Origin of the sequence: Thioalkalivibrio sp. AKL6, from assembly GCF_000376905.1 — a bacterium.
Lineage (GTDB): Bacteria > Pseudomonadota > Gammaproteobacteria > Ectothiorhodospirales > Ectothiorhodospiraceae > Thioalkalivibrio > Thioalkalivibrio versutus.
This window is the reverse complement of sequence record NZ_AQXS01000007.1, coordinates 226,149-327,941: the sequence shown is the minus strand read 5'-3', so window position 1 is coordinate 327,941 and position 101,793 is coordinate 226,149. Positions and strand designations below refer to the sequence as shown.

90 protein-coding genes, 1 tRNA gene and 2 pseudogenes (1 of these 93 cut by a window edge) are annotated in these 101,793 nt (G+C 67.6%); 48 read left to right on the top strand and 45 right to left on the bottom strand.

All coding sequences use genetic code 11. The annotated features are described in order from the left end of the window. Positions 1 to 4: 4 nt before the first annotated feature. The 12 genes and pseudogenes from D575_RS0103080 to D575_RS0103025 all read right to left on the bottom strand — a co-directional run bounded on the left by D575_RS0103080 (position 5) and on the right by D575_RS0103025 (position 10,404). Positions 5 to 1,225 carry an ISL3 family transposase gene (locus D575_RS0103080; RefSeq protein WP_018143877.1) on the bottom strand — a complete coding sequence of 407 codons (1,221 nt, stop codon included), beginning with the start codon at positions 1,223 to 1,225 and terminating at the stop codon, positions 5 to 7. A 192-nt stretch (positions 1,226 to 1,417) separates the two neighbouring features. Beyond that, a pseudogene (locus D575_RS14445) lies at positions 1,418 to 1,615 on the bottom strand (hypothetical protein); the annotation flags it as partial. A gap of 78 nt (positions 1,616 to 1,693) precedes the next feature. Next, on the bottom strand, positions 1,694 to 2,080 hold the full coding sequence (locus D575_RS0103070; RefSeq protein WP_255349312.1) for a type II toxin-antitoxin system PemK/MazF family toxin: 387 nt from the start codon (positions 2,078 to 2,080) through the stop codon (positions 1,694 to 1,696). Beyond that, the gene (locus tag D575_RS0103065) at positions 2,074 to 2,325 is read right to left on the bottom strand and encodes an AbrB/MazE/SpoVT family DNA-binding domain-containing protein (protein ID WP_018144445.1); all 252 of its coding nucleotides are present in this window, start codon (positions 2,323 to 2,325) and stop codon (positions 2,074 to 2,076) included. Before D575_RS0103065 ends, D575_RS0103070 begins: the two co-directional genes overlap by 7 nt. A gap of 201 nt (positions 2,326 to 2,526) precedes the next feature. Next, positions 2,527 to 3,378 carry a hypothetical protein gene (locus D575_RS0103060; protein WP_018144444.1) on the bottom strand — a complete coding sequence of 284 codons (852 nt, stop codon included), beginning with the start codon at positions 3,376 to 3,378 and terminating at the stop codon, positions 2,527 to 2,529. Continuing rightward, the gene (locus tag D575_RS0103055) at positions 3,344 to 3,826 is read right to left on the bottom strand and encodes a hypothetical protein (protein WP_018144443.1); all 483 of its coding nucleotides are present in this window, start codon (positions 3,824 to 3,826) and stop codon (positions 3,344 to 3,346) included. Before D575_RS0103055 ends, D575_RS0103060 begins: the two co-directional genes overlap by 35 nt. Before the next feature lie 381 nt (positions 3,827 to 4,207). Then, positions 4,208 to 4,705, bottom strand: coding sequence for a GNAT family N-acetyltransferase (locus D575_RS0103050; RefSeq protein WP_018144442.1), 498 nt, complete (start codon positions 4,703 to 4,705; stop codon positions 4,208 to 4,210). Between the two features lie 369 nt (positions 4,706 to 5,074). Beyond that, positions 5,075 to 5,665 carry a chalcone isomerase family protein gene (locus D575_RS0103045; RefSeq protein WP_018144441.1) on the bottom strand — a complete coding sequence of 197 codons (591 nt, stop codon included), beginning with the start codon at positions 5,663 to 5,665 and terminating at the stop codon, positions 5,075 to 5,077. Beyond that, entirely contained in the window at positions 5,662 to 7,002 is a 1,341-nt protein-coding gene (locus D575_RS0103040; RefSeq protein WP_018144440.1) for an MFS transporter, read from the bottom strand. The genes D575_RS0103045 and D575_RS0103040 overlap by 4 nt, the downstream gene beginning before the upstream one ends. 1 nt (position 7,003) lies before the next feature. Continuing rightward, on the bottom strand, positions 7,004 to 8,260 hold the full coding sequence (locus D575_RS0103035) for a cyclopropane-fatty-acyl-phospholipid synthase family protein (protein ID WP_018144439.1): 1,257 nt from the start codon (positions 8,258 to 8,260) through the stop codon (positions 7,004 to 7,006). Further along, positions 8,260 to 9,030, bottom strand: coding sequence for a DUF1365 domain-containing protein (locus tag D575_RS0103030; RefSeq protein ID WP_018144438.1), 771 nt, complete (start codon positions 9,028 to 9,030; stop codon positions 8,260 to 8,262). The genes D575_RS0103035 and D575_RS0103030 overlap by 1 nt, the downstream gene beginning before the upstream one ends. Then, on the bottom strand, positions 9,031 to 10,404 hold the full coding sequence (locus D575_RS0103025; RefSeq protein ID WP_018144437.1) for an NAD(P)/FAD-dependent oxidoreductase: 1,374 nt from the start codon (positions 10,402 to 10,404) through the stop codon (positions 9,031 to 9,033). Between the two features lie 122 nt (positions 10,405 to 10,526). On the opposite strand from D575_RS0103025, the gene D575_RS0103020 reads away from it, so the two are divergent. The 4 genes from D575_RS0103020 to D575_RS0103005 all read left to right on the top strand — a co-directional run bounded on the left by D575_RS0103020 (position 10,527) and on the right by D575_RS0103005 (position 13,367). Further along, positions 10,527 to 11,333 carry a DUF3429 family protein gene (locus tag D575_RS0103020; protein WP_018144436.1) on the top strand — a complete coding sequence of 269 codons (807 nt, stop codon included), beginning with the start codon at positions 10,527 to 10,529 and terminating at the stop codon, positions 11,331 to 11,333. Between the two features lie 24 nt (positions 11,334 to 11,357). Further along, a complete protein-coding gene (folE, locus tag D575_RS0103015) occupies positions 11,358 to 12,011 on the top strand; it encodes a GTP cyclohydrolase I FolE (protein ID WP_018144435.1) in 654 nt (217 codons plus the stop codon). A gap of 279 nt (positions 12,012 to 12,290) precedes the next feature. Continuing rightward, positions 12,291 to 12,920, top strand: a complete 630-nt coding sequence (locus tag D575_RS0103010; RefSeq protein ID WP_018144434.1) for a class I SAM-dependent methyltransferase — start codon at positions 12,291 to 12,293, stop codon at positions 12,918 to 12,920. A 234-nt stretch (positions 12,921 to 13,154) separates the two neighbouring features. After that, positions 13,155 to 13,367, top strand: a complete 213-nt coding sequence (locus tag D575_RS0103005) for a putative motility protein (RefSeq protein WP_018144433.1) — start codon at positions 13,155 to 13,157, stop codon at positions 13,365 to 13,367. A gap of 466 nt (positions 13,368 to 13,833) precedes the next feature. Here D575_RS0103005 and D575_RS0103000 read toward each other — a convergent pair whose 3' ends face one another. Continuing rightward, a complete protein-coding gene (locus D575_RS0103000; RefSeq protein ID WP_018144432.1) occupies positions 13,834 to 14,472 on the bottom strand; it encodes a YceI family protein in 639 nt (212 codons plus the stop codon). Continuing rightward, positions 14,465 to 15,244 carry a CDP-alcohol phosphatidyltransferase family protein gene (locus D575_RS0102995; protein ID WP_018144431.1) on the bottom strand — a complete coding sequence of 260 codons (780 nt, stop codon included), beginning with the start codon at positions 15,242 to 15,244 and terminating at the stop codon, positions 14,465 to 14,467. Before D575_RS0102995 ends, D575_RS0103000 begins: the two co-directional genes overlap by 8 nt. 136 nt (positions 15,245 to 15,380) lie before the next feature. Between D575_RS0102995 and D575_RS0102990 the strand changes: the two genes are divergently transcribed. The 5 genes from D575_RS0102990 (at position 15,381) to D575_RS0102970 (ending at position 19,566) form a co-directional block, all read left to right on the top strand. Then, entirely contained in the window at positions 15,381 to 16,391 is a 1,011-nt protein-coding gene (locus tag D575_RS0102990) for a zinc-binding alcohol dehydrogenase (protein ID WP_018144430.1), read from the top strand. 38 nt (positions 16,392 to 16,429) lie between these two features. Next, positions 16,430 to 16,828, top strand: coding sequence for a 6-carboxytetrahydropterin synthase (locus tag D575_RS0102985; RefSeq protein ID WP_018144429.1), 399 nt, complete (start codon positions 16,430 to 16,432; stop codon positions 16,826 to 16,828). A gap of 5 nt (positions 16,829 to 16,833) precedes the next feature. Next, a complete protein-coding gene (locus tag D575_RS0102980) occupies positions 16,834 to 17,886 on the top strand; it encodes a glycosyltransferase family 4 protein (RefSeq protein WP_018144428.1) in 1,053 nt (350 codons plus the stop codon). Next, positions 17,883 to 18,686 carry a class I SAM-dependent methyltransferase gene (locus D575_RS0102975; protein ID WP_018144427.1) on the top strand — a complete coding sequence of 268 codons (804 nt, stop codon included), beginning with the start codon at positions 17,883 to 17,885 and terminating at the stop codon, positions 18,684 to 18,686. Before D575_RS0102980 ends, D575_RS0102975 begins: the two co-directional genes overlap by 4 nt. A 220-nt stretch (positions 18,687 to 18,906) precedes the next feature. Further along, on the top strand, positions 18,907 to 19,566 hold the full coding sequence (locus D575_RS0102970; RefSeq protein WP_018144426.1) for a hypothetical protein: 660 nt from the start codon (positions 18,907 to 18,909) through the stop codon (positions 19,564 to 19,566). A 106-nt stretch (positions 19,567 to 19,672) separates the two neighbouring features. Here the strand turns inward: D575_RS0102970 and D575_RS0102965 are convergent, their stop codons facing one another. Continuing rightward, positions 19,673 to 21,073, bottom strand: a complete 1,401-nt coding sequence (locus tag D575_RS0102965) for a sigma-54-dependent Fis family transcriptional regulator (protein WP_018144425.1) — start codon at positions 21,071 to 21,073, stop codon at positions 19,673 to 19,675. Positions 21,074 to 21,503: 430 nt separating this feature from the next. Here D575_RS0102965 and D575_RS0102960 point away from each other — a divergent pair, with 430 nt between their 5' ends. The 10 genes from D575_RS0102960 (at position 21,504) to D575_RS0102915 (ending at position 33,360) form a co-directional block, all read left to right on the top strand. Beyond that, a complete protein-coding gene (locus tag D575_RS0102960; RefSeq protein ID WP_018144424.1) occupies positions 21,504 to 22,712 on the top strand; it encodes an efflux RND transporter periplasmic adaptor subunit in 1,209 nt (402 codons plus the stop codon). A gap of 130 nt (positions 22,713 to 22,842) precedes the next feature. After that, positions 22,843 to 27,162 (top strand): efflux RND transporter permease subunit, encoded by a 4,320-nt coding sequence (locus D575_RS0102955; protein WP_018144423.1) that lies wholly within the window; start codon positions 22,843 to 22,845, stop codon positions 27,160 to 27,162. A 31-nt stretch (positions 27,163 to 27,193) separates the two neighbouring features. Further along, on the top strand, positions 27,194 to 27,904 hold the full coding sequence (locus tag D575_RS0102950) for a sulfur globule family protein (RefSeq protein ID WP_018144422.1): 711 nt from the start codon (positions 27,194 to 27,196) through the stop codon (positions 27,902 to 27,904). Positions 27,905 to 28,500: 596 nt separating this feature from the next. Beyond that, the gene (locus D575_RS0102945) at positions 28,501 to 28,980 is read left to right on the top strand and encodes a hypothetical protein (protein ID WP_018144421.1); all 480 of its coding nucleotides are present in this window, start codon (positions 28,501 to 28,503) and stop codon (positions 28,978 to 28,980) included. 112 nt (positions 28,981 to 29,092) lie between these two features. Continuing rightward, complete coding sequence (locus D575_RS0102940) at positions 29,093 to 29,737, top strand: AAA family ATPase (RefSeq protein WP_018144420.1); 645 nt, start codon at positions 29,093 to 29,095, stop codon at positions 29,735 to 29,737. A 51-nt stretch (positions 29,738 to 29,788) separates the two neighbouring features. Then, a complete protein-coding gene (locus D575_RS0102935) occupies positions 29,789 to 30,376 on the top strand; it encodes a DUF302 domain-containing protein (protein ID WP_018144419.1) in 588 nt (195 codons plus the stop codon). A 44-nt stretch (positions 30,377 to 30,420) separates the two neighbouring features. After that, positions 30,421 to 30,942, top strand: a complete 522-nt coding sequence (locus D575_RS0102930; RefSeq protein ID WP_018144418.1) for a hypothetical protein — start codon at positions 30,421 to 30,423, stop codon at positions 30,940 to 30,942. 27 nt (positions 30,943 to 30,969) lie between these two features. After that, on the top strand, positions 30,970 to 32,535 hold the full coding sequence (locus D575_RS0102925; RefSeq protein WP_018144417.1) for a dynamin family protein: 1,566 nt from the start codon (positions 30,970 to 30,972) through the stop codon (positions 32,533 to 32,535). Between the two features lie 102 nt (positions 32,536 to 32,637). Next, positions 32,638 to 32,784, top strand: a complete 147-nt coding sequence (locus tag D575_RS14440; protein WP_018144416.1) for a hypothetical protein — start codon at positions 32,638 to 32,640, stop codon at positions 32,782 to 32,784. Between the two features lie 105 nt (positions 32,785 to 32,889). Next, the gene (locus tag D575_RS0102915) at positions 32,890 to 33,360 is read left to right on the top strand and encodes a DsrE/DsrF/DrsH-like family protein (RefSeq protein WP_018144415.1); all 471 of its coding nucleotides are present in this window, start codon (positions 32,890 to 32,892) and stop codon (positions 33,358 to 33,360) included. 122 nt (positions 33,361 to 33,482) lie between these two features. Here the strand turns inward: D575_RS0102915 and D575_RS0102910 are convergent, their stop codons facing one another. From D575_RS0102910 to hisI, 5 genes are all read right to left on the bottom strand, one after another. Further along, the gene (locus tag D575_RS0102910; RefSeq protein ID WP_018144414.1) at positions 33,483 to 35,285 is read right to left on the bottom strand and encodes a long-chain fatty acid--CoA ligase; all 1,803 of its coding nucleotides are present in this window, start codon (positions 35,283 to 35,285) and stop codon (positions 33,483 to 33,485) included. 98 nt (positions 35,286 to 35,383) lie between these two features. Beyond that, positions 35,384 to 36,445, bottom strand: a complete 1,062-nt coding sequence (locus D575_RS0102905) for a nickel/cobalt transporter (RefSeq protein WP_018144413.1) — start codon at positions 36,443 to 36,445, stop codon at positions 35,384 to 35,386. A gap of 69 nt (positions 36,446 to 36,514) precedes the next feature. Continuing rightward, entirely contained in the window at positions 36,515 to 37,162 is a 648-nt protein-coding gene (locus D575_RS0102900) for a DUF1007 family protein (RefSeq protein ID WP_018144412.1), read from the bottom strand. Between the two features lie 5 nt (positions 37,163 to 37,167). Beyond that, the gene (cysS, locus tag D575_RS0102895) at positions 37,168 to 38,577 is read right to left on the bottom strand and encodes a cysteine--tRNA ligase (protein ID WP_018144411.1); all 1,410 of its coding nucleotides are present in this window, start codon (positions 38,575 to 38,577) and stop codon (positions 37,168 to 37,170) included. Then, positions 38,574 to 39,014 (bottom strand): phosphoribosyl-AMP cyclohydrolase, encoded by a 441-nt coding sequence (gene hisI / locus D575_RS0102890; RefSeq protein WP_018144410.1) that lies wholly within the window; start codon positions 39,012 to 39,014, stop codon positions 38,574 to 38,576. The genes cysS and hisI overlap by 4 nt, the downstream gene beginning before the upstream one ends. A gap of 241 nt (positions 39,015 to 39,255) precedes the next feature. Here hisI and D575_RS0102885 point away from each other — a divergent pair, with 241 nt between their 5' ends. The 5 genes from D575_RS0102885 to D575_RS0102865 all read left to right on the top strand — a co-directional run bounded on the left by D575_RS0102885 (position 39,256) and on the right by D575_RS0102865 (position 47,598). Then, complete coding sequence (locus D575_RS0102885; protein ID WP_026182027.1) at positions 39,256 to 41,343, top strand: PAS domain S-box protein; 2,088 nt, start codon at positions 39,256 to 39,258, stop codon at positions 41,341 to 41,343. Next, a complete protein-coding gene (locus D575_RS0102880) occupies positions 41,340 to 41,774 on the top strand; it encodes a response regulator (protein WP_018144408.1) in 435 nt (144 codons plus the stop codon). The genes D575_RS0102885 and D575_RS0102880 overlap by 4 nt, the downstream gene beginning before the upstream one ends. Positions 41,775 to 41,806: 32 nt before the next feature. Continuing rightward, positions 41,807 to 45,712 carry an EAL domain-containing protein gene (locus tag D575_RS0102875; protein WP_018144407.1) on the top strand — a complete coding sequence of 1,302 codons (3,906 nt, stop codon included), beginning with the start codon at positions 41,807 to 41,809 and terminating at the stop codon, positions 45,710 to 45,712. A gap of 98 nt (positions 45,713 to 45,810) precedes the next feature. After that, the gene (locus D575_RS0102870; protein WP_018144406.1) at positions 45,811 to 46,791 is read left to right on the top strand and encodes a M14 family metallopeptidase; all 981 of its coding nucleotides are present in this window, start codon (positions 45,811 to 45,813) and stop codon (positions 46,789 to 46,791) included. 18 nt (positions 46,792 to 46,809) lie between these two features. Beyond that, positions 46,810 to 47,598 carry a sulfite exporter TauE/SafE family protein gene (locus tag D575_RS0102865; protein WP_018144405.1) on the top strand — a complete coding sequence of 263 codons (789 nt, stop codon included), beginning with the start codon at positions 46,810 to 46,812 and terminating at the stop codon, positions 47,596 to 47,598. A gap of 126 nt (positions 47,599 to 47,724) precedes the next feature. Here the strand turns inward: D575_RS0102865 and D575_RS0102860 are convergent, their stop codons facing one another. Genes D575_RS0102860 through motA form a run of 3 tightly spaced genes read right to left on the bottom strand, consistent with a single transcriptional unit; the run spans position 47,725 to position 50,585 of the window. After that, positions 47,725 to 48,759 (bottom strand): GTP-binding protein, encoded by a 1,035-nt coding sequence (locus tag D575_RS0102860; RefSeq protein WP_018144404.1) that lies wholly within the window; start codon positions 48,757 to 48,759, stop codon positions 47,725 to 47,727. Position 48,760: 1 nt separating this feature from the next. Beyond that, the gene (gene motB, locus D575_RS0102855; protein WP_018144403.1) at positions 48,761 to 49,711 is read right to left on the bottom strand and encodes a flagellar motor protein MotB; all 951 of its coding nucleotides are present in this window, start codon (positions 49,709 to 49,711) and stop codon (positions 48,761 to 48,763) included. A 19-nt stretch (positions 49,712 to 49,730) separates the two neighbouring features. Continuing rightward, positions 49,731 to 50,585, bottom strand: a complete 855-nt coding sequence (gene motA, locus D575_RS0102850; RefSeq protein ID WP_018144402.1) for a flagellar motor stator protein MotA — start codon at positions 50,583 to 50,585, stop codon at positions 49,731 to 49,733. Positions 50,586 to 50,698: 113 nt separating this feature from the next. Between motA and D575_RS0102845 the strand changes: the two genes are divergently transcribed. Further along, complete coding sequence (locus D575_RS0102845) at positions 50,699 to 52,081, top strand: HDOD domain-containing protein (RefSeq protein WP_018144401.1); 1,383 nt, start codon at positions 50,699 to 50,701, stop codon at positions 52,079 to 52,081. A gap of 169 nt (positions 52,082 to 52,250) precedes the next feature. Continuing rightward, positions 52,251 to 53,816 carry a PAS domain-containing methyl-accepting chemotaxis protein gene (locus tag D575_RS0102840; protein WP_018144400.1) on the top strand — a complete coding sequence of 522 codons (1,566 nt, stop codon included), beginning with the start codon at positions 52,251 to 52,253 and terminating at the stop codon, positions 53,814 to 53,816. A 193-nt stretch (positions 53,817 to 54,009) separates the two neighbouring features. On the opposite strand, the gene ispG is transcribed toward D575_RS0102840, so the two are convergent. From ispG to D575_RS0102825, 3 genes are all read right to left on the bottom strand, one after another. Next, the gene (ispG, locus tag D575_RS0102835) at positions 54,010 to 55,236 is read right to left on the bottom strand and encodes a flavodoxin-dependent (E)-4-hydroxy-3-methylbut-2-enyl-diphosphate synthase (RefSeq protein ID WP_018144399.1); all 1,227 of its coding nucleotides are present in this window, start codon (positions 55,234 to 55,236) and stop codon (positions 54,010 to 54,012) included. A gap of 367 nt (positions 55,237 to 55,603) precedes the next feature. Beyond that, positions 55,604 to 56,692, bottom strand: a complete 1,089-nt coding sequence (locus D575_RS0102830; RefSeq protein WP_018144398.1) for a hypothetical protein — start codon at positions 56,690 to 56,692, stop codon at positions 55,604 to 55,606. 54 nt (positions 56,693 to 56,746) lie between these two features. Continuing rightward, positions 56,747 to 57,601, bottom strand: coding sequence for a hypothetical protein (locus D575_RS0102825; protein ID WP_026182025.1), 855 nt, complete (start codon positions 57,599 to 57,601; stop codon positions 56,747 to 56,749). 163 nt (positions 57,602 to 57,764) lie between these two features. Here D575_RS0102825 and D575_RS0102820 point away from each other — a divergent pair, with 163 nt between their 5' ends. Together D575_RS0102820 and D575_RS0102815 are read left to right on the top strand one after the other, a co-directional pair. Continuing rightward, entirely contained in the window at positions 57,765 to 58,382 is a 618-nt protein-coding gene (locus D575_RS0102820; RefSeq protein WP_018144396.1) for a TIGR02281 family clan AA aspartic protease, read from the top strand. 46 nt (positions 58,383 to 58,428) lie between these two features. Beyond that, entirely contained in the window at positions 58,429 to 59,760 is a 1,332-nt protein-coding gene (locus tag D575_RS0102815) for an MFS transporter (RefSeq protein WP_018144395.1), read from the top strand. Positions 59,761 to 59,845: 85 nt separating this feature from the next. Here D575_RS0102815 and D575_RS0102810 read toward each other — a convergent pair whose 3' ends face one another. Together D575_RS0102810 and D575_RS0102805 are read right to left on the bottom strand one after the other, a co-directional pair. Further along, positions 59,846 to 63,034, bottom strand: coding sequence for an efflux RND transporter permease subunit (locus tag D575_RS0102810; RefSeq protein ID WP_018144394.1), 3,189 nt, complete (start codon positions 63,032 to 63,034; stop codon positions 59,846 to 59,848). Beyond that, positions 63,031 to 64,287 carry an efflux RND transporter periplasmic adaptor subunit gene (locus D575_RS0102805; protein ID WP_018144393.1) on the bottom strand — a complete coding sequence of 419 codons (1,257 nt, stop codon included), beginning with the start codon at positions 64,285 to 64,287 and terminating at the stop codon, positions 63,031 to 63,033. The genes D575_RS0102810 and D575_RS0102805 overlap by 4 nt, the downstream gene beginning before the upstream one ends. A gap of 184 nt (positions 64,288 to 64,471) precedes the next feature. On the opposite strand from D575_RS0102805, the gene D575_RS0102800 reads away from it, so the two are divergent. Beyond that, the gene (locus tag D575_RS0102800; protein WP_018144392.1) at positions 64,472 to 65,026 is read left to right on the top strand and encodes a copper chaperone PCu(A)C; all 555 of its coding nucleotides are present in this window, start codon (positions 64,472 to 64,474) and stop codon (positions 65,024 to 65,026) included. 41 nt (positions 65,027 to 65,067) lie between these two features. On the opposite strand, the gene D575_RS0102795 is transcribed toward D575_RS0102800, so the two are convergent. Both D575_RS0102795 and D575_RS0102790 read right to left on the bottom strand, forming a co-directional pair. Beyond that, on the bottom strand, positions 65,068 to 65,925 hold the full coding sequence (locus D575_RS0102795) for a peptidylprolyl isomerase (RefSeq protein WP_018144391.1): 858 nt from the start codon (positions 65,923 to 65,925) through the stop codon (positions 65,068 to 65,070). Then, on the bottom strand, positions 65,925 to 66,221 hold the full coding sequence (locus tag D575_RS0102790; protein WP_018144390.1) for a YciI family protein: 297 nt from the start codon (positions 66,219 to 66,221) through the stop codon (positions 65,925 to 65,927). The genes D575_RS0102795 and D575_RS0102790 overlap by 1 nt, the downstream gene beginning before the upstream one ends. Positions 66,222 to 66,633: 412 nt before the next feature. Here D575_RS0102790 and D575_RS0102785 point away from each other — a divergent pair, with 412 nt between their 5' ends. Genes D575_RS0102785 through scpB form a run of 5 tightly spaced genes read left to right on the top strand, consistent with a single transcriptional unit; the run spans position 66,634 to position 71,551 of the window. Then, positions 66,634 to 67,248: an L-threonylcarbamoyladenylate synthase gene (locus D575_RS0102785; protein WP_018144389.1), complete on the top strand. Its 615-nt coding sequence runs from the start codon at positions 66,634 to 66,636 to the stop codon at positions 67,246 to 67,248. Positions 67,249 to 67,298: 50 nt separating this feature from the next. Further along, the gene (locus D575_RS0102780; protein WP_018144388.1) at positions 67,299 to 68,666 is read left to right on the top strand and encodes a DUF945 family protein; all 1,368 of its coding nucleotides are present in this window, start codon (positions 67,299 to 67,301) and stop codon (positions 68,664 to 68,666) included. A 57-nt stretch (positions 68,667 to 68,723) separates the two neighbouring features. Further along, complete coding sequence (locus D575_RS0102775; protein ID WP_018144387.1) at positions 68,724 to 69,944, top strand: tryptophan--tRNA ligase; 1,221 nt, start codon at positions 68,724 to 68,726, stop codon at positions 69,942 to 69,944. A gap of 15 nt (positions 69,945 to 69,959) precedes the next feature. Further along, entirely contained in the window at positions 69,960 to 70,829 is an 870-nt protein-coding gene (locus D575_RS0102770; protein ID WP_018144386.1) for a ScpA family protein, read from the top strand. After that, positions 70,826 to 71,551, top strand: a complete 726-nt coding sequence (scpB, locus tag D575_RS0102765; RefSeq protein WP_018144385.1) for an SMC-Scp complex subunit ScpB — start codon at positions 70,826 to 70,828, stop codon at positions 71,549 to 71,551. The genes D575_RS0102770 and scpB overlap by 4 nt, the downstream gene beginning before the upstream one ends. 2 nt (positions 71,552 to 71,553) lie before the next feature. On the opposite strand, the gene D575_RS0102760 is transcribed toward scpB, so the two are convergent. After that, positions 71,554 to 72,363, bottom strand: a complete 810-nt coding sequence (locus tag D575_RS0102760) for an FKBP-type peptidyl-prolyl cis-trans isomerase (protein WP_018144384.1) — start codon at positions 72,361 to 72,363, stop codon at positions 71,554 to 71,556. A gap of 257 nt (positions 72,364 to 72,620) precedes the next feature. Between D575_RS0102760 and D575_RS0102755 the strand changes: the two genes are divergently transcribed. Then, positions 72,621 to 73,952 (top strand): sulfite oxidase, encoded by a 1,332-nt coding sequence (locus D575_RS0102755; protein WP_018144383.1) that lies wholly within the window; start codon positions 72,621 to 72,623, stop codon positions 73,950 to 73,952. 9 nt (positions 73,953 to 73,961) lie between these two features. Next, positions 73,962 to 74,288, top strand: a complete 327-nt coding sequence (locus tag D575_RS0102750) for a hypothetical protein (RefSeq protein ID WP_018144382.1) — start codon at positions 73,962 to 73,964, stop codon at positions 74,286 to 74,288. A 102-nt stretch (positions 74,289 to 74,390) separates the two neighbouring features. On the opposite strand, the gene rlmKL is transcribed toward D575_RS0102750, so the two are convergent. The 6 genes from rlmKL to D575_RS0102720 all read right to left on the bottom strand — a co-directional run bounded on the left by rlmKL (position 74,391) and on the right by D575_RS0102720 (position 80,774). After that, the gene (gene rlmKL / locus D575_RS0102745; protein WP_018144381.1) at positions 74,391 to 76,613 is read right to left on the bottom strand and encodes a bifunctional 23S rRNA (guanine(2069)-N(7))-methyltransferase RlmK/23S rRNA (guanine(2445)-N(2))-methyltransferase RlmL; all 2,223 of its coding nucleotides are present in this window, start codon (positions 76,611 to 76,613) and stop codon (positions 74,391 to 74,393) included. Positions 76,614 to 76,695: 82 nt separating this feature from the next. Beyond that, positions 76,696 to 77,481 (bottom strand): ABC transporter permease, encoded by a 786-nt coding sequence (locus tag D575_RS0102740; protein ID WP_018144380.1) that lies wholly within the window; start codon positions 77,479 to 77,481, stop codon positions 76,696 to 76,698. Positions 77,482 to 77,485: 4 nt separating this feature from the next. Further along, positions 77,486 to 78,391: an ABC transporter ATP-binding protein gene (locus D575_RS0102735; protein WP_018144379.1), complete on the bottom strand. Its 906-nt coding sequence runs from the start codon at positions 78,389 to 78,391 to the stop codon at positions 77,486 to 77,488. Positions 78,392 to 78,526: 135 nt separating this feature from the next. Then, complete coding sequence (locus tag D575_RS0102730; RefSeq protein WP_018144378.1) at positions 78,527 to 78,973, bottom strand: DsrE family protein; 447 nt, start codon at positions 78,971 to 78,973, stop codon at positions 78,527 to 78,529. A 298-nt stretch (positions 78,974 to 79,271) separates the two neighbouring features. Then, complete coding sequence (locus D575_RS0102725; protein ID WP_018144377.1) at positions 79,272 to 79,718, bottom strand: DsrE family protein; 447 nt, start codon at positions 79,716 to 79,718, stop codon at positions 79,272 to 79,274. Positions 79,719 to 79,910: 192 nt separating this feature from the next. After that, a complete protein-coding gene (locus D575_RS0102720; protein ID WP_018144376.1) occupies positions 79,911 to 80,774 on the bottom strand; it encodes a DMT family transporter in 864 nt (287 codons plus the stop codon). A gap of 76 nt (positions 80,775 to 80,850) precedes the next feature. Between D575_RS0102720 and D575_RS0102715 the strand changes: the two genes are divergently transcribed. Continuing rightward, positions 80,851 to 81,759 (top strand): NAD(P)-dependent oxidoreductase, encoded by a 909-nt coding sequence (locus D575_RS0102715; RefSeq protein ID WP_018144375.1) that lies wholly within the window; start codon positions 80,851 to 80,853, stop codon positions 81,757 to 81,759. Positions 81,760 to 81,773: 14 nt separating this feature from the next. Here the strand turns inward: D575_RS0102715 and D575_RS0102710 are convergent, their stop codons facing one another. From D575_RS0102710 to D575_RS0102700, 3 genes are all read right to left on the bottom strand, one after another. Then, positions 81,774 to 83,075, bottom strand: a complete 1,302-nt coding sequence (locus D575_RS0102710; RefSeq protein WP_018144374.1) for an NRAMP family divalent metal transporter — start codon at positions 83,073 to 83,075, stop codon at positions 81,774 to 81,776. Between the two features lie 242 nt (positions 83,076 to 83,317). Further along, positions 83,318 to 84,871: a membrane-bound lytic murein transglycosylase MltF gene (gene mltF, locus D575_RS0102705; RefSeq protein ID WP_018144373.1), complete on the bottom strand. Its 1,554-nt coding sequence runs from the start codon at positions 84,869 to 84,871 to the stop codon at positions 83,318 to 83,320. Between the two features lie 70 nt (positions 84,872 to 84,941). Beyond that, positions 84,942 to 85,802: a diiron oxygenase gene (locus D575_RS0102700; RefSeq protein WP_026182023.1), complete on the bottom strand. Its 861-nt coding sequence runs from the start codon at positions 85,800 to 85,802 to the stop codon at positions 84,942 to 84,944. 111 nt (positions 85,803 to 85,913) lie between these two features. On the opposite strand from D575_RS0102700, the gene D575_RS0102695 reads away from it, so the two are divergent. Together D575_RS0102695 and D575_RS0102690 are read left to right on the top strand one after the other, a co-directional pair. Further along, positions 85,914 to 86,243: a DUF1820 family protein gene (locus D575_RS0102695; RefSeq protein ID WP_018144371.1), complete on the top strand. Its 330-nt coding sequence runs from the start codon at positions 85,914 to 85,916 to the stop codon at positions 86,241 to 86,243. Between the two features lie 96 nt (positions 86,244 to 86,339). After that, positions 86,340 to 86,430 (top strand) — tRNA-Ser (locus tag D575_RS0102690). Between the two features lie 334 nt (positions 86,431 to 86,764). On the opposite strand, the pseudogene D575_RS14645 reads toward D575_RS0102690, so the two are convergent. The 3 genes and pseudogenes from D575_RS14645 to D575_RS0102680 form a co-directional block, all read right to left on the bottom strand. Then, positions 86,765 to 87,022: pseudogene (locus D575_RS14645) on the bottom strand (hypothetical protein). A gap of 483 nt (positions 87,023 to 87,505) precedes the next feature. Beyond that, on the bottom strand, positions 87,506 to 87,730 hold the full coding sequence (locus D575_RS13590) for a hypothetical protein (protein ID WP_018177015.1): 225 nt from the start codon (positions 87,728 to 87,730) through the stop codon (positions 87,506 to 87,508). A 59-nt stretch (positions 87,731 to 87,789) separates the two neighbouring features. Further along, entirely contained in the window at positions 87,790 to 88,869 is a 1,080-nt protein-coding gene (locus D575_RS0102680; RefSeq protein ID WP_018144369.1) for a metal-dependent hydrolase, read from the bottom strand. 82 nt (positions 88,870 to 88,951) lie between these two features. On the opposite strand from D575_RS0102680, the gene D575_RS0102675 reads away from it, so the two are divergent. Next, entirely contained in the window at positions 88,952 to 92,623 is a 3,672-nt protein-coding gene (locus D575_RS0102675; RefSeq protein WP_018144368.1) for a hydantoinase B/oxoprolinase family protein, read from the top strand. Between the two features lie 21 nt (positions 92,624 to 92,644). Here the strand turns inward: D575_RS0102675 and D575_RS0102670 are convergent, their stop codons facing one another. Beyond that, positions 92,645 to 93,178, bottom strand: coding sequence for a lipocalin family protein (locus D575_RS0102670; protein WP_018144367.1), 534 nt, complete (start codon positions 93,176 to 93,178; stop codon positions 92,645 to 92,647). 98 nt (positions 93,179 to 93,276) lie between these two features. Further along, on the bottom strand, positions 93,277 to 95,385 hold the full coding sequence (locus tag D575_RS0102665) for a DUF1631 family protein (RefSeq protein ID WP_018144366.1): 2,109 nt from the start codon (positions 95,383 to 95,385) through the stop codon (positions 93,277 to 93,279). A gap of 275 nt (positions 95,386 to 95,660) precedes the next feature. On the opposite strand from D575_RS0102665, the gene D575_RS0102660 reads away from it, so the two are divergent. From D575_RS0102660 to D575_RS0102625, 8 genes are all read left to right on the top strand, one after another. After that, positions 95,661 to 96,698, top strand: coding sequence for a cyclopropane-fatty-acyl-phospholipid synthase family protein (locus D575_RS0102660; RefSeq protein ID WP_018144365.1), 1,038 nt, complete (start codon positions 95,661 to 95,663; stop codon positions 96,696 to 96,698). 3 nt (positions 96,699 to 96,701) lie between these two features. Next, a complete protein-coding gene (locus D575_RS0102655; protein WP_018144364.1) occupies positions 96,702 to 97,475 on the top strand; it encodes a DUF1295 domain-containing protein in 774 nt (257 codons plus the stop codon). A gap of 184 nt (positions 97,476 to 97,659) precedes the next feature. Next, on the top strand, positions 97,660 to 98,382 hold the full coding sequence (gene minC / locus D575_RS0102650; protein WP_018144363.1) for a septum site-determining protein MinC: 723 nt from the start codon (positions 97,660 to 97,662) through the stop codon (positions 98,380 to 98,382). A gap of 91 nt (positions 98,383 to 98,473) precedes the next feature. Continuing rightward, positions 98,474 to 99,283 carry a septum site-determining protein MinD gene (gene minD, locus D575_RS0102645; RefSeq protein WP_018144362.1) on the top strand — a complete coding sequence of 270 codons (810 nt, stop codon included), beginning with the start codon at positions 98,474 to 98,476 and terminating at the stop codon, positions 99,281 to 99,283. Positions 99,284 to 99,285: 2 nt separating this feature from the next. After that, positions 99,286 to 99,543, top strand: coding sequence for a cell division topological specificity factor MinE (gene minE / locus D575_RS0102640; protein ID WP_018937842.1), 258 nt, complete (start codon positions 99,286 to 99,288; stop codon positions 99,541 to 99,543). Positions 99,544 to 99,547: 4 nt separating this feature from the next. Then, a complete protein-coding gene (locus D575_RS0102635) occupies positions 99,548 to 100,555 on the top strand; it encodes an NAD-dependent epimerase (RefSeq protein WP_018144360.1) in 1,008 nt (335 codons plus the stop codon). A 173-nt stretch (positions 100,556 to 100,728) separates the two neighbouring features. Further along, positions 100,729 to 101,403: a type 1 glutamine amidotransferase domain-containing protein gene (locus D575_RS0102630; RefSeq protein WP_018144359.1), complete on the top strand. Its 675-nt coding sequence runs from the start codon at positions 100,729 to 100,731 to the stop codon at positions 101,401 to 101,403. 89 nt (positions 101,404 to 101,492) lie between these two features. After that, positions 101,493 to 101,793: the beginning of a TetR/AcrR family transcriptional regulator gene (locus tag D575_RS0102625; RefSeq protein WP_018144358.1), read on the top strand. The gene runs 452 nt beyond the window's last position; 301 of the gene's 753 nt are visible here — the first part of the coding sequence; it begins with the start codon at positions 101,493 to 101,495; its stop codon lies off the right edge, out of view.

Here is a 101,793-nt window from a genome sequence, read left to right as displayed (position 1 = left end):
TGGTTCATCGAGCATTACCGGGGAAGGCGGCGCGGATTTTGAGGAAGAAGTAGTCCTGGTCGCGGTAGCCATAGGCCCGACGCTTGATGACCTTGATCGTGTTGTTAATGCCCTCGACGACGCTGGTGTTCAGCCGGTGGCGGCAGCGCGAGACGATGCCGGGCAGGTAGGGCTCCAGCAGGCGTGCGAAGCGCTGCAGGGCTTGGATTCCGCTGTCGCGGGCTTGCTGCACCCATTGCCGCCACGCCTGGTACGTCCGCTCGGGGCTGCGCTGGAACCACAGTCGCTTGAGTTCGTCGCGTAAGAGGTAGACCGTCAGTAACGCTTGGTTGGCCTGCAGCAGCTCGTCCAGGCGCACCGCCTGGCCAGCATTCAACGACGTCCTGTTGCGCAACAGCAGCCAGCGGCTGGACTTGATCACGCGTCGGGCCTGTCGGTCGTCGCCCAGGCGCTTCGCCTCATCGACCCGCACCCGGTCGATCACCTCGCGCCCGTACTTGGCCACCACATGGAACAGGTCGTAGACGATCTCGGCCCGGGGGCACTGCGCCCGGATCTCGAGCTCAAAGGCCGTGGTCATGTCGATCGCCACCGCCTCGATGCGCTCGCACACGCCTTCGGGGAGCTGCTCGAAGAAGGCCCGCGCCGTCTCGCGCGAGCGGCCTTCGCCGACCCACAACACCTGGCGCCGGATCGGCTCGATTACCACGGTCGCGTAGCGGTGGCCCTTGTGCAGGGCGAACTCGTCCATCGCCAGATAGCGGATCGATGCCCAGTCCGGCTCCGGCAGCGCCGCCGCCAGGCGATGCCGGTCCACCGTCTTCACGGTGTGCCAGCCCAGGCCATAGAATGCGGCCACGGCCTGGATACTGGCTGAACGCAACAACTGACTGCAGGCATCCGCCAACCGGTTGGTCAGCCGCTGATAGCGCCCCAGCCAGCTCAGACGTTCCAACTGGGGACCGCCGCAGTGCTCGCACCACACCCGGCGACGCGGCACTACCAACACCACCCGATATTCGAACAGGGGAAGATCCCGCACCCGCCGTACCGTCGTCTCGTGCACCTGCCGGGTCCGATGACCGCAGCGCTCGCAGTGCATCCATTGCCGCGTCGGCTTCAGGTGCAACTCCAGCGTGCCGCCGGCCTCCTCCGGCCAAACCGCACGCTCCAGCCGATAGCCTTCCCAGCCCCCCAGCTTCTGCAACGTCTTCTTGTCCAGCATCGCTCTCTCCCGCGTCCTTCCTGGCTCCACGCGAGACTACGATGCCCTTCAGCGCACGAACACCTCCCCGGTATCCTTCGATGAACCTTTTTTATGCGTGACCGGGCCCCGTTGGGGCCTTTTTGCGTTTGGGGGTGTGGCGTTCGGCGCCGGGTACAGTCGAAGCGCAGGGGGGGGGCTATTTTGGGCGGTTTACCGGACGGGATCGACGCGGATTTCGAGGGTGAGGGTGTCGCGGTCGCGGGTGGTGCGGCGGGAGGCGAGGCCGCGTTGCTCGGTGGCGCTCTCGCTGTGGACGCCGCCGAGGGTGTGCCAGGCGCCCGGCTCCAGGGTGAGCTGGGTGTCGACGGCGTCGCGGTCCACGGCGCTACGCGGCAGGGGGCATTCGTGGCGGGGGTAATGGCGACGCGCCCACGGTCGGCCAAGTGAATCCGAAGATAGATCCCGCCCGTCTATGACGAACCTCCGCTAGGCGGGATCGGGGCAGAGTTCGAGGATCTGGTTGAGGACTGCGCAGGCTTCCCGGTAGGTGCCCTGCGGCACTTGTCCGGCTGGATGGGGTGTCGCGTTGCGTTGGCGCCAGTCGAAGGACTTTACCTGGTGGCAGAGGATGTAGCTGGTTCTTGCATCCGGCGTGGTACCCGCCACCACGGCGAAGGGGTTGGTCGCATTGTAGTTGGCGGTGGTCATGGGGAGCCCCAGGACCAGCGAGGTTCGGGCGTTGAATTGGGTCGGCGACAGGACCAGGAAGGGGTGAATATCTCGCATCTCCCGTCCTGCCTGAGGGTTGCAGTCTATCCAGATGACATCACGGCGCCGGGGTACCCAGTCCTTGGGTGCTGCGCGCTTTAGCATCGTTCATTTCCAATCGCGTCCGTGCGCATGACCTCGCCGCCGTGGATATCCGGGTCAAACGCTTCCAGCCGCTCATCGAGCGTCATGGATTGACTGGTTTCCGGACGGATTACGATTTGGTTGCCCTCCACGGACACGATGACGGATTGGTCCGCCTCCAGATGCGCTGCGCGCGCGATGGCCGCTGGAAGGCGAACCCCCAGATTGTTGCCCCAGCGCTTGATGTTCAGTCGTGTCTCGGCCATGGCTCCACCCGCAAGATGTATAGACATTGTTTAAACAACTGTATCACCCCGGTGTGGAAGTGCGCCAGACCGTTGGCCTGCCAGTTGGGTGGTCGATGCCTCGCGGTTGGAGGTGCGTTTCGCGGGGCTCAACGCACCCTACGGGCCGGTGCTACCCCGTAGGATGCCGATGAGCGAAGCGAATCGCATCATGGGGGCTGGCTAGCGGACGGGATCGACGCGGATTTCGAGGGTGAGGGTGTCGCGGTCGCGGGTGGTGCGGCGGGAGGCGAGCCCGCGCTGCTCGGTGGCGCTTTCGCTGTGGACGCCGCCGAGGGTGTGCCAGGTGCCCGGCTCCAGGGTGAGCTGGGTGTCGACGGCGTCGCGGTCCACGGCGCCGCGCGCGAGGGGGCGTTCGTGGAGCTGGGAGATAGCCACGCGCACACGGCCGTCGGGCTGGACCTGGGGGCGTACGCGGAAGCCGCGGGCGGTGTCCTGCAGGAGGGGTTCGACGCCGACGCCGGCGCGGCCGTGGATGATGCGGAAGCCGGCGGTGCGGGTCTCGCCGACGAGGATGATCGCATCGGTGCCTTCGCGCAGGCGCAGGTGCTGGGTCTGGTCGTCGCGGCGCGTGGTGCGCAGGCGCTGGGTGGTGATGCGCCCTTCGGTGCCGTCCGGGCCGCTCTCGAACTCGAAACCGCTGCCGCGTTCGGTTCGCGGGGCGTCGCTGTGGCGGCGCACGGAGATGATGAGGTCCTGGGTCGGGGCGTCAAGTTCGGTGACGACCTCGCGGATCTGCTGGAGGGTGCGGGCATCGGCGCGCACCAGCAGGCGGAAGCCGTCGCCGCGCAGGGTGGCGGTGTCGCCGAACAGGGCCTGGAGCTCGGGCAGCAGGCTGTGGGCCGGACGGTTTTGCAGCGGCAGAACGGCGACCTCGGCATGGGGTTCACGCGCGAGTGCGGCTCCGGGCAGGAGCGTGCCGGCGGTTAATGCGAGGGCGCCCCGTAGCCAGCGGCGCCGATCCACCCTGCGGGGCATGTCAGACGAGGAGGCGGCGGAGCTCGACGGCTTCATCGCTGAGACTCCAGTTGGCCTCGAAATCCTGGGCTGCGCGCTGGGTGCCGGGCCGGTCCTCGACGTCGCCGCGCAGGATGCGGCGTCCGCCGGCCTGGGTGAGCTGCATCCAGCCGCTGTGGTCGGCGATGGCGGTGACGGTGAGCGGGCTTTCCTCCGCGGCCTCCAGCCGGCGCACCGACACGGCGCTGGGTAGACGCTTGATGCTCTCGACCAGGCTTGGGAGTTGTTCCTTCAGGGCGAGATCGTCGTCCACCAGCAGGCGGATATCGGTATGGCGATGGCGGCGCGCGATGCCGGCCAGCTCGGCGCCGAGGTCGGCACCCGCGATCTCGGCCAGGAGCGCGACGCGGGCATGCAGCCAGAGGCGCCGGCGGGTGGCGGCCAGGAGTTCGGCCAGCAGGGCCTCGGCGTCGATCAGGGTCGGGTCGCGTTCGGGGGTGGTCATCGGCGTGTCGCTCGCGTGCTGGGTGCTTCCCTCAGCATAGGCGAGTGCGGGTGTGTTCGCATCTCCGGGTACGGTGGTGGTTTCGTGCGGTTCCGGGAATCACGGAATTCGTTGGTTTCGGGGCGGGCGATTCGCGTGCAGGCACGCTCCCACAGAATGCCTCGTAGGATGCGGATGAGCGTAGCGAATCGCATCGTGGGTGGGGTATGCCCCGTGGTGAGTGGTGCGTTTCGCAGGGCTCAACGCACCCTACGTTTGTGGGCGTTGCGGGGTGAGGGGTGTTGCCGATTCGCGGGCGAGTCGGTCCGCATAATGACCCTTGTAGGATGCCGATGAGCGTAGCGAATCGCATCACGAGGAGCCCGGCCCCGGGGGGGTAGGCTATAGCGGATGCGCGGCCAGGCCGTGGTTGGGACGGCTCCAGGGTTGGCTGGGTCGTGCGATCGGGGAGTGGATGCGGTGGAGCATGCGGCGGTGGGGGATGCCGGCGTCTTCGAAGGTGTCGCTGATGACGAAGAAGTCGTGGCGGGCGTAGAAGCCGATGCGGGTGCTCTGGGCGTTCAGCCAGACCTCGCGCCAGCCGTGGCGGGCAGCGGCCAGGAGGGCACAGTCCAGCAGGCGCGAGCCGATGCCGTGTCCGCGCCAGGGTTCGCACACGGCCATGCGGCCGATCTGGCCGGAGGGCAGCATGCGCAGGGTGCCGACCGGTTCGTCCTCTGGCCCGGTGGCCAGCCAGTGCAGGGCGGCGGCGTCCAGGCCGTCGAACTCCAGTGGTTCGGGCACGCCCTGTTCCTCGACGAAGACCTCGCAGCGAACTTGGGACAGGGCCTCGGCGTCGGCAGGCCAGGTGGCCTCCCGGAAGGCGATGCGGTGTTGCATGGCAATCCTCCGTCGGGACGCCGTGAGGGAGAGCCCCGATCCGTACGCGAGCGGACGGGTGGATGAATGGCTCCCCGGCCTTCCTGGCCCTGGGTCCCGAACGGAAAAGTTTAGTCTACGTTGGGGCATTCTTCCTGTGAGTTAGTTAGCGGATCGTGAGCCTCGCGAACCAATCACTGTGCATGAACCGGAGGTGCCTTTTGTCGTTGTGCGCGCCGCGCGGCCATCCATGGGCGCGTGCGGGTGGCAGGGCGGGGCGATCGCCACGGCGCTTCGCGCCTCGCGATGACCGGTGAACGTTTGGCGCCTGGTTTGAGCCTGCGATGCACTTGCGCGAATGCAACTGCGGGCAACCGGGATGCGACGGATTCAGCGTTGGCCGATCAGGGTGTCGCGGAAGCGGCGGGAAAGGGGTTCTTCCGGGTGCAGCCAGATACCGAAGTAGGCCGTGGCGAAGTCGTGGCCGGGGACCTCGACCAGCGGTGTGCCGTTTTGCAGCAGGCGGGTGCCATGGCCCGGGCGGTATTCCAGGGCGTAGCGGTCGCCCGCCTCCATGTCGCGGTAGGCGGCGTTGAAGGTCTCCAGCCGGTCGGACAGGGCCGCAAGGGTGTCCGGGGTCTGCTGGTCTTCGAGCAGGCGGTTGCCGCTCTTGCGGAAGTCGTCGGCGCTAATGGCGCGCAGGTATTCCAGTTCCAGGCGCTTGGGCACGTCGGCCGTCAGCACATCGTCCGGAGCGACGTCTTCCGGGACGTAGAGCGCGCCGACGTAGACGCGAAAGATGGTGTAGCGATAGAGCCGCCCGGCGCGCAGCGGGACGGTCGTGTCGTCGATCGTGACCGTGTCGGCAAAGCGGACGCCGTCGATCTCGGTCGCGGCGCTGGCGGGTGCGACGGTCAGGAACAGTGCAAGCAGCAGCATGGATGCGAGCAGGGTCCCGCGGCGGGTGGCGTGGCTATTCATGGGGTGGTTCCTCCGGGCTGGGCTGAAGGCGCGGCGCGTTCGCGCGCGTGGATGCGTTCGCGCAGGGCATGCTGGGCGTCGGCGTCGATGGGGAAGCGCCAGATCAGGGCCATCGCCGCGAGCTTGAACAACACCGGCAGGCCGGCGTAGGCCAGCGCCAGCACGAGCAGGGCGGTGGGGCCGTTGTCGCCGTCGGCCGAGAAGCCGGCCAGGCCCAGCAGCGGGAAGCTGATGCCGACGGCCAGGGCCAGGGCCAGCTTGGTGGCCATGCCCCACAGCCCGAAGAACAGTCCGGCGCGTTCGCCGCCGCCGTCGGCGGTGTCCTGGTCGATCACGTCGGCCTGCATCGCGGCCGGCAGCGCCAGGTCCACACCGAGGCTGAGCCCGGTCAATACGGTGATGGCGTAGAACGCGAGCACGTCGCCGGAACCGAGGAACGGAACCCAGATAAAGAAGGTCGAGGCGAGCAGCATCGAAAGCGTCCACACCCGGTGCTTGGGCAGCCGGCGGGCGAGGCGCAGCCACAGGGGCAGCGCGAGGATGCCGGTGGCGAAGTAGACCAGCAGCAGTGGCCCGGCGTGTCCGGGGGCCTCCAGCACGTGGGTGATGAACAGCAGGAACAGGGTGGCCGGGATGGCGTTGGCGGTGCCGTTCAGGACCCAGGCGAGGACCAGGCGGCGGAACGGCTGGTTGGACCGCAGCAGGGTCCAGCCGGCGCGCCAGGGCACCGGCGCCAGGCGCCCCGGGCGCTCCGGTACTCGCCAGAGCAGGACCACGAAGGCGATCGGCAGCAGCACCCACAGCAGGACTGCAAGGGTGGCCAGGGCCGCGCCGGCATCGTCCTGCAGGCCCAGGACCGCGGGGAGCGCGGCGGCCGTTGTGCCCAGGACGACGAAGCCCTCGCGCGTGGCGGTGATGCGCGAGCGCTCGTGGTAGTCACCGGAGAGCTCGGCGCCCCAGGCGGCGTAGGGCAGGGCGACCAGCGTCCAGCCGAGGTAGACCAGGGTGCTGAAGATCAGCAGATACCAGGCGCCGGCATCGGCCGGCGGGCGGAACAGGAAGGGCGCGGCAATCAGCAGCAGCGGGACGCCCGCCAGCATGACCGCGCGCCGCCGCCAGGCGCCGGGGATGCGGTCGGACAGATGGCCGATCAGCGGATCGGTGACGACATCGAGCAGCCGTGCCAGCAGCAGGAAGACGCCCACCAGGGTGACGCCCAGGCCGGTGTGCTCGGCGTAGTGCGCGGGCAGGAAGACATACAGCGGCAGGCCGAGGACGGCCAGGGGCATGCCCAGGCCGCCGTAGGCGAACAGCCGCGGCCAGCGAAGGGTGCTCACCTCATTGGTTCGCGGGGTCGCGGCCCGGCGCGGCGGACTGGACCGGGCTTTGCAGAACCGCCTGCATCAGGTTCACGCGGGCGGTGTCGAAGCCGACCTCGCAATAGGCGAGGTAGTAGCGCCACATGCGCAGGAACGACTGCGAGTAGCCCAGCGCCTCGATCACCGGCTCCGCCTGGCGGACCTCCCGGTGCCAGTGGCGCAACGTGCGCGCGTAGTCTTCGCCGAACAGGGCCTGGTCCTTGACTGCGAGCCCGGCGCGCTCGGCCTCCGCGTTGAAGCGCGGGACCGAGGGCAGCATGCCACCGGGGAAGATGTAGAGCTGGATGAAGTCCGCGTTGCGGCGGTAGTACTCGAAGGCCTCCTCCGCGATGGTGATGACCTGCAGCGCCGCGCGGCCGCCCGGGCGCAGGCAGCTGCGAACCTTGGCGAAGAAGGTCGGCCACCAGTGTTCGCCCACGGCCTCGAACATCTCGATCGAGACCACGTGATCAAAGGTGCCCTGCAGGTCGCGATAGTCCTGCAGACGCAGCTCCACGCGGTCGCTCAGGCCGGCGCGTTCGATGCGGGCGCGGGCATAGTCGAGTTGCTCCTGCGAGAGTGTCACGCCGGTGACGCGGTAGCCACGCTGCGCGGCCATCTCGGCAAAGCCGCCCCAGCCGCAGCCGATCTCGAGGATGTGTGCGCCGGGTTCGGCGTTCAGCTGATCCAGCAGGCGCGTGTACTTCTGCGCCTGGGCCAGTTCCAGGGCCTCGTCGCCGCGGGTGAACAGTGCCGATGAATAGCTCATCGTGCGGTCCAGCCACAGGTTGTAGAAGTCGTTGCCGAGATCGTAGTGGAAGCGAATATTGGCGCGGCTTCCGCGGCGACTGTTGCGGTGCATCCAGTGGCGCATGCGGTCGATGGCACGCTGCCATGTCGGGCGCTCGGCCATCGGCGCCAGGGCCTGCTCGTTGTCGGTGGCGAAGCGCAGCAGCGTCTGCAGGTCGGGGGTGATCCAGTCGCCACTGATGAAGCCTTCGGCGAAGCCGATATCGCCGTGGCGCAGCAGGCGCAGGATGGCCCGCCACGGGCGGCGGAAGTGCCATACCGCCTCGACGCCGGCCTTGCGCCCGCGCACGGTGATGCGGTCGCCGGACGGACCGATCAGGGTGATCTGCCCGGTGTCGATGTCTTTCAGGGCGCGGGCGACCAGGCGCAGGGCCCAGTCGCGCCGGGCCGTGCCTTCCTGCGGGGTGTCGATGTGGTCGAGGGCCATTAGTCGATCTCCTGTGCGGGGGGTGCGGGCCGTGGGTGATAGCGCCCGCCGCGCCACCAGATTCTGAGAGCCTGCCAGTGGATCAGCGGCAGGATCTTGAGCGTCATCCAGGGTTTTTTCAGGAAGGCGGCCAGCAGCGCGCGGTCGCTGAACGGGCGCAGGCGGCCGTGTTGCGAGGCCACCAGCATCAATTCCTGGTCCTGGTATTCGTTAATCGCGATGCGCAGCGATGCGCCGGACTGCAGGCGCGGCGGCGTCAGGGTGAAGGCGTAGCGCGCGTGCATGTCGATGAACGGTGACACGTGGAAGGCCTTGTTCTTTTCCTGGCGCACGGGGAGGGCCATGGGGGCGCCGTTCTCGTGCAGCAGGTAGTGGTGGTGCTCGCCGAAGGTATTGCGTACCTCCAGCAGAATGGCGCGCAGGTCGCCGTCGGCATGCCGGGCGTACCAGACACTGAGAGGGCTGAAGGCGTGTCCGAGGACGCGCGGCATGGTCAGCAGGTGAATCGGGCCACCGGCCAGGTCGATGGCGTGTTCGGCCAGGTGCGCCTCGATCCACGGGCGCCAGGCGCGGCCGTCGCGCGGGCCGTGGTCCCGGGTGCGCAGGCTGAAGAGGTTGAAGCGATTCAGCGAGAACAGACGGCAGCGCCGGGTGGTCTCCGCCAGGCGATCGATATCGAACAGCGCGCTGGTTACCGGGTAGCGAAAGCGATACTGCTGCGGAAAGAACCGCTGGTGCAGCACCGTGCCGTGGACCAGGGCGGCGTCCATTCAGGCGCTCCGGGATTGCGCAGGCGGCGCGTGCGCCGGTGCCGCTACGCCGCCGTGAATGGCGGAGCCCGGTTGGCGGGCGGTCTGCATGGGGGGGTCCGCAGGGCAGGACCAGGGCGGTTCGATGCCCAGCGATCGCCCGATGGAAACGGCCGAGCGCAGCCCGTCCTCGTGGAAGCCGTAGCCCATCCAGGCACCGGCGAAGTACAGGTTGTTCTCGCCCTGGGTGGCCGCGAGGCGCTGACGCGCCTTCTCCGCTGCGGTGTCCATGACCGGGTGTTCCCAGTGCTGTTCGCCGAGCACGGTGTTCGGGTGCGGCTCGCGCCAGGGGTTCAGGCTGATGATGTAGTCCTGGCGCCGTTCCAGGCGATGCAGGCGGTTCATCCAGTAGGAGACCGACACGCTGTCGCGCGCCTGGGTGGAGCGCCCGGAGAGATAGTTCCAGGAGGACCACACGCGGCGCGAGCGGGGCATCAGCGCCGGGTCGGTGTGCAGTACCGCGCGGTTGGGCTGGAAGCGGCAGGCGGCGAGCAGACGCTCGCGCGCCGGGTCGGCCTTGTTCAGCAGCCAGCGCGCGGTGTTGGCGTGGCAGGCGAACACGACCGCGTCGAACCCCGCTGCCTGATCGTGGGTCAGGACCCGCCACCGGTCGGCATCGGGGATCACTGCGCGCACCGGTTGGTGAATCACGCTGCCGGGTTCCAGGCGCTCCGCGAGCCGCTGGACGTACTCGCGGCTGCCGCCGACCACCGTGCGCCACTGCGGGCGATCACGCAGATCCAGCAGGCCGTGGTTGTGGAAGAACTGCAGGAAACTGGCGGCCGGGAACTCGCGGATCTCCTCGGGCGGGCAGGACCAGATCGCGGCCGCCATCGGCAGCAGGTAGTCCTCGGTGAAGCCGCGGCCCAGTCGGTGTCGGGCGAGGAACGCGCCGAGCGTGCCCTCCGGGCTTTCCCCACGCTCGAACAGGCCCTTGCCCAGGCGGTTGAAGCGCAGGATATCGCTCGCCATGCGCAGGAAAGCCGGGCGCACCAGGTTGCGGCGCTGCGCGAACAGGGTGTTCAGATCGGAGCCGGCATACTCGACGCCCGCGGGCTGGCGCGAATAGCCGAAGGACATGTCCGTATCCTGGGTGGGGACGTCGAGTTCCGTGAACAGGCGGGTGAGCAGGGGGTAGTTGCGCTCGTTGTAGACCACGAAGCCGGTATCGATGGCCGTGTGGCCCTGCGGATCGGGTACCTCCACCGTATGGGCATGGCCGCCGAGCTCCGGTTCCGATTCGAACAGTTGGACCTGGTGCCGGGTCTGCAGAATCCAGGCGGCGGACAGGCCGGCGATGCCTCCGCCGATGACGGCGATGCGCGAGCGTTGCATGGTGGTGGATCTCCGGGCCGCAGGGCGATGTACATCTTATACAATAACTGTACAATATTTGTAAATGGTGGCGGTAAAAAGTTCCCCGGCTTCCAATAGGAGGGCGGTTTACCGCGAAACAGGTGCAGCGGGAGACGCGGATCGTGAACACAGACAAGCAGGCGCAAGCGGGCGCACCGGAGTGGCCGGCAGAGGTGCGCGATGCACTGACGACCCACGAGATCGTGGGCATCACCTCCGGGCTGTCGGATTTCCGGGATGCCGAGGCGCTTCTGAAGGCGACGGCCCCGGGGCGCTGGCAGCGGCTGGAGTGGGGCATGGGCTCGGCCCATAACCGCGAGCAGTTCCATGCGTTGCAACAGGCCACCGGCGCCGCGGTGCTGCCGCTGTTTGTGACGCGCGAAGGGGTGATCGGCGGCCTCCCTGAACTGCGCGAGTACCTGGGCCACCGGGCCCTGCAGGCGCGCGGCGAGGGCGCGCGACCGGATACCCCGGCACCTGCGTTGCAGGTGCTCGGGTACGCCGGGCTGCTACCCTTCGCGTTCTTCGGCATCGGGGCCTGGATGGCCCAGCCCGAATGGCAGGTTTTCGCACTGGAGGCCCTGGCGCTCTATGGTGCGGTGATCCTGTCGTTCCTGGGGGCGGTCCACTGGGGAATCTATCTGGCGGATCGGCAGCACCGGGTGGGTCCGCTCTCGGCGCCGGTGTGGGCGGTGGTGCCGTCCGTCCTGGCCTGGCTGGCGGTGCTGCAGCCGCTGCCGCAGGCCTTGATGACGCTGGCCGTGCTGTTTCTTGGGGTGTGGTGGGTGGATCGGCTGAGCCTGCAACGGCGGGCGTTGCCCCGTGGCTATCTCGGTCTGCGCCTGGTGCTGACCGTGGGCGCGATGCTGGCCCTGGCCTCCGGCCTCGCGGTCACCATCGCGGCCTGAGCAGGAAAGAGGAAGAACGCGAGAATGAACGAGAACAAGGAACCATCGATGAACGCAGATGACCGCATGGCCGACGAGCCGACGGCCACCCCTGCCTCGGGCCAGCCGCTGGCCGCCCCGGAACAACTCGCCGAGCACTACCGCGAGATTCTCGCCGGGCTCGGCGAGAATCCGCAACGCGAGGGCCTGCGGGACACGCCGATGCGCGCAGCCAAGGCCATGCAATATCTGACGCGTGGCTACCAGCAGGACCTGGACACCATCGTGAATGATGCGCTGTTCTCGTCCGATAACGACGAGATGGTCCTGCTGCGCGATATCGAGTTGTACTCCCTGTGCGAGCATCACCTGCTGCCGATCATCGGCAAGGTGCATGTCGCCTACCTGCCCGATGGCAAGGTGATCGGCCTGTCGAAGATTGCCCGCATCGTGGACATGTTCGCTGCACGGCTGCAGATCCAGGAGAGCCTGACCCGCGAGATTGCCGAGGCGCTGATGCAGGTGACGGGGGCCAAGGGGGTTGGCGTGGTGGTGGATGCCAAGCACATGTGCATGACCATGCGCGGGGTGGAGAAGCAGCACTCCTCCATGGCGACCTCGGTGATGCTGGGCGCCTTCCGCGAGGACGGCCGCACCCGGCGCGAGTTCCTCAACCTGATCGGGCGTACCGGCAACTGAGGGGGACGCTGTGCTGGCGCGAACGCGTCAGCCTGTACCGGTCGGAGCGGCCACACAAAAAAATGGCCCGGCGAAGACGCCGGGCCAAAGATCATTCGGACACCCGTGTGATGGAGGGTTTGCGTCCGAACGGCGGATCACCGGCTGCCGTTGCCACGAGCCGATGATTTCCGCAACTTGTATAAGTGGACAGGGACTGTGGAAACAGGTTCCTGCCACCCGCCGAAAGAATGTGGCATGCGTCACATTTCTCCCCCCCCTGGCACCCACGGAGTCGCGATGCGCGGTCTTGAACAGATCCCCTGGCTGTATGACGGCCTGATGGCCGGTGCCGATCTTCTGGGGCTGCGTCGCTGGCGACGGCGCCTGGTTGAGGGCGCCGAAGGCCGGGTGCTGGAGGTCGGCTGCGGGACCGGGCGCGATCTGCCGCTGTACGCGGATCCGACGCAAGTGATCGGCATGGATCCGGACCTGGCCGCGCTGCGGTGGGCGCGACGCCGTGCGCCGACGGTCCCGCTGGTGGTGGCGAAGGCCGAGGCGCTGCCATTTGCGGATGGGGTGTTCGATAGCGTGGTCTCCGGCCTGGTTTTCTGCAGCGTCCAGGACCCGCCGCGGGCTCTGGGCGAGGTGCGCCGGGTGCTGGCGGACGGCGGCGCGCTGCGCATGCTGGAGCATGTGCGCCACACCCGCCCGCTGCTGGGACGGGCGCAGGACCGGGTGCAGCCGGCCTGGACCTGCGTCACCGGCGGTTGCCATCCGAATCGCGATACCGAGGCCGCGGTGGAGCAGGCCGGGTTCTGTATCGAACCCGAGGATCGCGTGGCCCGTGGCGTGATGCGGCGCTTTGCCGCGCGGGTCTGCCGAGCGCCCGAAGGTCCTGCCGGACACAACGCCGGGAAGACTGATTGAAGGTCGAGGACCTTGTTCACCACGAAGGGCACGCAGGCGGGAAGAAGGGGAAGGATCGGCGACGAGAGTTCCGGTGCTGATGGTCGTTCGTGCGGTTGTGCGTTGAAAATTCTCCCGCGTGCGAAAAAATCGTGCATGGAGGCTCAAGTCTTGCGGGATACGGCCGTCACCGGGGGCAGGTCCGTCGTCCTGAGCGCTGGCGGGCCTGTACATTCAGATTTCGGGAGTACCAGGATGGACGCAAGCGCGATTGCCGCAACGGCCACCCAGCAAAGCCAGCAGCAGCTGGCCATGCAGAAAGATGTGGCCCTGCAGAAGAAGGCGATGGAGTCGCAGGAGATGGCCGCTCAGTCGATGCTGGAGGCACTGCCCGACATTGGCGAGATGCAGGCCGCCACGCAGGGTCTGCCGGCAAACGTGGGCACCAACATCAACACGACCGCCTGACGCCCCCCCCCAGTCCTTTCGCCCTGCAAGGCCCCGGCGCGTTACTACCCGGGGCCTTTTCGTTTCCTGATTAGCAACGAGCGTCAGCCAGGCTCAAGGCCCGTGCGGGCCCGTGTCTCCAGGCGCCTCCTACATCGTCATCCCGGAAACCACGAAGCGGTGATCCGGGATCTCGCGGGGGTGCGCGGCGGCGTGGGGGTCATGGGCTGGAGATCCCGGCTCTGCGCTGCGCTACGGCCGGGATGACGCGGGAGTGTTTTGGTCCCGGGTGTCGGAGCCGCTGCGTCCGGATGCCCCCGGACCCCGCGATCACGCGGTCTTCCGTCCAGAGCCGTCGCGCCCGCCCTGCGCGGCAGGCCGGGAGCCTTCCATGCTCCGTGCCTTGGGTGCCCTCTGTGGTTACACGCCCCGGTGTTTCCTTCGTCTCTTTGAGTGTTCGTGGTGAACCCATTCAGGCGGCCGTCCGTTACTGCCGCTGCGCCTCGAACTCGATCATCAGTTCGACCTCGTCGCCAACGATGTCGCGGGTCAGGCCGTAGGTCATGCCGAAATCGGAACGATCGAAGCTGCCACGCATCGACGCCCCCAGCACGTACGGGCGGCCGAACAGGCCACCCAGCGGGAACGGGTAGCGCCCGACCTTGTTGATGGTCACGTCGAGATGGATGGTGCGGGTCTCGCCCAGCAGCTCCAGGCCGCCACTCAGGCGCCCGGTGTTCTCGCCGGTGGGCTGGTAGCGCGTGGCGGTGAAGCGCATCTCCGGGTACGCCTCGACGTGCAGGAAGTCCTCGTTGCGCAGGTGGTCGTCGCGCTCGGCGTGGTTGGTGAACACGCTGTCGGTCTTGATGACGAAGAAGCCGCCCTCCAGTTCGCCCGAGTCCGGGTCGAAGGTGAACTCGCCCTCGGCCTCCAGGAACATGCCCATGACCTTGGCGTAGCCGGCGTGATCGACCAGGAAACCGACTGCGAAGTGGTCGGGGTCGATGACCCAGCGGTCGGCATCGGCCAGGGCGGCAGCGGGCAGGGCGAAGGTCGCGGTCATCAGGCAGGTCAGGAGCGCGGAGCGCAGGCGGCTGGAAAAGCGGTGGTTGCGGGCGTCAGTCATGACACACCTCCGGTCGGTGGCGGTAGAGCCAGTGGATATCCACGGCAAAGGACAGGCCGAGGGCCAGCAGGCCGGCCAGGGCGATGGTGATGGCGGCGCTGGCGGGCAGGCCGGGGATCAGCACCAGAAGCAGCACTACGGTCTGCAGCACGCAGACGGTCTGGCGGCGGCGGCTGGGTGGCAGCGCCCCGGCCAGCCAGGGCCAGGGGCGGGCGGCCAGCACGAAGGCATAGCGCATCAGCCCGATCAGGATCACCCAGGGGCCGACTGCGGTCATCTGCCAGGCGAGCACGGACAAAGCCAGGATCATCGCTGCGTCCAATTCCATGTCGAAGCGGGCGCCGAATGCGGTGGCGCTGTCGGTGCGCCGCGCGACGGCCCCGTCGAGCCCGTCCAGCAGCAGGGCCAGACCCGCCAGCGCAATCACCCAGAGGGCCAGCAATGGGTCACCCGTGGCAGGGGGGGCGAATACCAGGGCCCCCAGGGGTGCGGTCAGGGCGGCGCGCAGCAGCGTGACCCGGTTGGCCGGGCCGGGGCCACGCCCGTCCCGGGCCAGTCCGTCCGGGGGGGTGGTGGTGGCGAGCAGGGCGCCGAGCATGAACCAGAGCACGACAAAGCCGATGATTGCGTGCGGTCCCAGTTCGGCGTGCAGCATCAGCGTTGCCGTGACGACCAGGCCCAGCAGGCCGGCGACGAGCCCGTCGGCCGCCCAGACGCGGAGACCGGTCCGTATCCGCGCCGCGGAGCGACGTTTGGCGGTGGATGATTCCATGGGGGGATTGTAGCCCTCCGTGGGAGGTCTCCGGGGCCTTGCCTTGCGACCACGCCGCGCGCCGGGAGTTGCCGCTTGGAATACGCTTCGCCCACACTGCGCGGATGATGACGCCGCCTTGCACCCTGACCTTGCAGTGCTTCCGGTGAACACGCCGGCTCCCGAACAGGCCTTCTGGGTGGTCGGTCCCGGCACGGGCGAACTGCGCCCGGAGGCACTGGCGGAGCCGGTGTCGGGGGAGGTGCGGGTGCGCACGCAGTTTTCCGCGATCAGTCGCGGGACCGAGTCGCTGGTCTTTCATGGCCGGGTCCCCGCGAGCCAGCATCAGGCAATGCGCGCGCCGTTCCAGGCGGGCGAGTTCCCCGGGCCGGTCAAGTACGGATACATCAGCGTCGGAACGGTCGAGGCGGGGGACGAAGGGGATGCGCCGCTCGGGCAGCGGGTGTTCTGTCTGTATCCGCACCAGAGCGCCTACGTCGTTCCCGCGGCCGCGGTGGTCCCGATCCCGGATGCGGTGCCCGCGGAGCGCGCGGTGCTGGCGGCCAACATGGAGACGGCGATCAACGCAGTCTGGGATGCGCACTCCGGTCCGGGGGATCGCATCGCCGTGATCGGGGCGGGGGTGGTCGGGCTGCTGGTGGCCTGGCTGCTGCGGGCGATCCCCGGCACCGAGGTGACGTTGATCGACCCCAACCCCCAGCGCGAGGCCGTGGCGGCCCGGCTGGGGTTGAGCCTTTGCACCCCGGACGCGGCGCAAGCGAATCCGGACCTGCAGGGCCTGGACGGGGTCGTGCATGCCAGCGGCAACCCGGCCGGGCTGGAGCAGGCGCTGGCGCTCGCCGGGGTCGAGGCCCGGGTGGTGGAGATGAGCTGGTACGGCGATCAGCCGGTGCCGGCGCCGCTGGGCGAGGCCTTTCACTCGCGGCGGCTGACGTTGCGCAGCTCGCAGGTCGGACGCATCCCGCCGGAGCGCGCGGCGCGCTGGGACTATCGCCGCCGCCTGGCGCTGGCGCTGTCGCTGCTGACCGATCCGGCGCTGGATGCCCTGATCAGTGGCGAGGATGCGTTCGCCGACCTGCCGACGGCGATGCAGCGTGTCTCCGGGCCTGAGGCCGAACGCACGCTGTGCCACCGTATCCGTTATTGACCCTTTTCCGATTAACGCGACCTGCGGGGAACTGCCCGATGTACAGCCTGAACGTCCGTGATCATTTTATGATCGCCCACAGCTTTGCCGGCGAGACCTTCGGCCCGGCCCAGAAGCTCCACGGCGCGACCTACGTGGTCGACGTGACCTTCCGCCGCCAGGCCCTGGATGCCGACGGGCTGGTGGTGGATATCGGCTGCGCCAGCGAGGTGGTCAAGGCCCTCCTGGGCGACCTGAACTACCAGAATCTGGACGAGCGCGAGGATTTTCGCGGCCAGAACACCACCACCGAATTCCTCGCCCATGAACTGCACCAGCGCGTGGCGCGCGCCATCCATGCCGGCGAGCTGGGCGAATCGGCCCGCGAGCTGGACGCGGTGTGCGTAACCCTGAACGAGTCGCACGTGGCCTGGGCCAGCTACGAGGCGGCACCCTGAGCCGAATGCGTGAGCTCGGCCTGGTGGTGCCGGGGTCGCTGGAGCAGCGCACCGGCGGGTATCGCTACGATGCGCGCATGGTCGCGGGCTTGAGGGCGCGCGGCTGGACGGTCACGGTGCGCGAGCTGGAGGGGGCATTCCCCGGGCCGAACCCGGCGGCCGAGTCGGCCCTGGACGCCGCGCTTGCGGGCTTTCCCGATAGGCGGGCCGTGCTGCTGGATGGCCTGGCGGCGGGTGCCTTTCCCGGGGTGCTGGCCCGCCACGCCGAGCGCCTGCATCTGATCTATCTGCTGCATCACCCGCTAGGCCTGGAGACCGGGCTGGAACCGGCGCGGGCCGATGACCTGCTGGCGCGTGAACGCGCCGCCGTGGGTCAGGTCGAGGGCGTGCTGGCCACGAGTGCCTTCACCGCCGGGCAGGTGGCCACCTGGGGGGTGTCTTCCGGGCGGCTCCAGGCGATACCGCCGGGGATCGAACCGCGCCCGCAGGCGTTGGGGCCCGGTCCCGGCGAGCGCCCGCTGCTGCTCTGTGTGGGCTCGGTCGTGCCGCGCAAGGGCCAGCTGGAACTGGTGCAGGCCCTGGCGTGCATACGGACCACGGACTGGCGGGCGGTCTTGGTGGGTTCGCGGGTGCGGGACGCGGCCTATGTGCAGCGGGTGGAGGCGGCGATCACCGAGGCCGGGCTTGGAGACCGGATCGAGTGGGCCGGCGAATGCGACGATGCGGCGCTGGAGGGCTGGTACGGGCGGGCCTCGCTGTTTGTCCTGCCCAGCGCTTACGAGGGCTTCGGCATGGCCTATACCGAGGCGATGGCGCGCGGCCTGCCGGTGATCGGTACCACCGGTGGGGCGATCCCTGCGACCGTGCCGGAGGCGGCCGGCCGGCTGGTTCCGCCGGGAGATATCGGGGCGCTTGCCGCGGCCATCGACGCCTTGTTGACCGATGCTGGAGCGCGCCACCGGATGGGGCGGATGGCACGCGACGCGATGGCGGAACGTTCGGACTGGGATGGTGCGGTGGCCGCACTGGAACAGACGCTGGAGGAGTGGCTGCAATGACGGAATCCTTCGACGCCGACTGGCTGGCCCTGCGCGAGGCAGCCGATCATGCCGCCCGGCCGGAGGCCCTGGTCGAATCCCTGCGTGCGCATCTGGCTGGGCGTCGTGTCGCCGGCCCCCTTCAGGTGACGGATCTGGGCAGTGGCACCGGCTCCAACCTGCGCTACCTCGCGCCGCGACTGCCGCCCCCGCAACACTGGCGGCTGGTGGATCACGATGCCGGGCTGCTGGCCCGCGCCGGCGCTCCCGGCGCCGGGATCGAGCTCGAGCGGTGGGTGAGCGACCTGGCCGACGATCCGGGTGCGGCCCTCGCGGGCGGATCGTCGCTGGTGACCGGTTCGGCGCTGCTGGATCTGGTTTCGGAGGCCTGGCTGGACCGGTTGCTTGCGGCCTGCGCCGAACAGGGTGCCGCGGTGTTGTTCGCACTGAGTTATGACGGGCGGATTCGCTGGTCGCAGCCGCATGCCCTGGATGCCGAGTTGGAGGACGCGGTCAATCGGCACCAGCGCTCGGACAAAGGGTTCGGGCCGGCCCTGGGGCCGACCGCCGCGCCGGCCTGTGCGGCGCGGCTCGAGGGGCTGGGGTACGGGGTGCAAACCTGCGCCAGTGACTGGCGGATTGACGCGCATCGGGCGGCGCTGGGTGTGGCCCTGATCGACGGCTGGGTGGCCGCGGCCAGCGCGATTGACCCGGGCCGGGCGGCGGATCTGCGAGCCTGGGGCAAGGCGCGCGCCGTGGCGCTCGCCCGCGGCGAGGTCGAGCTGACCGTCGGGCATCAGGATGTGCTCGGTTTGCGCTGACCCACGCCGCCCGGGTGTTTTAATCAGCATCCCCTTACAAGGGAGAATTGGCGCCGATGTGCTGTCCATTATCCTGTTCGCTCTGGAAGGCGTTTCGGTGCAGGATAGAAATAGGTAATGGAATGAACGCTTGACGGAGAGCCCGGAGAAGCGCTGATGAATGCATTCATCCGTGTTGCCCGAGTCGCTCCGCCAATGGAAAAACCGGAAAAGGTGAGGCATGGAACAGGCAGACAACAAGCAGAGAAGTTTCGTTAATCGCTACTGGATCGTGATCGTGATCGTGCTGTGGCTGATCGCCTGGTCGGCGCGCGATGTGCTGGCCCCCAGCGCCGATGCGGTGCCGGAGGACACGGATGTCGAGGCCGTTGCAGTGGCCGAGGATGCCCCGGCCCCAGCGGACGAAACGGCGCCGCGTGAGGGGCGTTTGTCGGAGGGCGACATGGACCCGATGACGGGCGAGGCCTACGAGCGTGAGGACGAGGGCAGCGCACAGCGCCCGATTCCGGACCCGCAGGAACAGGCGCAGCTCCGGGCCACCGGCGAGCCGATGAGCGAAGAAGAGGTCGCGCGGCAGGTGCAGGAGGCGCTGGAGGCCGGGCGTGTCGCCTACTGGCGGGGCGGACCCGAGGAGGCGGTCGAGGTGCTGCGCACGGCACTGGAAGACATTCCGGCCACCTCGGCGCAGCGTGCCGACCTCTACGGCGAGCTGGGCAACGCCCTGTATGCCGCTGACGATGCCGCGGGCGCGATGCGGGCCTGGGACAGCGCCCTGGGGCTGTTGCCGACGAGGGAGCGGCGTTCGATGATCGAGCGCCTGGCGCCGGTGTATGACCGCCACCACCGCGATGGCGCCCGCCACCTGCGACAGTACCGCTAGGTCTTTCGCGCCGCCGGAAGGTGCGGGCAGGGCAACCGAAAAGGCCCCGGGGGTGCACACCTCCGGGGCCTTTTCTTGTGGGGGCGGTCGTCTGCCTGCCGCAGGTTCAGACTAGCTGGTAGCGGTGCAGCTTGCGCCACAGGGTGCTGCGATCCATGCCCAGGGCGCGGGCGGTCTGTGAGCGGTTTCCGGCATGGGCGACCAGTGCCTCGCGCAGGCGCCGGGCCTCCGGATGCTCGCTGGGCTGGCCGTCGCGGGTCGGGTGGCCCGCCCGGTCGTGCGGTTGGCCATCGGGAGCGTGGGCCGGGTCATGGCGGTTGGTGCGCGGCGCATGGATCGTGTCCGCCGCATCGGCATCCATCCGGATCGGCTGGGGCAGGGGAAAGTCGTCCACCTGACCGTTGCGGGCGTGCAGGGTCAGACACTCGAAGACGTTCTCCAGCTCGCGGAAGTTGCCCGGCCAGGGGTGCTCCTGCAGCCGTTCCTTCAGATGCGGCGCGATGCGGATGCCGTGGTGCACCTCGTAGGCCTGCAGGGTGGCCGCCAGGTCCTGGGGCCGTTCGCGCAGCGGCGGGATTTCCACTGTGGCGACCGCGAGGCGGTAGAACAGGTCAGTGCGGAACCCGCCGGCCTCGACGCGGCTGCGCAGGTTTTGATTGGACGCGGAAAGGATGCGCACGTCCACTTGCCGGGTGGTGTTCTCGCCGACGCGTTCGAAGGCGCCATCCTGGACTGCGCGTAGCAGCTTGGCCTGCAGGCGCGGGCTCATCTCGCCGATCTCGTCGAGGAACAAGGTGCCGCCGTCGGCCGCCTCGAAGCGCCCGACCCGGTCGTTGACCGCCCCGGAGAAGGCCCCGCGGGCGTGGCCGAAGAGTTCGGATTCCAGCAGCTCCTCGGGGATCGCCGCGCAGTTGATCTCGACGAACGGGGCACGGATGCGGCGGCTGGACTGGTGGATGGCCCGGGCCAGGCGCGTCTTGCCGGTGCCGGATTCGCCCATGAGCATCACGCGCACGTCGCTGGCGGCCACGCGCCGTGCGAACTGCAGCGTGGGCCGGCAGCTGGCGTCGTGGGAATGGAAGTGGCTGTCCTCGAGCCCGTCCTGTCCGTCCTCGCTGACGGTTTCCACCGCGGTTGTTCGCCGGCGCTGCGGTTGCAGGGTGATCAGACGCAGCGCGCGCTGGTCATCGTTCAGGCGCAGTGGCTGGCTGATCACCTCCAGCGGGAGGGTCTCGTCGTCCAGTTCCGCCATTAGCGAGAAGTGCAGGGCGTGCGGCGTGCTGTTGGCGTCGGCATCGTGCTCGCCGGCGGCAATGGCGGCCTCTTGCAGGTGTTGTTCGAGATTCAGTGGTCCGAGGTTCGCCAAGGTGAGGCGGGCATCGGAGGGGATTTGCAGCGTCTGGTGAAAGGCCGGGTTGGCGAACAGGACACGGCCCCGGGTGTCGCTGATGAGGTGTGGGTCGCGACTGTGTCGGATGCAGATCTCGGCCAGTTCGGTTGTGGTCATCCCGCCTCCTTTTCTTGTTGGAGGGGTCGGAGGAAACGGTGCGGTGTTGCAACACCCGGGGCCGCCTGCAACACCCCCGGTATGGCCCGTTTCGCCAATCCCTGTCTCGGTTATAGCGCGAAATGGGGGTGTTGCAACAGTCATTGCTTGAATATCAGTAAATCCTAATCAAGTGATTGTTTTATAAGAAGGTCGATATATTGGCATATACGTTGCTTGTAGTCGGGCATGAGTTCATCTACATACTGGGTAATGGATACCCACTGCGGTTTTCAGCCGGCTGACCCGGGTCGCCGGATGGGCCTCGCCGCCAGTTTCCCCGGCGTCCGGTCGAGTGCGGTCCATTCCCTGCCCCCGGTCCCGTGTGCGCAGGTGCGCCGGGTGCGGGCGCCTTCTTTCATCGCGACATTCGGCGCGAGGTAGGACGATCATGCTTGCTCGAGTTTCCCGACGCCTCCTGGCCTGCACCCTCCTGGGTACCGCACTGGCCCTGCCGTTGTTCGGCATCTCGGCGGCCCACGCCGCTGGTCCGATCCTCACGGTGGAGCCGGATCAGGCGGCCACTCAGACCGTAAGTGGCACCGTGGTCCCCTATCGTGAAGTCACCCTGACCGCGCAATCCGCGGGGCGCGTGGTGGATGTGGCCGGCGCCGAGGGCGACCGCTTCGAACAGGGGGCGGTGCTGGTCGCTATTAGCGACGACCGGCTGCGCGCCCAGCGCCAGGCGGCCGAGGCCGAGATGCGCACCGCCGAGGCTGCGATCCGCGAGGCCCAGATGCAGTACGGCCGCGAGATGGTCTCGCCGCAGTCGCGCAGTATTGGCCAGATGCCGGGCATGGGCGTGCCGTCGATGTTCGACCAGATGTTCACCCAGCCGATGGGCCAGGTCATGGGCATGGGCGATCCCGCGCTGGATCGCCGTACGGATCTCTATTCCCGCTACATCGGCGTGGATCAGGCGCAGGCGCGCTGGGAGCAGGCCCGGGCCCGGGTCACCGAACTGGACGCGGCCATCCGCGACACCCGGTCCGAGGCGCCCTTCGATGGCCTGGTGATGCACAAGCACGTGGAAGAGGGCGATACCGTCCAGCCCGGTCAGCCGCTGGTGAGCTTCGGCCATGTCGAATTCCTGCGCGTCGAGGCGCAGGTGCCGGTGCGGCTGGTGAGCGGCCTGCAGGAAGGCGACTACGTGCAGGTGCGGCTGGATACCGGTGACGAAGTGGAGGCCCGGGTCGCCCGGATCTTCCCCCTGGCTGACCCGCAGCGCCACACCGTCACGGTCAAGTTCGACCTGCCGCAGGGCGTGCGCGGTGGGCCGGGCATGCATGCGGCGGTGCATCTGCCGCAGGGCGAGCTTTCCGGTAACCGGGTCGTGATCCCGCGTTCGGCATTGATCCCGGGCGGTGCCTTGCCGCGCGTGGCCGTGCTTGATGGCGAGGGCCACGTCCGCGTGCGCATGGTGCGCCTGGGTGGCGGACGCGGCGACCAGGTGGTGGTGACCTCCGGGCTGGAGCCGGGCATGCAGATCCTGGCCCGACCGGGCGCGGGTGTGCGTTCCGGCCAGGCCGTGGGGCGCGGTTCCCCGGATTCGGGCGTCGGACGCCGCGACGGTGTCACGGACCCCTGGAGCCGTATGTAGGGATCCATACCCGGCTGCAGGCCGGGACTATCAGCGCCGGTTGCTGCCCCCTGGCAGGTGCACCGGTGGCGACGCGCCGGCCGAACCGGTGCTCGGGACGCCAGACTGACAACAGGACTGTTCAAGCTCGATGGCCGAAGACGACAAACAATCCGATACCGGTTTCCGGCAGAAACACGGTGACCCCGGCATTGCCGGGCGCATGGCGGCGGCCTTCATCCATTCGCCGCTGTCGTCGCTGCTGCTGATCGCCAGTATCGCGATCGGCATTCTCGGCCTGATGGTCACCCCGCGCCAGGAGGACCCGCAGATCTCCGTGCCGATGGTGGACATCATGGTGTCCTACCCCGGCGTGCCCTCCGAGCAGGTGGCGAGCCTGGCGGCGCGGCCGCTGGAGCGGCTGATGAGCGAGATTACCGGGGTAGACAACGTCTACTCCGCGTCGCATCGCGGCGAGGCGATGGTGACCGTGCAGTTCGACGTCGGCGAGGACATGGAGTCCTCCATCGTCAAGGTGCACGACAAGCTGATCGCCAATCGCGACCTGATGCCGCCCGGCGTCAGCGAGCCAATGGTCAAGGTCAAGGGTGCGGATGACGTGCCGGTGGTTAACCTGACCTTCTGGTCGCATGAGGTGGACGACGCCTTGTTGCGCCAGATCGCGCTGGATGCGCAGCAGCAGCTGAACGAGGTCCCCGACACCAACCAGAGCTTCGTGGTCAGTGGACGCGAGGAGCGCCTGCGCATCGAGGTGTTGCCGGAACGCCTCGCGGGCTACGACATCAGCCTGGATCAGATCGCCCAGGCCGTGCAGTCGGCGAATGTCGAGGGCGCGGCAGGACGCATCGAGAGCGGGGGGCTGAGTACCGCGGTGTACACCGGGCGTTTCTTCACCGGCGCCGCCGATCTCGAGCAACTCCTGGTTGCGGTCAGCGACGGCCAGCCGGTCTATCTGCGCGATGTGGCCGAGGTAACGTACGGCCCGGGCGAGCTGGAGCGGTTCGTGCGCCACTACTCCGGCCCGGCAGCACCCCAACCGGATGCGGCACCGGAAGGCGCCGCGGCGGTCACGCTGGCCATTGCCAAGAAGCCCGGCAGCAACGGGGTGACCGTCGCCAACGACGTACTCGAACGCCTGGAGCGTCTGAAGGGCAGCGTGATCCCGGACAACGTCGAGGTGGCGGTTTCGCGCAACTACGGCAAGTCCGCCAACGAGAAGGTCAACGAGCTGCTCTTCAAGCTGTTCATCGCCACCTTCGCGGTGACCATCCTGGTGGGCCTGTTCCTGGGAGTTCGTGCCGCGGTCGTGGTGCTGATCGTGATCCCGGTGGTGATCCTGTTCACTGTGTTCAGCGCGTGGCTGCTGGGCTACACGATCGATCGCGTCAGCCTGTTTGCGCTGATCTTCTCCATCGGCATCCTGGTCGATGACGCCATCGTGGTGGTGGAAAATATTTACCGACGCTGGCTGATGAAGCGCGGCATGGATACCGAGACCACGGTGGATGCGGTGCGCGAGGTCGGCAACCCGACCATCCTGGCCACCTTCACGGTCATCGCGGCCCTGCTGCCGATGGGTTTCGTCTCCGGGATGATGGGCCCGTACATGCAGCCGATCCCGGTGCTGGGGTCCGTGGCCATGCTGTTCTCGTTGGTGGCGGCGTTTGTATTCACGCCGTGGCTCACCCAGCGCCTGCGTCCGAGCATGGCGTATCTGGAAAAGGCCACCGACAAGGAACATCGCCAGGCGGAAAAGCTGGGGCGGTTCTACCGCACGGTAATCCCGGGGCTGGCCGACAATCGGGTGCGCGGCTACGCCTTTCTGATCGCCGTCATCGTGATCTTCTTCCTGATGGTCAGCCTGTTCATGACCACGGATGTCCGCGTGAAGATGCTGCCCCTGGATAACAAGCCCGAGTTCCAGGTGATGGTGAACTTCCCCGAGGGCACGGCCCTGACCGAGACCGCGACGCTGAGCCACGACATGGCCAGCGCCCTGCGCGAGATGGACGAGGTGGTGGCTCTGCAGTCCTACGTCGGGACCGCGTCGCCGTTCAATTTCAACGGCCTGGTGCGGCACTACTACCTGCGAAACGAACCCTGGCAGGGGGACATCCAGGTGCAGCTGGTGGACAAGGGCGACCGCAGCCGGACCTCGCACGATATTGCCACCGAGGCGCGCGAACGCCTGACCCCGCTGGCCGAGGCGGCCGGCGCGCGCATCCAGGTGGTCGAGATGCCGCCGGGTCCGCCGGTGCTGCAGTCGCTCGTGGCCGAGGTGTATGGCCCGGACGCCGCCACCCGCCGCGGGGTGGCCCGCGATCTCGAGGGCATGTTCGCCGGTGCCGAGCACGTGGCCGATGTGGACAGCTTCCTGCAGGCGCCACACAACGTCTGGCACTTCGATGTGGATCGCGACAAGGCGCTGCGCCGCGGTGTGACCGTGGACACCATCAATCGAACCCTGGAGACCGCGATCGGCGGGCAGATCCTGGGCGATGTAAAGGCGCAGTCGCTGGTCGAGCCGCATTTGATCGAGATGCGTCTGCCGATGGCAACGCGCAATGACATCCGGCAGCTGGAGATGCTGCCGATCTCCACCCGGCAGGGCGGGTCGATCCCGCTGGCCGAGCTGGGCGAATTCGTCCAGCGCCCGCAGGACGAGCCGATCTACCACAAGAACCTGCGTCCGGTGGAGTACGTGACCGGCGAGGTGGTCGGGCGTCTGGCCGCGCCGGTGTACGGCATGCTGGAGGTCCAGGAACAGCTGGAGGACTACCGTCTCCCGGATGGCAGCCAGGTGCAGCCGCACTGGCTGGGGCCGCCGCCCAATGATGGCTCGACCGCCTTCGAATGGGCCGGCGAGTGGACGGTGACGTACGTGACCTTCCGCGACATGGGGATCGCCTTCGCGATCGCGCTGATCCTGATCTACATGCTGGTGGTCTGGGAGTTCGGCAACTTCGTGTTGCCGGGCATCATCATGGCCCCGATCCCGCTGACCCTGATCGGCATTATTCCCGGTCATTGGCTGATGAACGCCGAATTCACCGCGACCTCGATGATCGGCTTCATCGCGCTTGCGGGGATTATTGTCCGCAACTCGATCCTGCTGGTGGACTTCGGTCGTCAGGCGGTGGACGAGGGCCACGACGTGCGCGACGCGATGATCCTGGCCTGCCAGGCGCGTACCCGTCCGATCATCATCACCGCGCTGGCCCTGCTGGCCGGCTCCAGCGTGATCCTGTTCGATCCGATCTTCCAGGGCATGGCGATCTCGCTGATGTTCGGCACGGTGGTGGCCACCCTGCTGACCCTGGTGGTGATCCCGCTGGGCTGTATCTCCGGCCGCCGCGCCTTCTGCCCGACCAGCCTGGACGAAGACGGTGCGGCCACGGCCGGCTGTGGCAATGGCAATGGCAATGGCAATGGTCATGTTGTGCATGCCGGTGTGACGGCCAGCGCGACCCAGGGTGCGTCTCCGGGGGCATCCGGCGAGGGGAATGACCTGTTCGGCCCGCGCGAGGGCGGGCCGGTCACCCAGGTCGTGCAATACGCAGGGCTTTATCTCAAATGCCTGGTTGTGGCCTTCCTCGAGGGCCTGCGCGACCTGGCGCTCGCCCTGGGGCGCCTGATTCGGTCTTTCATTGAACGCCGCCGCAATGGCGATGGCGGCCCCCCGCCGCCCAGCGGCGGATCGGGCGGTCCCTTCGCCGGGCCTGGCGGGCCGACGGGCGGTGCCCCGGGGAGCGGTGGTGCGTCGGGCGCGGGTTCCGGCGGGGGTGCGGCGACTCCGCAGCCCCGTTCGGAAAACCCGTCGGCGGACTCGAAGCCGCCGGGCCCTGTTGCGCAGGAATCTGAGCCGACCGGCACCCCTGAGCGAGCGGCCTCCACACCGGCCACTGGGAATGCCGGAGCCCAGGACGCCGGTGCCGCGCCGTCCAGCCGCGCTCAGGCTGAGAAGCCCGACGCGGGGACCGCGAAACAGGCGGACACCTCCAGGACCACGTCTCGCGCCGGGGCAGGCAAGACGACCGCATCGACTACCCCGGTCGGGTCGCGTGCCGGGAAAGCCGGCTCCACGCGGGGTGCTGGCGATACCGCGGGGACCAAGGCTACGAAGAAGTCGCCAGCGGGCACCTCGGTAAGCGCGAAGGGCAAGTCCACCGCAGCCGCGAGAAAGACCCCCGGCGACACGTCCGTGTCCGGTGACGCCACGCAAGGACGCGCACGCAGCACCAGCAAGGGCACCGGAACCCGGAAAACGGGCAGCGCGAGCGCGAACAAGCGCGCGTCGACGGCATCCAACAAGAAGGCCGGCGGGACAAGCAAGACCGGCACCACGAGCAGCAAGACCGGCCGCAAGGACAGCGGCAGTACCCCCAAGGGGAGCGGCAAGTCGGGTACACCCGGCAAGGGCCGCACCCGACGAGGGATTCGACTCAAGTGAACATGCAAGCAAGACCTCGAGGAGGTTCGCAATGAAGAAGCGTTTCAATTCCCGAATGATTGGTACCACGCTGGCCAGTGCCGCCGTGGCATCCGTGCTGGCCCTGGGCGTCGCCCAGGCCCAGGAACAGGGCCAGGGTCAGGGCTACGGCCAGGGTCCGGCGATGGGCCAGCAGGGCCCGGTGCCCGGCCCCTACGGCCGTGCCCCGTACGGCTCCGGCATGGGCGCACATCCCGGTGGCGGGATGATGCAGCAGCGTGAAGGCTCCGGTGACTTCAGCTTCGGCATGTCCGGGCGCAGTCAGGGTCAGGGCTACGGGCGCGGCCACGGTGATGGGTACGGCCAGGGCTATGGTCGCGGCCATCAGGGCTATGGTCCGGGATACGGCCCGGGGTATGGCCCCGGTTACGGCCCCGGTCCGCAGCAGGGTGGCTTCGGCCATCCGGGCATGATGCAGCCGGGCTATGGCATGCAGCAGCGTCAGGGCTACGGCCAGATGCAGCAGTTCGATCCGGACAACCTGCCGGAAGACATGCCAGAAGAGATGCGTGAGCGCATCCAGGCCCAGCACGCCGAGCGCCAGGAGCGCATGGAAGAGATGGAAGCCATGCGCGAAGCGCGTCAGAAGGCGATGGAAGCCGGGCGTGCGGCGTACGAGGAAGAGATGGAGCGCCAGCGTGAGCGCCGCATGGAGATGATGCAGGAGCGTCGTGAATCCATGCAGGAAGAAGGCGAAGACTGATCTGCGGATCGGGGATCGCATGCCGACGGGCGCTGGTGCCCGTCGGAGTGGAAGCCAGACGGAGGCAGTTCGCCATGCAGGGCAGGCAGTCCGGTCAACCGAAACGCAGGCGGGTCAGAAACGCCCCGATACTCGGGGTATTGCTGGCCACGGGGTTTCTGTTGCCGGCCGCCGACCTGGCGGCGAGTGATCGCCACAACCCCTGGGCCTCCGGTACGCCGGAGGTGCAGCGGTCGGCCCCGGAACGCCCGCGCGGGCGTTTTCCGGACCGCGATTACGACCCGTCACGGCGGGGCGAATCGCGGGATGCGCCAGGCCCGCCGCAGCACGCTCCTGCGTACCGCGGCTACGGGCCGCAACACCCGTACGGCACACCGGGTGCTCCGTCGTTCCACACCCCTGGCGGGATGCCGGGGGGCTATCCATACGGGTATCCGGGGCAGTCCGGTTACCCGGGTATGGGCGGGCCGTCTTCGGTCTTCCCCTGGGGGATGGGCGGTTTCCCGTTCCCCTGACCAGTAAGGCGTGCATTCGAGAAGCCCTCCCCGCGTGCACGCATTCAAATTGAGGGCATGACTCCTTCAGGAGGTAGCACCATGAACAAGTTGGTCAAAGCAGCAGTTCTCGCCGTTTCCCTGGGTGGCCTGGCCGCCCCGATGATGGCCTCCGCCCAGTGGGGCGGCCCCGGCTACGGGTATGGCCCCGGTGCCTATGGCCCGGGCTACGGCTATGGCCCGAGCATGCCGTTCTTCGGTGGCCCCGGTTACGGCTCCGGTCGTAATTACGGCATGGGCGACATGATGGGCGACATGATGGGCGACGGTAACTTTGACTTCTCCGCCAGCGGTCGTGGCCGCGGCCACGGCTATGGGGATGGCTACGGCCAGGGTTATGGTCAGGGTTACGGCCATCCGGGTTATGGCTACGGCCCGGGCTACGGCTACGGTCCGGGTTACGGCCCGCAGGGCTACGGTCCTCAGGGCTACGGTCCGCAGGGCTATGGTCCGCAGGGCTATGGTCCGCAGGGCTATGGTCCGCAGGGTCAGATGCCGCAGCAGCAGGGCCAGGGCAACTAAGTCCCGCCTCTGTTCGGGCCTGCCCGGTGTCGGGCAGGCCCCTTTTTTTCGGAGCCGTGCGGATTGGTGGGTTGCGCGTAGCCGCCAATCCGCAATGCTCGAAGGAGACGCCATGCAGACCGTCGTCGCCAATCTGAAAGGTGGTACCGGCAAGAGTACCGTGGCCTTTAACCTGGCCCTGTGGTTGCTGGAGGGGCGTCGCCGCGCCCTGACCGTGGATCTGGATCCGCAGCGAACCCTCAGCGATGTGCTGGAGGTGCGCCACGAGGAAGGCTACGAACCCGCGCTGGACGGGGTCAGTGATCTCGATGCGGTCCGCTCGCGCGCGGGTGATTACGACGAGGTGCTGATTGATGTCGGTGCGTCGGACATGGCCTCCCTGATGACTGCGGTGGAGGGTGCCGACCGTGTGCTGATCCCGGTGCCGCCCAGCCAGGCGGACGTCTGGTCGACTTATCGCTTCGTTCAGCGCATTCAGGAGCAACGGGGGTCGCGTGATCGTCCCGAGATCCTGGCTTTCATCAATCGTGCCGATACGCACCAGGCCGTGCGCGAGACCGACGAGACGCACGAGGCGCTGCAGCAGATCGAGGGGGTCCGCTTGCTGAAACCGCGGCTGAAGCAGCGCATGGCCTTTCGCCGTTCCTTCAGCGAAGGGCTCTCGGTGCGCGAACTGGAGCCCCGCGGCAAGGCCGCCGCCGAGCTGGACGCCCTGGCTGTAGCCCTGTTCGGGCGCAACCGCCGCAAGAAACAATAATGTGTCGCGTCCGGTGATCACCGGGCGGCGGGCACCGAGCAGGAGAGCTTCATGCGCTTCATACGCAATGCGTTGGTCGTGATCGGATTGCTGGCACTGATTGGGGTGGGGTATGCCATTTTTGCTTTCGAGCCCTACCTCGGTCAGGTCCGCTCGCTGGATTCCCAGGCGCCCAAGGTCTATTCGCAGATGGCCCGCACGGTGCTGGAGACCGGCGACGCCGCGGAGGCCATGGTCTACAAGCGCAAGGTGGACGCGGGCCTGGCGGTCGAAGAGGTCGAGGATATTCTGCGCCTGGTGGCCAACGAGCTGAATATCCGCAACGTCGGCGAATTGCCGATGGGGGAGGAGGTACGAAGCGTTACTGGGGAGGACTTTCCGTTTCTGAAGATCTATATGTTCTGTGATGTGGCGATTGCCGCGCAGATGGTTCGCCACAGCTCGGCGATGGCTGCGTATCTGCCGTGCCGGATCGTGCTGCAGGAAGATGCCGAGGGCAATCTGTGGCTGATGACGCTGGATCTGGAGCCGATGATCCACGGAGGGCGCCCGCTGCCCGAGGATCTGCGCGAGCAGGCCATTTTTGTGAAGGAATCACTGGAGGAAATCATTGACCGCGCCGCCGTCGGCGCCTTCTGACGGGGGTATCGAACCCGTTTCCATGCATCGACCAAGGGCGTTCAATGAGCGACGAGAGCAACAGTGATTTCAACAGGGTCCGCGACGAGGCGGACAAGGCGGATGCCCGCTCCCGGCGTGTGGAGCTGATTGTGTACGCCGCGTTGTTGGCCTTCGTGGTCCTGGCCATCTACGGGTTCTGGCTGATCACCAGCCTGACCCGGGATGTCAGCCAGTTGACCCAGGAGATCGCCCAGATGACCCAGGTGGTCGATCGCGACATGTCCACCATCGCCGGGCACATGGCCTCGATGGACCACCAGATGACGGACATCAACAACACCATGCGGGTAATGAACGAGGAAGTGGCGGTGATCGCGGGCAATACGCGCTCGATGGATGCCAATATCGGCTCGATGACGCGGGATACCAGCGTGATGGCGGGCGCGATCACGGGCATGCAACAGGATATGTGGAGTCTGAATCGCAATGTGGGGGCGCCCATGGGTATGATGAACATGTTCAACCCATTCACCGATCAGAGCGGTCCGGTCCGGGGTTCGCCGGGGCCGTATTACCCGCGCTGATCACGCGTTTCGACTGACGGAGTCCGCATGTTCAATCGTCCTGGCCCTCGGGTACGCAAGCAGCTCAAGCTGCTCAGCGACCGCCTTGCCGAAGAGAATCCGGTCCTGAAAGGGGTGGTCGACCCCTTCCGTGATCTGGACCGGGTCGGCTATGCGGCCGGTCTGCTGGATCCCACCGAAGACTCCTACGCCTTCACCATCTCCTGGTGGCCGATGATCGCCATGCTGGGGACGTTCTCGGCCGGCAAGTCCACCTTCATCAACGAATACGTGGGCACCACCGTGCAGCGCAGCGGTTCGCAGGCGGTAGACGACAAGTTCACCGTGATCAGCTACGGCGGAAGCGAGCACGTGCAGGAGTTGCCGGGGCTCGCGCTGGACGGCGATCCGCGTTTCCCGTTCTATCGCGTATCCGACGAGATCGAGCGCATCACCGACGGTGGCGGGCGTACGGTGGATCATTTCCTCGCGATGAAGACCGCGCGCGCGGAGCATCTGCGCGGGCGCATCATCATCGACTCTCCCGGGTTCGATGCCGACGAGCAGCGCGCGACAATCCTGCAGCTGACCGACCACATCATCGATCTGTCCGACCTGGTACTGGTGTTCTTCGATGCCCGCCACCCGGAACCGGGCGCGATGCGCGACACCCTGGAGCACCTGGTCAATCGCGTCGCCGAACGCAATGATTTCACCAAACTGGTGTTTATCCTTAACCAGATCGACACCACCTGGCGCGAGGACAACCTGGAAGAGGTTGTTTCCGCCTGGCAGCGCGCCGTGGTGCGTCAGGGCAATGCCACCGGGCGCTTCTATTGCCTGTACAACGAGAGTGCGGCGGTCGAGATCGGCGATCCTCAGGTGCGCGAGCGCTACGAGGAAAAATCCCGGCGCGACCGTCAGGAGATCCACGCCAAGATCCAGGAGATCAGTTCCTCGCGTTCCTACCGGATCCTTGGCTCGCTGCAGGCGATCGCCGAATCCATCGAGATGGACGTCATGCCGGCGCTGCAACGTGCGCTCGCACGCTGGCGCCGCCGTGTCATGCAGTTCGACGCCGGGATGTTCGCGGTGGTCGCGGTGATCTTGGGCCTGATTGGCTACCAGTGGACTGGTGGTGTGGCCCCGTGGACCGATGGCAGCGTCTGGCAGTCCATGGGCGAGCGCCCGTTGCTGACGGTCTTTGGCATCGTGGTGCTGGCCATCGTGCTCGGCGGGATTCACTTCTTCAATCGCCGCTGGCTGGCGCGCCGCATCGCGCGGACGCTGCCGACCGAGACCCCCGCCGGTAACTGGCGCGCGGCCTTCGAGAAGAACACGCGTCCCTGGCGCCCGATGATGGGACGAGCACCGCTGGGTCTGGGACGGCGGATGATCGGCCGCCTGCATCAGCTGCGCGACCGCGCCGAGGCCTACATCCAGCGCCTGAACAACCAGTTTGTGGATGCCAGCCCGGTCTCGCGCCAGGGCGGGCGGGCCTCGGCCAGCGATGTCTACAACCCGAAGGAGCCGGAAGCCCCGGCCCCGAACCCGACGCCGGGCACGGATGCGCCCCGCGATTACGCCGAGCCGGAGGCGCCGGAGAGGCGCTAGGGGTAGGGGCAGGCATGATGTCTCCTCCTGCGCCGGCTCGCAGCAAGCAGCACGACCAGCGGGTGCGATTACCGGCCGCTAATGTTGTGCAGGAGGAGAACGATGACCATACTGGCGTGGCTTATGTTCGCGCTGGCCATGATCCTGGTGCCCATCTCGGTATGGGCCAGCATGGCAGCGCTGGGGGTTTGTGCCGGGTGTGCACTGATCCGCGACTGGCGCAGGGGGCGTCAGGCGTCGGAGCAGTAGGCCCTCCCGCCCCGACACCCACGGGCTTTAACCAACTGGGGACGGATCGTGCGCAGGGGGCTGTGGCGGATCCGATTCCTGTTACCACTGGAGGAGAAAGTAGAAATGAGTGATCAAAAGAAGATGGCCATCATTGCCACGAAGGGTAGCCTGGACTGGGGTTATCCGCCCTTCATCCTCGCCTCCACGGCGGCCGCTCTGGGGTACGACTGCGAGGTGTTCTTTACCTTCTACGGCCTGCAGCTGCTGCGCAAGAAACTGGATCTGCAGGTGACCTCGCTGGGCAATCCGGGCATGCCGATGCCGATGCCGATGCCGGTGCTTCTGCAGGCCCTGCCGGGCATGCAGAAGATGATGACCGTGATGATGAAGAAAAAGATGGCGGCGAAGGGCGTCTCCGATCTGGGCGACCTGCGCGAGCTGTGCCTGGAGGCCGAGGTACGCATGATTGCCTGCCAGATGACGGTGGACCTGTTCGACATGGACACCAGCGAATTCATCGACGGCGTGGAATATGCCGGGGCCGCCGCGTTCTTCGAGTTCGCCGGCGAGTCCGATATCTGCCTGTTCATCTGAACCGGCGGCGCGCCTGGCGCGCCCATCAAGGCCCCGCGGCGTTGCGCTGCGGGGCCTTTTTCGTTTTTGGGGTGCTTCCGGTGGGTCAAAGGGCGCTTCGTGGTGGATAAAAAGAGAAAAGATCAGTCGTGGCCGGCGTACATGGCCTCGATGGCTTTGGCGTAGTGCTTGGTAATGACCGGGCGCTTGAGCTTCATGGTCGGGGTCAGCATGCCGTTGTCCACTGACCAGGGTTCGTGCACCACGTGGACGTGGCGGATCCTGGCGTAGCCGGGAAAGTCGCGTAGCTGGTACTGCATGCGCTGGAGCAGGGCGCGCTCGGTAGCACGCGACAGGCGTCCGGCGGCACTGGGGTCGAGGTTGTGGTCCTCGGCGAAGGTCGCCCAGGCCTCGGGTTCGGGGACCACCAGGGCGCTCAGGAAGGAGTGGCCGTCGCCGACCACCATGACCTGATCGAACAGGGCGTCCAGGGCGATGGCCATCTCCATGTCCGCCGGTGGGACCTTCTCGCCATTGGTCAGCACGAGGATGTCCTTCAGGCGTCCGGTGATGAAGATGCGGCCATCGTCGTCGATTCGTGCCTGATCCCCGCTGTGCAGCCAGTGATCCTGGTCGATCGTGGAGGCGGTGGCCTCTTCGTTCTTCCAGTAGCCAAGCATGACGCTGCTGGAACGGGTAAGCAGCTCGTCCATTTCGCCGATCTTTACTTCGATCCCCGGAAGGGGCTTGCCGATGGAGGCGGGCAGGTTGTCGTCCGGGGTGTTCACGCTGACCACCGGGCTGGATTCGGTCATGCCGTAGCCATGCAGTACCGGGAGGCCGAGGCCGATGAAGAAGCGGGCAATCGGTGGCGGCAGCGGCGCGCCGCCGCACACGGCGAAGCGCAGCTTGCCGCCCAGGCGATTCAGCACCTTGTGCGCCACGATTCGCTCCAGCAGGGGCCACAGCAGCAAGCCCGGGGACCAGGATGTACGGCCCTGCTGGTATTCGAAGCGGCGCCAGCCAATGGCCACCGTGGCCTTGAACAGGCCACGGCCGATCGCGGATTTCTCTTTCAGGCCGGCCTGGATACGGCCATGCACACGTTCGTAGATGCGCGGGACCGAGATCAGCACAGTGGGCTGCACGGACATCAGATCCTCGCCCAGACCCTGGATGGAGCGCGCGAAGGCGACCTCGGCGCCGATCAGCATGGGCATGTAATAGCCGCCGGTGCGTTCCAGCATGTGGGACAAGGGCAGGAAGGAGAGGAAGCGGTCGGTATCCGACAGCGGTCCGGCGGTGGAAGAGGCCTGGGCGTTGTCGAGAATATTGCGATGCGACAGCATCACGCCCTTGGGTCGCCCCGTGGTGCCGGAGGTGAACACGATGGTCGCCAGGCCCAGGGGGTCCAGGTCCGGGCGACGCACGTGGTCGGGGTCGCCGCGTTCCAGCCAGCGGTCGAGGTGCATCACCCGCGAGTCATCGGGCTCACCCTCGGTTTGGCCCAGACACACGATGCGCTTGAGCGAGGGCATGTTTTCGAAGTGTTCGGACAGGCGCCGGTTGTGCATGCTCTCGCCCAGCAAGAGCAGGCGCGCCTGAGTCTGGCCAATGATGTAGGCGACGTTGTCGGGGCGGTCGTCGGTGTACAGCGGCACGGTAATCAGCCCCAGTTCGCTGGCGGCCTGGTCGAGGGCGACCCACTCGCGCGAGTTGCCGAGCATCAGCGCAACGCGTTCCCCGGGCTTGAAACCTTCGCGCGCCAGCGCGGCCTGCCAGCGATCCACCATCGCGGCCATTTCGCCCCAGGTGGTCTGCTTCCAGGTCTGGTCGTCGGCGCTGAAGTGGCGATAGGCCGGGGCATCCCGACTCATGGAGACCCGAGTGCGGAACAGCGCCGGCAGGGTGGGGGCCTGTTCCGGGGTGATGGTGGTCGATGACATGAGGGCCTCGCGCGCTGGGGTCGGATGACCCGGACGTTAGAGGAGGCGTCCATCCGGGGCAAGCGGGGCCCCGTGGACAACCTGTCGAGGGATTAAACCTAGCGAATCCCCAGCGGGTGGGCAACGGGCTGGTAGGCGATGGCGCCGAGGACCAGGCTGAGACCGATCAGGGCGATTACGCCGCCTCCGGCCAGGCCCAGGGACGGCCCAATGTAGGTGAGCCGGCCCATGCGCGTCGGGCCCAGCCAGCGACGGGTCCAGTCACGCGCGGAGACGGCGAGGGTCGCCAGCACCGAGACCGTCGCCGCCGTGCCCAGTGACATCGCCAGCACGGCGGCCACGCCAGCCCAGGCCAGGCCCAGGGCGGTGGAGACCGCCATGATCAGCACCGCGCCGGAACAGGGTCGAATGCCGACGGCCAGCACCGTGCCCCACCAGGTACCACGCTGGTTGGGATCCACGTGGTGCGGGGTGCCGCAGCCGCAGTGCGCGTCGTGTTCGTGCGCATGATCGTGATCGTGATCGTGATCGTGGGCTTGAGCGCGGTGGGCGCGATGCAGCCGCCAGGCATGGCGCAGGGCACGAACCATCAGCCACAGCCCGAGCAGCGCGACCAGGGCGAAGCTGGCGATCTCCAGGGTGCGTACCTGACCCAGGGTGTCGCGCGCCAGCCAGCCGAACAGGCCGATCAACACACCGACCAGGGCGATGGCGGTGACGCCCTGCGCCAGCGCGGAGGCGGTGGATAGCAGGATCCCGCGCCGCAGGTTCTGCGGCTGGGTCAGCAGGTAGGCGCTGATCACCGCCTTGCCGTGGCCGGGGCCGGCGGCGTGGAAGATCCCGTAGAGCAGGCTGACCAGGATGAGCGCCCCGGCGGTTTGTGCGGTAGGACCGTCGCGCAGGGCGTGCAGGCCCTCGGTCAGGCTGCGGTGCAACTGCCGCTGGGTCTGCAGCATCCAGCCGGTCAGGCGTTCCAGGTGGCCCGGGGGCTCAACCAGTGGGGTTGGCGCCTGATTGCCGCTGGCGGGCGCCCCGGTGGGGGCGCCCAGCGGGTGGCCGGTCTCGGCCTGCACGAGTCCGGAGCCGCCAAACAGCAGGGCCAGCAACAGAAGTAGCAGGTTGAGGGAAGGGCGGCGGAACAGGTCTTGGTCGGTGCGCATGGCGTTACTGTATAACACTCAGTCTGCGGTGTGGTGTGCGTGGCGTCCGATCGCGCGGCAGCACCAGGCTCAGTCGCATTCCAGCGTGGCGGTTTCCGCGAAGTGACGGCCCAGGTCGTTGACCGGGCTGCGGTCCGAACGTTCCAGGGTGGCGGCGTAGCGGATCAGCTGCGGGTCCGGTCGGGGCTCGGTGACGGCGACCTCGCAACCGGGCCGATTCTCCACGAAGACGATGTCGTCCGGATCGTGCCGGATCTCGATCCAGTATTCCGGATCGAAGACGCGGTAGGTGAAGGCGTCACCGGCGGTGATGTCGTGTTCGTCCAGCGGCAGCTCGAAACGCAGGTGCAGGCGCCGGTCCTCCAGGGTCAGGCGCGCGTTGCGGGCCGGCGGCACGTCCAGGCGCTCGTCGCCCAGGTTCAGTTCGGTGAAGTAGTCATAGGCAGCCAGGTTTCCGAGCATGCGTTCGGCGGCGTGTTCCAGCGCCGCATCGATGCCGGTGGCGCCGTCGAGGTCCCGGGTCAGGTCTTCCAGCAGCATGTGGCTGTAGGTCGGGTCGATGCGCCAGGATTGCTGCATGCTCGCCAGGTTGCCGGCATCGTCGAAGACCAGCCCCATGCGCAGGTCGATCCACGCATGCGGGTGGGCGAGCGCGCCGGCTGGCAGGAGCAGGCCCAGAACCAGCGTCAATCGCATGAGCCAGGGGTGCAGATGCATCGGCTTCAGGTGGCGCGCTGCCAGCGCGTGCCATCCGGCGTGTCTTCCAGCTCGATGCCGCGCGCGACGAGTTCGTCGCGGATGGCATCCGCCTTGGCGAAGTCGCGGTCCTGGCGCGCGGACTTGCGTGCGGCGATGCGCTCCTCCACCCAGGCGGCCAGGTCATCGTCCCCGGCGTCGCCCTGAAACCACGCGGCCGGGTCCTGTTGCAGCAGACCCAGCAGGGCGGCGCCCGCCAGCAGTTCACCCTTGCGGCGGGCCCGTTCGGCATCGTCGGATGCTGTTGCCAGGGCGTCGGTCATGCGGTGCAGCGCGGTGATCGCGGCGGGGGTGTTCAGGTCGTCCAGCAACGCCGTGAACACGGCCGTGTCGGAGGCAGCAATGTCGTCGGCCTTGATATCGGCCACATCGCGCAGTACGCGGTACAGGCCATTCAGGCTGTTGCGCGACTGGGTCAGGGTCTCTTCCGAGAAGTTCAGCGGGGCGCGGTAGTGGCGCGACAGCAGCGCCAGGCGCAGGACCTCGCCGGGGTAGTGCTGCAGCAGGTCGTGCAGCAGCTGAAAATTGCCCAGTGACTTGGACATCTTCTCGCCGTCGATGGTCAGGTGCCCGTTGTGCACCCAATAACGGGCGTAGTGGGTACCGTGCTCGTGGCAGCCTTCGGCCGCGCAGCCCTGGGCGATCTCGTTCTCGTGGTGCGGGAAGACCAGGTCGTGGCCGCCGCCGTGGATGTCGATCATCGGGCCCAGGTGGCTGCGGATCATCGCCGTGCACTCCAGGTGCCAGCCGGGGCGGCCCGTGCCCCAGGGGCTCTCCCAGCCGGGCTCGCCCGCCGCGGCCGGCTTCCACAGCACGAAGTCGCCGGGGTGGCGCTTGTAGTCGGCGACCTCGACCCGGGCGCCGGCCTGCATGTCCGCCAGCGAGCGCCCGGACAGGGCGCCGTAGTCCGGGTAGGAGGTCACGTCGAACAGCACGTGGTCGTCGGCCACGTAGGCATGGCCGCGTTCGATCAGGCGTTCGATCAGCTCGATCATCGGCTGGATGTGTTCGGTCGCGCGCGGCTCGAGGGTCGGCTTGAGCGTGCCGAGTTCGGCGATGTCCTCGTGGAAGGCCCGGGTGAAGCGCTCGGTCAGCGCGGCGATGGGCTCGCCGTTGTCGGCGGCGGCCTTGTTGATCTTGTCGTCGACGTCGGTGATGTTGCGGGCGTAGACCACGTGATCCGGGCCGTAGAGCTCGCGCAGCACGCGGAACAGCACGTCGAACACGACCACCGGCCGGCCGTTGCCGATGTGCACGCGGTTGTACACGGTGGGGCCGCAGACGTAGAGCGTCACCCGCTCCGGGTCCTGGGGCACGAACGGCTCGTCGCGCCCGCCCAGGGTGTTGTGCAGTCTGAGGGTCCGGGCCGCGCTCATTGCCCGGTGTCCTTGCCGTACAGCGTCTCGGGGGCGATCTCGGGATCGCTGGTCACCACGACGGTGTCCTGTTCGACCTGGAGGTAGAAGCAGCTGCGCCGCCCCGTGTGGCAGGCGGGGCCGGTCTGGTCGACCTTCAGCAGCAGGGTGTCGCCGTCGCAGTCCAGGTGCAGCGAATGCAGCTGCTGCACCTGCCCGGACTGCTCGCCCTTGCGCCACAATGCCTGGCGCGAGCGCGAGTAGTAGCAGACGCGTCCGGTCGCCAGGGTCTCGTCCAGGGCCTCGCGGTTCATCCACGCCAGCATCAGGACCTCGCCGGTGTCGTGCTGCTGGGCAATGGCGGGGATCAGCCCGCCGGCATTGAGCTTCAGGCGATCCAGGACCACTGGGGTCGGGTGGCGCTCGCCACGGGGCTCGCCTTCGAGTTGCTTGAACATCGCTGCGTCCGCTTGCGGGAGCGGCGAAGAATACCATTTTCGAACCGCGCTCCGAAGCCCGCAAACCGGCCCCGCCTGCCCTGGGTTGCGCTTGGGCCACGGGTGGTCGATGCTCGAGACAGGACAGCTGGCGGGCAGGGAATGCCGGCCGGGTCTCCGTGGCGGTCGGAGGAATGGCATGGCGGGAGGCAACAAGGAAAGCTGGAAACCCAGCGCGGGGCGCACCGCGTTACTCATCGCCGTGCTGTATCTGGTTGTCGGGCTGCTCTGGATTGCCCTGTCCGACCGGGCCCTGCTGCTGATGGTCGACGATCTGGAGCTGCTGGGGCAGTTGCAAACCCTCAAGGGCTGGGGCTACGTGGTGGTTACGGCTATCCTCCTGTTCCTGCTGGTGTATTTTCCCCTCAAGGCCCGTGACCGCGCCACGCGCGAGGCGCGCCGGCTCACCGGGATTGTTGAACGTTCCCCGGTGGTTGCCATCGAGTGGGCTACCACCCCCGGCTGGCCGGTCACCTTTGTCTCCCCGAATATCGAGCGCTGGGGCATCGCCCGCGATGCCCTGCTGCGCGGCGAGGTGCACTATGCCGACCTGATCCACCCCGATGATATCGACCGCATCGTGACCGAGGTCGCCGCGCACATCGAGCGCGGCCCGGACCGTTACACCCAGCAGTATCGCCTGAAGGACGGGTCGGGGGGCTGGATCTGGGTGGAAGACCGGACCTGGCTGACCCGCGACGAGTCCGGGCAGGTGATCCGTATCAATGGCCTGCTGGTGGACGTGACCGAACGCCGGCGCGCCGAGCAGGACCTGCGTGATTCCGAGACCCGCTTCCGCGCGATCTTCGACAACGTGCAGGAGGCGATCCTGCTGCAAGACCTGGATACCGAGGCCGTGATCGGGGCCAATGCCGCGGCCGAGGATATGTATGGCTACAGCCGCGCCGAGTTGCTGGCCTGCAGCGTGGACGACTTGAGCGTGGACGAGACCGGGTTCGACGTCCAGCGCCAGAAGGCGCTGATCGAGCGCGCCCGGCGGGGCGAACAGCTGGTGTTCGAGTGGCGCGCCCGGCACCGCGACGGCGACGGTTTTTGGGTGGAGGTCAACCTGCAGGTGACCGAGATCGCTGGCGAGAAGCTGCTGCTGGCGACGGTGCGCAATATCGAGGCGCGCAAGCGGGCGGAGGCGGCCCTGGCGCGCCAGGTGGATCGGTTGAGCCAGGCGGAGCGCCACGCCGGGCTGGGCAGCTGGGAGTACCTGCTGGAGACCCGCGAGCTGTGGTGGTCGGATCGGTTGTATGCCCTGCTGGGCTGCGATGCCCATTACGGCACGCCGACGCTGGAGTCCTTTGCGCGCGATTTCTTCGACCTCGAGTCCGAGGACGGGGCGAGTTTCTCCGAGGCGATGGAGACCCTGATCGCCGGCGGCCGTCCCGGTCCGCAACGGTTGCTCCTGAAGGCGCGGCCGGAGGTGCGTGGGGAGGCCTGGTTCAGCATCACGGTGGAGGCGCCGATGGAGCGCGCCGACGGCCGGCATTACGTCCAGGGCACGGTGCTGGAGGTGACCGAACTCAAGCGCCACGAGCTGGAGCTGCGCGACCTGAACGCCACGCTCGAACAGCGGGTGGCCGAACGCACCGCCGCGTTGCAGGCCCTGAACCAGGAACTGGAATCGTTTTCCTATGCCGTCTCGCACGACCTGAAGGCACCCCTGCGCGGAATCGAGGGCTACAGCCAGTTGCTGGAGGCGGACTACGGCGAGCAGCTGGAGGGTGAGGGCCGTACTTTCTTAAGCAATATCCGCAATGGCGTGGCGCAGATGAACGACCTGATCTCGGATCTTCTGGCCTACTCGCGCATGGAGCGTCGGCCGCTGGAGGAGCGCACCGTCCGCGTGCGCGCGCTGGTGGAGGAGGTGCTGGAGTCGGTGGATCCGAAACTGCGCGAGCGCGCCGAGGTGAGTATCGAGATCGACCCCGATCTCTGCTTCGTCAGCGATCCGGATGGCGTCGCCCTGATCCTGCGCAACCTGCTGGAGAACGCGTTCAAATTCAGTGCCGAGCGCGAGGCCCCGCGAGTAACGGTGCAGGCCGAATCTCGCAGCGCTACACTCGGGATAACGGTGCGGGATAACGGGATCGGTTTTGACATGGTGTTTCGGGATCGCATCTTCGATATCTTCCAGCGCCTGAACCGTGCCGAGGCCTATCCCGGGACCGGTGTCGGCCTGGCCCTTGTGCGGCGAGCAGTCAAGCGCCTGCGCGGCGAGATCCGCGCCGAGGGCACGCCGGGCGAGGGGGCCGCCTTCCACGTGGAGTTCCCGCGATGAGCAACGCCGGCCGTCAGCCCTCCATCCTGGTGGTGGAGGACAACCCGGTGGATATTGATCTGATGCGGCGTGCCTTCGATCGGAGAAACCTCTCCAACCCGCTGACGGTCGCGCGCGATGGTGTGGAGGCCCTGGAGTTTCTCGATCGCTGGGAGCGCGGCGAACTCGCGCCACCGGCGGTGATCCTGCTGGATATCGAGCTGCCCAAGGTGGACGGACTGGAGGTGCTGCGGCGCATCCGCGCGCACGAACGCTTCCGGCGCATTCCGGTGGTGATGCTGACCTCCTCCAGCGAGGACCGTGACATCGCCACTGCCTATGACTGCGGCGCCAACTCCTACATTGTGAAGCCGGTGGGCTTCACCAGGTTCCTGGACGTTGCCGAGCAGGTCAAACTCTATTGGTGCCTGCTCAACCACCCGCCGGTCTGAAGCCGTCGCCCGCCCTTGCAACCCGAGACCCCATGCGAATCCTGCTCGTAGAAGATAATTCGGCAGATGCCGATCTGCAGCGCCGGGCCCTGGAGCGCCAGGTGCCGGGCGCCGACGTGTCCCCGGCGGGTTCCCTGGCCGAGGCGCGCGCGGCGCTGACCGGTGCGGATGCCTTTGACTGCGTGGTGGTGGACCTGCGCCTGCCGGACGGTAGTGGTCTTGAGCTGATCAGCGAGCTGAACGCCGTGAATCGCGGCGAGGCCGTGCTGGTACTCACCGGTCACGGCGAACAGGAAACGGTGGTGGCGGCGTTTCGTGCCGGCGCCGATGACTACCTGACCAAGGCCGACGGCTATCTGGAGCGCCTGCCGGGGCGGGTGGTGGATGCCCGCGCCCGCCGCGAACTGCGCATCACCGAGGCCTGCGAGCCGCTGCGGGTGCTGTATGCCGAGCACAGCGAATTCGATGTTGGCCTGACCCGCCGCGAACTGGCGCGCGCGGCCCCGCATGTGCAGCTGGAGACGGTGCACACTGCCGAGGAGGCCCTGGCGTTGCTGCCGGAAAGTGCCGCCGGGGACGGGGACTTCGACCTGTTGCTGTTGGACTACCGGTTGCCCGGGATCGACGGTCTGGAACTGGCGCGCCTGGTGCGCGAGGAACGCGGGCTGGATCTGCCGACCATCCTGATCACCGGGCAGGGCAGCGAGGACCTGGCGGCGCGGGCCCTGCGCATGGGCGTGGACGACTACACGGTCAAGCACGAGGGCTACCTGAAGACGCTGCCGATGCTGCTGGACCAGGTGCATGCCCGTGCCCGGCTGCGGCGGGAGCGCGTGGCGCTGGCGGCCTCGGAGCGGCGCTACCGCGAGGTGATCGAACGCGCTGGCGATATCGTCTTCGAGACCGATGCCGCCGGTTGCTGGCGCTTCCTCAATCCGGCCTGGACGGCCATCACCGGCCATTCGGTGGAATCCGCGATCGGTGAGGAGATGCTGTCGTTCATGCCGCTGGAGGACCGCGGAATAGCGGCACGGCTGCTGTCCCGCGCGGCGGAGGCCGAGGATGGCCGGCTGGCGGCCGAGATTCGCCTGCTCGCGGCAGATGGCTCGCTGTGCTGGCTGGACTTGCGCGGCCAGGCCAATCTGGATGCGACGGGCCGGGCCACAGGCCTGTCCGGGAGTCTGGTGGATGTGACCCGGCGGGTGCTGGACCAGCGCGTCCAGGAAGTGCGTGGGAATGTGCTGGCGCGGCTGGCAACCGGCGAACGTGATCCGCGCCTGCTGGAGGATGTGGTCAAGGGCCTGGAGTCGCTGGCCCCCGACCTGCACGGTTGCATCATGCTGCTGGATGCCGACAGCCAGGAACTGTACGGCGTGGCGGCTCCGCGGCTTCCGGACCCCCTGCGCAGTGCGACCCGCCGGATCCGCGCTGCGCAGGGGATGGCCTCCTGCGGCGAGGCCGCGTGGGGCGGCGAGCCGATGATCGTCGAGGACTGCGGGACGCACCCGAACTGGGCCGGGTTCCGCGATCTCGTGCGTGGGGCGGGCTTTGGCGCCTGCTGGTCGTTCCCCTTCCGGGATGCCGACGGCGGCGTGCTGGGCACTCTGGGTATTTATCTCGCCACGTCACGCGGACCCTACCCCGGCGAACGGGTGCTGATCGACGAGTTCACGCAGATCGCGGGGCTGGCGGCGCAGAAGCTGCGCGTCTCACAGGCCCTGGGCGATCGCGAGCGAGCGCTGCGGACCGCCGCCGAGCTGACCGTGGAACTGTTGCGCGAGGACAACCCCGCCAGCGTGATCCACCGGCTGCTGGCCGAACTGGGGCAGGAGGCTGGCGCCGACCGTGCTTATGTGTTGGTGGCCGAGCTGGACCACGCGGTGCGCGAGGCCCTGGATATCCACCGCTACTACTGGGTGCGTTCGGATACCGAGGAGATGATTCGCCCGCCGCCGCTGCGCAACCTGAGCCTGGAATCGGTCCTGCCGCGCTGGCACGAGATCCTGCAGGGCGGCGGTGCGGTCGATGTGCTGACCCGCGAGCTGCCGGATGAGGAACGCGCGATCCTGGAGGCCTCGCAAAGCCAGGCTGTGCTGCTGGTACCCCTGTACGTGGAGGGCGAGTACCGCGGGTTCCTCGCGCTCGACCGGGTGCGGCGCGCGCAGCGCTGGACCGAGGCGGACCAGAGCCTGGCGCGCATCGTCGCCTCCAGTCTGGGGGCGGCGCTGGAACGGCGCCAGGCCTTGCTGGGCCTGCGGCGCATGGCGGCGGTATTCGAGAGTACCCGGGACGGCATCATCATCACCGACCTGACCCCGCGGATCGTCGCGGTGAATCCGGCCTTCGTCGACATCACCGGTTTTTCCGAGGCCGAGGCGATGGGTCGCAACCCGAGTTTCCTGCAGTCCGGGCGCCATGACGGAGAGTTCTTCAAGCACATGTGGGACAGCCTGCAGCGCGAGGGTCACTGGCAGGGCGAGATCTGGAACCGCCGGCACAATGGCGAGGTGGCCCCGCAGTGGCTGAGCCTGAATACCGTTTACGACGAGCAGGGCCAGGCCCTGCACTATTCCGGGGTGCTGACCGACATGTCCGAGTTGCGCCGCTCGGAGGAAGAGTTGCAGTACCTGGCTCAGAACGACGCCCTGACCGACCTGCCCAATCGCAGCCAGCTGCAGGTGATGCTGGGGCAGGCGCTGGAGCGTGCCCGCATGCATGGGCACCGGATTGCGGTGCTGAATCTCGATCTGGACCGGTTCAAGAACGTGAACGATTCCATGGGGCACCCGGCGGGCGATCAGGTGCTGGTGGAGGTCGCGCGGCGTCTGCGCGGGGAGCTTGGGCCAACCCATGTGCTGGGTCGGCTGGGCGGCGATGAATTCCTGATTGTGGCGGAGAACCCGGATAGTGACGACGAGATCGCGCGCTGCGCCCGCAGTTTGCTGGCAAGCTTCGAGCGCCCCTTTACGCTGGAGGACGGGCGTTCGGTCTATCTGAATGGCAGCATCGGCATCAGTCTCTACCCGGATCATGGCGACACCGTGACCGCGCTGATCCAGCACGCGGATGCGGCGATGTACCAGGCCAAGGCTTCCGGGCGCCAGACCTGGAGTGTCTATACCCAGGCCCTGACACGCGCGGCCGACGAACGCCTGGAGCTGGAGAACCGACTGCGCCAGGCCCTGCAGGACGACACCGGCGAGTTGCGGCTGCGTTTCCAGCCACAGGTGCGGCTGGAGGACGGGCAACCCTTCGGCATGGAGGCGCTGCTGCGCTGGCAGCCGGCACAGGGGGAGATGATCCCGCCAGATCGCTTTATCCCGATCGCCGAGGACACCGGGTTGATCGTTGCGCTGGGCGAGTGGGTATTGCGCGAGGCCTGCGATGCCGGGCGCCGATTGCTGGACCGCGGCGCCGGAGATTTCGGTCTGGCGGTCAATCTGTCCCCGGTGCAGCTGCAGCGCAGCGACTTCGTCAATCGCGTGGCGGAGATCCTGGCGCTGACCGGTTTCCCGGCCGCCCAGCTGGAGCTGGAGATCACCGAGACCGCGATCATGCAGCAGGGCGATCAGGCGATTGCACGGTTGGTGGCCCTGAAGGCGCTGGGGGTGAAGCTGGCCATCGACGACTTCGGGACCGGGTATTCCTCGCTGGCGGCCTTGAGGACCTACCCGCTGGATGTCCTGAAGATCGACCGCAGTTTCGTGGATGGCGTTGCCAGCGAGAGCGCCGACCGCGAGATCGCCGCCACCATCATCGCGATGGGCCGCAACCTGAATATGCAGGTGATCGCCGAAGGCGTGGAGACGGCGGAGCAGGCGGCCTTCCTGCAAGAGCGCGGCTGTGCCCTGGGTCAGGGGTATCTCTACAGTCGGCCGCTGGAGATCGAGGCGCTGGATGCCTGGATGACGAAGCACGCCGGCCTGCCGACACCCTGAGGGGGCCCCGCTGGTCAGTGTCGTCAGGCATGCCCGCGTGGCATCCCCTGGGCCGCTCCGGTAGCCTTTAGGCCCGTCTTTTGCCCGGAGCTGCCCCGATGTCCGATCCGTCCCGTCCCACTGCGTTGCGTTCGATCACCTTTCACGGCCTGGAGCCGGGGCCGCGTCTGATCGTGCTGGGGGCGGTGCACGGCAACGAGACCTGTGGCACCCAGGCCACCGAACGCCTGCACGCGGAGCTGGAGTCGGGGCAGCGGCGTTTGCTGCGCGGACAACTGACGCTGGTGCCGCGCACCAACCCGCTGGCCTATCAGTTGGAAAGCCGCATGGGCGAGCGCAACCTGAACCGCAATCTGCGCGTGACCGACGACCCGCAGGACTTCGAGGACCGCATCGCCAACGTGCTGTGCCCGCTGCTGGCGGCGCATGATGTGCTGCTGGATCTGCACTCGTTCCACACCGGTGGGCAGCCGTTCATCATGCTCGGCCCGCGCGACAACGACGGCGAGCTGGAAGGCTTCACGCACGCGGCCGAGGAACAGGCGCTGGCGGCCTGCCTGGGGCCGCAGCGCATGGTCGAGGGCTGGCTGGATACCTACGCCCGCGGGGTCGCGCGCCGGATGAAGAACCCGAACGCCAGCCAGCGCGCGCAGATGCTCAGTACCGACCCGAGCTACGGCATCGGCACCACCGAGTACATGCGCTCGCAGGGCGGCTACGGCGTGACCCTGGAATGCGGCCAGCATGACGACCCGCAGGCGCCGGAGGTGGCGTACAACGCGATCCGCAACACCCTCGCGCATCTGGACATGCTGGAGGCCCCGGCCACCGCGGGCCAGGCCAGTCCGGAGGTGCTGCGTCTGGTCGAGGTGATCGACCGCGACCACCCGGATGACCGCTTTGCGCGGGAGTGGAAGAGCTTCGATCCGCTGGCGGCCGGCGAGCTGATCGGTACGCGTGCCGACGGCACCGAGGTGCGTGCCCCGGAGCCGGGCTTCATCGTGTTTCCCAACCCCAATTCCTTGCCGGGCAACGAGTGGTTCTATCGCGCCGAGTTCAGTGACCGCAAGGTCGTCTGAGCCGGGATACCGCGCGGCATGGACTTTGCGCCCTCCGGCGTTGCGTTGCTGCTCCTCGCCGCCGGGTTCTTCGCCGGCCTGCTGAATGCGGTGGCCGGTGGCGGCAGTTTCCTGACCCTGCCGGCGCTGATGAGCGTTGGCGTGCCGCCGGTGGCCGCGAATGCCACGGGGACCGCGGCCCTGCTGCCCGGTTATCTGGCCAGCGTGCTGGCGGATCGGCGGCAGTTACGCGGGGCGTGGCAGGAGCTGGGCCGAGGGCTGGCCTGGGGCCTGCTGCTGGCGGGGGTGCTGGGCGGGGCCCTGGGGGCCTCCGTGCTGCTGCTGACCGGGGATGCCCGGTTCCGCGCGCTGATCCCCTGGCTGTTGCTGCTGGCCACGGTGCTGTTTGCCCTCGGCCCTTGGCTACAGCATCAGGCCGCGCGGACGCATTCGGGGCCGCTGCGGGTATTGGGGGCCGGGCTGGGCTGTGCCTACGGCGGCTATTTCAACGGTGGGGTCGGCATCCTGCTGCTGGCCATCCTGCGTGGCCAGGGGATCACGGATCTCGCGCGGGCGAATGCGGTGAAGAACCTGCTCTCCTCGGTGCTGACCCTGATGGCGGTGGGGGTCTACATCGCGGGCGGGCAGGTGGTCGCGACCGGGCTGCTGGCTGTCGGGGCCGGTGCGATCCTGGGCGCGCGGCTCGGTATCGCCCTGGTGCGCCGCGTGCCGGAGGCCCGCTATCGGCATGCCGTCACCCTGATCGGGGCGGTGATTACCCTCTTGTTTTTCCTCGATCCCGCCTGGCTCGCGTCGCCTGACATCTAGGCTGCGTCGAGCGAAGCGAAACGCATCGGTCGGCGTGACGTCTTTCCGTGTACCCGTGCGTCCTGATGCGTTTCGCGGGGCTCAACGCAGCCTGCGAAGCGTCTGCCATTGGCGTTGAGGGCCCGGTCAGGGGTTCGGGGTGCGTGCGGCGTCGAGTGTCCGGGCGAGGGCGTCCAGGGCGGCGGTATCGGATTCCGGCAGGATGGCCTCGATGCGGGGGCGCAGCGGCGTGTTGGGGGCGGCCATTGGCTCCAGCCCACCGTGGCCGTCCACGCGGTTGATGCGGTGCCAGCCTTGGTCAGTTGCCACCAGTCCTTTCAAGCGGTCGCCGGTAAAGGTATCGACCAGTCGTGCGAGCGTTGCGTGGTCGACGACCTGCCCCTCGGGCATCAGCCAGCTGCGACCGATGTAGCCATCGCCACGGGTGTCAATGGTGACCCATTCATCTGCCGCGGGAGCGGCATGGTCGTGGTCGTGGTCATGGTCATGGTCCGTGGATTCGGTCGCGGCGTCGAGGAAGGCGCGGGCCTCGGGGAACAGGGCACCGCCGCGTTCCAGCCGGGGCCGGTCCAGCCATTCGCGCTCGATGCGGGCCTGAGTCGTCTCGACCACCAGGGGGCGCGGCGAGGGCATCGCGGCGACGTAGGCATGCAGCGTCTCGCGGTCATCCTCGCTGTAGAGATCGGCCTTGTTGGCCAGGAGTACATCGGCCAGGGCGATCTGGTCCTGCCAGGTCGGGTGCTCGCGATGGCGGGGCGAGGCCAGGTGGCGTGCGTCCATCAGGGTCACGGTGGCGCGCAGATCGAGGACGCCGGCATAGGGCGGTTCGGTCAGGGTGCGGATGATCTGCGCCGGGTGCCCGAGACCGGTCGGCTCGATCAGGATGCGGTCGGGTTTCTGGCTGCGGATCAGCCGGTTCAGGCCGACGGTGAACATCTGCGCCGAGACGCAGCACAGGCAGCCGCCGGGGATCTCCTCCAGGGCCACGCCGGTATCCGCCAGCAGCCCGCCATCCACGCCGATCTCGCCGAACTCGTTGACCAGCACAGCCCAGTGCTCGCCTTCCGGGCGCTGTGCGAGCAGGTGACGGATGGCGGTGGTCTTGCCGACGCCAAGAAAACCGGTGATCAGGTTCAGCGGGATGTCGCGATGTTGGGCCATTTTAGCTGGGGTCGTCCAGTTGCGCGGGCGGTGGGCCGGTGCCGTTGTCTGCCGGCCCCAGGGTTTCGGGGCGCACGCCCTCGCTCTCCAGGCTCTGGCGCATGGCATCGTCGGCCTGTTGGGACATGACGATGATAGAGATACGGCGATTGATCGCCGCCTCCGGTTCTTCGCGGTTGAAGGGCACGCTGGCCGCCAGACCCACCACCTGGGCAATCTGGTCGGATTCGGTGCCGCCGGCGATCAGCGCGCGGCGGGCCGCGTTGGCACGGTCGGCCGAGAGTTCCCAGTTGGTGTAGTCCGGGCGCAGCAGCGGGCGCGCGTCGGTGTGTCCGGTGATCGAGACGCGGTTGGGGACCTTGTTGATCAGGCTGGCCAGTTCACGCAGGATCGCGTCGGCGTGCTCGAGGGGCCGCGCGCTGGCGCTGTCGAACATCGGGCGATTCTCGCGATCGATGATCTGGATGCGCAGGCCCTCGGGCGTGATGTCCAGGAGCAACTGGTCCTTGAAGGGCTCCAGCGCCTGGCTTTGTTCGACCGCTTCCTCCAGGGCCCTTTGCAGTGTCTCGAGGGCCTCACGGTCGCGCGCCTCGGCCAGGTCGTCGAAGGTCTGCTCGTCGATGCCCACGGGGGAGTCCATGCGCTCGGGGTCATCGAGGATCTCGGGCAGGCCCTCGAAGTCGATGATCGACGGGTCCACGCCGGTGCCGTCGCCCGGGGCCTGCCCGGGCAGGGCCGCCTCGCCGTCGAAGGCCGACGGGTTCTTGAAGTATTCCGACAGCCCGGCGCGTTCTTCTACCTCCATCGCCGCGAGCAGCCACAGGAGCAGGAAGAAGGCCATCATCGCGGTGGCGAAGTCGGCGAAGGCGACCTTCCACGAGCCCCCGTGGTGGGCCGCCTTGACCACCTTCTTCTTGACGATGATCGGCTGGGTCTTGTCTTCGACGCCCATGGATTCGGTCCGGACGGCCTCAGGCCGCCTTCACGTGCTCCTCGAGTTCGGCGAAGCCGGGACGCATCTCGCTTTCCATGGTCTTGCGCCCGAATTCCACTGCCACCTGCGGGCTGTACCCCTGAACGTTGGCGAGGATGCAGGCCTTGATGCACTGGAGGAACTTGGCTTCTTCTTGGGACCGCGACTCCAGGGCGGCCGCGGTTGGACCGACAAAGCCATAGGCCAGGAGGATGCCGAGGAAGGAGCCGACCAGGGCCGCTGCCACGCTCATCCCGATTTCCTCGATCGAACCGCCGATTGCGCCCATGGTGTTCACGATCCCCAGAACAGCGGCCACGATACCGAAGCCGGGCAGGGCATCCGCCACGCGGTTGACCGCATGGCTGGGGCGCTCGGATTCCTCGTGGTGGGTCTCCAGGTCCACGTCCATCAGGGCGTCCAGCTCGTGCGGGTTCATCGAGCCGGAGATGATCAGGCGCATGTAGTCGGTGATGAACTCGACCGCGTGATGGTCCTTGAGTACCCGGGGATGCGCCTGGAACAGGGCACTCTCCTCGGGCTCCTCGACGTCGCCTTCGATGCCCATCAGGCCTTCCTTGCGGGCCTTGGTGAACAGCTTGTACATCAGCGCGAGCAGGTCGAGATAGTCGTCGCGCGAGTACTTGGCACCCCCCTTCAGGAGTTGGGGGAGGGACTTCATGACGGTGATCACAACCCGCAACGGGTTGGCGATCAGGAAGGCGCCCAGGGCCGCGCCGCCGATGATCATGTATTCGTACGGCTGCCAGATGACCATGATATTGCCACCGTGCAGCATGAAGCCGCCGAACACGCCGCCGAGCACGATGATAAAGCCGAGAATGTACTTCACTGATGGGGTTCCGGGATGTGGGCTCGAGTAGGGGTTCTGCGGGCCAGTTCACAGTGCCGCAGTTGCTATAGTGACGGGCATAACCATAACGACTCCCCTGCGCGAGGTACAGCATGTCCCTGGACAAGGACGCGCCCTACATGGACGAAGCCGCCCGCCTGACGGCCGTGGAATGGCCGATCCTCGAGGCGAGCGATGCGGTGTTTGCCGACCCCGACGCCCTGGTTGAGCGCTCGCTGCGCGAACTGGCGCGTTACGCCGAACGCGACCCCGGTCTGAGCCTGCGTCTGATCCTGCGTGCAAACCGTTCGCGCCGCGGCCTGCGCCAGGAAGTGCACGCGGTGGGGGACGCCATCGCCATGCTGGGGTTGCAGAACGTCCATCAGGAGGCGACTGCGGCGCCGCGCGTCGAGGATGTCGTTACCCAGCCGCAGGCTTATCGCGAGATGGCGGCGCAATCGCGGCTGGCGGCAATGATTGCGACCGAAATCGCAGGCGAGCGCCACGATACCGAGCCGGGCGAGCTGGCCCTGGCCGCCCTGCTGAATCAGCTCGGCCTGCTCGCCCTGCTGGTGGAGGGCGAGCCGCGCCTGGCCCGGCTGATGGAGATCCTCGAGCTGAATGCGCTTCCGGACGAGGCCAGTTACACCGCGCTGGGGTACGCAACGGACGATCTTTCGCGTGCGATGGCGGAACAAATGGAGCTGCCGGAACTGGTGCAGGGGACGCTGCGGGCGGTCAATGCGGCGCATCACCGGGCCTTTGAGGTGATGGTCGCGAGCGCCGTGGCCTGGCAGGTCTTTCGCGGCATGGATACCGCGCGCGGTGACCGCGACCTCGCGTTGCTGGCCGGGTTGATGGGTTTGACCGACAAGGAGGCCGCGGACCGGATCAGTGCGGTGATCGAGCGTTTCAACGCGGATGTCGCGGTCTATCATCGTGAACCGCTGGATCCGCAGATACCCGGGCGGGTCTGGCTGCGCGAGCCCCATCGGCCGCGCCTGGCCCTGATGCCGCGGGTCGACCTGCTGGAAGAGGGGATTGCCGCGCTCGAGAAAGAGCCGAACCGCGAGCTGCGCGTACGGCGGATGCTGCGGGTGATGCAGTTCGGTGTAGGCCTGAACCGGGTGGTTTTTGCCCGTCTGTCCCGGGATGGCGAGACGCTGCGCGCCGAGCACCTGGTCGGCACGCTGCACGAACCGGAGTTCAGTCACTTTGTGATCAACCGTGCGGCGCTCGGACCGTTGGCGCAGGTTCTGGATATGGACACGCCGCAGTGGTGGGACCGCAAGCGCATCCATGAGCAGATGCCCTCGGCGGTGCGCAAGCTGACCGGCGGGGTCGACTGCCTCGTCGCGCGCCTGTGCGATGGCGAGCGCGTGCTGGGCCTGGTCTACGCCGACCGGCGTTCGCGTGACCTGGAGCTGACCCCGTTCGCCTTCGAGGGCTTTCGGCGTGTGCTGGCCGCGGCAGCGCGGCCTGTTGAATCCCGGTAGGCCGCCGCCAGATGCGATTCAAGTTTGGGGCATCCGGGTCGATACATTCGTAAGAGCGAATATATTCGCCGGGGATCATCCTCGAGGGCGCGGGGCGCAGCGAACGGCCCGCGCGACTTTTGGTTGCCGGACACGTCCTGTTCGGCACACAAGAATAAGGAAGTACGGCATGCGCAAGAATCTTCCCGTCACCCAGGCGGAGTATTCGCTGGATCGGCATGGGGATCTGATCTCGGCCACGGACGAAAAAGGCCGCATTCGCTATGCGAACGACGACTTCGTCGCGGTCAGCGGCTTCGACTGCGCGGAGTTGGAGGGGGCCGCTCACAATATCGTGCGCCACCCGGATATGCCGGAGGCGGCCTACGCGAACATGTGGGAGACCCTGAAGGCCGACCGGGCCTGGATGGGGATCGTCAAGAATCGGCGCAAGAACGGCGACCACTACTGGGTGGACGCCTTTGTGACGCCGTCCTACGAGAATGGGCGCAAGACTGGCTACGAGTCGGTTCGGGCGATCCCCGAACGCGAATACGTCGCCCGCGCGGAAAAGGCGTATGCCGCGCTCAACCGGGGCCGGAGCTTCGCGCGGCGCTGGTACCACGGTCTCACCTGCCGTCTTGCGGGGACCTGGATGGTCGGTTTCCTGCTGGCGCTGGCGGTCGTGTTCCTTGCGCCCTCGCCGCTGGTCCAGGCGGGCCTCCTGGTATTGATCTTTGCCGTCGGCGGTATCGCGTCGCTGGCGTTCACCTCCGGCGTCCGGCAGGCGGTCACGCGCGCCCGGGAACAGTTCGACAACCCGGTGATGGAGGCGATCTACACTGGGCGCCGCGACGACAGCGCGTCACTCGAGCTGGTGCAGCATTTCGGCGAGGCGAAGCTGCGCACCGTGCTGGGACGGATCGAGGACAAGGCCGACGCGGTGAACGACGACGCCCACGCCATGGCCAGCAGCGTGGACCAGACTGCCTCCGGCGTGGAGCGCCAGCAAAACGAGATCGACCAGGTCGCCACGGCCATGAACGAGATGACTTCGACCATCCAGGAGATGGCGAGCAACTCCGCGCGCGCCGCCGAGGCCGCCAACAACGCCGAGAAGGAAACCGGTTCCGGGCAGGATGTCGTGAACGACACGGTTTCCGTGATCAACCGCATGGCAGCGGAAGTCGAGTCCACGGCCGAGAAGCTCGGCAAGCTGGAGGCGAGCACCGTGGAGATCGACAAGATTCTGAGTGTCATTCGCGAGATCGCCGAACAGACCAACCTGCTGGCGCTGAATGCCGCGATCGAGGCCGCCCGCGCCGGGGAACACGGCCGCGGGTTCGCCGTGGTGGCCGACGAGGTGCGCAGCCTGTCGCAGCGCACCGACGAATCCACGGTGACCATTCGCAATATGATCGAGAGCCTGCAGTCCGGGGCGCGCGAGGCCATGTCCGCGATGCGTGCCAGTCAGGAGCGGGCCGCTGACGGGGTGGAGAAGGCCCAGGCGGCGGGCGATTCACTGACCAGCATCCGCGAGGCCGTTGGTCAGATCACCGAGATGAACACCCAGATCGCCACCGCGGTCGAGGAACAAAGCGCGGTCTCCGAGGAGATCAACCGCAACGTGACGTCCATTCGCGACGTGGCCACCGAGACCGGTTCCGTCTCCGCCCATGCCCGCGACGCCAGCGCGCGGATGCAGGCCGAGGCCGCCGAACTGAAGGCGCTGATCCACCGGTTCGAACAGAAATAAGCCGAGCCTCGATCGGGCCGTTATCGACTCGGTAGGGGTTGGAACGGTGGCGTCGAGCCTGCGTGGCGATGGCGGGCGGAACCGCGTTGGCACGCAGTGGGCAGGATGCGTTGAGCGCAGCGAACCGCATCCTGCAAGTTCATGTGTCGGCAGAGGCCCTGATTTTCTCTGCGCCTCGTGGTGAACGGGAACGTCAGGCGGTCTGGCGGTAGCGGCGTTCGATGTAGGCCTCGACGCGGGCCTGGAATTCTTCGGCGATGCGGTCGCCCTTGAGGGTAACGGTCTTCTCGCCGTCCTCGTAGACCGGGGCGACCGGTTGTTCGCCGGTGCCGGGCAGGGAGATGCCGATGTTGGCGTGCTTGCTCTCGCCGGGGCCGTTGACCACGCAGCCCATCACCGCGACGGTCATCTCCTCCACGCCCGGATAGCGTTCCTTCCAGGTGGGCATCTGGTGGCGGATGTAGGTCTGGATGTCCTGCGCCAGATGCTGGAAGTACTCGCTGGAGGTGCGTCCGCAGCCGGGGCAGGCAACCACCGACGGCAGGAAACTGCGCAGCCCCATGCTCTGCAGGATCTCCTGCGCGACCAGGACTTCCTTAGTACGGTCGCCGCCGGGCTCCGGCGTCAGCGAGATACGGATGGTGTCGCCGATACCCTGTTGCAGTAGCACCGATAGCGCGGCCGTGGAGGCGACGATGCCCTTGGCCCCCATGCCGGCCTCGGTCAGGCCCAGATGCAGCGGGTAGTCGCAGCGCGCGGCCAGGTCCTGATAGACCGCGATCAGCGGTTGCACGCCGCTGACCTTGGCCGACAGGATGATGCGGTCATGCGGCAGGCCGATACGTTCGGCCTCGGCCGCGCTCTCGAGCGCCGAGGTGATCAGGGCCTCCTGCATCACCGCCTCGGGCGACAGGGGTTCGGTGCGCTCGTTGTTCGCGTCCATCATCCGTGCGAGCAGGGCCTGGTCGAGGCTGCCCCAGTTCACGCCGATGCGCACCGGCTTGTCGTACTCGCAGGCGGTCTCGATCATGGCCGCGTACTGGCTATCGCGCTTCGAGCCGCGCCCGACGTTGCCCGGGTTGATGCGCAGCTTGGCCAGCGCCTGCGCGCACTCCGGGTATTGAGTCAGCAGCTTGTGGCCGTTGAAGTGGAAGTCCCCGACCAGCGGCACGTCCAGTCCCATCGCATCCAGGCGTTCGCGGATCTCCGGTACGGCCTTCGCCGCGGCCTCGGAGTTCACCGTGATGCGTACGACCTCGGAGCCGGCGCGCGCGAGTTCCGCCACCTGCACGGCGGTGCGCAGGGCGTCCGCGGTGTCGGTATTGGTCATCGATTGCACCATCACCGGGTGGTCGCCGCCGACGGTGACGTTGCCGACGCGGACGGGGACGGTCTTGTGGCGCTTGGGAGTCGTATTCATCAGTAGGCGCGGGCGCGAGGTAACGGTGTGCGGAGTGTAACGCAGCACTGCTCGACTGCCGAGAAACTGCAGGCCCCAAGTCGTAATGCCCCCGTTGGCTGGCGGAGGGGCGTGTGGCCGAACGCCAGGGACATTGGCGCTGATGTCTCCTCTCCCCGTCATGGCGAGGCCCCGCAGGGGCCGTGGCCATCTCCTGACGCAGCCCCGACGCCGGGGCCGCTCGGGGAGATCGCCACGGCGCGGCGCGCCTCGCGATGACGGGCCTCGGAGCGCGGCAGGCGGTGGAGATCCCGGCTCTGCGCTTCGCTGCGGCAGGGATGACGGGGTGTTTGTGGCGTCCGGCGGCTCGGCGACCCGCAGGTGTGGGTCAGGGAATCAGGCCGGCCCTCCAGGGCTGGAAGGTGTTCTCGACCGCGGCGCGACTGGCCGCGTGCCGGGCCTCGACGCGCTCGGCAATGGCCTGCTGCCAGGCCAGGTGGGTCTCGGCGTGCAGGGCGTCCAGGGCCTCGTGCAGGGCCTGCTCCAGGTCTTCGCGGTGGCGGGTCTCGTCGAGCCGCAGAAGCAGCCAGTCCACGCCGATGATCGTGGCCCCGGCAGCGGTGATGCCACAGCCCAGCGAGAACGGACCGCTCCAGGCGCAGACCCCGGCACCAAGGGCGCCCGCGCGGCCGGCGCGACCGAGGCTGCGCGCCAGCCCCGCCTGCGTGGCGCGGGCGGCCAGCCGGGCCTGCACGGCGCGCGCGATCAACGGGGTCGCGAGCCCGGTGCCGGCGGCGGCCGTGGCCGCCAGGCCGGTGCGCTGATCGAAGCGCTCCAGGTCGATATCCAGCGCCGCGTGCAGGGCGTGGCCGCGTTCGATCTCGGCCGCTGAGGGCCCTCCGGCGCGCGGCGGTGGGTCCGGGATGCGCGCGTCCGCGAGGCGCTCGGCCAGCTCCAAACGCCAGGCGTCGCGAACCTGGCGTTGTTGCTCGTCCACGCCCCATTCGACGCGGGTCGCCAGGTCCCGCAGGGCGTGATCCCACAGCGCCTCGGGCAGCAGGCGCTCGCGCAGCATCCGCGCGGGGGCATCCGGTTCGGTGTCGCCCAGCCACTGGGTCCCGCGCAGCCACAGGCGCATGTATTCGGCGCCCAGCGAGTAGTACCAGTCCGCGACCTCGGGGACGCGGTCGTGCAGTTCCGCGAAGCGGGCATCGAGTTCGGCATCCACGCGGCCTTGCCAGTGCTCCCGGGCCTCGGCGTCGCCGGCCTCCAGCCATTCGAGCGTGAAGCGTTCGAGGCGGGTGAGGCGTTCTTGCTCGACCTGGTAGCGCTGCTCGCCGAGTTGCAGGGTCAGCGGAGCGGTCTCTTCCCAGTTACGGGGTTCGTGCTGGCTGGCTAGCCACAAAAGGCTGGTGCTGGCCAGTAGGGTCAGGACCAGCCAGGTCCAGGCCGTATGCCACCCCGCCGTCATCGCCATGGCCGGGTGCCGGTTGGGGCTTGCGGGATGCACGACGGCATGGCGGGGTCCGGGCTACTCGATGACGGGGGCGTTGCGCGGGTCGCCCAGGGTGTCGTTCGTCGGGCGCAGCGGCAGCAGGCCGTTGGCCAGCAGCAGGAAGCCGAGCGCCAGGAAGGCCTGTTCCGCGAGCACCAGCAGCCAGCCGAGCAGGGCCGGCAGGGATTCCACACCCTGCGGGAACCACTGCTGGCCCAGCCACAGGCGCAGGGCATCCTGGGCGGCCGCGAGTTGCAACCCGGCCTCCAGCAGATGGCTGCGCGCGGCCTCCTGATGGACCAGGAACCAGACCGCCTGTTCCAGCGTGGCGCCGGTCAGGTCGGGGTACCGGGCCTGCAGGGCCAGCGCCAGCAAGGTGACGATCAGCAGCAGGCCCGTGAGCCTCAGGGCCCCGCGGCGGACCAGTTCCGGTGCGAACTGCGGATGGGCATGGCCGCGCAACAGTCGGGCGAACAGGGCCTCGCTGATCACCAGCACGAAGCCGGCGACCAGCAGGGCGGCCCAGACCTCCTGTGTCGGGATGCGCGCGAGGGTGATCAGCAGCAGACCGCCCAGCAGCGCGCCGATGATCAGGTGACGCAGGGCCATCAGCGGCCCGCCCCGCAGGCGGCGAGGCCATTGGCTGGTCGGCTCCAGGTAGCCGCGCAGGAAGGCCGCGCGCCGTACCCGGTGGCGCCGGAAGCCGCCATGGGCGATCAGCAGGGTGACGCCGATCCACAGCGCCATCACCCCGGCCTCGGGCAGGACCCGCAGGTTCATGTGCATCAGCCACAGCCCGATTACCAGCAACGTCACAGTAAAGGCATGGCGCAGGGCGATATGCCGGCTCGGGAGTGGGCTGGACACGGCGGACGAGGATGAACGGGACACGGGGGCTCCAGAAGGATTATGCACGCCCTGATGGTAGCAGGCGCCGGGGGTGTCGCCTGGTGTTCCGGTTTCGTTCAGCCGGAGGCGCTATAACAGCGGCATGACTTGGACTCGTCTCGTTCGATACTGTTCGCCGGCCGTACTCGGTCTGGCGGTGTGGCTGATGCTGTGGTGGCCGGCCTCTGTAGCCGCAGAGGAACGACTGCGTCTGCATGCGGTGTTCGGGGATCGCGCGGTGCTGTCCGTGGGGGACGAGCGGGCCGTGGTCTCTACCGGCGAGACAGGGCCGGACGGGGTGCGGGTCCTGCGCACGCGCCCGGGCGCGGCCCTGGTGGAGTACGGCGGCCGACAGCATGAGCTGCGGGTGCAGCAACGGGCGGCCCCGGCGCGGCCGGTCGGGCCGGCGGAGGGGGGTGTCGAGGTGCGGGTGCATCGAGACTCGCGCGGCGACCACGCGCTGACCGCCGGGGTGAACGGCACGGCCGTTACCGTCGTCGTCGATGCGCAGGCTGACTCGGTGTTGCTGCGTGAGACCGATGCCGAGCAGGCCGGGATTGACGCCGATCAGGGGCGCTCGGTGCGCATCCGCGACGCCCGGGGTACGCAGCATGGGCAGCGCGTCCGGATCGAGCAGTTGCAGGTGGGCGCGCTACGCCGTTCGGGGGTCAGTGCGATCGTGTTGCCCGACGATGCGCTGCCGCGCTCGCGTCTGGGCCGCAGCTTCCTCGAGCACTTCGCGGTCGAAACGGACGGCGATGCCGTCGTGATCCGCGAGCGCTGAGGAGGTGGGTTAGCATGTGGCCCGTCATGACCCCCGAGATTCCTGCATGCCGCTGATTCGGCGCCACCCCGAGAACGCGCCCGCCCCCCGGCGCGAGATCTTCGGCTGGGCGATGTTCGACTTCGCCAATCAGGCCTACACCTTGTTGATCATCACGGTGATCTTCGGCGACCTGTTTACGCGCGTGATCGTCGGCGACGCCCCGGACTATCGCCTCGGTAACCTGCTGTGGAGCGTGGCCCTGGCGGTCAGCTACGCGATGGTGATCGTGGCCGCCCCGTTTGCCGGGGCGATCATGGATGCCACGGCCTCGCGCAAGCGCTTCCTCGCCGCCTCGTGGGTGCTGACGATCATCACCACCGCGTTGCTGTACTTCGTCGAGCCGGGGCTGGTGTTCTTCGGCATGGCGCTGATCATCGCCTCCAACTTCGGCTATGCCATCGGCGAGTCCTTCATCGCCAGCTTCCTGCCCGACCTGGGGCCACCGGAGAGGCTCGGCTGGATCTCGGGGTTGGGCTGGGGGCTCGGGTATATCGGCGGGTTGGTGGCAACGGCCTTTGCCCTGGGGCTTCTGGGCGAGGTGAGCGCGGAGAACTTCGAGCGCATTCGCTGGGTCGGGCCGTTCGCGGCCGCGTTCTTCCTGGTCTCGGCGCTGCCGACCTTCCTGTTCCTGAAGGAGCGCGGCACCCGGCGGCGCATGGCCCGCAACGTCCAGCTGGGGCTCGGCTGGAAGCGGGTGAAGGCCTCGCTGGTCACGCTGGGCGAGCGCCGCGACCTGCGCGCGCTGTTCGTCTCGATCTTCTTCATGATGGCCGGGATCTACATCATCATCGCCTTCACCTTCATCTACGGTGCGCAGGTGATCCAGTGGGACGAACCGACGCGCGTGATGATGTTCGTGGTGACCCAGATCACCGCGGTGATCGGTGCCGTGGGCTTCGGGTTCCTGCAGGACCGCGCGGGGCCGGTGCGCATCTATCGCATCACGCTGGTGCTTTGGGCCTTGGCGGTGCTGGCGATCTTCGCCACGCCGACCATCGCCCAGTGGCTGAGCGTGCTGCTGGGACGACCGGTGGAGGCGCAGATGGTGTTCCTCGGCGTCGGCATCCTGGCCGGGCTTTGCCTTGGCTCGGCGCAGTCCGCCGGGCGTGCGCTGGTGGCGCTGATGGTCCCGGCGCGCGAGGCCGGGCGCTGGTTTGGCTTCTGGGGGCTGTCGTCCAAGGCCGCGGCGATCTTCGGCCTGCTCGGCATCGGGCTGCTCCAGGTCTGGCTGGGCCTCGAGAACGCCATCCTGTTCTGCCTGTTCCTGTTCCTCGCCGGGCTGCTGGCGTCCATTCCCATCCGCCTCGCCGACCGCCGCCAGGCCGCGGCGGTTTGATTCGCCACGAAGCACACGAAGGTCCTTCTTCGTATCTTCGTGCGCTCCGTGGTGGTATTACAAAGCCACGGGTGGGCGCGGAGGGCTATTCGGTGGCGTGGTGGGTGGTGGTGGCGCCGCGATCGAAGCGGCCTTCGTAGAGGCGCAGCAGCGCGGGGATCACGAACAGCACCAGCACGGTGGCGATGGCCAGGCCGAAGACGATGGAGATCGCCATCGGGATCAGGAACTGGGCCTGGACCGAGCGTTCGAACAGCAGCGGGGTGAGGCCGGCGATGGTGGTGACCGAGGTCAGGATCACCGCGCGCAGGCGCTGGCAGGCGGCCTCGACGATCGCCTCCTGCAGGGCCAGCCCGGCCTCGCGCAGGCCCTGGTAGAAGCTCACCAGGATGATCGAGTTGTTGACCACGATCCCGGTCAGGCCGAACAGGCCGAACAGCGACAGGATGGTCAGCTCCACATTCAGGATCCAGTGTCCGAGCAGGGCGCCGAGGATGCCGAACGGGATGATCGCCATCACGATCAGTGGCCAGCCCCAGGAGCCGAACACCCAGGCCAGGGTGATGTACATCAGCCCCAGCGCCAGGATCAGGCCCGTGCGCATGTCGGCGAAGGTCTCGGCCTGGTCGGCTGCACGCCCCTCGAAGGAATACTCGATGCCGTAGCGTGCCGCGAGGTCGTCCAGCGGGCCGTCCTCCAGCGCGGCGCGGATGCGCGCGGCGTTGTTCACGCTGCGGTCGACCTCGGTGGAGACCTGGATGGCCAGGCGGGTGTCGGCATGGCGCAGGGTCTCGAAGCCCTGGCGCGAGCGCAGATCGACCACGCTGCCCAACGGGGCGAATTCGCCGCTCGGCAGGCGCAGGTTCAGTCGCTCCAGGCTCTCGCTGGAATGGCGCTCGTGATCCGGCAGGCGTACGCGCACCTCGACCTCTTCCAGCCCGTCCTGGTAGAGCTGGGCCAGGTGGCCGTCGAAGGCGTCGCGCAGCTGGGCACCGACCGATTCGGTGGTCAGGCCCAGGGCGCGGCCCTCCGGCTTGACCTGGAACACCAGCTGTTCGCGGCCGAACGGGGTGTCGTCGTTGGTGGCGAAGGTGCCGGCGAAGTCGTCGAAGATATCCGCCAGTTCCAGTGCCGCATTTTTCAACACATGCGGGTCGTCGCCGGTCAGGCGGACCTCCAGATCGCGTCCTGGCGGGCCGGTCTGGCGCTCGTCGATGCTGAAATTCTCGATGCCCGGGGCCTGGCGCACGCGCTCCTCCCAGGCCTGGATGAATTGGCGGTTGCGCACCTCGCGCTGTTCCGGCGATGCCAGTTCGACCTGGATGTTGCCGAACTGGTCGCCGCGTGGGGCGTTGCCGTCGCCGGGGTCGATCCCGCGCCCAAGCCGAGTCACCGAGGCGCGCACCAGGTCGCCGCCGAGCTCCTGTTCGGTCTCCGCCAGGGCCTCCTCGACGTGGATCAGGAAGGCCTCCACCCGCTCCGGCGGGGTGCCGGCGACGAAGTTGACGCCAGCGTTGACGATGGTGCCCTCCGGCGACGGGAAGAAGGTGAAGCCGATGCGCCCGCTGGCGGCCAGGCCGATGGCCAGGATCAGAGCGCCGACGGCCAAGGCAAGAGTGGTGCCGGAATGATTGACCGAGACCGTGACCGCGCGGCGGAAGGCGCCGTTGCGGAAGCCCTCGAAGCCGTTGTCGAAACGCTCGCGCAGGCTGCCCGGGCGCGGCGGCTTGAGCCGGTGCATCACGCCCTTGAGGTGGGCGGGCAGGATCAGGAAGGCGATCAGCAAGGTGGCGATGATCACGCAGATCACTACCAGCGGGATGTCGAACAGGATGTTGCCGATGATCCCCCCGATCAGCATCAGCGGCAGGAAGGCGGCGACCGTGGTCAGCGAGGCGGCGATCACCGGGCCGACCATGCGCCGGGCGCCGTCGCGCGCGGCGCGGCTGGCCGAGAGCCCGCGCTGGTGCAGGCTGTAGGCGTGCTCCGAGACCACGATGGCGTTGTCGACGATGATCCCCAGCGACATGATGAAGCCGAACAGCGAGATCATGTTGATCGAGCCGCCGACCACCCACAGCACCACGAAGGCGGCGGTGAACGCGATCGGGATGCCCAGTGCCACGCGCAGGGCGATGTGGCGGTTGAGGAACAGGAACAGGATCGCCAGGACGAGCAACAGGCCGCCCAGACCGTTTTTCAGCAGCAGCGTGATGCGCTCGGACAGGAGCTCCCAGAAGGCGTCGGTGACCTGCAGCTGGACCCCCGGTGGCAGGGCGGGGCGGGTCTCGGCCAGCCAGTCCTCCAGCACCTGGGCGGCGGCGAGGGAGTCGCCGGTCTCCGAGCGCAGCAGCTGCATCTCGATGGCCCGCTGGCCGTTGGCGCGGACGCGCACCTGGCCATCGCGGTGGCGCAGGTCCAGGGTCGCGATATCGCCCAGGGTCAGGCGCCCCAGCTCGCCATCGCCGCGCAGTACCAGGCGCTCGAAGCTGACGATGTCGCGCGCCTGCTCCAGGCTGCGGATCTGGCGCGCGGTGTCGTCGCGACCCACCGAGCCGGCCGGCAGGTCCTGCGCCATGGCGCGGATCTGCTCGCCGATGTCCGCGAGCGTCATGTCCAGGCGGTAGAGCGTTGCGGATGGCACCTGGATGGCCATCTCGTCCTCGGTCAGGCCGGTGAACTCGATGCGCGCGATGCCGGCATCCAGCAGTTCGCGTTCGAACTGACGCGCGAGGATGCGCAGTTGCTGCGGGTCCTCGGGGCCGGTCAGCAGCAACCGCGCCACCGGCTCGTAGCGGATGATGCGGGTGACCACCGGGGTCTCGGCGGCCTCTGGCAGGTTGCGCTGCTGGTTCACACGGTCGTTGACCTGCTCCAGCGCCAGGGTCATGTCGGTCCCGGCCTCGAACTCCATGGTGACCACGCCGATGCCCAGTGCCGAGGTGGAGGTCATGTTGCGCAGGCCGTCGACGGTGCGCAGGTCCTGCTCCAGCGGGTCGACGATGGCGCGTTCGACGTCCTCCGCGCTGGCCCCCGTCCAGGGCACTTCGACGGTCACGAAGTCGAGCTCGAAATTGGGGAAGAACTGGGTGTTCAGCTTGGTCAGGGCGAAGGCCCCGGCCAGCAGCATCAGTGCAATCAGCAGGTTGGCGGCGAGCCGATGCTCCAGGAACAGCTGGATCGGGCCGCGTGGAGGCCCGTCGTGTTCCTGCGCGCCGCCACCAGGCATGGGCTGCCCGGATTCCGGCGCGCTGCCGGTCTCCGATTCGCTCATCGGCCGGAATCCTGTTCTTCAACCTCGACCCGCAGGCCGTCCACGGCATTCGGCAGGCGGGTGGCGATCAGGGTGTCGCCAGCGGCGATCGCGTCGCTGCGGATCAGGGCGAGGGTGTTGCCGTCCGCGTCGATGAAGTCACCCAGACGGTCCACCTGCAGCGACTCCAGGCGGCCGTCGACCACGCGGAACACGCGGTCGCGCCCGAACAGGGACTCGAACGGAACGGCCAGGCTGTCGGGCTCCTCGGGCAGCTGCAGGCGCAACTCGACGAATCGATTCAGCGGTAGGCGCTGGCCGCCCGAGCGAACCTCGAACACCCCGCGCATCCCGGAGTCGCCGCTGCGGGTCTCGCCCTCCAGGCGCGCCAGCTCGGTCTCGATCTCGTGGCCGCCGACCGTCGCGTGCGCGGGGAGGGATGTGCCCTCCTGCAGCAACGCCTCCACTCGGGCGACCAAGTGCTCGGGGAGGCTGGCACGAATCTCCAGATCGTCCACGGCGTACAGCCGCAGCAGCGAATCTCCCGGACGCGCGCGCTCGCCAGTGGACACCTCGACGTCCACGATGCGGGCGTCGAAGGGGGCGCGGATGGTGGTGCGTTCCAGGTCGATCGCGGCCTGCGCCTCGGCGGCGCGGGCGCGCGCCAGGCGGGCCTCGGCCTGGGCCCGGCGCATCGGGGCATCGGCCACGGCCTGCTCGCGGCTGTCCACGGTGATGCTGGCCTGTTGCAGGCGTTCGCGCGCGGCATCGACGTCGGATTCGGAACCGAGATTGCGTCCGCGCAGGTCGCGGGCCCGTTCCAGGCCGCGTTCGGCAATCGCCAGCAGCTCGCGTTCGCGGCGCAGGGCCTCGCGGTCGAAGCGGGCGCGCAGTTCTTCGCTCTCGACCGCGCCTTCCAGTTCCTGGCGTTCGGCCTCGCGCTGGTCCAGCAGGAGCTGGGCCTCGCGCGGGTCAATGTGGACGAGGGCATCGCCCGACGCCACCCGCTGCCCCGCGCGCGCCGGCACGTCTTCGATCTCGCCCTCGACCGCGGCACGCAGCAGCGCATCGCGGGCGGACTGGCTGCGTCCGTTCAGCATGATGCCCGGGCGGTGGGTGCCGGGCTCGGCGGTCAGACCCTGCACCGGCCAGGTGCGTTCGCTGGCCTCCGGCGGCGGGGCCGAGGGCCCGGTCGCGCGCAGAATCATGAATCCCACCACCGCGACGGCGAGGATCAGGACAGGGAGGATGGCTCGGCGGAGGGCGCGCGGCATGGGTATCTCGATTTGTTCGCGGTACTGGCAAGCCGGGTATGGCTCGTCGCTTGGAGACGCGCGCGGGCCGGAGGTTCCCGCAGCGGGGCACATCATACCATCGCGGTTTGTGGGGGAACCCCCGCGGTTGCGGTCAGCCCCTATTGTGCCAATATTACGTTTTGCTTAAACGAGGATAAAGGCGATGAAGGGATCCAAGCGGTTTCTTGGCGGGCTTTTGGCGGCGGGTTTGCTGGCGGGCGGCGCCGCGGCTCCGGTCCTGGCCGAGGCGCCGCAGATCTGCGAGTGCCGCGATGGCCTGGAGATGGAGGGGACGCCGTGGATTCGTCTGATGCCGGGCGACATGACGGGGGGGTACTTCGTGCTCCGCAATAGCGGCGATCAGGATTATCGGATTGTTGCGGCGGAGGCGCCCATCGCGAAGGTGGTGGAGCTACACGAGCATGCCCATGTGGATGGCGTGATGCGCATGCGCCAGGTCGACGGCCTGGAACTCCCGGCTGGCGAGACCCTGGTGCTGGAGCCGGGCGGACTGCATCTGATGTTCATCGGCCTGCACGAGCCGCTGACGGCGGGGGACTGGATCCCGGTGCTCCTGGAGTTTGCCGACGGCGAAACCATAGCGATTCATGCCCGGGTGCAGCGGAGCGAGGGTGCCGGTGAGGGTCACCCCCGAGGGCACAACATGGACGGAGACGCTCGCGGCATGGACCACGGGGCCGGGCACGACGGGCACTGAAACGGACGCGGCGTACCCTTTGGGGGCACAGCGTTCCGGTCTTATTGGTTGGCGGGCCGGGTCGGGATCTCGACATCGGCAGCCTCGCGCAGCGCCTCCAGATACTCCTGGATGGCACGGCTTTCGAGGATCTCGATCAGCTCGGCGCGCACGTCTTCCAGTTCCGGGACCGGGGTATCGCGGGTTTCCTCCAGGCGGATGATGTGCCAGCCGAAGCGGCTCCCGACCGGTTCCGCGGTGGTCTCGCCCGGTTCCAGCGCCATGGCCGCCTCGCTGAACGCGGGGACCATCTGTTCCGGGGCGAACCAGCCGAGTTCGCCACCGCGGGCTGCCGAGCCCGGATCGGTGGAATGGGCCTCGGCCAGTTCGGCAAAGTCCGCGTCGGCTTCCAGCTCTTCGAGCAGTTCGCGGGCGCGTTCCTCCTCTTCCACCAGGATGTGCCGCGCGCGATATTCCGTACCGCGGATCTGCTCGATCTGGCGGTCGTACTCCGCCTCGAGGTCCGCCTGGGTGATGTCGAGCTCTGCGGTGATGCGTTCCATCAGCAGCGAAGCCAGCAGGTTCGTTTCGACCATGCGCAGGATGCGCCGGGTCTCGGCATCGGTATCCAGCCCGCGGGCGACCGCCTCCTGACGCAGTAGCTCAAGGCTGATGACTTCCTCCAGCGTGCCGTCGCTCGCGGCCGGGCCGGGATCCTCGTCCATGCCGGCGTAGGCGAACAGGTCGGCGCGGGTGATCGCTTCACCGTTGACGATAGCGACGGTATCGGCGTCCCCGGTATCCGTGGTGACGTCGTCACCGGTGAACTCCGGCGTGGCTTGGTCCTGCGTGTCGCAGGCGGCGAGCAGCCCGGCGAGCGCCAGGGCGCTCAGGGCTGTAGTCAGGATGCGCCGCTTCATCAAAACACCTGCTTGAACGGGCGTACGTCGACCGTGGTGTACACGCCGGCCGCCACGTAGGGGTCGGCGTCGGCCCATTCGCGCGCGGCCTCCAGCGAGGGAAACTCCGCGACGATCAGGCTGCCGGTGAAGCCGGCCGGGCCCGGGTCGTTGCTGTCGATGGCGGGGCAGGGGCCGGCCAGGATCAGCCGGCCGTCGTCGCGCAGGGCCTGCAGCCGGGCGACGTGTTCCGGGCGCGCGGCCAGGCGCGCATCCAGCGAATCGGGGGCATCCTCGCCCTGGATCATGTACAGCATCGGCATTCTCCTCGGTAAGGGCATCATTCTAACGATGTCGGCGGGCGGATGCCGTTAAGGAGACGCTGATTGAATCGCGCGCTCGCGTTGGTGCCCCCTGTTTTCCGAGACAAGGCGCGTCGAGCAGCGGGTAGTGGTTCTACCCGCAAGCGGCGCAACGCAGGATCGGGGAACAGGGGGCACCAACCCCACAAACCATTCAAAGCAGGGGCTCGGCCGCTTTTGCGCGCGCACGGCGTTGCGGCTCCCTTGTGCAGAGTGACTGCACGGCAGTCACCGCGCCTTGTTCGCACGCAAAAGCGACTCGAGCGCGAGGGCGCGATTCAATCAGCGTCTCCTTAAGGGCTCGTTCTTATGGGCGCGCCGGTGGATGCGCTACACTGCGCGGCCGATCACCGCACCGACTTGTCCCATGATCTCGATCCACCCCGATAATCCCCAGCCCCGGCTGATACGGCAGGTCCTGGACCAGCTGCAGGAGGGGGCCGTCATCGCCCTGCCGACGGATGCCTGCTATGCGCTGGCCTGCCTGCCGGGCGACAAGACCGGGGCGGATCGCATTCGCCGCATCCGTCAGGTGGACGAGACCCATCACCTGACGCTGTTGTGCCGCGATCTCTCGGAACTGGGCGTCTACGCGAAGGTGGACAACACCGCCTTTCGCCTGATGAAGGCCCTGACCCCGGGGGCTTACACGTTCATTCTGCCCGCCACCCGCGAGGTCCCGCGGCGGCTGCAGCACCCGAAGCGCCGTACGATCGGCATGCGCGTGCCGGCGAGCCCGATTGTCTCGGCGCTGCTGGAAGAGCTGGGGTCGCCGCTGATGTCCGCGACCCTGCAACTCCCTGGGGATGAAGTCCCGTTGAGCGAGCCCTGGGAGATCGAGGAGCGCCTGGGCAAGGTGGTGGATCTGGTGATTGACGGCGGCGCCGGGACCCTGGAGGCCACCAGCGTGGTGGATCTAACCGGCGACGCGCCCGAGGTGATGCGGCATGGCCTGGGCGACGTGGGATTTCTGGATGAATAGCCCCGGCCGACGGCGGGGATCACGGCGCGGCACGGCCGCAGGGAGGCGCAATGCGTAAGTGGGTGGTTCTTGCGGTGGTGGTGCTGGCAGTGGCGGCCATCTGGCCGGTGGTGGTCGGCACACAGGTCGAGGGTACCGTCGCCGAGACACACGAGGCTCAGCTTGGCGAGGTGTATCTGCGTCACGAGATGCTCGAATACGAGCGCGGCTACCTGGCCGCCAGCGGTCGCAGTCGGCTGATCCTGGAGGATGCCGACGGGCGCTTCGAGATCCCCCTGGTACACGCTGTGCGCCATGGCCTGCTGGGGGCGCGCGGCGATTCCTTCGTGGATCTGGATACCCTGGCCGCCGCGGACGACTCGCTGCTCGCCCACCTGTTGCGCTCGCTGGATCTGCAGGTGCATTCGCGCTCGGGGATCGGCGGTGGCGTGACCACCCGCATTGCGTTCGACGATCTGCGCATGGACCTGATGAGCGTGCCCGAGGTGGCCGAACACGCCGCTACGGTGGGCGGTCCGCTGTGGCTGGATCTTGCGGCGGGCCAGGGGCGCTTCGCCTGGTCGTCCGAGCAGATCCTGGTGAGCCTGGACCTGCCGGAAACGAGATTGTCCGATGACAGCTTCTCGTGGGAGGCGCGCGAGGCGCGTTATGCCACGGTTTTCGAGGCCGATGCCGACGGGGTCTTCGGGCGGCTGCCGGACTACGAAGGCGGCCTGGCGGCGGCCGTGATCGAATTGCGTGAGGGCGAGGCGACCCGCCTTCACCTGGAGCGCCCCCGCCTCGACGCCTTCCAGCATACGAACAACGACCGCATGGATTCGCGCCTGCGGCTGCAGGTCGATCACGCCCGGGTGGATGACGGCGCGGGGGATGCCCTGACGCTGACGGCCCTGGACCTGCAGGCGGGGATCCTGCGCTGGGACCGTCCCAGCATGCTGCAGTTTCTGGCCGAGCTGGAAGCGGTCGACGCGCGTGGCATCGAGGGCGAGCAGCGCAATGCCCTGATCGGCTCGGCCATGATCGATGCCCTGGGCGGCATGATTGAGCACCAGCCGGCGATCCAGTTGCGGGCGTCGCTGAACGACGAGCCGCCCCGGCAGGTCGCGCTGGACGCCGAGCTCGGCCTGCATGGTACGCAGCAAAGTCTGACGACCCGCCCGCTGGAGACCCTGCGGCTGGACAGCGATCTGCGACTCGGGCTGGAATGGGTAGCCGAATTCGACGCCGCGTATCCCGATATCGATCTGGACGCGCAGTTGCATGCCCTGGCTGCGGATGGCTGGGTTCGTCGCGATGCCGAGGCCGGCTACTGGCACGGCACGCTGGCAATGGCGGACGGCCGCGTGCGCATCAACGATGTGGATCGCACGGCGATGCTGCTGGCCATGCTGTTCGCCTTGTCCGGCGGCATGTTCTGAGACGACTGACCGGGCGTGGACGCGCCCGTTTTATTCTGAGAGGAAGGGATAGATTCCGTGAGCAGTAACCAGGGTACCAACCAGCGCGTGATCTCCGGCATGCGCCCCACCGGGCGCCTGCATCTGGGCCACTACCACGGTGTGCTGAAGAACTGGATCGAGTTGCAGCACAACTACGAGTGCTTCTTCTTCGTCGCCGACTGGCATGCGCTGACCACCCATTACGAGGATCCGGGTGACCTGCAGCAGCACGTGACCGAGATGGTCATCGACTGGCTGGCGGCCGGAGTGAGCCCGGGTTCCGCTACGCTGTTCGTGCAGTCGCGCGTGCCGGAGCACGCCGAGTTGCATCTGTTGTTGTCGATGATTACCCCGCTCGGCTGGCTGGAGCGGGTGCCGACCTACAAGGATCAGCAGGAGCAGCTGCGCGAGAAGGACCTGGCGACCTACGGATTCCTCGGCTATCCGGTGCTGCAGAGCGCCGACGTGCTGGCCTACCGCGCCGGCATGGTCCCGGTGGGCGAGGACCAGGTATCGCACCTGGAGGTCACGCGCGAGATCGCACGGCGCTTCAATCACCTCTACGGCCGCGAGCCCGGCTTTGCCGAGAAGGCCGAGGCGGCCGCCGACAAGATGGGCAAGAAGGCCGCCAAGCGCTACCGCGACCTGCGCAAGCGGTTCCAGGAGCAGGGCGAAGAAGAGTCCCTGGAGGTTGCCCGGGCCATGCTCGATTCGCAGCAGAACATCTCGTTGGGGGATCGCGAGCGCCTGTTCGGCTACCTCGAGGGTGGCGGCAAGATCATCCTGCCGGAGCCGCAGCCGCGCCTGACCCCGGCCTCGAAGATGCCGGGCCTGGACGGACGCAAGATGTCCAAGAGCTACGGCAACACCATCAGCCTGCGCACCGAGCCGGCCGAGGTGGAGAGCCTGATCCGTACCATGCCGACGGACCCCGCGCGGGTGCGGCGCACCGATCCGGGGGATCCGGAAAAGTGCCCGGTATGGGATCTGCACAAGGTCTACACCGACGCGAGCCAGCGCGAGGAGCTGCACGCCGGCTGCACCACGGCGGGCATCGGCTGCCTCGACTGCAAGCGCCCGCTGATCGAGGCGGTGCAGGCCGAGCTGGAACCCATCCAGCAACGCGCGAAGGAATACGCCGAGGATCCGGCGCTGGTGCGCTCCATCATCGTCGAGGGCTCCGAGGCCGCCCGCGAAGAGGCCCGCGAGACCCTGGAAGAGGTGCGCCGGGCCATGGGCCTGGACTACCTGCGATGAGCCAGAGTCTGAGGCATGGACCCGTACGCTGACTCGAGCGACGACCTCGAGCGCCCCGCGACCGTCGAGACCGGCGCGCACGGGGAGGTGCTTTATCGTGTGCATGGCGAGCCGGTGGCGGAACTGCCGGCCGATCTCTATATCCCGCCCGACGCCCTGGAGGTCTTTCTCGACTCCTTCGAGGGGCCGCTGGATCTGTTGCTGTACCTGATCCGTCGCCAGAACCTCGACATCCTGTCGATCCCCATCGCCGAGATCACTCGGCAGTACATGGGCTATATCGAGGTAATGCAGGCCCTGCGCCTGGAGTTGGCGGGGGAGTATCTGGTGATGGCCGCCCTGCTGGCCGAGATCAAGTCGCGCATGCTCCTGCCGCGGCCGAAGGAGGCCGAGGCAGACGAGGATGCGGACCCGCGCATGGCGCTGATCCGGCAGCTGCAGGAATACGAACAATTCAAGATCGCCGCCGAACGAGTGGATGCCCTCCCGCGCATGGATCGCGATGTGTTCGCCGCCGGCGCCAGCGTCGAGGCGCTCGAGGGCCCGCCGCCGCCCGGGCCGACGCTGGACGAGCTCATGGAGGCGCTGGCGGCGGTGATGCACCGCGCCAGTCTGATGGCGCACCATCATGTCTCCACCGAGCAGCTGTCGGTGCGCGAACGCATGTCGAACATCCTCGACAGCCTGCATCCCGAACGCTTCACCGATTTCGTGGCTCTGCTTCTGGCTACCGAGGGGCGCCAGGGCGTCGTGGTGTCGTTCCTGGCGGTGCTGGAGCTGACCAAGGCGGGCCTGATCGAGTGGGGCCAGAGCGAACCCTACAGCCCTATCCGGTTGCGCCGGCGTGGGGCGCCCGTGGGAGACGAAGGGGGAGAGCCGGCGTGAGCGAAACCACTGTATCGGACGTGCAGGTGTCTGCCGCCGCCGTTGATGACGAGCAGTTGCGGGCCGTCGAGCTGGCGGTGGAGGCCGTGCTGTTTGCGGCCGCGGAACCGGTGGGGTCGCGCGACCTGAAGGCTGCCTGCGAGGACCTCGGCGAGATCGATCAGGCCTTGCTGGAACGGGCGCTTGGTCGTCTGCAGGAACGCTATAACGATCGCGCGATCGAGCTGGTGCGCTCCGCTGGCGGGTATAGGTTCCGCGTGCGTTCGCGCTTCTCCGCGACCGTGCAGGCCGCCCAGCCCGAGCGCCCGGCGCGGCTGTCACGGGCCCTGCTGGAGACGCTGGCGATCATCGCCTATCGCCAGCCGGTCACCCGCGCCGAGATCGAGGCTGTGCGCGGGGTAGCGGTCAGTACCGGGATCATGCGCACGCTGCAGGAACGCGAGTGGGTACGGGTGGTAGGGCACAAGGAGGTGCCGGGCCGCCCCGCGCTGTACGCGACCACCCGTAGCTTCCTCGACGACCTGGGTCTGCAGCGCCTCGAAGAGCTGCCGCCGCTCGATCAGATCCGCGACCTGGCGGATGTGGCCTCCGACGCGGGCCTTAGCCTGTCGCCACCGGACGCGAAAGAAGACGCTGGTCCGGGCACGAACCAGCGTCTCGATTTCGATGACGGGGATGCCGATCCGGATCCGGAGCCGGCACCCCCGACGCACTCACTCTGAGATCAGCACTGGGCCGTTTCGGCGGTCTTGGGGCAGTCGTGCTGTACCAGGCGATCGTCGTCCAGCCATTCCATGATCCCGTCGGTCACGTTGTAGACGTTCTCGTAGCCAAGGCCGTCGGCCAAAGCGCGGGCGAGGGCGCCGGTGCGGTTGCCCACGCGGCAGATCAGCACGACTTCCTCGTCCGGCTTGACCAGGTTGGTGAACTGCTCGCCAAAGGTCGGGTTGAGCTCGCCATTCTCGTCGAAGGCGGTAATGCGGTAGCTGCCCTCGATCACGCCGGTCTCCGCCCATTCGTCCGGGCGGCGGATGTCGACGATGGTTGCGCCCTCGCGGATCTTCTCGGCCAGGCCTTCGTTGTCCAGCCCGCTAAACGGTGCGCGTTCGACGTCGAGGATCTCGACCTCGAAGCGCAGGGTCGCGTTGGACGGGATGATGTTGCCGGCCCCGCGTTCGCCATAGCCGAGTTCCGGCGGGATGACGATCTCGCGCTTGCCGCCTTCGCGCATGCCCATCACGCCCTGTTCGAAGCCCGGGATCACCTGACCCGCGCCCAGCGTGAGCGCAAATGGCGCGCCGGACTCGCGGCTGGAATCGAACACGCTCCCGTCTTCTTCCAGCGTCCCGGTGTAATGCAGGATGGCCGTGTCATGCCGCACGATCCCGGGCCCTTCGCCGGCTTCGATTTCGTGGATCTCGATGGATGCCGCGGGCTCCGCACTGGCAATGCCGCCTGCGAGCAACGAGCCGATCAGCGCCACTGTAAATATAATAAAACCGGAATATGCGGAATGACAAAAAGTGATCTTCATTGTGTAGCTTCCGTTTATATTAAAAAAGGTTAATAAAAGCTTGTGATCAGCAAGTTGCGAGATCCAATGGGGCCCTATTCTACACCGCATATCGATGATCGAATACAGGCGTTATGTAGAAGTTTCTGGATCTTGTAAAAAATCCCCATTTTTTATTGCAGGCTTTGAAGGCGTTTGCTACAACTCCAAGTGGCTGTCCCAGGGAGAGAGGGGCAGTACATGAGATTTTGTTCCGAGAACAAGCCGGAGGCAGGCAAATGACTGACCACAAGAACGATGGTTCCGAGATGGACCGCAAGTCCGAAGAAGAAACCCGGGAGACCGAACAGCTGACCGAGACGGGCGCCGCCCGTCGCGGTTTCCTGGGTCGCCTGGGCAAGGGCGGTGCCGCCCTGGCCGTGATGGGTCTGGGCGCGGAAACCGCCATGCAGACCATGTTCAACCGCAGCACCCTGTCCAGCGCCGTGGCCGCCGGTATCGATGGATTCAGCGTCGAGGGCAAGGTGGATGGCTTCATCTACTTGAACGATCGCCCGATCAACGGCGAGCTGCCGCCGCACCTGCTGCACGACGAAGTCACCCCGTTCCCCAACATGTTTATTCGCAACAACGGCGTCCCGCCGGCGAAGGACGGCATTGATCCCTCGGAGTGGACCCTGACCGTGAGCGGCGAGGCGGCCAATCGCGAGGTGACCTACTCGATCGACGAGCTGAAGAACAAGTTCGAAAACGTCGAAATGCAGATCTGGATCGAGTGCGGTGGCAACGGCCGTGCCGCCTTCGAACCGTCCCCGCGCGGGAACCAGTGGGATCTGGGTGCCATCGGCTGCCCGACCTGGACGGGCGTGCGCCTGCGTGACGTGCTGGAAGATGTCGGCTACGACGAGGACAAGGCCGTCTACATCGGTTACCAGGCGGGTGATGCCCACCTGAGCGGCCGCGACGACCTCGATGCAATCTCCCGTGGCTGCCCCATGCGCAAGGCGGTGGAAGACGAGACCCTGATCGTCTGGGCGATGAACGGCGAGGACATCCCCGAGCAGCACGGCTATCCGCTGCGCCTGATCACGCCGGGATTCCCGGGCTCCGCGAGCGGCAAGTGGCTGCAGGGCATCCTGATTCGCGACCGCGAGCACGATGGGGCCAAGATGACGGGGCAGAGCTACCGCGTGCCTGCCTACCCGGTCGAGGCCGGAGCCGAGGTCCCGGAAGAAGACATGGTGATCCTCGAGGAGATGCCGGTGAAATCCCTCATCACCTCTCCGGAGACCGGCGTTCGTGTTTCTCAGGGCGACGGCCTGAAGGTCCAGGGCAAGGCCTGGGACGGCTGGGGTGATGTCGAGGAATTGCATGTGTCCATCGACCATGGGCAGACGTGGCAGGAGGCCGATCTCAAGCGGCCGGTCAACAAGTTTGCCTGGCAGCTGTGGGAGGCCGACATCGAGTTCCCGACCACCGGTTTCTACCAGGTCTGGGCGGTGGCGACGAACAGCAAGGGCGAGCGCCAGCCGATGGTGCTTCCTGGCTGGAACCCGCGGGGTTACGGCAACAACAAGGCCCACCACATCGATGTCCACGTAGAAGCCTGAGGAGCTGAAATGAAGTCGAAGAGGGTCCTGCTGCTGCCGGCCATCCTCGGCCTCCTCTGGGTGGTGCCCGCGACTGCGGGCGACCACGTCGAGGCCGCCGAGGAATACGAGACCGATTCGGAAACCGGACTGATCAAGGCGCCGGGGTTCGATACCGTCAAGAACAACTGCACGGTTTGTCACTCGGCCCGGTTGTTCACGAGTCGTGGATACACCCGCAAGATCTGGCTGGAACAGATCCGCTGGATGCAGGACACGCAGGGGCTCTGGGAGTTTTCCCCCGAAGTGGAGGAAGAGATCCTGGACTACCTGGAAACCTTCTACCCACCGAATTGATCGTGACACGGTGAAGACAAAACGCCCCGGGTTTTCCCGGGGCGTTTTTGTGTGTGTGCCCTGTGCAGGGCTGGGCGACGTTGCCCTCGGCGCCCCGCCTCTTTATTCGCGGCCTTCGTGCGTGATGGCCCAGCAGCGATGGGGCGGGGGCGGGCGGCGGTAGTCTTCGTCCAGCGTCTCGCGGGTGATGTCGCGGGCCTCGAGTCCGGTCAGGGCCTCGTGGTCCAGTTCGAAGCGGCGGCGGTTGGTGGAGAAGTAGAGCACCCCATCCGGGGTGAGTAGGCGCGCGGCCAGGAGGATCAGGTGGGCATGGTCGCGCTGCACCTCGAAGTCGTCCTCGGTGCGCTTGGAGTTGGAGAAGGTGGGCGGGTCCAGGAAGATCCGCTCGAACACCATGCCAGGCGTGTCGCTGGCCCCTTCCAGCCAGTGGATCACGTCCTCGCGCAGGAGGGCGTGGGTGCCGGGCTGGCGACGGCTGCGGCCATCGCGGATCTCGGCCTCCAGGCCGTTGGCGCGGAAGTTGTCCTCGGCCCACTCCAGGTAGGTGTTGGACAGATCGACTGATACGGTCTGGCGTGCGCCGCCCACCGCGGCATGCACGCTGACCGCGGCGGTGTAGCAGAACAGGTTCAGCAGGCGCAGGCCGCGGCATTCCTGTTGCAGGCGCAGTCGCATCGGCCGGTGGTCCAGGAACAGCCCGCTGTCGAGGTAGGCATCCAGGTCGACCCACAGGCGGCAGCCGTGCTCGTGCACCGGAAACGGAGCGGGCTGGGCGGTCTCCGCGCGCTGGTACTGCGAGCGTCCCTTCTGTGCCCGGCGCTGCTTGTAATGCAGGTGGGCGGGCTCGACGCCGGTAACCTCCAGCATCGCGGCCAGTGCGCCGCGCAGACGCGCCTCGGCGCGTGCGGGATCGACGCTGGCGGGCGCGGCAAACTCCTGCACATGCAGGTGAACCGTGCCGTCCTCGGCCTCGTAGCGGTCGATCTGCAGGGGGTATTCGGCCAGATCCGTGTCGTAGATGCGATAGCAGGTGATCTCCTGGCGCCGCGCCCAGCGAGCCAGGTGACGCAGGTTCTTCTGCAGGCGGTTGGCGAAATCTGGCGCCGGGGCCGCGGCCGGCTCGTCGCGCCGATGGATCTCGAACTGCAGCAGGTGGCAGGCAAGGGTGCCGTTGTAGAAGCGGTGCTTGTGGCTGGCGCGCAGGCCCAGGCGTTGCGAGTCGGTGGTGTCCGCCACCAGCAGGGCGACATGCCAGCCGCCGAAGGCGCTGCGCAGGCGCTCGCCCAGCAGGCTGTAGAGCTTGATCAGTTCCGGGGTGTTGCCGATGCGCTCGCCGTAGGGCGGGTTGCTGACCAGCATGCCGTGGTCGGCCGGGGGCTCCAGGGCCAGGGCATCGGCCTGTTCGAAGCGCGTGCAGTCGCGCACGCCGGCGGCCTGGGCCGCCTTGCGGGCGGCGGCCACCGCCCCCCGGTCGCGGTCGCTGCCCAGCAGCGGCGGGCCCTGCCAGGGGCGCACCGCGTCACGCGCCTTGGCCACGCAGCGGTCCCAGAGTCCGGCGTCGTGGCCGGACCAGCCGTGGGGGCGGAAATCCTCGCGCAGCAGGCCGGGGGCGGTATGGGTGGCCATCAGGGCGGCCTCGATCACGAGGGTGCCGCTGCCGCAGAAGGGGTCGAGGAACTGCGCGTCGGGATGGGTCTCCAGGTGTTCCGGCCAGCCGGCACGCATCAGCAGCGCGGCGGCGAGGTTCTCCCGCAGCGGGGCCTCGCCGCCGCTGCCGCGATAGCCGCGACGGTGCAGGCCCCCGTTGCCGAGGTCCAGGCTGATCTGGGCCTGTCGGCCCTGCAGTTGCAGCAGCACGCGCACGTCCGGATCGGCGGCGTCCACGTCGGGGCGTTCGCCGGTGGCGTCGCGGAAGGCGTCGGCGATGCCATCCTTCACGCGCACCCCGGCGAAATGGGTATGCCCGATGTGCGAACTCTTGCCGGTTACGTCCACCGCAAAGGTGGTGTCGAGTCCGAACAGGGCGGGCCAGTCCAGGGCCCGGCTGGCGACGTAGCAGGCATCGCCGTCGGGTTCGTCGAAGCGTACCAGCGGCAGCAGGATGCGGCTGGCCACGCGGCTGCCGAGCAGGCAGCGGTACAGCGTGGCGAGATCCGCGTGAAAGTGGATGCCGGCGCGGTCTTCGCGCAGGTCCAGGGCCCCGAAACCCTCCAGCTCGCGCGCGACCAGCGGGGCGAGTCCGCCGGCGGCCGTGGCCAGGTATTCGCGGTGGTCGGCCGTCGGGTCGAAGGGGGCAATCGGTTCGCCGGAGGGAGACTCGGTCATCGTGGGCTCGGGCTGGCTGGGAAGCCCGACATTCTGGCACAACCGGGTGCCGTGCCGGAGCGGGACTGGGGACTCGCGGCGTTCAGCGCAGCAGGCGCCGGCGGATCAGGTAGGTGGCCAGGATGATGGCGCTCCCGCCGTAGGCGGTGATCACGGCCAGGTGCGGCAGCCAGGCCGCGGGCCAGGTGCCGGTCATCAGCGGACGCACGATCTCCAGTACATGCGCCAGTGGTAGTGCCAGGGCCAGGCCCTGCACCCAGCCGGGCAGTTCGGTCAGCGGAAAGAACACCCCGGACAGCAGCAACATCGGCGTGACGGCCAGGGTGAAGTAGTAGAGGAAGAAGTCGTAGCTGCGCGCCAGGGCGGTAATCACCAGGGCCAGCGCGCCGAAGGTGAACGCGGCGAGGAAGATCACCGGCAGCGCGAGCAGGGCGCGGGCATCGGCGACCAGCCCCAGCACGCTGGCGACGATCAGGATGGTAATGGCGCTGATCAGGCCCTTGGTCGCGGCCCAGACGGCCTCGGCGAAGACGATGTCGTCCAGCGTGAGCGGGGTGGCAAGCATGCCCAGCCAGGTGTTCTGTTCCGCCATGCGGGTGTAGGCGGAATACATGCCCTCGAAGCTCGCGGTGAACATCGCGGACGAGCAGATGATGCCGGAGGCAATGAAGACCATGTAGCGCATGCCGTCGAGATCGCCCACCAGGCTGCCGAAGCCGTAGCCAAAGGCCAGCAGATACAGGATCGGCTCGCCGAAATTGCCCAGCATCGACGGCACGATCAGCTTGCGCCAGACCAGCAGGTTGCGCCGCCAGACGGCGACGAAGCGCAGGCTGGGGCGGGGCAGGATGGGGTGGCCGCCGGACATGGGCTCAGTCCCTCAGCTCGTGGCCGGTGAGCTTGAGGAAGACGTCTTCCAGGTCCGCCTCGCGCAGGGTGGGCTCGTGGCCGAGCGCGCGGAGGCGCTCGCGCAGCCGGTCCGGCTCCGCGGTATAGACCAGCCAGGTGTCGGCGACCTGGTGGGCCCGGTCCTTCGGGCCCAGCTCGCGCTGCAGGACCTCCCCGGCGTCCGTGCCGCCGACCGTCAGGACCCAGGGCTCGATATGCTCGGCGATCAGACGGCTCGGGGCCTCACAGGCGATGATGCGGCCGTGGTCGATGATCGCGATGCGGTCGCACAGTTCCTCGGCTTCTTCCATGTAGTGAGTGGTCAGCACGAGGGTGACGCCCGAGGCGCGCAGCGCCCGAAGCTGGCGCCACAGATGATGCCGGGCCTGCGGGTCGAGACCGGTGGTGGGCTCGTCCAGCACTACCACCTCGGGTTCGTTGATCAGCGCACGGGCCAGGGTCAGGCGCCGCTTCATTCCGCCGGACAGGGCATTGATGCGCGCGCCGCGCTTGTCGTTCAGGTTGACCTGCGCCAGCAGCCGGTCGATGCGCGACTCCACCTCCGGCCCGGACAGGCCGAAGTAGGCGGCGTAGGTGCGCATGTTCTCGATCACCGTGAAGTCGGGGTCGAGGGTGTCGAACTGCGGCACGATGCCCAGGCGTTCGCGGACCGCGCGCTCGCCCTCGGGCATCGGCAGGCCGAGGACCTCGACCTGCCCGCCATCGATCGGCGTCATCCCCAGCAGCATGCGCAGGGTGGTGGTCTTGCCGGCCCCGTTGGGCCCCAGCAGGCCGAAGAATTCGCCGGGGGCGATTTCGAGGTCCACGCCGTCCACGACCGCAACGCCGTCGTACGCCTTGTACAGCTGCTGAATGGAGATGGCGGACACGGCGGGACTCGTGGCGGATGGAGAATGCATACCATACCGATTCGCGGCGGCACCCCCAATGTCCCCCTGTGATGCCATGAAAAAGGCCCGGATCTCGCGATCCGGGCCGATCTTTCGGCACATTTTCGGAATCTGTTAGGGCCGGCTGTAGGTAAAGCCCTGGTGCTGCAGCCAGGAGATGTGGGCCACGCCGCTCGGGATTACGTCATCCTCGGAGGCGTCGAAGAGTTCTTCGAGGGCGATATTGCGTCCGCGCAGGGTGTTCGCACAGACCTGGAACTCCACGTTCTGCATCTTCAGGTTCTCGATGCGGCCGCGCAGGTTTTCGTTGGTGTTGGCGGTTTGCAGCAGCCCGAGGCCGTCCCCGTGCATCACCACCTTGATCTCCATGTTGTCGGCGCCCACGGCGTTGATATGGTTCTGGATGTTGCCCATCGCGGCCATGTAGCGCCGCTCGTCATCGTAGTTCACGTGGTAGATCACTTTGTGCGTGCCATAGTCGAAGTCGCTCGCGGCCGCCAGGCCGGGGATGCCGAGCACCATGGCGAGCAGGGCGGGAAAGAGCAGTTTCATTGCGTTCATTGCACAGGTTCCTTCTGAAACAACAACGAACCCGGGCGGGTTGCGGTACGCCACGGGGCCTTGCGCCGGGGTTGGCGCGCTGTGACCGGGGGCTTCGCAGGGAAGGCGGTCAACAGGTATGAATAAGACGCCCTGCGCACGCGCCTATTCCCGTCTGCAGCGCCACAAAAAGGGTCATGTGCCGTGTGGGGCGGGTTTACGAGTGGAGTCTAGTTGCACAAAGAAAAGGGCCCGGGAAGACCCGGGCCCGAAGCGACGACCGGGAGATGGCGGTCGCCGGGTGCTTGCTGCAGGGGTATTACGGACGCACGTAGGTGTAGCCCTGCTGCTGCAGGTGCGACAGGTGGGCCACGCCGCTCGGGATGATGTCGTCCTCGGAGGCGTCGTAGAGGTCGTTAGCAATGTCGATGTTCCGCCCAACGACGGTGTTGTTGCACACCTGGAAGTCCACGTCCTGCATCTTCAGCTGATCGACGAAGGCCTTCAGGTCCTCGTTCGATTTGGCGTGCTGCAGCAGGCTGAGCCCGTTGCCGTGCATCACGACCTTGATGCTCATGCGGTCGGCGCCCACGGCGTTGATGTGGTTCTGGATGTTCCGCATCGCGCCGATCTGCCGCTGTTCGTTGTCGTGGTTCACGTGATAGACGACTTTCTGCTCGGAATAGTAGCTATCCGCGAGGGCGGTACCCGGCAGGGCGAATACGGCGGCGGCCATGGCCAGCGGAAGGATGAAGCGTTTGTTCATGATCGGGCTCCTGCGTTTGTTCCCGTGTTTTGTTTTCGATACGCCCGGGGCGTATGCCGCGTTGCAATCAGAGACCGGATCCAGGCGGCGTCCATGCCTCTGGTGTCCGGTTATGGGTAAGACGGGAACCGTTGGCGATTATTCCGATCAAATACAAGATAAGCATTTGATATAAAGTCGAAAATTAGAATATTAGGGTGAGCTTTTTTGGTGCATGCCCCAGGTTGCATGCACGGCCAGGGTGAGCAGGACCAAGCCGCCGGCCAGTAGCGTGAGGGTGCCGGGGGCCTCGGCCAGGAACAGCCAGACCCAGAGGGTGCCGAACACCGCCTCCAGCACCAGGAACAGGGCCACCTCGCCGGCCGGCAGAAAGCGGGTCGACAGGGCGATCAGGGTCAGCGCCAGGGGGAGCTGGAGGAGGCCCATGATCGCCAGGACCGCGAGGCTGTCGAGCCCGACCGCGAGTGGCGTCGCCAGCGGCCATGCGATCAGCGCGGCCAGCATCCCGCCCGCCGCGATCACGGCCAGCCGGTCCACTCGGGGCGAGCGGCGCAGCAGGGTCAGGTTGATGCCGACCACCAAGGCCGCCAGCAGCGCCAGGGCGTCGCCCAGCCAGCCCCCGGCCTCCAGCGAGCCGGCCAACACCCCGACGATCCCGCCGATACAGATCAGCATGGCGATCCAGGTCCGCAGCGGCACCCATTCGCGCAGCAGCAGTCCGGAGAACACGGCCGCGAACAGCGGCGAGGCCGCCAGGATGACCACCACGTTGGCGACCGTGGTGTGCAGGATGCCGAGCACGAACAGGATGGTGGTCGCCGCGAACCCGGCCGCGACCCAGCCGGCATCGCGCCCGCCCAGTCGCAGGTGGGTCCAGGCCCAGCGCCCGTCGAGGATACGCAGCAGCAGGGTCAGGGCGAGGGCCATCAGCAACCCGCGCCAGAAGACGATATCCATGCCCTGGGTGTCGGCCAGGCGCACCAGCAGTCCGTCGAAGCTGAGTGCCATCACGCCGGTGAAGGCGAGCAGGGAGCCGTGCAGGTGTTCGCGTTGCATGATCCGGTTCACCCTCCATGTGCCGCTTTTCCAGCGGGGTTGTTACAGTGCGTGGGTACCGTTTTCGGAGTGCCGTATGTCCGCATCCCAGATCCCGCGCGAACTCCAGCCGATCGGGGCCATTGGCCTCGGCATCATGGGGGCGCCCATGAATCGCAACCTCCTCGCCGCCGGGGCTGACGTCCAGGTCTGGGCGCGCCGGCCGGAGACGGCGGAAGCACTCGCGCAGGATGGGGCGCAGCCATGCACGAGCCTCCCGGAGCTGGTTCGCGGCGTGCGGGTGCTGGTGCTGAATGTCTCCGATACGCCGGATGTCGAGGCGCTGATGCTGGGGCCGGACGGGGTCCTGGAGCATGCCCGTCCCGGACTGGTCGTGATCGATCACAGCACCATCGACCCGATGCGTACCCGCGCCATCGCCCGCGCGGCCGCCGAACGCGAGGTGACCTTCGTGGATGCCCCGGTTTCGGGCGGGGAGCCGGGCGCGCGGGCCGGGACGCTGAGCCTGATGGTGGGCGGGCCGGTCGATGTTGTCGAGAGGCTGCGGCCGATCTTCGAGGTGGTGGGCTCCACCCTGACCCACGTGGGCGACAGCGGCGCGGGACAGATCGCCAAGGCCTGCAACCAGCTGGTGGTGGGCGAGACCCTGGTCGCGGTGGGCGAGGCCTTTGCCCTGGCGGAGCAGTCCGGTGTCGACCCGGCGCGGGTGCGCGAGGCGCTGATGGGCGGGTTTGCCTCTTCGCGCATCCTCGAGGTGCACGGGCAGCGCCTGCTGGACGGCGACTTCGAGCCCGGGTTCCAAGTCGGCCTGTACCACAAGGATCTGGGGATTATCGCCGACCTTAGCCGCGATCTCGGGCTGGCGACGGAGGGGCTCACGCCGGTGCGCGAGGCCGTGGATGCGGCGCTCGAGGCCGGACAGGCGCGGCACGACGTGGCCATCCTGGCGCGATTCTGTGTGCGCGCCAGCGAAGCGGCTTCCTGACGGCTTGCGGCGCTTCAGAGCCCGAAGCGCCAGACCAGCCAGGCCAGCGAGAACCCGCCGAGGAAGACGAGGCCGGCCCAGGCCAGGCCACGCAGGCCGGGACCCGGTTTCGCGGCGGCCGGCACGTCCGGTGACATCACCGCGCGGAAGGTGAGCCAGGCGAGGATCGGAGCGGACAGGAACGACAGGGTGGTGGCGATGTCGACGAAGCGCGTGAACTGCTCGCCGGCCAGCCAGATCAGGGCCAGCGCGCCGGCCGCGACGATCAGCAGGGCGATGCGATAGCCCCACCAGTCCAGCCCGCGCTCGCCCCGGGGGGCGGGTTCCATGTCCTGCGCCTGGTGGCCGTTCTCTCGCAGGGTGCGGATGATCGCCATGATGACCCGCGGATAGGCGTCGGTGACCGCCAGGGTGGTGGAGAACATGGTGGTGAGTGCCGCGATGGCGATCAGCGAGCGGCTCCACTCGCCCAGGCTCTGGGCATAGAGATCCACCAGCTGCGCCGAGAACGCGGCCGCCCCCGGGGCGAAGCCGATGCCGGTGCCGTACATCAGCAATGCCCCCAGCAACATGAATGCAAGCGCCAGCAGGGTGGCGCCGATGAAGCCGAGGCGGAAGTCGAACACGGCCTCGCGCACGCTGGGATGGTGCCCGGTCATGCGGGCGCGTTCCTGGGTCCAGACCGAGTGCCAGGCGGCGACATCCAGCGGGATCGGCATCCAGCCGAGCAGGGCCAGCACGAAGGCGAAGCCGGCGAGGGTCCACAGGCTCGACCATTCCGGTGCGCCGGAGAGGGTCTGCCAGTCCGGGGCCTCCTGGAAGGCCAGGGCGACCGCGACCACCGTCGAAACGCTCAGCGCCGCCATGATGATCTTCATGCCCAGGTCCAGGCCCTTGTAGGCCTCGACCATCAGGAACCCGATGCAGGCCGCCAGGATCAGCGCGGACAGCGCGACCATCGACAGGTCCAGCCCGAACACCAGTGCGAACAGCCCCGCAGTGGTCAGGGTGACCACGGCCTGGATGATGAACAGCGTCCCCAGGGTGACGGCGATGTAGAGTCCTAGGGCCCAGTTGCCAAGGCGGTGGTAGCCGGTGAGCAGGTTATGTCCGGTGGCCGCGGCGTAGCGCGGGCCGAATTCCAGGAAGGGGTACTTGAACAGGCAGGCCAGCAGCACGATCGGGATCAGCAGTAGACCGTATTCGGCCCCGCCCCGGGTGGCCTGGACCAGATGCGAGACGCCCACCGCCGCTCCGGCCATCAGCAGGCCCGGTCCGATGGCGGCGCGCAGGGAGGCGCGGGTGGTAGCGGTCATGGGCCTGGGTCCGGGGGTAAGGGTGTGGGGGTACGGATTCTAGGGAAACACTGATCAATGTACACGTGCGTTTGGGTGTCCCATGTTCCCGATCCTGCCTTGGGTCTGATGGATGGGCAGCGGATCGCAGGACGCCAAGGCCCGCACAGCGCGCCTTGTCTCGAAAAACTTGGGGGATCAACGCGACTCATCAGCGTCGCCCAGGGAAGACGAGGGCGTGCGCTGACCGCGCCCGCCACGCTTCAGAGCGATAGCGGGACGCGACGGTAGACTTTCGGTGCGTTGGGGATATGGTCGCTGCTTGCGGGGAAGCGCTGGATCAACTTGTCGTAATAGCTGCGAATGTTCTGCACGTAGAGCACGGGCTCCCAGCCGCGGGCGTAGCCATAGCGGGTTTGCTCGTGCCATTCGCGTTCCGCCAGGCGTGGCAGCCACTGCATTACGTCCAGCCAGCGATTCGGATCGTCGCCGTTGGCATCGGCCAGGCGCCGGGCGTCATGCAGGTGTCCCAGCCCGACGTTGTAGGCCGCCAGCGTCATCCAGGTGCGATCCGGTTCCGGGATGCGTTCCGGTAGACGCTCACGCAGGTCCAGCAGATAGCGGGTGCCGCCGTCGACGCTGGATGCCGGGTCGGTGCGGTCCTCGACGCCGAGGCCGGACGCGGTGTTCTGGGTCAGCATCATCAGCCCGCGCACCCCGGTGGGGGAGATGGCCTCCGCGTTCCAGTGTGACTCCTGGTAGGCCACGGCGGCGATGAAGCGCCAGTCCAGGCCGTATTCGGCGCCGGCGCGTTCGAACAGGTCGCGAAAGCGATCCAGCTGGTTATCCACGCGCCGGGCGAAGGTCAGGGCGTCCACCAGGTCGTGGGTCTCCAGATGGCCCAGGTAGCGGTCGATCATCAGTTCCAGGTCACGGTTCCCTCGCAGGCGGTCAATGTAGGCCTCCGCCGCGTCGATCAGGCTGCGGTCGAAGCCGGCCGGGAACAGCCAGGTGACGGCCACCCCGCGCTCGAATTCATAGGCGGTACGCAGGTCGGGATGCAAGCGTTGCAGCCGGCCGAACTCCAGGGAGCTCATCAGGGCATAGTCGATTTGGCCCGCGGCCAATGCCTGGCGTTGCGCTTCGGCGGTCCCGATGGGTACCAGCTCGACCGGCGGGTCTCGCGGCTCGTACCCGAGGGTCTCGAACAGGCCCGGATTCGGGGTCTCGGACTCCGGATCCCCTGCCCGGACCGATACCTGTTGCCTCGCCGCGTCGGCGTGGGCCAGATGGGCCCGCAGGCGTTCCGGCAGCGGCGACTGTGCGGTGAGTCCCAGTCGGGTTCCGGCGGGCAGGCTGGCGAGGGCGGGCAGTGCAGCGGTGGATTCGTTGCCGCGCCAGAAGGCGAGAACCTGCTGGATGGCGAGGATCTCCGGACCGCGTTCGATCGTCGGTTCATCGGGGTCCACCAGCAGCCCGGCGGCCAGGTCCGCCCGGTGTTCGCGCAGGCGGCGGTGGGCCTCGGCGGCGGTCTCCACGCGGGTTACGCGAATGCGCGTGCCCAGTTCCTTCGCGAAGCCATGCAGCAGGGCCAGTTCCAGTTGGTCGTGGCCCTCAGTGGCCGCCAGCTCCGAACGCCCCAAAGGCGCTTCGACCAGCACTACCTGCAGTTCCTCGCGGAAGGTCAATTGCTGCAGGGCCGAGGGCGGCTGGAACCAGACCCGCAGGCCGATCATCACCAGCAATACGATGAACACGCCGAGCTCGATCTGGCGCCAGGTCGAGCTCGGGGGGCGAAGGTGGAGGTGCGGGAACATGAACCGATGATACCCAATCGGCCGTGCAGGCAGTGCTAGCCGACGACCGGCGAAGGGCGAGATGGTGACCCTATCGCCAGTTCAGGACCAGGCCCTGGGCGCGGAGGATCTGCAGTGCGGGGTCGACACAGGTATCGATGAAGGCGGCCCGGCGTGGGTTGTCGCGCGCCAGACGGCGGTAGTGTGGGCCCGCGGGCAGGCCCGCGAGCTGGTAGATATCCGCCGTGGGGTAGTAGAAGGCGTGCACGAACTGGCGGAACACCCGCCGCATCAGCGGGCGATAGGCCGCCTTCTGCCAGGTCGGCAGGGTATCCAGGTAGCTTTCCAGCGTGTCGCGGGCATGTGCCATGTGGCGCGCTTCGTCGATCATGTGGGTGGAGACGACGTCATGCACCGTGGGGCTGATCTGGTCACGGCGCTGGTGGATCAGACGGTTCATCCGATCCGGGACCTCCTCGCCGATCATCACTGCGATCCAGAAGATCGAGGACTCGAAGGGGGCAAAGCGGCCGACCAGGGTGGCGAGCCTTGGTTTCGGGAAGCGCCGTTCCGGCAGCTCCAGCCCGCTGCGACGCATGAACTCGATGAACATCAGGCTGTGACCGGCCTCTTCACGCAGCTCGTGCAGGCGGTAGTTCAGCCGGTCCAGGCGGCCGGTCGAGTGCATGGAGATGCGCGAGATGCGTTCCATGAACAGGCCTTCCAGCCACAGCGCGCCACTGATGAAATAGAGAAATTCGTACTGCGAGAGGCGCCGCTTCTGCTCGCCCGACAGCGCGGAATATTCGGGCGTGCCGAACAGCGAGATGGCCTCTTCCGGGATCCAGTAGTCCTCCGAAGACAGCGCATCCCAGCGAACCCGCATGAGCGGATCCTGGTACGGCGAGCTGTTGCGGCTCAAATGATCGAGCAGCTCCTGGGAGGAATTCATCGTTGGCGTGCCGGGACCCATGCGGATAACGCCCGGAATCATACCGACTCTGGCGCTCCGGACCAACGCCAACCCGTTGCAATCTGCGGTTGCTCCCCCATGATGGAGCCCATGGACAAGAATCTGCGGTACCGAATCAATTTTCTGAACAACGGAAAAACGTACGAGCTGTACGCCCGTGACGTTTACCAGGACGAGCTTTACGGTTTCGTCACCATCGAGGGCCTGCTGTTCGGCGAGCGCACACAGGTGGTGGTGGATCCCTCGGAGGAGCGCTTGCGTACCGAGTTCGAGGGTGTGGAGCGCTTCCATGTGCCGATGCATGCGTTGATTCGGATCGACGAGGTCACGGCAGTGGGTACCCCGCGCATTCACGATGCGGGAACTGCCGGGGGCAATGTGCACGCTTTTCCCGGTCTGCCGGGCAAGGGCGGTTCCTGATCCCGCAAGCTGCTGTTTTTCGTCCCCTCCATTGCGCCGCTGCCGCGCCTGGTTTAGGATTCCGCGCTTCGTGACCGTCCAGCGGTTGCGGAAAACGGAGAGGTGGCCGAGCGGTCGAAGGCGCACGCCTGGAAAGTGTGTATACGGTAACCCCGTATCGAGGGTTCGAATCCCTCCCTCTCCGCCAGATTCAAGCAAAGGGGCCAGGTTGGCCCCTTTTGCATTTCCAGCCCCTGGCGTATCGGGATTCGAACCCTCGATCGATCAAGATGATGGTTCGACCGGTGGCGCGAAGCGACACCGGAACGCCGAAGCAGAGCGGAGGCGGCCCGGAGGGCGGCGACCACGTCGCCGTAATCCCTCCCTCTCCGCCAGATTCAAGCAAAGGGGCCAGGTTGGCCCCTTTTGCATGTTTGGCTTTGACGTCTTGTCGTTGCCTTGTCCCGGTTCGTACTCCAGTGTTTACGTGCCTTCGGTCCGCCGCCTGCCAGGCGCTGAACTCGCTGCGCCTTCGGCTCCGCTCAGACATCCAGCGTCTTCTCCCGGCCCGAGGACCCTTCCGCAAGGGGCTCCATACGGGAGGAGAAGGTCAAAACAGACGGTATCTCGTAGGGTGCGGTTGAGCGCAGCGAAACGCACCATCTCCAACGCCTAGCGAACCCCTGATGCGATTCGCTGCGCTCATCCGCATCCTACGTCCCCGGCACCCGCTTCGCGGGTGCGGCACGCAACGGCCACAGGCCGAGCGTGCCGAAGATGTCCGAAGACCTAGCCATCATCCACTGGCAAGAACGCTGGGATAGCCGTTGTTTGGACCTTCACCCCCGTTGTCGTCGCGCCGAGTGGAGAGGCTTTTCGCGGGATTCAAGGCGCTGGATGTTTGAGCGGAGCCGAAGGCGCAGCGAGTTCAGCGCCACCCGCGAAAAGCCTCGGAGCGAGGGAAACCCCGGCCCGCACAGCGGGCCGGGGTCGCGGCAGTCGGGCGTGTTTCTTGGGTACTTCTTTGCACGAGCAAAGAAGTACCTCGCGGCGCGCTGGCGAGTCAGCGCATGGCAGGTGGCGGACCGAAAGTACGGAAACACAGAGGACGAACCGGGGCCAGCCTGACCCGGCAGGCGGCCGGACGGAGGCACGTAAAGACTGGCGACGGACCAGGGCCAGCCACCGCAGGCGCAGGCGAAAGAGATCGGGGCTCGAAAAATGATGTCCAGTGTCCGCGGGGCCTAGCCGTGGGGTTTGAAGCTGGGTGGGTGGCGGGCGATCTAGGTGACGAAATCGTGGATGACTGGTTCGGCGAGGAGTGCCTCGCGCGTGTTCAGGCGTTCCGCAAGGGTTTGTTCGTCGAAGTGTTTGTGGATGTGGTCATGGCAGGGGCGGCAGATCCACAGGATGCGGGCTTCGCGTTCGGCGCGGCTGAATCGCCGGCGGATGCGCTTGCGCCGGTGCTGCTTGCGCGGGATCAGGTGGTGGCGGGTCAGCGCGTCCATCGTGCGGCCACACAGTTCGCAGGCGGCCGCGGGTCCCGGTTCAGGCTCGTCGGATCCGATCACGGCATCTGCAGGCGGCAGCGCGGCGGCGGCCGGGTGATGGCGTAATCGGGTTCGGCCAGGTCCATGAGGCAGGGCGCACCCTCCGGATCAATGATGCGCGTGGCGATGGCACGGATCGCGTCTTCACGCGGGCCCGTCTCGCGGACCTGGCGGCTGGTGATGGGTTGCCAGTCGCCCTCGCGTTCCTCGGCGATCTCGAAGCCGAAGGGGAAGTAGCCGGGTGCGCCGAGGCGCAGGTCGGTGACGACCAGCCGGTCGGGGCCGTCGGTGTGCTCGGCCCGGTGGAAGCGCAGGAAGTCGCCGGCGAACCATTGCAGGCGCCGGCCATCCTCCAGGGCCAGGGCCTCGTGCTGCAGGTGCGCGCCGCGCTCGAAGGCCTCGAAGTCCGGGCGGATCGGCTGGTCGAGGATGCCCACCCATGCCTCCAGAAAGCGTTCATTATCCACGACGGTGACGCGCCACAGCAGCAGGTTGAACGGGGTAGGCTGCACCATGCGCGGCTGGTCCTGCAGGTCCATCGCGATCAGCGCGGGCTGGATGCGGTGGTCGATCCAGGCCTTCAGCGCCAGGCCCGAGCCCGCATAGGCGGTGGAAAGGACCAGTCCGGCCACCAGCAGCCGCGGCGCGAAGCGGTAGAACAGCGCGCCGATCGCGGCGACCAGCAGGGGCAGGGTGTAGAGCGGGTCGATCACGAAGATCGAGGCTGTCCCCACAGGTCCGGCGAAGGGCCACAGGATCTGGGTGCCGTAGGTGGTGAGCGCATCCAGCAGCACATGCGTGGACAGCACCAGGAACAGGAACCACCACCAGCGTCCGAAGCCGATATCGCGCGTGGCCGGGATGCGTGCGAGCAGGCCCGCTATGCCCGTCGCGACCAGTAGATGCAGCAGCAGGGAGTGGCTGAAGCCGCGGTGATGGATGAAATCGGAGACGTCATCCCCGTAGGCTATGAGCACGTCCAGGTCCGGGATAATGGCCACTACAGCGCCCAGCAGGATGGCCTTTCGGCCCAGGCGTGATCCGAGGGTCAGGCCGCCGACAACGGCGCCCAGGCTGGCTTGGGTGACGGGATCCATGCGGGAGCATTTCCTATTAGGTGACGCGCTTGCGACTGGCGCGCGGCGCCCGAGTTCACGGGATCAGACCAGAGCGGCAAACATGACTCAAGCCCGAACCGACAACCAATGGCAGTTCTGGGTGGATCGCGGCGGCACCTTCACCGACCTGGTCGCACGCGACCCGGAAGGCCGCCTGCATACCCGCAAGCTGCTGTCGGACAACCCGCAGGCGTATGCCGACGCCGCGGTGCAGGGCGTCCGCGACCTCCTCGGGCTGGCCGCCGGCGCCGCGATACCCGCCGGGGTGATCCACGAGCTGCGCATGGGCACCACGGTGGCGACCAACGCGCTACTGGAGCGCAAGGGCGAGCCGACCCTGCTGGTGATTACTGCGGGGTTGGAGGACGCAGTGGCGATCGGGCACCAGGCGCGGCCCGACCTGTTTGCGCGCATCATCCGCCTGCCGCAGCCGATCTATGCGCGGGTTGCACCGGTGCGCGAACGGGTGAACGCGGACGGGGAGGTCCTCCAGCCGGTGGATCTTGATGAGCTGCGTCCGCGCCTGCAGGCGGCGCTGGATGAGGGCATTCGTTCGGTGGCGATCGTCTGCATCCACGGCTATCGCTATCCGGCGCATGAGCAGGCCATCGCGGCGCTCGCGCGGGAGATGGGCTTTGCCGAGGTAGCGACCAGCCACGCGACCAGCCCGCTGATCAAGCTGGTGCCGCGTGGCGAGACCACGGTGGTGGATGCCTACCTGTCGCCTGTGCTGCGCCGCTATGTCGATCAGGTGGCCGGCGAACTGGGGGATGTGCCGCTGCGCTTCATGCAGTCGCATGGCGGGCTGGTGGACGCGGTGCATTTTCGCGGCCGCGACGCGATCCTGTCCGGGCCGGCCGGCGGCATCGTTGGCGCGCTGAAGACCGCCGCGCCCCTGGGGTTCGAGCGCCTGATCACCTTCGACATGGGCGGGACCTCCACCGATGTCGCACACCTGGCCGGGGAGCTGGAACGCCGCCAGGAGAGCGAGGTGGCGGGTGCGCGTCTGCGCGTGCCGATGCTGGATATCCATACCGTGGCCGCTGGCGGTGGGTCGGTCTGCCGCTTCGACGGGATCCGCTTGCGGGTCGGGCCGGAGTCCGCTGGGGCCCAGCCCGGTCCGGCCTGTTACGGCCAGGGTGGGCCGTTGACGGTGACCGATTGCAATGTGCTGCTGGGGCGCTTGCGACCGGAGTATTTCCCGGCCGTGTTCGGCCCCGAGCGCGACCGTCCGCTGGACCCGGAGCCGGTCCGGCAGCAGTTCGATGAGCTGGCGGTTCAGGTCATGTCGATGACGGCTGAACGGGTGACGCCGGAGGGGCTGGCCGAGGGGTTGTTGCAGATCGCGGTGGAGCACATGGCCCAGGCGATCAAGACCATCTCGGTGCAGCGGGGCCATGACGTGTCGCGCTATGCCCTGGTCTGCTTTGGCGGGGCGGGTGGGCAGCATGCCTGCCGGGTCGCGGAGCAATTGGGCATGCGCCACATCCTGTTCCATCCGCTGGGAGGCGTGCTGTCCGCCTACGGGATGGGGCTGGGCGAGCTGCGGGCCCTGCGCGAGCGCAGCCTGGAGTGGCCCCTGGACGAGGAGCATGTCGCAGCGATCGAGGCCGCACTGGACGATCAGGCCACGGTGGCGGCCGCGGCCCTCGCGGAACAGGGGGTGGAATCCGGGGACATGCGCATCGAGCGACGGCTGCATCTGCGGCTAGCCGGCTCGGATACGGCGCTGGAGGTCTCGGCCGGATCCACCCCTTCTCTGATGGAGGCCTTCGCTGCGGCTTATCGCGGGCGCTACGGCTTCGCCCCGCCGGATCGCGAGCTGGTGGTAGCGGTCGCGGCGGCCGAGGCCATCGCGACCGGGACCGAGTGGCCGCTGGATCGGGTACCGGATTCGATGGTCGAGCGTCCCGCACCGGAGGCGGATACGGTCGCGATGGTCGTGGCGGGCGAGATGCGCGACGTACCCCTGTACCGGCGCGAGGCCCTGAGCCCCGGGATGACGCTGGCAGGGCCGGCACTGGTGATCGAGGACACCGCAACGCTGGTGCTGGAGCCGGGCTGGCGGGGTCGGATCGAGGACGAGGGCACGCTGTGCCTGGAGCGCGAGGCGGGCGCCGGTCGGCGGGGGGCAGCCGAAACCACCGATGTGGACGCGATCCCGCGCGACCCCATCCTGCTGGAAGTCTTCAACAATCGCTTCATGGCAATCGCAGACCAGATGGGGTTCACACTGCGCAATACCGCCCATTCGGTGAACATCAAGGAGCGCCTGGATTTCTCCTGTGCGCTGTTCGATGCCAGCGGGAACCTGGTCGCCAATGCCCCGCACATGCCAGTGCATCTGGGCTCGATGGGCGCTAGCGTGCGCGCGGTGATCGCGGCGGCGGAGGGTGATCTGCGTCCCGGAGACGCCTGGGTGCTGAACGATCCCTACAACGGCGGCACCCATCTGCCGGACATCACCGTGGTCACACCGGTCTTCGTGGGCCCCGGGGATGCAGTGACGGAGGATCCGCAGGCCGGGATCGCGCAACCGGCGTTTTTCGTGGCCTCGCGCGGCCACCATGCCGATGTCGGCGGCATCACGCCGGGTTCGATGCCGGCCTTCTCCCGTCGGCTGGAAGAAGAGGGCGTGCTGATCCCGCCGACCCTTCTTGTGCGCGATGGGCGTTTCGCGTCTCCGGCGATGCGGGCGCTACTGGGATCGGGCGAGTGGCCGGCACGCAACCCGGAGCAGAATCTGGCCGATCTGGAGGCCCAGGTGGCGGCCAACCGCAAGGGGCTCGAAGAGCTGGGCCGGCTGCTGGACGAATATGGCGCGGCCACGGTGGCGGCCTACATGAGGCATGTGCAGGACAACGCCACCGAGGCGGTACAACGGCTGATCGCGGGCCTGGAGGGTGGCACGTTCACCTATGCGTTGGACAACGGGGCCGAGATCCGGGTGGCCGTGACACCCGATCCGGGAGCGCGCCGCCTGCGGATCGATTTCGCGGGGACCTCGCCGGCCCGCGAGGATAACTTCAATGCCCCGGGCTCCATCGTCCGTGCGGCGGTGCTGTACGTGCTGCGCACGCTGCTGGAGGACGAGATTCCCCTGAACGATGGCTGCCTGGCGCCGGTGGACCTGGCGATCCCGGAGGGGTGCCTGCTGAACCCGGCCCCACCCGCTGCCGTGGTGGCGGGCAACGTCGAGACCTCGCAGGTCGTGACCGACGCGCTGTTCGGCGCCCTCGGGGTGCAGGCCGCGGCCCAGGGCACGATGAACAACCTGACCTTCGGCGATGCCGAGCGGCAGTACTACGAGACCATCGCCGGGGGTGCCGGGGCCGGACCCGGCTATGACGGGGTCAGCGCCGTGCAGACCCACATGACCAATTCGCGCCTGACCGACCCGGAGGTCCTGGAGAGCCGTTTTCCGGTGCGGGTAGAACAGTTCGGCTATCGCCACGGCTCCGGTGGCCGGGGGCAGCGCCGGGGGGGTGATGGCGTGATCCGGCGGCTGGGTTTTGATGCGGCGATGGAGGTGGTGCTGCTGGCCAATCGGCGCCGCGTACCCCCGTTCGGATTGGCGGGTGGCGAGCCGGGGGCGCTGGGCGAGGATGCCATCCTGCGCGCGGATGGCACGCGCGAGCCGATGGCAGGCTGTGATCGCCAGTCGGTGGGTCCGGGGGATGCGGTGGAGATCCGGACTCCGGGGGGTGGCGGCTACGGGCGCGTCAGGGATTAGGCTCGCCGCAGCACGGGGACGTCAGTCGTCCCAGCGCTGCGGGACGCGCTGGATCGCGTCGGTGTCGTAGCCGAGTTCGTCGAGGTAGGCGAGGATGGCCTGGTAGTCGTCCTCGGGCATCGCCGGCTCGCGCGCCATGATCCAGACGTAGTCGCGCTTGCTGCGGCCGATCACCGTCTGGCTGTAGTCCTCGTCGAGGTAGACGATCAGGAACTCGGCCTTGAACGGCCACAGGAAGCGCATGCCCCATTCGGCGTTGTCCTCGCTCTGCACGAAACCCGTCGGGTTGTACTCGCGGCGCGGCCCGTCAAAGCCGCCCTTGTTGAACGAGAAGGTGGTGGCGATGGTGCCGTCGTCGTTCAGCGCGTACTGCTCCAGCGCGTTGTAGGCATCGCGCTCGAGGAAGGTGGGGATATTCGCGATCACGTACCAGTCGCCCATGTAGCGGTCGAGGTCGACGTGATCCACCGTCGGCATCTTCTGCGGGCTGCTGCATCCGGTCATCAGGATCCCCAGTACCAGGCCCGCGAACAGGGCCGCCAGTGAGCGTGTCATCGATGCATCCCAAAGGGGTTCGAGAGATGGACCGCTTCGCGGCGGAAAAGGTCCGGCTGGGGTGGCAGGTCGCGTGCCGAACCGGGCCAGGGTTGGACTCAGGCGGTCTGGCCGAGGCGCTGGTCCATCAGGTGATCGAACAGCGATTCTTCCGGAATGATCTGGGCGCGCCCGCTGCGGAATTCGTGCGCCAGACCCTGAATGCTGTGCTGGCGCTTGGCGCGTCCCGCGGCATCGGTGAACAGCAGGCGTCCGGCGTGACTGCCGCGCCAGACCAGCTTCATGCGCGTGACCCGGGTGCCGGCGGGGGAGGTGAACTGGATCCAGGTGCCGGAGATCAGGTTGTCGGCATGCTCGACATGTTCGTCGTCATGGTCGCGCATCAGGGACGGGTCGTCGTCCGGATGGCGCGGTGAACTGCCGAAGATGGAACCCGGGCGGGCGCTGGCTCGCTTGCGCGCCGGCTCGGACCGTTCTTCGCTGGTGCCAGCCTCGCCGGTTGGCCCAGTCGGCGCCTGTTCGGCTGGCGACTGCCGATCGGCGGTGGCGGAACGGCGTTTCCCGGCGGCGACCAGGTGGGCACTGACCAGGTCCTGCTTGATGCGGGCGCGCTCCTCCTTCGACAGCGGGGCGCGATCGAGGAAGGCGCGGATACGGGCCAGGAGCGGGGCGGAGGACTGGAAGTCCGGCTCTTTCTGCATCAGCGCCAGCAGTTCGTGCAGCAGAGCCATGCCATCGTTGTCCGGGTTGGCCGGGTCCGGGGGCGTATCGCCGACCGCCGAAGTCTCGGCGTCAGCGGTCTTCTGGGCCGTCATCAGGGGTACCCAGGCATCCATCAGCTGCTCGCGGGCCTCGTCGGGGATGTCCTGGCCCATGGAGATCACGGTGCGCTCCACCGTGGATTCGACGCTGTAACGGATCTCCAGCGTGCGTTCTTCCTGCTGTGCATCGGCCTGCTCGCTCGCGGCCTGGTGGGCGATCTGGTCCTCGGCCGTCGCGAGTTCGTTGCGCAGTCGATCCAGGGCCTCGTCAAAGGCTGCGCTGTCGCTGAGGCCACCGTTGCGCACGCGCTCCACGTTCTCGAACACCAGGCGGGTGAGCGGCAGTTGCCGAGCCTCCTCCAGGGGCAGGTCGGGGTCGATGCGCAACGCGATGTTCAGTAGCAGGCCTGTCATCTGGCGCGCCGGGTGGGTGCGATCGCGAAAGAAGTGGGTCTCGCGCATCGCAATACGCACCAGTGGCAGCTGCAGGTCGGCAAGCGGTTCGCGCAGGGCCGGGTTGAGGTCGTCCCGTTTCAGGATCAGGTCGAACAGACCCTGCAGCAGATCCATGATGAACGGTTCCAGCGTGCTGGCCGGGGATGTGTTCAACACGGTTGTGATGGCCTCGACCGGGCTGCCGGCGGGCATCTGTCCGGTTGCAGTCATTACCTGGCCGGCGAGCGGTACCTGGTACCCGAACTGGCCCCAGTTGCCCGATGCGGCGCCGGTCCCGGGCAAGTCGGTCCCCGGCGGGGCGCCGGTGGGGGCGGTTTGTCCCGCGTTGGTGTCGCTGCGACCGGCCGGCCTGCGTGTCGTCTGGCGCACCTGGGGAACCGTGAAGCCGGCCTCGCGGAAATCCTGCAGCAGCGCCTGCATTTCGGGCTGCATTTCCCTGAGCATGTCACGATCGAACCAGTGCAGGAGCAGCAGGCATTCGTCGGCGGACAGCGGGACGGCCTCCATAGCCTCGAGGAACGCCTCGCCCAGTGCGTGGGGGTGCCAGGGCGCGGCTTCGGGCGGCGTGGCCAGGTCATAATCCCGAGTGACCGTCTCCAGCGCGTCGATCTCCTCGGACAGGCTGGAGCGCGCGCTGTTGACGAGCTTGCGCAGGGCAACTTCACGTTCGGTGTCGGCGTCATCCATCAGGGACAATTCCAGGCCGTCACCGGTGAGGTCGCCTGCGCCCTCTGTTTCGTCAACAGAGATCAGGGCCGCGTGTAGTCGCTCGCGGAAGTGTTGCCTGATCGTCGAGCTCCCCATTCGAACCTGTCGCGACAGGGCGAAATTCTGGGCCGCCCGCTGCGAATCGATGGCCCGTTCGGAGGCCTCCATCAGGCGGTCGTCGAGGTCATTCAGAAAGGCGTCATGTCGCTCCTGGACCGCCTTGAAAAAAGGTGCCCAGATGCGGTGGAGGGTGCGGGCCGGGATCCGTTGGGGTTGCGCCATGTCGGTTCAGTAGCTGAGATCAAGGTTGCCAATCTAGCACCCCGGCAAGCAAAGGTGTCAGTCACCCGCGACGTTTCCCTGGCTTGACGGGGAACCGCATATCGGGCCCCGGGTCAACGAGGTTGATGTTGATTCATTCGCACGTTGGCGTTGATCCTTCTATCTTTCTACAAGCCCCGGCGCGGCGGGTGCCGGGGCTAGCACGCAAGGCCGACTCGAACGCCAAAGTGCGAACGGGTCAGTGTCTCCCTGAATATTGCAACAGAGGCCGACAGATGCAGCGGATGATCGAATGGGCGGAACAGGGACGGGTGCCGGACCCGCTCGTGCGGGCGGGGATTCGTCGGCTGCTGGCCGAGCGGCTGCGCGCGAGTGGTGCCCCGGCCGAGGAAGCAATGGAGCGTCGCTATGCGTTGATCGAGGCGATGCGCGCCGCGCCCGTGGCGTTGTCCACCGAGGTGGCGAACGAGCAGCACTACGAGGTTCCGACCGAATATTTCGAGCGTTGCCTCGGGCCGTGGCTGAAATACTCCTGCGCCTGGTGGCCGGAGGGCGTGGATGACCTGCGCGGGGCGGAGGCGGCCATGCTGCAGCTGACCTGCGAACGGGCGGGCCTCGAGAACGGGCAGCAGGTCCTGGAGCTGGGCTGTGGCTGGGGTTCGCTGTCGCTCTGGATGGCCGAGCAATACCCGCGGTCGCGCATCGTCTCGGTGTCCAACTCGGCGACCCAGCGGGCCTCGATCGAGGCCCGGCGGGATGCGCGCGGGCTGGAAAACCTGACGATCATGACCGCGGACATGAACACCTTTGCGCCGGAGCAGACCGGGTTCGACCGGGTGGTGTCGGTGGAGATGTTCGAGCACATGCGCAACTGGCCCGAGCTGTTGCGGCGCGTGGCGACCTGGTTGCGTCCGGGCGGGCAGTTGTTCATGCATGTCTTCGCCCATCGCGAGTTCGCCTACTTCTTCGAGAGCGAGGGCGAACACGACTGGATGGGGCAGTACTTCTTCCGCGACGGGTTGATGCCATCGGATGATCTGGCGCGGCATTTTCAGGAGGATCTGCGCGTGGTGCGCCAGTGGCGGGTGAACGGCCACCACTACGCGCGCACCCTGAACGCCTGGCTGGCGCGCCAGGACGCCGCGCGGGACGAGCTGATGCCATTGTTCGAACAGACCTACGGCGCACAGGATGCCGCGCTGTGGTTCCAGCGCTGGCGCATGTTCTACATGGCCTGCGCCGAATTGTTCGATTATCGCGGCGGGAACGAGTGGTTCGTGTCGCATATCCTGTTTCGCCGGCCCGAGGCCTAGCGGATGGCCGGTTGGGTGATGTTCTTGGTCGGGTTCGGCGCGGCGCTGGCCCTGATGACGGGGGTCTGGGCGGCGAGCGTGCTGCGGCGCGACGCGAGCCTGGTGGACCGCTACTGGGGTCTGGGTTTCGTCCTGGTCACGCTGGTGTGGTGGGGGCTGGCCGGGTGGCCTCTGCTGGGGCTGTGGATCGTGATCCCGGTGCTGTTGTGGGGGCTGCGGCTGTCCGCCTTTATTACCTGGCGCAATTGGGACCACGGCGAGGACGGGCGCTACACGGACATGCGTGCGGGCCGGAGCGAGGGTGCCTTTGCCGCGCGCAGTCTGGTCACGATCTTCTGGTTGCAGGGCGCACTGGTGGCGGTGATCGGTCTGCCCATGCTGGCCGTGGTGCGGGCCGAGGTGGTGTGGTGGCCGCTGGCCGTCGCCGGGTTGCTGTTCTGGGCGGTGGGGCTTTTTTTCGAGACGGTGGCGGATGCGCAGATGGCACGTTTTCGCGCCGATCCGGGCAATCGCGGGCAGGTGATGGATCGTGGCCTGTGGCGCTACAGCCGTCACCCCAACTATTTCGGGGAGATTGTGGTCTGGGTCGGGTTCGGCCTGCTGGCCCTGGCGGCGGGCGGCTGGTGGGCCGTGCCCTCGGCGGTGCTGATGATCCTGCTGATCCTGCGTGTGTCCGGTGTCACGTTGCTGGAAAGTCGTCTGCATGAATCCCGCCCCGGTTATGCCGACTACGTGCGCCGCACCAACACGCTGATCCCGGGCCCGCCGCGCAGCTGATGTGGCGGCAGGAGTGATCCCGCACCCTTGCTGTGCTTTCCCCGTCCGCGCTATAAAGCGCACGTCCTGTCCGGCGCCCCAGATTGCGGACGCCGCCTTTTTTGTGCACGTCACCGCCAGCGAGCCAGCCGATCCGATGAGCGCGTCCCCGAGTTCTGTCCAGGCCATTGAATTGAAAGGCCGCATGATGCTGGTCTCGGTGCTGCGCGTGTACCAGACCGATCCGAAGGTTCTGGGCGAGGTGCTGGCCGCGCGGCGCGACCAGGCCCCGGATCTGATGCGCGACATGCCCATCGTGCTCGATTTGGAGGCAGTGGCCGAGAGCCCGGAGTCCGACCTGCAGGCAACCATCGAGCGCGTACGCGCCGAGGGCTTCAAGCTGATCGGCCTGCAGGCAGGCGCCGCCGCCGAGCGCCTGCAGAGCTATGCCGAACTGTTCGACGTCCTGCCGGTGCTGCAACTGGGCGGGCGTGGCGGCGCACCCTCCGGCGAGGTGCCGCTGGAAGACGAGCCCCCGGCGCAGGACAAGGCCGTCGAGCCCGAGCAGGAACGCCCGCCGACCGCCGTGGCGGCGGTCCACAGCGCGACTCGTATCGTCGATCAACCGGTGCGTTCCGGGCAGCAGATCTACGCCCGCGGGGGGGACCTGATCGTGACCGGCGCAGTCTCGCCGGGCGCCGAACTGCTGGCGGACGGGCATATCCATGTGCTGGGTCCGTTACGTGGGCGTGCGCTGGCCGGGGTGCGCGGTCTGGTGACCGCGCGTATCTTCTGTCGGCGCTTGGACGCCGAGCTGTTGTCCATCGCCGGACACTACCGGATCGCCGAAGACATCACGGAAGCCGAACGCGGCGAGAATCGGCTGGTGACACTGGACGACGAAAGCCTCAAGATCGCGGAGATCTGACCGGCCACCTGCCGGTCACGAATGACAGGAACCCGTCCGCACGCCCCGGGAACACCGGGCGCGTGCAAGACGACAAGGAGCTACCGCCAACATGGCACGTATCGTAGTGATTACCTCCGGCAAGGGCGGGGTGGGCAAGACCACCACCTCGGCCGCGATTGCCACTGGCCTGGCCCAGCGCGGTCACAAGACCGTCGTGATCGATTTCGACGTCGGTCTGCGCAACCTCGATCTGATCATGGGCTGCGAGCGGCGCGTGGTGTACGACTTCGTCAACGTGATCAACGGCGATGCGAACCTGAAGCAGGCCCTGATCCGCGACAAGCGTGTGGACAACCTCTACATCCTTCCCGCCTCGCAGACCCGCGACAAGGACGCCCTGAGCCAGGATGGCGTGGAGCGCGTGCTGAACGAATTGTCCGGCGACTTTGACTTTATCGTCTGCGACAGCCCGGCCGGGATCGAGCGCGGCGCACTGATGGCCGCCTACTTTGCCGACGAGGCGATCGTGGTGACCAACCCCGAGGTTTCCTCGGTGCGCGACTCCGACCGCATCCTCGGCATTCTGGCGAGCAAGACGCGCAAGGTGGAGCAAGGCGGTGAGCCGATCGAGGGCAAGCTGCTGCTGACGCGTTACTCCGCCGAGCGCGCCGAACGCGGCGAGATGCTGAGCATCGAGGATGTCGGCGAGATCCTGGCGATCGAACTCCTGGGCGTGATCCCGGAATCCCAGGCGGTGCTGAATGCCTCGAACGCCGGACAGCCGGTGGTGCTGGACGAGGAATCCGACGCCGGGCAGGCCTACCAGGACGCGGTGGACCGGTTCCTGGGCGAGGAACGCCCGCTGCGCTTTGTCGATGTACCGAAGAAGGGCTTCTTCGGGCGCCTGTTCAAGGGTTGATCATGGGGATTTTCGATTACTTCCGTCAGCCGCGGCAGAAGAGCGCCAGCGTTGCCAAGGAGCGCCTGCAGATCATCGTGGCGCGCGAGCGTGCGGCGCGCTCCGGGCCCGACTACCTCCCGGCCATGCAGCAGGAGCTGCTGCAGGTGATCCGCAAATACGTTCAGGTAGACGACGAGGCCGTGCAGATGAACGTGGACCGCGAAGGGGACTGCGAGGTCCTCGAGCTGAACATTACCCTGCCGGACGACCAGGACTAACGCGATGAAAGTTCTTGTGACCGGCTCGGCCGGCTTCATCGGCAGCGCCCTGAGCCTGCGCCTGCTGGAGCGTGGCGACCAGGTGGTCGGCGTCGACAATCTGAACGACTACTACGACGTCTCGTTGAAGGAGGCGCGCCTGGCGCGCACCCAGGACCACCCGAACTTCACCGAGGTGCGCGAGGACATCGCCGATCGCGCCGCGATGGAGCGGGTGTTCCGCGAGCACCGGCCGCAGCGGGTGGTGAATCTGGCGGCCCAGGCCGGCGTGCGCTATTCGCTGGAGAACCCGGCGGCCTATGTCGACACCAACCTGGTCGGCTTCGGCAACATCCTGGAGGGCTGCCGCCATAACGGCGTCGAGCACTTCGTCTATGCCAGCTCGAGCTCTGTCTACGGCGCCAACACCACCATGCCGTTCTCGGTGCACGACAATGTCGATCACCCGCTCTCCCTGTACGCCGCCAGCAAGAAGGCCAACGAGCTGATGGCGCATACCTACAGCCATCTCTACGACCTGCCGGTGACCGGACTGCGCTTCTTCACTGTCTACGGCCCCTGGGGCCGCCCGGACATGGCGCTGTTCATGTTCACCAAGAAGATCCTGGCGGGCGAGCCGATCGACGTCTTCAACTACGGCCACCACCGGCGCGACTTCACCTATATCGACGACATCGTCGAGGGCGTGATCCGCACCCTGGATCACGTGGCCCCGCGCAATCCCGACTGGAACGGGGCCGAGCCCGACTCGGCCACCAGCGCAGCCCCCTACCGCCTGTACAACATCGGCAACCACGAGCCGGTGGAGCTGATGCGCTACATCGAGGTGCTCGAGGACTGCCTGGGCAAGAAGGCCGAGAAGAACCTGCTGCCGTTGCAGCCGGGGGACGTGCCGGACACCTATGCGGATGTCGAGGCCCTGCGTCAGGACGTGGGCTATGCCCCCGCGACCGCGGTGGAAGACGGCATTGCGCGCTTCGTCGAGTGGTATCGCGAGTACTACCGCCTTTGATTCCCAGCCCGCGGCCATCCGGCCGCGTGGTTCTTCGGCTCTCTCGTTTGCTTGATCCTTCCGCGTCTGTTTTTCGCCGTCAGACTCGCTGCTCGTTCACCCAAGCCTTGCACACCAGGAACCTGTAGCCGGCCGGCGAGTCCACCGGAGACATGGATGCAAGGAGACAAGGGATGAGCCAGACGATCCTGATGGTAGTAACCAGTCACGGCGAGATCGCTCCAGGCCAGGCGACGGGCGTATGGTTCGACGAGTTCGCCGAGCCCTATGATCGCTTTCGCAAGGCGGGTTTCGAGGTCAAGGTGGCCAGTCCGAAGGGCGGCCCCGTGCCGCTGGATCCGAAAAGCCTGGAGGCCAGTCATGCGGGCTCCGCGGCGGTGGCCGCGCAGGAGGCCCTGGATGACACCATCGCGCTGAATGACCACACGAACCATGGGGCCTATGCCGCGATCTTCTTTCCCGGCGGTCACGGCACCATGTTCGATCTGCCGGACAACCCGCATGTCCAGCGCCTGGTCGCGGAATTCATGGACAACGACAAGGTGGTTGGCGCCGTCTGTCACGGGCCGGCCTGTCTGGTCGGTGCGATGCTGGCGGATGGCACTTCCGCGGTGAAGGGGCGCAAGGTGGCGGCCTTCACCAACAGCGAGGAGAAGGCGGTGCAGCTGGACACTGCGATGCCGTTCCTGCTGCAGGACAAGCTGCAGGAGCTCGGCGGCGAGGTGGATACCGCCGACGACTGGGCCGATCACGTGGTGGTGGACGGCAAGCTGGTGACCGGGCAAAACCCGCAGTCCAGCAAGAGTGTCGCCGACGCGATCGTGCGGCTGTTGCGCGAGACGGGCTGAATACTCGAATCGGGGGGCCGGGGCATGCTGTCCCCGGCCTTTTTCGGGACCTAACTCGAATCGGGTTCAAAAAACGTAGTGGGTTCGATATGCTGAGCGCCATGACTACCGGGGATCGCAAACGCCGCGAGCGCGAGACGCGCGAGGCGCTGTTCATCGAGCGGGCGCACGAGCGCATCCGCGAGGACGGCCTGCTGGCCCTGCAGATGTCGAAGCTGGCGGCGGACTGCGAGTACGCGACCGGTACGCTGTACCAGCACTTCGAGTCGAAAGAGGACCTGCTGGCGGCGGTCGCGGCACGCACCACGCTGCAACGGGCGGCGCTTTTCCGGGCCATCCCCGAGCTCTCCCTCGGCACGCGCTCGCGCATGCTGGCGATCGTGCTGACCG

Excerpts from the sequence above, each read along its gene's own strand:
- D575_RS0103080 (WP_018143877.1), bottom strand. The coding sequence starts at position 1,225 with ATGCTGGACAAGAAGACGTTGCAGAAGCTGGGGGGCTGGGAAGGCTAT.
- D575_RS0103070 (WP_255349312.1), bottom strand. The coding sequence starts at position 2,080 with ATGCTAAAGCGCGCAGCACCCAAGGACTGGGTACCCCGGCGCCGTGAT.
- D575_RS0103065 (WP_018144445.1), bottom strand. The coding sequence starts at position 2,325 with ATGGCCGAGACACGACTGAACATCAAGCGCTGGGGCAACAATCTGGGG.
- D575_RS0103060 (WP_018144444.1), bottom strand. The coding sequence starts at position 3,378 with ATGAAGCCGTCGAGCTCCGCCGCCTCCTCGTCTGACATGCCCCGCAGG.
- D575_RS0103055 (WP_018144443.1), bottom strand. The coding sequence starts at position 3,826 with ATGACCACCCCCGAACGCGACCCGACCCTGATCGACGCCGAGGCCCTG.
- D575_RS0103050 (WP_018144442.1), bottom strand. The coding sequence starts at position 4,705 with ATGCAACACCGCATCGCCTTCCGGGAGGCCACCTGGCCTGCCGACGCC.
- D575_RS0103045 (WP_018144441.1), bottom strand. The coding sequence starts at position 5,665 with ATGAATAGCCACGCCACCCGCCGCGGGACCCTGCTCGCATCCATGCTG.
- D575_RS0103035 (WP_018144439.1), bottom strand. The coding sequence starts at position 8,260 with ATGGCCCTCGACCACATCGACACCCCGCAGGAAGGCACGGCCCGGCGC.
- D575_RS0103030 (WP_018144438.1), bottom strand. The coding sequence starts at position 9,030 with ATGGACGCCGCCCTGGTCCACGGCACGGTGCTGCACCAGCGGTTCTTT.
- D575_RS0103025 (WP_018144437.1), bottom strand. The coding sequence starts at position 10,404 with ATGCAACGCTCGCGCATCGCCGTCATCGGCGGAGGCATCGCCGGCCTG.
- folE (WP_018144435.1), top strand. The coding sequence starts at position 11,358 with ATGAACGAGAACAAGGAACCATCGATGAACGCAGATGACCGCATGGCC.
- D575_RS0103010 (WP_018144434.1), top strand. The coding sequence starts at position 12,291 with ATGCGCGGTCTTGAACAGATCCCCTGGCTGTATGACGGCCTGATGGCC.
- D575_RS0103005 (WP_018144433.1), top strand. The coding sequence starts at position 13,155 with ATGGACGCAAGCGCGATTGCCGCAACGGCCACCCAGCAAAGCCAGCAG.
- D575_RS0103000 (WP_018144432.1), bottom strand. The coding sequence starts at position 14,472 with ATGACTGACGCCCGCAACCACCGCTTTTCCAGCCGCCTGCGCTCCGCG.
- D575_RS0102995 (WP_018144431.1), bottom strand. The coding sequence starts at position 15,244 with ATGGAATCATCCACCGCCAAACGTCGCTCCGCGGCGCGGATACGGACC.
- D575_RS0102985 (WP_018144429.1), top strand. The coding sequence starts at position 16,430 with ATGTACAGCCTGAACGTCCGTGATCATTTTATGATCGCCCACAGCTTT.
- D575_RS0102980 (WP_018144428.1), top strand. The coding sequence starts at position 16,834 with ATGCGTGAGCTCGGCCTGGTGGTGCCGGGGTCGCTGGAGCAGCGCACC.
- D575_RS0102975 (WP_018144427.1), top strand. The coding sequence starts at position 17,883 with ATGACGGAATCCTTCGACGCCGACTGGCTGGCCCTGCGCGAGGCAGCC.
- D575_RS0102970 (WP_018144426.1), top strand. The coding sequence starts at position 18,907 with ATGGAACAGGCAGACAACAAGCAGAGAAGTTTCGTTAATCGCTACTGG.
- D575_RS0102965 (WP_018144425.1), bottom strand. The coding sequence starts at position 21,073 with ATGACCACAACCGAACTGGCCGAGATCTGCATCCGACACAGTCGCGAC.
- D575_RS0102960 (WP_018144424.1), top strand. The coding sequence starts at position 21,504 with ATGCTTGCTCGAGTTTCCCGACGCCTCCTGGCCTGCACCCTCCTGGGT.
- D575_RS0102955 (WP_018144423.1), top strand. The coding sequence starts at position 22,843 with ATGGCCGAAGACGACAAACAATCCGATACCGGTTTCCGGCAGAAACAC.
- D575_RS0102950 (WP_018144422.1), top strand. The coding sequence starts at position 27,194 with ATGAAGAAGCGTTTCAATTCCCGAATGATTGGTACCACGCTGGCCAGT.
- D575_RS0102945 (WP_018144421.1), top strand. The coding sequence starts at position 28,501 with ATGAACAAGTTGGTCAAAGCAGCAGTTCTCGCCGTTTCCCTGGGTGGC.
- D575_RS0102940 (WP_018144420.1), top strand. The coding sequence starts at position 29,093 with ATGCAGACCGTCGTCGCCAATCTGAAAGGTGGTACCGGCAAGAGTACC.
- D575_RS0102935 (WP_018144419.1), top strand. The coding sequence starts at position 29,789 with ATGCGCTTCATACGCAATGCGTTGGTCGTGATCGGATTGCTGGCACTG.
- D575_RS0102930 (WP_018144418.1), top strand. The coding sequence starts at position 30,421 with ATGAGCGACGAGAGCAACAGTGATTTCAACAGGGTCCGCGACGAGGCG.
- D575_RS0102925 (WP_018144417.1), top strand. The coding sequence starts at position 30,970 with ATGTTCAATCGTCCTGGCCCTCGGGTACGCAAGCAGCTCAAGCTGCTC.
- D575_RS14440 (WP_018144416.1), top strand. The coding sequence starts at position 32,638 with ATGACCATACTGGCGTGGCTTATGTTCGCGCTGGCCATGATCCTGGTG.
- D575_RS0102915 (WP_018144415.1), top strand. The coding sequence starts at position 32,890 with ATGAGTGATCAAAAGAAGATGGCCATCATTGCCACGAAGGGTAGCCTG.
- D575_RS0102910 (WP_018144414.1), bottom strand. The coding sequence starts at position 35,285 with ATGTCATCGACCACCATCACCCCGGAACAGGCCCCCACCCTGCCGGCG.
- D575_RS0102905 (WP_018144413.1), bottom strand. The coding sequence starts at position 36,445 with ATGCGCACCGACCAAGACCTGTTCCGCCGCCCTTCCCTCAACCTGCTA.
- D575_RS0102900 (WP_018144412.1), bottom strand. The coding sequence starts at position 37,162 with ATGCATCTGCACCCCTGGCTCATGCGATTGACGCTGGTTCTGGGCCTG.
- cysS (WP_018144411.1), bottom strand. The coding sequence starts at position 38,577 with ATGAGCGCGGCCCGGACCCTCAGACTGCACAACACCCTGGGCGGGCGC.
- hisI (WP_018144410.1), bottom strand. The coding sequence starts at position 39,014 with ATGTTCAAGCAACTCGAAGGCGAGCCCCGTGGCGAGCGCCACCCGACC.
- D575_RS0102880 (WP_018144408.1), top strand. The coding sequence starts at position 41,340 with ATGAGCAACGCCGGCCGTCAGCCCTCCATCCTGGTGGTGGAGGACAAC.
- D575_RS0102875 (WP_018144407.1), top strand. The coding sequence starts at position 41,807 with ATGCGAATCCTGCTCGTAGAAGATAATTCGGCAGATGCCGATCTGCAG.
- D575_RS0102870 (WP_018144406.1), top strand. The coding sequence starts at position 45,811 with ATGTCCGATCCGTCCCGTCCCACTGCGTTGCGTTCGATCACCTTTCAC.
- D575_RS0102865 (WP_018144405.1), top strand. The coding sequence starts at position 46,810 with ATGGACTTTGCGCCCTCCGGCGTTGCGTTGCTGCTCCTCGCCGCCGGG.
- D575_RS0102860 (WP_018144404.1), bottom strand. The coding sequence starts at position 48,759 with ATGGCCCAACATCGCGACATCCCGCTGAACCTGATCACCGGTTTTCTT.
- motB (WP_018144403.1), bottom strand. The coding sequence starts at position 49,711 with ATGGGCGTCGAAGACAAGACCCAGCCGATCATCGTCAAGAAGAAGGTG.
- D575_RS0102845 (WP_018144401.1), top strand. The coding sequence starts at position 50,699 with ATGTCCCTGGACAAGGACGCGCCCTACATGGACGAAGCCGCCCGCCTG.
- D575_RS0102840 (WP_018144400.1), top strand. The coding sequence starts at position 52,251 with ATGCGCAAGAATCTTCCCGTCACCCAGGCGGAGTATTCGCTGGATCGG.
- ispG (WP_018144399.1), bottom strand. The coding sequence starts at position 55,236 with ATGAATACGACTCCCAAGCGCCACAAGACCGTCCCCGTCCGCGTCGGC.
- D575_RS0102830 (WP_018144398.1), bottom strand. The coding sequence starts at position 56,692 with ATGGCGATGACGGCGGGGTGGCATACGGCCTGGACCTGGCTGGTCCTG.
- D575_RS0102820 (WP_018144396.1), top strand. The coding sequence starts at position 57,765 with ATGCTGTGGTGGCCGGCCTCTGTAGCCGCAGAGGAACGACTGCGTCTG.
- D575_RS0102815 (WP_018144395.1), top strand. The coding sequence starts at position 58,429 with ATGCCGCTGATTCGGCGCCACCCCGAGAACGCGCCCGCCCCCCGGCGC.
- D575_RS0102810 (WP_018144394.1), bottom strand. The coding sequence starts at position 63,034 with ATGAGCGAATCGGAGACCGGCAGCGCGCCGGAATCCGGGCAGCCCATG.
- D575_RS0102805 (WP_018144393.1), bottom strand. The coding sequence starts at position 64,287 with ATGCCGCGCGCCCTCCGCCGAGCCATCCTCCCTGTCCTGATCCTCGCC.
- D575_RS0102800 (WP_018144392.1), top strand. The coding sequence starts at position 64,472 with ATGAAGGGATCCAAGCGGTTTCTTGGCGGGCTTTTGGCGGCGGGTTTG.
- D575_RS0102795 (WP_018144391.1), bottom strand. The coding sequence starts at position 65,925 with ATGAAGCGGCGCATCCTGACTACAGCCCTGAGCGCCCTGGCGCTCGCC.
- D575_RS0102790 (WP_018144390.1), bottom strand. The coding sequence starts at position 66,221 with ATGCTGTACATGATCCAGGGCGAGGATGCCCCCGATTCGCTGGATGCG.
- D575_RS0102785 (WP_018144389.1), top strand. The coding sequence starts at position 66,634 with ATGATCTCGATCCACCCCGATAATCCCCAGCCCCGGCTGATACGGCAG.
- D575_RS0102780 (WP_018144388.1), top strand. The coding sequence starts at position 67,299 with ATGCGTAAGTGGGTGGTTCTTGCGGTGGTGGTGCTGGCAGTGGCGGCC.
- D575_RS0102770 (WP_018144386.1), top strand. The coding sequence starts at position 69,960 with ATGGACCCGTACGCTGACTCGAGCGACGACCTCGAGCGCCCCGCGACC.
- D575_RS0102760 (WP_018144384.1), bottom strand. The coding sequence starts at position 72,363 with ATGAAGATCACTTTTTGTCATTCCGCATATTCCGGTTTTATTATATTT.
- D575_RS0102755 (WP_018144383.1), top strand. The coding sequence starts at position 72,621 with ATGACTGACCACAAGAACGATGGTTCCGAGATGGACCGCAAGTCCGAA.
- D575_RS0102750 (WP_018144382.1), top strand. The coding sequence starts at position 73,962 with ATGAAGTCGAAGAGGGTCCTGCTGCTGCCGGCCATCCTCGGCCTCCTC.
- rlmKL (WP_018144381.1), bottom strand. The coding sequence starts at position 76,613 with ATGACCGAGTCTCCCTCCGGCGAACCGATTGCCCCCTTCGACCCGACG.
- D575_RS0102740 (WP_018144380.1), bottom strand. The coding sequence starts at position 77,481 with ATGTCCGGCGGCCACCCCATCCTGCCCCGCCCCAGCCTGCGCTTCGTC.
- D575_RS0102730 (WP_018144378.1), bottom strand. The coding sequence starts at position 78,973 with ATGAACGCAATGAAACTGCTCTTTCCCGCCCTGCTCGCCATGGTGCTC.
- D575_RS0102725 (WP_018144377.1), bottom strand. The coding sequence starts at position 79,718 with ATGAACAAACGCTTCATCCTTCCGCTGGCCATGGCCGCCGCCGTATTC.
- D575_RS0102720 (WP_018144376.1), bottom strand. The coding sequence starts at position 80,774 with ATGCAACGCGAACACCTGCACGGCTCCCTGCTCGCCTTCACCGGCGTG.
- D575_RS0102715 (WP_018144375.1), top strand. The coding sequence starts at position 80,851 with ATGTCCGCATCCCAGATCCCGCGCGAACTCCAGCCGATCGGGGCCATT.
- D575_RS0102710 (WP_018144374.1), bottom strand. The coding sequence starts at position 83,075 with ATGACCGCTACCACCCGCGCCTCCCTGCGCGCCGCCATCGGACCGGGC.
- mltF (WP_018144373.1), bottom strand. The coding sequence starts at position 84,871 with ATGTTCCCGCACCTCCACCTTCGCCCCCCGAGCTCGACCTGGCGCCAG.
- D575_RS0102700 (WP_026182023.1), bottom strand. The coding sequence starts at position 85,802 with ATGAATTCCTCCCAGGAGCTGCTCGATCATTTGAGCCGCAACAGCTCG.
- D575_RS0102695 (WP_018144371.1), top strand. The coding sequence starts at position 85,914 with ATGGACAAGAATCTGCGGTACCGAATCAATTTTCTGAACAACGGAAAA.
- D575_RS13590 (WP_018177015.1), bottom strand. The coding sequence starts at position 87,730 with ATGGACGCGCTGACCCGCCACCACCTGATCCCGCGCAAGCAGCACCGG.
- D575_RS0102680 (WP_018144369.1), bottom strand. The coding sequence starts at position 88,869 with ATGGATCCCGTCACCCAAGCCAGCCTGGGCGCCGTTGTCGGCGGCCTG.
- D575_RS0102675 (WP_018144368.1), top strand. The coding sequence starts at position 88,952 with ATGACTCAAGCCCGAACCGACAACCAATGGCAGTTCTGGGTGGATCGC.
- D575_RS0102670 (WP_018144367.1), bottom strand. The coding sequence starts at position 93,178 with ATGACACGCTCACTGGCGGCCCTGTTCGCGGGCCTGGTACTGGGGATC.
- D575_RS0102665 (WP_018144366.1), bottom strand. The coding sequence starts at position 95,385 with ATGGCGCAACCCCAACGGATCCCGGCCCGCACCCTCCACCGCATCTGG.
- D575_RS0102660 (WP_018144365.1), top strand. The coding sequence starts at position 95,661 with ATGCAGCGGATGATCGAATGGGCGGAACAGGGACGGGTGCCGGACCCG.
- D575_RS0102655 (WP_018144364.1), top strand. The coding sequence starts at position 96,702 with ATGGCCGGTTGGGTGATGTTCTTGGTCGGGTTCGGCGCGGCGCTGGCC.
- minC (WP_018144363.1), top strand. The coding sequence starts at position 97,660 with ATGATGCTGGTCTCGGTGCTGCGCGTGTACCAGACCGATCCGAAGGTT.
- minD (WP_018144362.1), top strand. The coding sequence starts at position 98,474 with ATGGCACGTATCGTAGTGATTACCTCCGGCAAGGGCGGGGTGGGCAAG.
- minE (WP_018937842.1), top strand. The coding sequence starts at position 99,286 with ATGGGGATTTTCGATTACTTCCGTCAGCCGCGGCAGAAGAGCGCCAGC.
- D575_RS0102635 (WP_018144360.1), top strand. The coding sequence starts at position 99,548 with ATGAAAGTTCTTGTGACCGGCTCGGCCGGCTTCATCGGCAGCGCCCTG.
- D575_RS0102630 (WP_018144359.1), top strand. The coding sequence starts at position 100,729 with ATGAGCCAGACGATCCTGATGGTAGTAACCAGTCACGGCGAGATCGCT.